The sequence below is a fragment of the Gardnerella sp. DNF00476 genome (assembly GCF_049262735.1).
GTDB classification, from domain to species: Bacteria; Actinomycetota; Actinomycetes; order Actinomycetales; family Bifidobacteriaceae; genus Bifidobacterium; species Bifidobacterium vaginale.
Map to the genome: position 1 here is coordinate 1614798 of NZ_CP058401.1, position 115343 is coordinate 1730140.

93 protein-coding genes, 3 tRNA genes and 1 riboswitch (1 of these 97 only partly in view) are annotated in these 115343 nt (G+C 38.9%); of the genes, 46 read left to right on the top strand and 50 right to left on the bottom strand.

Going from position 1 to position 115343, the window contains the following annotated elements; all coding sequences use genetic code 11:
- Together HXT25_RS06490 and fmt are read left to right on the top strand one after the other, a co-directional pair.
- Positions 1 to 268: the 3' end of a DnaJ C-terminal domain-containing protein gene (locus tag HXT25_RS06490; RefSeq protein ID WP_004138365.1), read on the top strand. It extends 890 nt beyond the left edge of the window; the window shows 268 of its 1158 coding nt (coding positions 891–1158); its start codon lies off the left edge, out of view; the stop codon is at positions 266 to 268.
- Between the two features lie 115 nt (positions 269 to 383).
- The gene (gene fmt, locus HXT25_RS06495; RefSeq protein ID WP_004111686.1) at positions 384 to 1364 is read left to right on the top strand and encodes a methionyl-tRNA formyltransferase; all 981 of its coding nucleotides are present in this window, start codon (positions 384 to 386) and stop codon (positions 1362 to 1364) included.
- 62 nt (positions 1365 to 1426) lie between these two features.
- Here fmt and serB read toward each other — a convergent pair whose 3' ends face one another.
- The gene (gene serB / locus HXT25_RS06500; protein ID WP_065189780.1) at positions 1427 to 2110 is read right to left on the bottom strand and encodes a phosphoserine phosphatase SerB; all 684 of its coding nucleotides are present in this window, start codon (positions 2108 to 2110) and stop codon (positions 1427 to 1429) included.
- Positions 2111 to 2388: 278 nt separating this feature from the next.
- Between serB and HXT25_RS06505 the strand changes: the two genes are divergently transcribed.
- The 3 genes from HXT25_RS06505 (at position 2389) to HXT25_RS06515 (ending at position 5510) form a co-directional block, all read left to right on the top strand.
- Positions 2389 to 3231: an inositol monophosphatase family protein gene (locus HXT25_RS06505; protein WP_081264793.1), complete on the top strand. Its 843-nt coding sequence runs from the start codon at positions 2389 to 2391 to the stop codon at positions 3229 to 3231.
- A 180-nt stretch (positions 3232 to 3411) separates the two neighbouring features.
- Positions 3412 to 4182 (top strand): polyphosphate--glucose phosphotransferase, encoded by a 771-nt coding sequence (gene ppgK, locus HXT25_RS06510; protein ID WP_004111678.1) that lies wholly within the window; start codon positions 3412 to 3414, stop codon positions 4180 to 4182.
- Positions 4183 to 4295: 113 nt separating this feature from the next.
- Positions 4296 to 5510 carry a pyridoxal phosphate-dependent aminotransferase gene (locus HXT25_RS06515; protein WP_020759707.1) on the top strand — a complete coding sequence of 405 codons (1215 nt, stop codon included), beginning with the start codon at positions 4296 to 4298 and terminating at the stop codon, positions 5508 to 5510.
- Between the two features lie 10 nt (positions 5511 to 5520).
- Here HXT25_RS06515 and HXT25_RS06520 read toward each other — a convergent pair whose 3' ends face one another.
- A complete protein-coding gene (locus HXT25_RS06520) occupies positions 5521 to 7740 on the bottom strand; it encodes a hypothetical protein (RefSeq protein WP_020760398.1) in 2220 nt (739 codons plus the stop codon).
- A 15-nt stretch (positions 7741 to 7755) separates the two neighbouring features.
- Positions 7756 to 9357, bottom strand: coding sequence for an ABC-F family ATP-binding cassette domain-containing protein (locus HXT25_RS06525; protein WP_004111673.1), 1602 nt, complete (start codon positions 9355 to 9357; stop codon positions 7756 to 7758).
- A 261-nt stretch (positions 9358 to 9618) separates the two neighbouring features.
- Between HXT25_RS06525 and uvrA the strand changes: the two genes are divergently transcribed.
- The 26 genes from uvrA (at position 9619) to HXT25_RS06655 (ending at position 34561) form a co-directional block, all read left to right on the top strand.
- Positions 9619 to 12642: an excinuclease ABC subunit UvrA gene (uvrA, locus tag HXT25_RS06530; RefSeq protein ID WP_101888668.1), complete on the top strand. Its 3024-nt coding sequence runs from the start codon at positions 9619 to 9621 to the stop codon at positions 12640 to 12642.
- Positions 12643 to 12686: 44 nt separating this feature from the next.
- Positions 12687 to 14918 (top strand): excinuclease ABC subunit UvrC, encoded by a 2232-nt coding sequence (uvrC, locus tag HXT25_RS06535; RefSeq protein ID WP_422118818.1) that lies wholly within the window; start codon positions 12687 to 12689, stop codon positions 14916 to 14918.
- A gap of 88 nt (positions 14919 to 15006) precedes the next feature.
- Positions 15007 to 16137, top strand: a complete 1131-nt coding sequence (locus HXT25_RS06540; RefSeq protein ID WP_004111665.1) for a GuaB3 family IMP dehydrogenase-related protein — start codon at positions 15007 to 15009, stop codon at positions 16135 to 16137.
- 307 nt (positions 16138 to 16444) lie between these two features.
- Positions 16445 to 17026: a hypothetical protein gene (locus tag HXT25_RS06545; protein WP_014554584.1), complete on the top strand. Its 582-nt coding sequence runs from the start codon at positions 16445 to 16447 to the stop codon at positions 17024 to 17026.
- 211 nt (positions 17027 to 17237) lie between these two features.
- On the top strand, positions 17238 to 19298 hold the full coding sequence (locus HXT25_RS06550; protein WP_064623438.1) for an AMP-dependent synthetase/ligase: 2061 nt from the start codon (positions 17238 to 17240) through the stop codon (positions 19296 to 19298).
- A gap of 127 nt (positions 19299 to 19425) precedes the next feature.
- Positions 19426 to 19914, top strand: a complete 489-nt coding sequence (gene def, locus HXT25_RS06555; protein WP_004115099.1) for a peptide deformylase — start codon at positions 19426 to 19428, stop codon at positions 19912 to 19914.
- 270 nt (positions 19915 to 20184) lie between these two features.
- Complete coding sequence (gene rpsB, locus HXT25_RS06560) at positions 20185 to 20985, top strand: 30S ribosomal protein S2 (protein WP_004111661.1); 801 nt, start codon at positions 20185 to 20187, stop codon at positions 20983 to 20985.
- A gap of 29 nt (positions 20986 to 21014) precedes the next feature.
- Entirely contained in the window at positions 21015 to 21866 is an 852-nt protein-coding gene (gene tsf / locus HXT25_RS06565; RefSeq protein ID WP_004117867.1) for a translation elongation factor Ts, read from the top strand.
- Between the two features lie 176 nt (positions 21867 to 22042).
- Positions 22043 to 22792: a UMP kinase gene (pyrH, locus tag HXT25_RS06570; RefSeq protein ID WP_004111656.1), complete on the top strand. Its 750-nt coding sequence runs from the start codon at positions 22043 to 22045 to the stop codon at positions 22790 to 22792.
- A 102-nt stretch (positions 22793 to 22894) separates the two neighbouring features.
- Positions 22895 to 23449, top strand: coding sequence for a ribosome recycling factor (gene frr, locus HXT25_RS06575; RefSeq protein ID WP_004111654.1), 555 nt, complete (start codon positions 22895 to 22897; stop codon positions 23447 to 23449).
- A gap of 34 nt (positions 23450 to 23483) precedes the next feature.
- Positions 23484 to 24524, top strand: a complete 1041-nt coding sequence (locus HXT25_RS06580) for a phosphatidate cytidylyltransferase (protein ID WP_004115096.1) — start codon at positions 23484 to 23486, stop codon at positions 24522 to 24524.
- 90 nt (positions 24525 to 24614) lie between these two features.
- Entirely contained in the window at positions 24615 to 25550 is a 936-nt protein-coding gene (gene lgt / locus HXT25_RS06585; RefSeq protein ID WP_004115095.1) for a prolipoprotein diacylglyceryl transferase, read from the top strand.
- Between the two features lie 64 nt (positions 25551 to 25614).
- Positions 25615 to 26280, top strand: coding sequence for a ribulose-phosphate 3-epimerase (gene rpe / locus HXT25_RS06590; RefSeq protein ID WP_004111648.1), 666 nt, complete (start codon positions 25615 to 25617; stop codon positions 26278 to 26280).
- A gap of 101 nt (positions 26281 to 26381) precedes the next feature.
- Complete coding sequence (locus HXT25_RS06595) at positions 26382 to 26984, top strand: CDP-alcohol phosphatidyltransferase family protein (RefSeq protein WP_004115092.1); 603 nt, start codon at positions 26382 to 26384, stop codon at positions 26982 to 26984.
- Between the two features lie 42 nt (positions 26985 to 27026).
- Positions 27027 to 28058: a DUF881 domain-containing protein gene (locus HXT25_RS06600; RefSeq protein WP_422118819.1), complete on the top strand. Its 1032-nt coding sequence runs from the start codon at positions 27027 to 27029 to the stop codon at positions 28056 to 28058.
- 11 nt (positions 28059 to 28069) lie between these two features.
- On the top strand, positions 28070 to 28402 hold the full coding sequence (locus HXT25_RS06605; RefSeq protein ID WP_004111642.1) for a small basic family protein: 333 nt from the start codon (positions 28070 to 28072) through the stop codon (positions 28400 to 28402).
- 1 nt (position 28403) lies between these two features.
- Complete coding sequence (locus HXT25_RS06610; RefSeq protein WP_004115091.1) at positions 28404 to 29306, top strand: DUF881 domain-containing protein; 903 nt, start codon at positions 28404 to 28406, stop codon at positions 29304 to 29306.
- 18 nt (positions 29307 to 29324) lie between these two features.
- On the top strand, positions 29325 to 29765 hold the full coding sequence (locus tag HXT25_RS06615) for an FHA domain-containing protein (RefSeq protein WP_004111634.1): 441 nt from the start codon (positions 29325 to 29327) through the stop codon (positions 29763 to 29765).
- Positions 29765 to 30289, top strand: coding sequence for a MerR family transcriptional regulator (locus HXT25_RS06620; RefSeq protein ID WP_004138040.1), 525 nt, complete (start codon positions 29765 to 29767; stop codon positions 30287 to 30289). The genes HXT25_RS06615 and HXT25_RS06620 overlap by 1 nt, the downstream gene beginning before the upstream one ends.
- A 166-nt stretch (positions 30290 to 30455) precedes the next feature.
- On the top strand, positions 30456 to 30620 hold the full coding sequence (locus tag HXT25_RS06625; RefSeq protein WP_410310710.1) for a hypothetical protein: 165 nt from the start codon (positions 30456 to 30458) through the stop codon (positions 30618 to 30620).
- Between the two features lie 14 nt (positions 30621 to 30634).
- Positions 30635 to 30838, top strand: a complete 204-nt coding sequence (locus tag HXT25_RS06630) for a hypothetical protein (RefSeq protein WP_421791385.1) — start codon at positions 30635 to 30637, stop codon at positions 30836 to 30838.
- 154 nt (positions 30839 to 30992) lie between these two features.
- Positions 30993 to 31367: a hypothetical protein gene (locus tag HXT25_RS06635; RefSeq protein WP_422118820.1), complete on the top strand. Its 375-nt coding sequence runs from the start codon at positions 30993 to 30995 to the stop codon at positions 31365 to 31367.
- A 28-nt stretch (positions 31368 to 31395) separates the two neighbouring features.
- Positions 31396 to 32349, top strand: a complete 954-nt coding sequence (locus HXT25_RS06640) for a hypothetical protein (RefSeq protein ID WP_116437129.1) — start codon at positions 31396 to 31398, stop codon at positions 32347 to 32349.
- Between the two features lie 2 nt (positions 32350 to 32351).
- Positions 32352 to 32642, top strand: a complete 291-nt coding sequence (locus HXT25_RS06645; protein ID WP_422118821.1) for a hypothetical protein — start codon at positions 32352 to 32354, stop codon at positions 32640 to 32642.
- On the top strand, positions 32639 to 33337 hold the full coding sequence (locus tag HXT25_RS06650; RefSeq protein ID WP_422118822.1) for a zonular occludens toxin domain-containing protein: 699 nt from the start codon (positions 32639 to 32641) through the stop codon (positions 33335 to 33337). The genes HXT25_RS06645 and HXT25_RS06650 overlap by 4 nt, the downstream gene beginning before the upstream one ends.
- Before the next feature lie 144 nt (positions 33338 to 33481).
- Positions 33482 to 34561 (top strand): protein rep, encoded by a 1080-nt coding sequence (locus HXT25_RS06655; protein WP_421791391.1) that lies wholly within the window; start codon positions 33482 to 33484, stop codon positions 34559 to 34561.
- Positions 34562 to 34606: 45 nt separating this feature from the next.
- On the opposite strand, the gene HXT25_RS06660 is transcribed toward HXT25_RS06655, so the two are convergent.
- The 12 genes from HXT25_RS06660 to hisS form a co-directional block, all read right to left on the bottom strand.
- On the bottom strand, positions 34607 to 35305 hold the full coding sequence (locus HXT25_RS06660; RefSeq protein WP_014554580.1) for an HAD hydrolase-like protein: 699 nt from the start codon (positions 35303 to 35305) through the stop codon (positions 34607 to 34609).
- 45 nt (positions 35306 to 35350) lie between these two features.
- The gene (locus tag HXT25_RS06665) at positions 35351 to 35698 is read right to left on the bottom strand and encodes an RNA polymerase-binding protein RbpA (protein WP_004111625.1); all 348 of its coding nucleotides are present in this window, start codon (positions 35696 to 35698) and stop codon (positions 35351 to 35353) included.
- Between the two features lie 90 nt (positions 35699 to 35788).
- A complete protein-coding gene (locus tag HXT25_RS06670; RefSeq protein WP_116772874.1) occupies positions 35789 to 38428 on the bottom strand; it encodes a DEAD/DEAH box helicase in 2640 nt (879 codons plus the stop codon).
- 54 nt (positions 38429 to 38482) lie between these two features.
- The gene (locus HXT25_RS06675; RefSeq protein ID WP_004111620.1) at positions 38483 to 38848 is read right to left on the bottom strand and encodes a hypothetical protein; all 366 of its coding nucleotides are present in this window, start codon (positions 38846 to 38848) and stop codon (positions 38483 to 38485) included.
- Position 38849: 1 nt separating this feature from the next.
- The gene (locus HXT25_RS06680; RefSeq protein ID WP_004115086.1) at positions 38850 to 40775 is read right to left on the bottom strand and encodes a helix-turn-helix transcriptional regulator; all 1926 of its coding nucleotides are present in this window, start codon (positions 40773 to 40775) and stop codon (positions 38850 to 38852) included.
- Positions 40776 to 41027: 252 nt separating this feature from the next.
- Complete coding sequence (locus HXT25_RS06685; RefSeq protein WP_004115085.1) at positions 41028 to 42455, bottom strand: UTP--glucose-1-phosphate uridylyltransferase; 1428 nt, start codon at positions 42453 to 42455, stop codon at positions 41028 to 41030.
- Positions 42456 to 42617: 162 nt separating this feature from the next.
- A complete protein-coding gene (locus HXT25_RS06690) occupies positions 42618 to 43721 on the bottom strand; it encodes an amino acid ABC transporter permease (RefSeq protein ID WP_174143101.1) in 1104 nt (367 codons plus the stop codon).
- Between the two features lie 5 nt (positions 43722 to 43726).
- Positions 43727 to 44404, bottom strand: a complete 678-nt coding sequence (locus HXT25_RS06695; protein ID WP_004117849.1) for an ABC transporter permease subunit — start codon at positions 44402 to 44404, stop codon at positions 43727 to 43729.
- Position 44405: 1 nt separating this feature from the next.
- Positions 44406 to 45278: a glutamate ABC transporter substrate-binding protein gene (locus tag HXT25_RS06700; RefSeq protein WP_014554578.1), complete on the bottom strand. Its 873-nt coding sequence runs from the start codon at positions 45276 to 45278 to the stop codon at positions 44406 to 44408.
- A 55-nt stretch (positions 45279 to 45333) separates the two neighbouring features.
- Entirely contained in the window at positions 45334 to 46104 is a 771-nt protein-coding gene (locus tag HXT25_RS06705) for an amino acid ABC transporter ATP-binding protein (protein WP_004137994.1), read from the bottom strand.
- A 216-nt stretch (positions 46105 to 46320) separates the two neighbouring features.
- On the bottom strand, positions 46321 to 48117 hold the full coding sequence (gene aspS, locus HXT25_RS06710; protein ID WP_004115077.1) for an aspartate--tRNA ligase: 1797 nt from the start codon (positions 48115 to 48117) through the stop codon (positions 46321 to 46323).
- Positions 48118 to 48231: 114 nt separating this feature from the next.
- Complete coding sequence (gene hisS, locus HXT25_RS06715; protein WP_004117838.1) at positions 48232 to 49632, bottom strand: histidine--tRNA ligase; 1401 nt, start codon at positions 49630 to 49632, stop codon at positions 48232 to 48234.
- A 96-nt stretch (positions 49633 to 49728) separates the two neighbouring features.
- On the opposite strand from hisS, the gene HXT25_RS06720 reads away from it, so the two are divergent.
- Complete coding sequence (locus HXT25_RS06720) at positions 49729 to 51096, top strand: DUF349 domain-containing protein (protein WP_004111602.1); 1368 nt, start codon at positions 49729 to 49731, stop codon at positions 51094 to 51096.
- A 63-nt stretch (positions 51097 to 51159) separates the two neighbouring features.
- Here HXT25_RS06720 and HXT25_RS06725 read toward each other — a convergent pair whose 3' ends face one another.
- The 7 genes from HXT25_RS06725 to HXT25_RS06755 all read right to left on the bottom strand — a co-directional run bounded on the left by HXT25_RS06725 (position 51160) and on the right by HXT25_RS06755 (position 62445).
- Positions 51160 to 52308 (bottom strand): Mrp/NBP35 family ATP-binding protein, encoded by a 1149-nt coding sequence (locus HXT25_RS06725; RefSeq protein ID WP_004117833.1) that lies wholly within the window; start codon positions 52306 to 52308, stop codon positions 51160 to 51162.
- Positions 52309 to 52317: 9 nt separating this feature from the next.
- Positions 52318 to 55200 (bottom strand): NAD-dependent DNA ligase LigA, encoded by a 2883-nt coding sequence (gene ligA / locus HXT25_RS06730; protein WP_101891973.1) that lies wholly within the window; start codon positions 55198 to 55200, stop codon positions 52318 to 52320.
- An 86-nt stretch (positions 55201 to 55286) separates the two neighbouring features.
- Positions 55287 to 58586, bottom strand: a complete 3300-nt coding sequence (locus HXT25_RS06735) for a tetratricopeptide repeat protein (RefSeq protein WP_422118823.1) — start codon at positions 58584 to 58586, stop codon at positions 55287 to 55289.
- Between the two features lie 270 nt (positions 58587 to 58856).
- A complete protein-coding gene (locus tag HXT25_RS06740) occupies positions 58857 to 59756 on the bottom strand; it encodes a LysR substrate-binding domain-containing protein (protein ID WP_004115065.1) in 900 nt (299 codons plus the stop codon).
- Between the two features lie 89 nt (positions 59757 to 59845).
- Positions 59846 to 61459 carry an alkyl hydroperoxide reductase subunit F gene (gene ahpF, locus HXT25_RS06745; RefSeq protein ID WP_004117820.1) on the bottom strand — a complete coding sequence of 538 codons (1614 nt, stop codon included), beginning with the start codon at positions 61457 to 61459 and terminating at the stop codon, positions 59846 to 59848.
- Positions 61460 to 61534: 75 nt separating this feature from the next.
- Positions 61535 to 62098 (bottom strand): alkyl hydroperoxide reductase subunit C, encoded by a 564-nt coding sequence (gene ahpC / locus HXT25_RS06750; protein WP_004115062.1) that lies wholly within the window; start codon positions 62096 to 62098, stop codon positions 61535 to 61537.
- Between the two features lie 271 nt (positions 62099 to 62369).
- Positions 62370 to 62445 (bottom strand) — tRNA-Gly (locus HXT25_RS06755).
- Positions 62446 to 62750: 305 nt separating this feature from the next.
- On the opposite strand from HXT25_RS06755, the gene adhP reads away from it, so the two are divergent.
- Positions 62751 to 63761: an alcohol dehydrogenase AdhP gene (gene adhP / locus HXT25_RS06760; protein ID WP_004111567.1), complete on the top strand. Its 1011-nt coding sequence runs from the start codon at positions 62751 to 62753 to the stop codon at positions 63759 to 63761.
- Between the two features lie 98 nt (positions 63762 to 63859).
- On the opposite strand, the gene HXT25_RS06765 is transcribed toward adhP, so the two are convergent.
- A complete protein-coding gene (locus HXT25_RS06765) occupies positions 63860 to 64870 on the bottom strand; it encodes a glycosyltransferase (protein ID WP_032836398.1) in 1011 nt (336 codons plus the stop codon).
- A gap of 109 nt (positions 64871 to 64979) precedes the next feature.
- Positions 64980 to 65131, top strand: a riboswitch (FMN riboswitch).
- Positions 65132 to 65136: 5 nt separating this feature from the next.
- On the opposite strand from HXT25_RS06765, the gene HXT25_RS06770 reads away from it, so the two are divergent.
- The 3 genes from HXT25_RS06770 (at position 65137) to HXT25_RS06780 (ending at position 68688) form a co-directional block, all read left to right on the top strand.
- Positions 65137 to 65736, top strand: coding sequence for an ECF transporter S component (locus HXT25_RS06770; RefSeq protein WP_116437822.1), 600 nt, complete (start codon positions 65137 to 65139; stop codon positions 65734 to 65736).
- Between the two features lie 43 nt (positions 65737 to 65779).
- Positions 65780 to 68125 (top strand): energy-coupling factor transporter ATPase, encoded by a 2346-nt coding sequence (locus tag HXT25_RS06775; RefSeq protein WP_422118824.1) that lies wholly within the window; start codon positions 65780 to 65782, stop codon positions 68123 to 68125.
- A 257-nt stretch (positions 68126 to 68382) separates the two neighbouring features.
- Positions 68383 to 68688, top strand: coding sequence for a YhbY family RNA-binding protein (locus HXT25_RS06780; protein WP_004117809.1), 306 nt, complete (start codon positions 68383 to 68385; stop codon positions 68686 to 68688).
- 75 nt (positions 68689 to 68763) lie between these two features.
- On the opposite strand, the gene HXT25_RS06785 is transcribed toward HXT25_RS06780, so the two are convergent.
- The 4 genes from HXT25_RS06785 to HXT25_RS06800 all read right to left on the bottom strand — a co-directional run bounded on the left by HXT25_RS06785 (position 68764) and on the right by HXT25_RS06800 (position 75800).
- Positions 68764 to 70137, bottom strand: coding sequence for a replication-associated recombination protein A (locus tag HXT25_RS06785; RefSeq protein WP_422118825.1), 1374 nt, complete (start codon positions 70135 to 70137; stop codon positions 68764 to 68766).
- A 94-nt stretch (positions 70138 to 70231) separates the two neighbouring features.
- Positions 70232 to 72760: a DEAD/DEAH box helicase gene (locus tag HXT25_RS06790; RefSeq protein ID WP_422118826.1), complete on the bottom strand. Its 2529-nt coding sequence runs from the start codon at positions 72758 to 72760 to the stop codon at positions 70232 to 70234.
- A gap of 65 nt (positions 72761 to 72825) precedes the next feature.
- Complete coding sequence (der, locus tag HXT25_RS06795; protein ID WP_009994715.1) at positions 72826 to 75030, bottom strand: bifunctional cytidylate kinase/GTPase Der; 2205 nt, start codon at positions 75028 to 75030, stop codon at positions 72826 to 72828.
- Positions 75027 to 75800 carry a pseudouridine synthase gene (locus tag HXT25_RS06800; RefSeq protein WP_004113665.1) on the bottom strand — a complete coding sequence of 258 codons (774 nt, stop codon included), beginning with the start codon at positions 75798 to 75800 and terminating at the stop codon, positions 75027 to 75029. The genes der and HXT25_RS06800 overlap by 4 nt, the downstream gene beginning before the upstream one ends.
- Positions 75801 to 75999: 199 nt before the next feature.
- Here HXT25_RS06800 and HXT25_RS06805 point away from each other — a divergent pair, with 199 nt between their 5' ends.
- A complete protein-coding gene (locus HXT25_RS06805; protein ID WP_013399605.1) occupies positions 76000 to 76986 on the top strand; it encodes an MIP/aquaporin family protein in 987 nt (328 codons plus the stop codon).
- 27 nt (positions 76987 to 77013) lie between these two features.
- Here the strand turns inward: HXT25_RS06805 and HXT25_RS06810 are convergent, their stop codons facing one another.
- The 15 genes from HXT25_RS06810 to HXT25_RS06880 all read right to left on the bottom strand — a co-directional run bounded on the left by HXT25_RS06810 (position 77014) and on the right by HXT25_RS06880 (position 90139).
- Positions 77014 to 77403 carry a DUF3017 domain-containing protein gene (locus HXT25_RS06810; protein WP_004113661.1) on the bottom strand — a complete coding sequence of 130 codons (390 nt, stop codon included), beginning with the start codon at positions 77401 to 77403 and terminating at the stop codon, positions 77014 to 77016.
- Between the two features lie 106 nt (positions 77404 to 77509).
- Positions 77510 to 79150: a bifunctional phosphoribosylaminoimidazolecarboxamide formyltransferase/IMP cyclohydrolase gene (gene purH, locus HXT25_RS06815; protein WP_422118842.1), complete on the bottom strand. Its 1641-nt coding sequence runs from the start codon at positions 79148 to 79150 to the stop codon at positions 77510 to 77512.
- A gap of 73 nt (positions 79151 to 79223) precedes the next feature.
- Positions 79224 to 80819: a DUF6350 family protein gene (locus HXT25_RS06820; RefSeq protein ID WP_075038734.1), complete on the bottom strand. Its 1596-nt coding sequence runs from the start codon at positions 80817 to 80819 to the stop codon at positions 79224 to 79226.
- A 133-nt stretch (positions 80820 to 80952) separates the two neighbouring features.
- Complete coding sequence (locus tag HXT25_RS06825) at positions 80953 to 81534, bottom strand: adenine phosphoribosyltransferase (protein ID WP_004113656.1); 582 nt, start codon at positions 81532 to 81534, stop codon at positions 80953 to 80955.
- Positions 81535 to 81552: 18 nt separating this feature from the next.
- On the bottom strand, positions 81553 to 81969 hold the full coding sequence (gene yajC, locus HXT25_RS06830) for a preprotein translocase subunit YajC (RefSeq protein ID WP_004113655.1): 417 nt from the start codon (positions 81967 to 81969) through the stop codon (positions 81553 to 81555).
- A 68-nt stretch (positions 81970 to 82037) separates the two neighbouring features.
- Entirely contained in the window at positions 82038 to 83099 is a 1062-nt protein-coding gene (gene ruvB / locus HXT25_RS06835) for a Holliday junction branch migration DNA helicase RuvB (RefSeq protein ID WP_004113654.1), read from the bottom strand.
- A 6-nt stretch (positions 83100 to 83105) separates the two neighbouring features.
- Positions 83106 to 83744, bottom strand: a complete 639-nt coding sequence (gene ruvA, locus HXT25_RS06840) for a Holliday junction branch migration protein RuvA (protein ID WP_004115031.1) — start codon at positions 83742 to 83744, stop codon at positions 83106 to 83108.
- 48 nt (positions 83745 to 83792) lie between these two features.
- Positions 83793 to 84374 carry a crossover junction endodeoxyribonuclease RuvC gene (ruvC, locus tag HXT25_RS06845; protein WP_004113652.1) on the bottom strand — a complete coding sequence of 194 codons (582 nt, stop codon included), beginning with the start codon at positions 84372 to 84374 and terminating at the stop codon, positions 83793 to 83795.
- Positions 84375 to 84380: 6 nt separating this feature from the next.
- The gene (locus HXT25_RS06850; protein WP_004113651.1) at positions 84381 to 85139 is read right to left on the bottom strand and encodes a YebC/PmpR family DNA-binding transcriptional regulator; all 759 of its coding nucleotides are present in this window, start codon (positions 85137 to 85139) and stop codon (positions 84381 to 84383) included.
- A gap of 65 nt (positions 85140 to 85204) precedes the next feature.
- On the bottom strand, positions 85205 to 85867 hold the full coding sequence (locus tag HXT25_RS06855) for a CDP-alcohol phosphatidyltransferase family protein (protein ID WP_014554568.1): 663 nt from the start codon (positions 85865 to 85867) through the stop codon (positions 85205 to 85207).
- Between the two features lie 106 nt (positions 85868 to 85973).
- A tRNA-Gln gene (locus tag HXT25_RS06860) sits at positions 85974 to 86044 on the bottom strand.
- Between the two features lie 76 nt (positions 86045 to 86120).
- The gene (locus tag HXT25_RS06865) at positions 86121 to 87143 is read right to left on the bottom strand and encodes a ribose-phosphate diphosphokinase (protein ID WP_032836384.1); all 1023 of its coding nucleotides are present in this window, start codon (positions 87141 to 87143) and stop codon (positions 86121 to 86123) included.
- Between the two features lie 126 nt (positions 87144 to 87269).
- Positions 87270 to 88106, bottom strand: a complete 837-nt coding sequence (gene nadD / locus HXT25_RS06870; RefSeq protein WP_004113635.1) for a nicotinate-nucleotide adenylyltransferase — start codon at positions 88104 to 88106, stop codon at positions 87270 to 87272.
- A 49-nt stretch (positions 88107 to 88155) separates the two neighbouring features.
- Positions 88156 to 88731: a hypothetical protein gene (locus HXT25_RS06875; RefSeq protein WP_020760379.1), complete on the bottom strand. Its 576-nt coding sequence runs from the start codon at positions 88729 to 88731 to the stop codon at positions 88156 to 88158.
- Between the two features lie 49 nt (positions 88732 to 88780).
- On the bottom strand, positions 88781 to 90139 hold the full coding sequence (locus tag HXT25_RS06880) for a glutamate-5-semialdehyde dehydrogenase (protein WP_101886477.1): 1359 nt from the start codon (positions 90137 to 90139) through the stop codon (positions 88781 to 88783).
- Between the two features lie 72 nt (positions 90140 to 90211).
- Here HXT25_RS06880 and thrC point away from each other — a divergent pair, with 72 nt between their 5' ends.
- Positions 90212 to 91729 (top strand): threonine synthase, encoded by a 1518-nt coding sequence (thrC, locus tag HXT25_RS06885; protein WP_101886478.1) that lies wholly within the window; start codon positions 90212 to 90214, stop codon positions 91727 to 91729.
- Positions 91730 to 91739: 10 nt separating this feature from the next.
- Here the strand turns inward: thrC and HXT25_RS06890 are convergent, their stop codons facing one another.
- From HXT25_RS06890 to HXT25_RS06920, 7 genes are all read right to left on the bottom strand, one after another.
- The gene (locus tag HXT25_RS06890; RefSeq protein ID WP_014554562.1) at positions 91740 to 92465 is read right to left on the bottom strand and encodes a regulatory protein RecX; all 726 of its coding nucleotides are present in this window, start codon (positions 92463 to 92465) and stop codon (positions 91740 to 91742) included.
- Positions 92466 to 92551: 86 nt separating this feature from the next.
- Positions 92552 to 93706 (bottom strand): recombinase RecA, encoded by a 1155-nt coding sequence (gene recA, locus HXT25_RS06895; protein WP_004113623.1) that lies wholly within the window; start codon positions 93704 to 93706, stop codon positions 92552 to 92554.
- A gap of 212 nt (positions 93707 to 93918) precedes the next feature.
- Positions 93919 to 94152: a DUF3046 domain-containing protein gene (locus HXT25_RS06900; protein ID WP_004113620.1), complete on the bottom strand. Its 234-nt coding sequence runs from the start codon at positions 94150 to 94152 to the stop codon at positions 93919 to 93921.
- Positions 94139 to 94855, bottom strand: a complete 717-nt coding sequence (locus tag HXT25_RS06905) for a CinA family protein (RefSeq protein ID WP_422118827.1) — start codon at positions 94853 to 94855, stop codon at positions 94139 to 94141. Before HXT25_RS06905 ends, HXT25_RS06900 begins: the two co-directional genes overlap by 14 nt.
- A gap of 7 nt (positions 94856 to 94862) precedes the next feature.
- Positions 94863 to 95477 carry a CDP-diacylglycerol--glycerol-3-phosphate 3-phosphatidyltransferase gene (gene pgsA, locus HXT25_RS06910; protein ID WP_004113615.1) on the bottom strand — a complete coding sequence of 205 codons (615 nt, stop codon included), beginning with the start codon at positions 95475 to 95477 and terminating at the stop codon, positions 94863 to 94865.
- Between the two features lie 63 nt (positions 95478 to 95540).
- Positions 95541 to 98294 (bottom strand): DNA translocase FtsK, encoded by a 2754-nt coding sequence (locus tag HXT25_RS06915; protein ID WP_004115016.1) that lies wholly within the window; start codon positions 98292 to 98294, stop codon positions 95541 to 95543.
- A 197-nt stretch (positions 98295 to 98491) separates the two neighbouring features.
- Positions 98492 to 98567 (bottom strand) — tRNA-His (locus HXT25_RS06920).
- A 133-nt stretch (positions 98568 to 98700) separates the two neighbouring features.
- Between HXT25_RS06920 and purT the strand changes: the two genes are divergently transcribed.
- From purT to purD, 6 genes are all read left to right on the top strand, one after another.
- Positions 98701 to 100038 (top strand): formate-dependent phosphoribosylglycinamide formyltransferase, encoded by a 1338-nt coding sequence (gene purT / locus HXT25_RS06925; protein ID WP_004138195.1) that lies wholly within the window; start codon positions 98701 to 98703, stop codon positions 100036 to 100038.
- Positions 100039 to 100210: 172 nt separating this feature from the next.
- Positions 100211 to 100993: a phosphoribosylaminoimidazolesuccinocarboxamide synthase gene (gene purC, locus HXT25_RS06930; protein ID WP_004113609.1), complete on the top strand. Its 783-nt coding sequence runs from the start codon at positions 100211 to 100213 to the stop codon at positions 100991 to 100993.
- A 137-nt stretch (positions 100994 to 101130) separates the two neighbouring features.
- Positions 101131 to 104892 (top strand): phosphoribosylformylglycinamidine synthase, encoded by a 3762-nt coding sequence (locus tag HXT25_RS06935; protein ID WP_422118828.1) that lies wholly within the window; start codon positions 101131 to 101133, stop codon positions 104890 to 104892.
- A gap of 66 nt (positions 104893 to 104958) precedes the next feature.
- A complete protein-coding gene (gene purF, locus HXT25_RS06940; RefSeq protein WP_004113604.1) occupies positions 104959 to 106446 on the top strand; it encodes an amidophosphoribosyltransferase in 1488 nt (495 codons plus the stop codon).
- 80 nt (positions 106447 to 106526) lie between these two features.
- Complete coding sequence (gene purM / locus HXT25_RS06945; protein ID WP_004113603.1) at positions 106527 to 107561, top strand: phosphoribosylformylglycinamidine cyclo-ligase; 1035 nt, start codon at positions 106527 to 106529, stop codon at positions 107559 to 107561.
- Positions 107562 to 107618: 57 nt separating this feature from the next.
- Positions 107619 to 108893, top strand: a complete 1275-nt coding sequence (purD, locus tag HXT25_RS06950) for a phosphoribosylamine--glycine ligase (protein ID WP_004117764.1) — start codon at positions 107619 to 107621, stop codon at positions 108891 to 108893.
- A gap of 25 nt (positions 108894 to 108918) precedes the next feature.
- On the opposite strand, the gene HXT25_RS06955 is transcribed toward purD, so the two are convergent.
- Positions 108919 to 110952 (bottom strand): LTA synthase family protein, encoded by a 2034-nt coding sequence (locus HXT25_RS06955; RefSeq protein WP_004117762.1) that lies wholly within the window; start codon positions 110950 to 110952, stop codon positions 108919 to 108921.
- A gap of 267 nt (positions 110953 to 111219) precedes the next feature.
- Here HXT25_RS06955 and HXT25_RS06960 point away from each other — a divergent pair, with 267 nt between their 5' ends.
- Both HXT25_RS06960 and HXT25_RS06965 read left to right on the top strand, forming a co-directional pair.
- Entirely contained in the window at positions 111220 to 112596 is a 1377-nt protein-coding gene (locus HXT25_RS06960) for an alpha/beta hydrolase-fold protein (RefSeq protein ID WP_004138241.1), read from the top strand.
- A gap of 3 nt (positions 112597 to 112599) precedes the next feature.
- Positions 112600 to 115308 (top strand): bifunctional lysylphosphatidylglycerol flippase/synthetase MprF, encoded by a 2709-nt coding sequence (locus HXT25_RS06965; RefSeq protein WP_004113598.1) that lies wholly within the window; start codon positions 112600 to 112602, stop codon positions 115306 to 115308.
- The last annotated feature ends 35 nt before the right edge of the window (positions 115309 to 115343 follow it).

Below are 115343 nucleotides of genomic sequence, written 5' to 3' on the forward strand. Positions count from 1 at the left end.
GGAAATCCCTTCTGGCTCTCAAAGTGAAAATACTATTTCTGTACCTAATTTGGGTGTAACGGTTCTAGGCTCTAAAGAACGCGGAAATCTTGTTGTTCACATTCTTGTTAATATTCCAACAAAGCTGAGCGATGAAGAGCGTAAACTTATTGAAGAGTTTGAAGAATTGCATGATGGAAAAGATGATGTTATTGTTCAACGCGCTATCCCAGATTCGACTACAAATCACAAAGGATTCTTTAGCAAGTTAAAGGATGCTTTCTGCTAATTCGCTAATTCTTAGTATTTTCATGACTATTCTCGTTACTGTTCGATTGCTGAGAGTATATGATTTTTGAAGATGTTAAGAATAATGAAGATATTTTTCTTAAGGGGGTTTACGTATGGTGCTACCTATTTTATTTGCTGGAACACCAGAGGTTTCTGTTGCGCCATTGCGTGCTTTAGCTCAAGATAAAGAGCATTTTGATGTTCGTGCTGTTCTTACGAGACCTGATGCTCCGACAGGCAGAGGTAGGAAAATTGTTCCTAGCGCTGTTAAAAAAGCTGCGATTGAACTTGGGATTCCTGTTTTAGAGGTTAATCCTAGTGATGAAGAGGAGTGCATAAGAGCTTTAAAGGCAACTGGCGCTAAACTTGCTGCCGTGGTTGCTTATGGAAAGATTCTTAGACAATCTGTTTTGGACGCTCTTCCTCTAGGATGGTACAACTTGCATTTCTCGCTTCTTCCACAGTGGCGAGGGGCAGCTCCTGTTCAGCGTGCGATTTGGGCTGGAGATGATATTACCGGTGCCACTGTTTTTAAGATTACGCGTGGAATGGATGAAGGACCTATTCTTGCACAAATGACTACCGAGATTGGTGCTCATGAAACAGCTGGCGACTTGCTTATGAGACTAAGCAATGATGGTGCAGATCTTCTTTGCTCTGCTCTTGTTGGGATGGAATCTGGTCAAATTATTCCTGTTGAGCAAGATCCTACACCTTGCCAAATCGCGCAAAAAATCACTGTTGAGGATGCTCATATTCGTTTTGATATTCCAGCATTTGCAATCGATAGGCAGATTCGTGCTTGCACGCCAAATCCTGGAGCTTGGTGTAATCTTCACGCTTATTGCGAAGATTCACAAATCATTAGTTTGCATGTTCTTTCTTGTGCATTGGCAAAAGATGAGGATATTTCAATACATAATCTAAGCGAACTTAAGCCTGGGCAGATTTTTGCAGGTAAACGAAATGTTTGGGTTGGTTCTTCAAGTGGTGTTCTTGAGCTTTTAGAAGTTAAAGCGCAAGGTAAAAAGGCTATGAAGGCTGCAGATTGGGCAAGAGGAGCGCATTTAAGTCAAGAGTCCTATTTGGATTGAAGCGATAAGTGTAATCTTGAAAAACGCAAAGTAAAATTTGTATAAATTCTAGTTAGTTAAGTTTAGTTTAGTAAATCTAAAACTAGGCTTAGGTCACGCGTATCTATGCTTGCTTTAGCTTGACTTTTTAATAACTGCTTTGCGCAAAATGCGACGCCTAATCCTGCTGTTTTAATCATATCGATATCGTTAGCACCGTCTCCAATAGCAACGCTTTGAGCAATATCAATATTGTTCTTGCGCACCCAATTAATCAATGCTTTTGCTTTATATTGGCGATTTACTATAGGCTCAATAACTTTCCCACTTAGCTTAGAATCTACTACTTCTAGATTGTTTGCTACCCAAAAATCTATGTTTAGATTTGGCAGAAAATCATCTAAAACATTATTGAATCCTCCAGAAACTGCTCCTATTTTCCATCCAAAGGAATGTAATGTGTCTATAAGTTTTTTGGCTCCACTGGTTACGTGGATACTTTCAATAGCTTTTTTAAAACAAGTGCATTCGAGTCCTTTTAACATTGAAACCCTTAGCTTTAAAGATGTGTCAAAGTCAATTTCTCCTTTCATTGCTTTAGAAGTTATATATGCTAAATTTGACCCGACCCCAGCAATATCTCCTAGTAAGTCAATCACTTCTTCTTCAATAAGAGTGGCGTCAACATCTAAAACAAGAAGTCCTGGTTTTTTCAATGAAGGAGCATTAATTAATTTTTGGTTTTTTAACTCTAGTATTTTAGTCATGTTATAATCTTTTGAAAGAGATGTTAGGTTATGAATTAATTTTAAGGCTGGTTTAAGAAATTTAAGGATTTTGTTTCGCTACGCGTTTTTGCATTGTAAAACTTTTCTATAAAACTTATATCAAATGTGAAAGTTTATTGATTTTATTGGAATATTGCGTGTGGAAGTTTGGTTTAATTTAATTAGTTGAGTAAAATAGTTGCAGATTTATGGATAGTTGCAGATTTTTGGAATAGATAAATAATCAAAATGTGGGTAATTAAAGAGGTGAGTAAAGTATGGCAAGTATGAATTTAAGGGATGTAGCTCTTGAAGTTGCTAGGATTTTGGAAGATGTTGGCAAGCACGCGTATCAAGACCAATTAAATCCTCGAGATATGGCAAGCATGATGGTTCTGGGGGATCCGAATCAAGCAGATTCTGGTTTTGGAGATAAGCTCGTACGATTTATTGAAAATCGTCTTACGTACATAAACACCTTCCAGGGATTTTGGCGTAATCGTCCAGAAAATTGCAATATTGGTGATCGTTTTTGGTGCGTTGGTAATATTGACGGTGCTATTAACTTTAACCGCGATATGGCTGAATGGACTTTAACTGTTTCGCTTTTCGAGTTTAATGATCAAGGCTCTGCTAGACCTGTTCTTGGTGTTGTTCATGCCCCAGCTTTAGGGCTTACATATTTGGCTGCTAAGGGTCAGGGTGCTATTCGTATTCGTAAAACTCCTAATGGAGAGAAGCGAGAGAAAATCACGCCTTCTACAACATCAACATTGCATGGCTCTGTTGTTTGCTATGGAATGTCTTATATTCCAGGTGAATCTAAAAGAGCTTTAGATGTTGTTTCTTCGCTTGAGGAAGAATGCCCAGCAGATATTAAGCGTATTGGTCCTGCTTCGCTTGACTTGTGCAAAGTAGCAGATGGTACTTACGACGCATATTTTGAGCCACATCTTCATAGGTGGGATATTCCAGGTGTTTCAGCTGGCGCCGTTGTTGTTAAAGAAGCACAGGGGCATGTTCGACAATGGAATGGTGACTCAATTCATTGGAGACGTGAAAATGACGTTATTGCTTCAAATGGTTTAATAAACAAAGAGCTTCAAAACTATTTGCGATAAATTAGAGTTAAAAATCTTAGCAATTGTTTGCATGATTTTTAATATTAAAGCTTTAATTTTGAGAAAAACATTTATGCAATCGTTATCATTAAATAGACAATATATAAGCGTGTCGCTTTAGCAATATTGTAGAATGAACATGATATCCCATTGTCCGACATTCAGAGGGGAGTGTTAACGATGATTGACACTGCACAAGCATTTGGCGTAGATATTGGTGGCTCTGGTATTAAGGCTGCACCAGTTAATTTGGAAAAAGGCGAGTTTGCAGAACCGCGATATAAGATTCTCACTCCAGCGGTTTCCACACCTCAAGCTGTTGCAGATATTGTTCGTCAGCAACTTGAGCATTTTGATGTTCCTGCAGATGTTCCTGTTGGAATCGCTTTTCCAGCTCCTATTAAGCCTGGAAAGAAGCTTGAGTTTATGGCGAATCTCGATCAATCTTGGATTGGTGTGGATGTTACAGAAGTGTTCAGCGAAGCTTGCGGTCGTCCTGTTACTGTAGTGAATGATGCTGATGCTGCTGGTCTTGCTGAGCAACACTTTGGTGCTGCAAAAGATAAAGATGGCTTGGTCATTGCTACTACGCTAGGCACTGGAATTGGCACAGCATTGATTTATAATGGCACTCTTATTCCTAATACAGAGCTCGGTCATATTCAGCTTGAAAAGGGTAAGGGAGATGCGGAAAAGTATGCTGCTTCTTCTGTTCGCGAAAAGTTAGACATGGGTTATAAAAAGTGGGCTAAGCGTCTTACTAAGTATTATGGTTTGATGGAAAAGTACTTTAACCCAGACCTGTTTGTTGTTGGCGGCGGTGTTAGCCGTGTTAGCGAGAAGTTCTTGCCTCATATCGATATTAAGACACCTATTGTAGTTGCGTCTTTGCATAATGAAGCTGGCATTATCGGTGCGGCATATTATGCAATGCAGCAAAGAAACAATTAAGGATTTTTGATATTTTATTTGCGCTGGATGCTTTTGCGTTCAGCGCATCTTTTGTATTTGCATATTTTTGTATTTTTATATATTTGGTTTATACAATGCGCTAGTGTAGTCGAGTGCGATTTTCTTCTAGAGTTGATGTGAGTGAGCCAAATCCAATTATTCTGGCTCAACGTGTTGCTATATCTAAAGGTATTAAACTTACAAAACTTAACGATTCAAACCCAACAGTACATGGTCTTTCTCCAGAGTGCTTAAATGCAAAATATACTGCGGATCCTAGAGGACCTGTCGAAGTTAGGCGCATTCTTGCTAACTTTATAAATCATAGAGATAATCGCGTAGATCAAAATATTGTAAATAAGAAGGGTAGTTCAGCTAAGGTTCTTAATCCAGATAATCTATACGTATTATCATCAACTTCTCAAGCATACGCATGGTTAATGATGCTAATGTGTGATTGCGGTGATTCTGTTTTAGCTCCGACTCCTGGATATCCTCTTATAGAATCGATTGCAAGACTACAAGGCGTAAAATCTATACCTTATCCGCTTGTTTATGATGGCTCTTGGACTATTGATATTCCTAGGGTTAAAGAACTTTTAGAGAATACGGATAATCGTATTCGTGCACTTGTTTTAATAAATCCAAATAATCCAACAGGATCTTATATAAAGCCTCAAGAAAGAGACGCATTATTGCAACTATGCAATAAAAATAATGTGGCAATTATAGCTGATGAAGTTTTTTATGATTATTGTCTAGAACCTTTTGATGGAAACAGCAGGTTAGCAGGTGAAGAATCTACGCTAGTTTTTGCTTTAGATGGATTCTCAAAGATGCTTGCAGCTCCGCATGCAAAAGTTGGATGGATTGAGGTTTCGGGACCTAGTCAAGACGTGCAGGATGCTATGAAACGCCTTGATGTTATTGCTGATGATTTTCTTCCAATTGGTGTAACTGTATCAGAAAGAATTCCGGAATTATTGCAATGTGCTAAAGAACAAACCGATCTTGTTCAAAACAGAGTTAGGTCTAATCTTAAAACACTTAGAAAAATGCTTGCAAACTACCCAAATTGTTGCGTTAGTGCATTGCGTGCTGAAGGCGGATGGAATATTCTTATCCGTGTTCCATCGTGTTTAGATGATGATGATTTAGCTCTAAGACTTATGCAAGATTATCATCTTGTATCTCAGCCTGGCTATTACTTCGATATGCCAAATAATGGATATTTGGCATTATCTTTGTTGCCAGAAGAAAAACAATTTGTGTATGGTGTTAAAGCGTTGCTAGATACTGTTCATACAATGCTGGAAGAATTAAATTAATGAAAACAAATTAGATTAATGTGAACCAGCATCTCACAGTATGCCACATTTGAGGATTAAAACGTAGTATTGAGTCTTCTCTGCCTGGTACGAACCAGCTTAGAAAAGCTATTGCTATGGAGAAAAATAGAAGACCAAAAATAACGAATCGCAGTAAATAGCATAATGTTTTAGTTTTCCAAGTGTCACATACTGTAATATCAGCATATTTTTGTAGCAAAGAATTAATACCTATTATTGCGCTTAAAGCGAAAAGCCATGCAAAATCCGCAATATATCGCCATCCTATCCCAGCTTTTAAGCTGTCAAAAACAATAACGATTATGCCAGAAATTACAGATATTATAGCTAATCTTGTAGCGATTTTACTCATGTTTCTAGTCATTGTGAAAACGCATATAATTCCTAGTAATGCGAGTGGAGATAATGTAAACATTCCACCAATCATTGGCTCTGCATATTGCCATTTTTCAAAAGCAATAGGTTGAATTGCTATCCAAGGGAAAGTTGATATAAAACGTATTGGCAAAGCTATATAACTTAAAATGGATGGAATGATGTTCTGCGAAGGGAGACGCATTGTAGTCATATCTGTAATCGTAATCTGATATTCATTGCCAAAATTAAAAGGGGACCCAAATCTTAAAGCATTATATAATCCGATTGGTATTGCAACTATTATAAATGGAATAATTATGCAAAGAATTAGCTTTAATAAGTTTTTAAGATTTTCTATAGATTTTTTGTCACTGATAATAATATTTTTAATATATGAGTAAAAATGAGTATAAAATAGCGGAATTGCGAATAGAAAAGCGATTATAAAAGTTGGTCTACAACCAAGATTAAAAGCAATAAACAACGATCCTGCTGCAATATGCTTAAACGATATTATTGATGATGGTTTTAATTGTTCCACTATTTTGTGTGATTTTATAGTTTCCTCATCTTTAATAGATCCGAGATAAAACCATAATCCTAGTGAAGTGAAGAATAATGATGCAGCCATTGGAACTGAATAAAAGGATGTTCTAAACCACAAGTAAACGGTGTTTGAAGTAATAAAGAATAAGGTTAAACAAATTGATACACAAGCAAGAGTTGCCTGATGATTAACACGTTTAATTAGACGAATAACCAATAGTGAGCCAAAAATTAAAAATCCAATTAAGCATATGAAAGTGGCTATTGTTGTAGGGAGCATGGCTCCACCAGGAATCCACAAATTGGATATAATCTTATACGGGATAAAGAATAAAACAACTGGTATTACACCAAAATACGAATACCAATGACCCTTATAATACGCATGATCCCAATAAATATTGTGTACACAATCAGAAAGAAGATTATTTCTTGCAATTGGGTCATACGGATTAGATAATTTTTGCATTTGCGGCGGAACAGGTAAATCAAGATGAGTCTTACCTTTAAGTAGAGCGTCTGCTGTACGTGCGTATTGATCAAAATCGTAAGTGTAGTTTCCAGCAACATCAAAATGCATTGGAATACTGTTAAAAACATTCCAAAATATTGCAAAAATAGCAATCAAAAGGAAAGGTGTCCAAAATAAAGTAAGTAAAAGTCTTTGATTAATACTCTTTGTATTAAGTCTGATTTTCCAAAGCTTAGACCACGGATTCCATAATGCAATAAAAATTGAAATTATTATAAGAAGAAAAACGCGACCCCAATTCCAGCTAAAAGGTGCTCTAACATTTGCTTTAGCATCCTCAACGTCTACAACATCTCCTTTAGGATGTTGTATCCATAATCTAAGAGTGCTTTTAACTCCAATTGCTTGATCTGGAACTGGAAGCATAGCAAAACTAATGGCTCTAGGATTGGTACTTAAAGGCTTTCCAGCAATTTTATTAACATCAATTCGTACATGCACATCCGTTTTAACAGGGCTTTTGCCAATTTTTTTCGGCGTAATTAGTGAAGGCTTAAGCTGAATATATGGTGAAGATCCGTCGGAATTAACTTCTAAATAAGATTCCGAAGGATCGGTAATTAAAAGTCCTCCAGAAGAAAGTCTTTCAATACCTGGACCAGTTGCATTGTGTGCAAACATGCTATCTGTGCTGCCAGTAACACTATTCCAAAATGGAATATTTCCAACAGTGCATTCAAACAATGCTATTAACAACAAGATTGCTAAAGGCTCGCGAAGAACATGGAAAATGTGTTTTAGCGTAAAATTAGCAAATCTAGCTGTTGTTTTCATAGCAATCCTAAAATCCTATTCTTCCGCAACCAAATCAAGATAGTCATCACTCCACAAATCTTCGTCACCGTCTGGCATAAGAAGAACTCGTTCAGGGTTTAACGCAAGAACTGCTCCTTCATCGTGAGTAACCAATACAATAGCGCCTTCGTATTTTGCAATGGCTTTAAGAATTTCATCTCTAGAAGCTGGATCTAAATTGTTAGTAGGCTCATCGAGCAAAAGCACGTTTGCTTTTGAAGTTACAAGAGTTGCCAAGGCTAGACGAGTTTTTTCGCCTCCCGAAAGCACTTTAGCTGGCTTCATTGCGTCATCTCCAGAAAATAGGAAGCTTCCTAGCATAGATCTTGCTTGAGTGTCATTTAAATCTGGAGCAACATGCTGAAGATTTTCTAATACTGTCGCATCTAAATCCAAAGTGTCGTGTTCCTGAGCAAAATAGCCAATCTTGCAGCCATGCCCATAGTTTACGCTGCCAGTATCTGCACTTTCTTCTCCAGCTAGAATACGTAAAGTGGTTGTTTTACCAGCACCGTTATATCCGAGAATAACAACTCTTGAACCTTTATCTATAGCCAAATTTATGCCAGCAAATACAATATTGGATCCATAAGCTTTTGAAATATCTTCAGCCATAATAGGTGTTCGTCCGCAAGGAGCAGGTTCCGGAAAACGAATATCTGCTACTTTCTCGCGACTTTGTGCTTCACTTGTTTCACTTAACAGACGTTCAGCCCTACGCATCATGTTTTGAGCTGCTACTGCTTTTGTTGCTTTTGCATGTAAACGAATACCTTGTTTCATAAGGCGTTCAGCTTTTTTTTCAGCCACTTCTCGTTCTCTGCGCCTGCGTTCTTCGTCTACAACGCGTTGATGTAAGTATGCTTTCCAACCCATTGAATACATGTCTATTTGAGCCAATTGTGCATCTAAATGCCAGACTTTATTTACAACCTCATCTAGCAATTCTGTTGAATGGGATATTACTAAGAATCCACCAGAGAATTTTTTCAAATAGTTTCTCAGCCAAATTATAGAATCTGCATCTAAATGGTTAGTAGGCTCATCTAAGATCAGCGTGTCTGCATCGGAGAAAAGTATTCGTGCAAGTTCAATTCGTCTACGTTGACCGCCAGATAGAGTTCCAAGAGCTTGCTTCATAATTTCTTGTGGAAGCCCAAGGCTGTTTGCCATCGATATTGCTTCCGATTGAACAGCGTATCCACCAGCTTTTTCAAAGTCTTCAATGGCCTTATCGTAGCGATTCATGGCTTTCGTCATAATATCTGGATCTGGATTCGTCATCTCTTTTTCTGCTTTTCGTATACGAGATACGATTGATGAAATGTCGCGAGCGCTCATAATCCTATCTAACGCGCTTTGTTCTGGGTCTGCTGCATGAGTATCTTGTGGTAGATACCCCAATCCACCGCTTACTCGTACAGTTCCGCCAGCTGGGAGCATTTCTCCTGTTATTACTCGTGTAAGAGTTGTTTTTCCAGCTCCATTCCTTCCAACTAAGCCGATTTTGTCGCCTTTTGTTACATGAAAGTCGGTAGGGTTTAATAGCGTACGCGCACCAATTTGTATAGTTAATCCTTGTGCGTCAATAGCCATTTGCACCCACTCCTTAAAATAATGCTTTAATCTGAATATCTTCAAAATGTGTTAGCCAAACTCACGATTATACAGTTAGGCTTGCATAGTTTTTACTAAAGGATTTTATTCTTTATATTTCTATGTATTTCGACAACACGCAGAAAATTATCTACTTCGAACAAGTGTTCTATAATTAATTGTATTATATAATTTAGTGCTCAATTAATAGTGAGTTTGGTGCAAAGTCTTGATTCTTAAAATAGCTCTTAGGGAGGCAGAATGCAAAGCAAATCAGATTCTTCGCAAAACATGCAATTACCTTTATCCCAAGATGCAATTTTAGATAACAAAAACCGTGAATGCACTAAAAAAGCTGACATCTTGCAATCTATGCTCGACTCTGCTCAGCCTGTAAAAGATAATGATAATTTAGTATATGATTTGTCTTCTGTTCCTTCAGATTTAAAGATAACCATACAAGGAGCTAGAGAGCACAATTTAAAAAATGTTAGTTTACAATTGCCTAGAAATCGTATGATTGTTTTTACTGGATTGTCAGGATCTGGTAAATCTTCTCTTGCTTTCGATACTCTTTTTGCAGAAGGTCAAAGGCGTTATGTGGAATCCTTAAGCGCGTATGCCAGGCAATTCCTTGGAAGAATGGATAAACCAGATGTAGATTTTATTGAGGGATTAAGCCCAGCTGTATCTATTGACCAAAAAACTACTAATCGTAACCCTCGTTCTACTGTTGGAACAATCACAGAAGTTTATGATTATTTAAGGCTTCTTTTTGCTAGAGTTGGAATTCCTCATTGCCCTAAATGTGGCGAACTTGTCAGTGCTCAAACACCACAACAAATGGCTAATTCTATACTTTCTTTACCAGAAAGAACAAGATTGCAAATATTAGCACCTGTTGTTAACGGCAGAAAAGGCGAATTCAAAGATACAATTACTCTTCTTAGATCAGACGGCTATTCGAGAGCGCTTGTAGATGGGCAAATGCGCGAGCTTTCTGAAGATATTACTTTAGAAAAACAAAAGAAACACACAATCGAAGTTGTAATAGATAGGTTAATTATAAAAGATGGCATACGTACTCGTTTGACTGATTCTATAGAAACGGCTTTAAAACTTTCTAAAGGAATAGTTATAGCTGATTTTGTAGATGAAGTTGCTGATTCTAAATGCAGACGCCGAAATTTTTCTGAGCACAGAGCTTGTCCTAACAATCACCAGCTTAATTTATCAGAAATAGAGCCTAGAACATTCTCATTCAACGCTCCTTATGGGGCGTGCCCCGATTGCTCTGGAATCGGTTACAATCTAGAGATTGACCCTGCTCTTGTTGTTCCAAATACAGAAAAATCACTTAATGAAGGCGCGATAGAACCTTGGGCACTAAATAAAGCTGCAGGGGAATACTATAGGCATGTGCTACAAGGGCTAAGTGTTGAACTTGGTTTTAGTATGGATACACCATGGTGTGAATTGTCGAAAGATACGCAAAATTCAATACTTTATGGGCATGATTTCGAAGTAAAAGTATCTTATAAAAATAGATGGGGTAGGCAGAGAGAATATTCAACAGGATTCGAAGGTGTAGTGCGCACTCTTATGCGCAAGCATGATGAAACAGACTCAGATCAAATGCGCCAATACTACGAGTCATACATGCGAGAAGTTCCATGCTTAACATGTAACGGTAAACGATTGCGTCCAGAAGTCTTAGCAGTAACAATAAACTCATACTCAATTGCAGACATATGTGATATGCCAATAGAAAAAAGTCTTGAATGGATTAATTCTTTAAAACTAGAAGGATCAAGCAAGATAATTGCTAAAGAAATTGTAAAAGAAATCAAGGCAAGATTAGGATTCTTAAATGATGTTGGCTTAAATTATTTAACTCTTTCTAGAGCCGCAAAAACACTTTCAGGTGGAGAGGCACAAAGAATAAGATTGGCGACTCAAATTGGATCTGGACTAGTTGGAGTCATGTACGTTCTTGACGAGCCTTCAATAGGATTACATCAAAGAGACAATGAGAAACTCATATCAACATTGCACAATCTTCGCGACTTAGGTAACACTCTTATAGTTGTTGAACATGATGAAGATACAATTCGGCAATCCGACTGGTTAGTAGATATTGGACCCGAAGCTGGAGAAAACGGTGGAGAAGTAGTATATTGCGGACCAGCAAATCACATAAAAGATGCAAAACGTTCAATTACAGGAGACTATATTGCAAAAAGAAAATGCATAGAAGTTCCTAAAAATCGTCGAAAAATAAACAAAAATCGTTTACTAACTATTGTTGGAGCAAAAGAACACAACCTTAAAAATATAGATGTAGAAATACCTTTAGGCATATTTACTTGCATAACAGGAGTATCTGGATCTGGAAAATCTAGTCTTATAAACTCGATACTCTACCCAGTTTTAGCAGATAAGCTAAACGGCGCTCGCATTGTTCCAGGACTTCATAAACGAGTTGATGGTATTGAAAATTGTGACAAGGTTGTTCACGTAGACCAAAACCCTATTGGCAGAACGCCAAGATCAAACCCTGCGACTTACACTGGTGTCTGGGACAAAATACGTACACTTTTTGCTCAAACACCAGAAGCAAAAGTTAGAGGTTATGGTCCTGGAAGATTCTCGTTTAATGTAAAAGGCGGAAGATGCGAAGCTTGCAGCGGAGATGGAACGCTGAAAATTGAGATGAATTTTTTGCCAGATGTATACGTACAATGTGAAGAATGTCATGGGAAAAGGTACAACAGAGATACTCTAGACGTAACATATAATGGTAAAACCGTTTCAGACGTTCTGAATATGCCAATTTCTGAAGCTGCTGTATTCTTTAAAGCATATCCATCCATTTCAAGATATTTGGATACTCTTGTACAAGTTGGTCTTGGATATATTAAACTCGGACAAAGTGCTCCAACATTATCTGGTGGAGAATCACAAAGAGTAAAGCTTGCTACAGAGTTGCAAAAACGTTCAACTGGCAAAACTGTTTATATTCTTGATGAGCCTACAACTGGATTGCACTTTGAAGATGTTCGTAAACTTTTAAGCGTTCTTCAATCTTTGGTAGATAAAGGCAATACTGTAATAGTTATTGAACACAATCTTGATGTTGTAAAATGCGCGGATTGGATTATTGATTTAGGACCAGAGGGAGGAGACAAAGGCGGCGAAATAGTAATCACTGGCACTCCAGAAGAAGTTGCAAAATCGAAAGAAAGTTGGACGGGCAAATTCTTAAAGCCTATGCTCAAATCTTAAAGGAATATAGTTAAATAGTATTTTTATGAAAGGAGGTGAACAGAATGGAAATTGTGAATAATAACATAGATATCAAAGAAGATGTTATAAGCAGTCAAGGCAAATGGAAGAAAACTCATCTGTCTAATTGTGATATAAGTACTACTGACATTTTGAACAATTCAGTTAAAAATAATTTTGGAGCATCACTTTTAGGCGACACGAGAGACTTATTTAGACCAAAAACTTCCGATATTCCAAATCAACCAGGAGTATACAAGTGGAGAGATGAGAAGGGGAAAGTAATATACGTTGGAAAAGCAAAAAGTTTAAGAAATAGGTTGTCTAATTATTTTCAACCGTTAAATCAGCTTCATCCTAGAACTCAGTCGATGGTTTTAACAGCTCGAAGCCTAGAATGGACCGTTGTAAACACTGAGCTTGAAGCTTTAACACTAGAATACACGTGGATTAAGGAGTTTAATCCACGTTTTAATGTTGTTTTTAAAGATGATAAAACATATCCATATCTTGCCGTATCTGTGAATGATGATTTTCCAAGAGTCTGGATCACAAGAAATAGGAATTCTAAATCAACTAGATACTTTGGTCCATATGCAAAAGTGTGGCAGCTAAGGCACAGTCTAGATTCTTTGCTTAAGACTTTTCCTGTAAGAACGTGTAGACAATCCGTTTTTGTCAAAGCTCATAAAACTGGTAGACCTTGTCTTCTTGCAGCCATTGGAAAATGCTCTGCACCTTGCATTGCAAAAGTGGATCGTAAAACTCACAGAAATAATGTTGAACAATTAGTTGGTGTACTAACTGGTTCTATAGGTGATTCTTACATTAACGATTTAACAAGAGAAATGAAAGAATCTAGCGATAATCTTGATTTTGAGAATGCTGCAAAAATAAGAGATAAAATAAACATTTTTAAAACTGTTATGCAACAAAATTCTGTTGTTTTTGACGAGAATGTTGAAGCTGATGTTTTTGGTTTTAGTGGAGATTCTCTAGAGGCATGCGTTCACGCATTCTTTGTTCGCGAAGGCTTATTGCGAGGAGAGAAAAATTGGCAGGTTGAAAGAAGCGAGGATATTAGCGATGCAGATATAATAGCGAATTTGCTTATGCGAGTTTATTCAGAATATGAATCAAATAATAATTTGCAATATGAAGACTCTTTGAAAATAGAGCAATCAAGAAATGCATTGCAGATTGACTTGGAGAATACCAAGAGTAAATATATTGACTCAGCGTATCGTGCAAAAACAACAAAAGAGCGTAAAAAAAGGCAAGAATCAACAGGAAGGGGAGATTTACTAGACCCAATTACCCCAATCCCTAGAGAAATAATCATTCCTTTTGAAATATCACAGAATCAATGTGAAAATTTGGAAAATTGGTTAAGCAAATTGCGTGGATCTAAAGTTAGCATTAAGGTTCCTGAACGTGGCGATAAACGAAATCTTATGAATCAAGCAAATGATAATGCTAAACAATCATTAATGAGACTGAAGTCCAGCAGAATCAGCAGTTTAGATGCAAGAAGTAGCGCCATGAACGAGGTGGCTGAAGCTCTTGGAATGAGCGAATCTCCTTTGCGTATTGAATGTTATGATATTTCCAATACGGTAAATGGAGAATATCAGGTTGCATCAATGGTTGTATTTGAAGATGGTATTGCTAAACCTAGCGAGTACAGAAGATTCTCCATAAAAGGGTCTGATGGCAACGGAGAACTTGATGATTTGAGCGCATTGTATGAAACTATTTCTAGGCGTTTTAAGCACACAAGTAGTGGCGATGTAGATGATGATTACGGAGAAAATCTTGAAAAATCAAAATATAAAAAATTCGCTTATACGCCTAATCTTATAGTTGTTGACGGGGGTAGAGAACAAGCCAGAGCAGCACAAAAAGCTATGATAGATTGTGGAATAAAAAACATAGTCGTATGCGGTTTGGCTAAAAAGCTTGAAGAAGTTTGGCTTCCTAATAATGAATACCCAATTATTCTTAAACGAAGCTCCCAAGGATTATATTTGCTACAGAGAGCTAGAGATGAATCGCATCGTTTTGCTATAACTTATCATAGGCAGAAACGAAGAAGAGCCATGTTAAATTCGTCACTAGACTCGATTCCTGGTATTGGAGAGTTTTACAAAAAACGTCTTCTTTCCGTATTTGGTAGTGTTAAGAAATTAAAAGATGCGAGTGTTGACGATTTACAAAAGGTTTCTGGAATCGGTCAAGCTAAAGCTAAATCTATTTACGAATCATTGCATAAGTAACACTGATATTCAATAGAAATATCTTATAAATTAGTTAAATAATTTTCGGCATGTTGATTCGTCATGATAAGACACTAGCCTTGTAAGTATGTCTCAGGAAATTGAAATAGGATTGGGCAAAAAAGCCCGAGTTGCTTACTCACTTGACGATATTGCTATACTACCTTCTCGTCGTTCTCGCGACCCGCAGGCTGTTTCTACGTCCTGGCAAGTCGATGCTTATAGTTTTGACGTACCAGTGATTGCTGCGCCAATGGATTCTGTTACTAGCCCAGATACGGCTATTGCAATGGGTCAGATGGGCGCCTTGGGTGTACTTGATTTGGAAGGTTTATGGACTCGTTACGAGGATCCAGAACCACTTCTAAAGGAAATTTCGGAGATTCCAAACGAAATTGCTACGAAGCGTATACAAGAAATTTATTCTGAACCAATTAAGCCTGAACTTATTGTTAAACGTTTGCGCACTATTCGTGATTCTGGAGTTACTGTTGCAGGTGCTCTTTCTCCTCAGCGCACTCAGGAATTCTATTCTACTGTGTTAGAAGCTGGAGTAGATCTTTTTGTTATCCGTGGAACAGCTGTTAGTGCAGAACATGTTTCTAAAGATCATGAACCACTTAATCTAAAGAAATTTATTTATGATCTTGATGTTCCAGTTATTGTGGGAGGCTGTGCTGATTACACTTCAGCTTTGCATTTAATGAGAACTGGTGCAGCTGGAATTCTCGTAGGTTTCGGTGGAGGTGCAGTTTCTGCAACTATGAATACTCTTGGCGTTCAAGCTCCTATGGCAACTGCAATCTCAGATGTTGCCGAAGCTCGTCGCGACTATATGGATGAATCTGGCGGAAGGTATGTTCAAATTATTGCAGATGGCGGAATGGGAACATCTGGCAACTTTATTAAGGCTTTGGCTATGGGGGCAGATGCAGTCATGCTTGGAACTCCTTTAGCACGAGCAACCGAGGCTCCAGGACGTGGAATGCATTGGGGAGCAGAAGCTCGCCATCCATCTTTGCCACGCGGAATGCGTACGAATGTTGGAACTGTTGCTCCGCTGGAGAATATCTTGTTTGGTCCAAGCCATATGGCAGACGGAAAAACAAATTATGTTGGTGCGTTAAGGCGCACAATGGCATCCACTGGGTATGTTGATGTTAAGAGTTTCCAGCGTTGTAGTGTTGTATTTAACCCATTCCATCAGGATGTTCGGTAATTTTTAATACTATTTGTTTACTTCCTTGTGAGCTTAAAACTAAAAATTTAAGTGCACAAGGAAGTAAAAACTATAATGTGCATAACTTAACACTAAATAATCCTTGATTTTTCAACAAAAATCGAGGATTTAATTTTATTTATGCACACTTAGAAATAATACTTTGAATTTTTGAAATAAGTTGTATGCTTTATTTAAACCTTTGCTAAACATTGGTTTTAAATTAAAAATACAAAAAATAAAATAAGGAATTTAAAAATAGAAAATGGGATAAGTAACAAATTTTTTAACGGGAAAGAGCAGGAAAATGAATAATACTCTTGGTACCATAGTCAGCGATAACTATGACGAAAATGATGCATTCTGGGAAGTTGTAAAAAACGACTTTGCTGCAAATGATGATCATCCTACGTTCAAGTGGAATGATCGCAAGCCATTGCCAGTATACGAAGGTTCATTCCTAGTGGGTTCTTCGCATTTTATGGCAACATATCATGTATCATCATGCTTTAATAATTCGGCAGATGAGGAATTGTACTTAGACCTCGCTTTAAGAGCGTGCAAAGTAGCATGTATTGCTAGTGACATTTCTAGAGGAAGACCTATATCGTCACAAATGCGTAAGGCTCTTAGCGAAGAATGTATTTTTAAGCTTGAAAACATGTGGTATTTAATATTTCAATGTTTCTCAGACAAACACGATGAATATACAAGTTGGCAACTACGTTGCAAACCGACTATGCCAAGAATGATAAATGGAATGCTAATTAGTCCAACTCGTTTTGAGGCAGTTGTTTTATTTTCTATTGGAAGCTTAAATTATTGTGCGTCTTTGGCATTTAAATCTCAAAACGGGAGTTGGATATGTACATTAGTTGACTTGGGATGATTGGTAGGAAATATACTAGCCTTTAAATTCCATTGTCAATTAAATAATAGTTAAATACAAAAATATGACTCTTCTGGTTTAGGTAATCATTATTAGTTTGCTTCTAATTATCTAACCAGAAGAGTTTATTTGTAAAGACCACCAATTTTAGGTTAACATTTTTGTATGACTTTCGTTTGTGTCGTGTTAGATATACCGTACAATTAAGACTATGCTGCGAGAATTTGCTGTAGAGGTCATTCACCCAACAAATGACGGTGACACAATTTATTCACTGCTTGCCAATAGGGCAATGCGAGATCCACAAGGCGTAATAGCCCAATGGCAAGACGATGATACTCGTCAATGGCATGATGTTACTGCATCTGAAATGCTATTAAAAGTTCGTGCAACAGCTAAGGGGTTGATTGCTCTTGGCGTTGAACGAGGAAGCAAAGTTGTTATTTATTCCCCAACCTGTTATGAGTGGGGCGTTGCGGATTTTGCTTGCGCTTGCATTGGTGCTGTAAGCATTCCGATTTATGAAACAGATTCAGCAATCCAAGCTGCTGAAATTATTTCTGAAGTAAAGCCTGTGATAGCTTTTGCAGGTGATGATGAACATGCGCAATGTTTAGAGCGAGTTCGCCAAGACAATAAGCGTATGTCTTTAAAGACTATTTTTAACTTTAAAGCTGCTGGAATAGATGCAGTGATTGATTTTGGAAAATCAATCAGCGATGACGAACTTAATAACAGCATATGTCAAGTAAAAGCTGATGATTTAGCGACTATCGTATACACCTCTGGTTCAACTGGAAAACCAAAGGGTGCAATGCTTTCCAATAGGAATTTTACGCATATTGTGTATGCAGCTTATGACGTTTTAAATGATATGCTTTATAAGCCAAGTAGACTATTGCTATTCCTTCCGTTAGCTCATTGCTTTGCCAGATACATACAGTATGTGGCAATAGGTTCTCACGGTGTTATTGGATATGTGCCAAATGCAAAGCATTTATTAGCAGATTTGCGTAGTTTTAAACCTACATATTTGCTTGGAGTCCCAAGAGTGTTTGAAAAGGTTTATAATGCTGCGTCTCAAAAAGCTGGAGCAGGTATACGAGGTAGGATTTTTGCAAAGGCTGTACAACATTTTATTGAGTGGTCTAAAGATGAAGTTGAAGGTAGAACACACTCAATTTATGCAAAACTTCAGCATGACTTTTATATGAAAACTGTTGGATCTTCCATACGATCTGCTTTGGGACCTAATTTATCATGGCTAGCTTGCGGCGGAGCTCCAATAAACGCTGAGCTTGCTCATTTCTTTAACGGGTTGGATGGAATAACCTTTATTCAAGGTTATGGAATGACCGAAACAGCAGCTCCTTGTGTTGTTAATTTTGAGCATGCTAATCAAGTTGGTTCTGTGGGTCGCCCTGGTCCTGGAATTACTATCCGTATTGCAGATGATGGAGAAGTCCTTGTAAAAGGTCCTAACGTTTTTATCGGATATTATGATAAGCCAGATCTTACTTCGGATGTTATTGACGAATATGGATGGCTCCATTCTGGAGATTTAGGCGAGATCGACGATGAAGGATTCTTGTCTATTACTGGTAGAAAGAAAGATATTATTATCACTGCTGGTGGGAAAAATATAAGTCCAGCGCCTTTGGAAAGTATTATCTCTAAGTGTCCTCTCGTATCTCACGCAGTAGTTGTAGGAGACGGTAAGCCATTTGTTTCCGCTTTGATTGAGGTTGAGCCAGATATGGTTCGTTCTTGGCTTAAGAGTCAAGGAATGGATGAAAATCTTTCTATGAGTGCTGTTGCGGAAAACGATGCTATTCGTTCTGTTGTACAACAGTTTATTGATCAGGCAAATAGCACTGTTTCTAGGGCTGAGTCTATTCGTAAATTTATTATTTTGGATGAAGAATTTTCACAAGAAACTGGCACTTTGACTCCAAGCATGAAAGTTGTGCGTCCTAAGGTTTTGAAGAGGTATTGTGATCTTATAGAGAATCAGCTTTATGCTCCAAAACCAAACAGTAGACCATTACCTGCTACAGTTAAGATTTTAGATAAGACAACTGAGACTGTTAAGCAAGCGCAAGAAACTGTTAAACAGGCTCAAGAAGCGGTTACTCCTAGAGTTAAGCAAGCAATCGATCAGGCTGCTACTCATCTGAAACGTTTTGGTGAGGATTTGCCTACACAGGTTAATGTAAAAGATCAGCATACTGAATATGCTGAGAAGAATAATAATTCTAACGACAAAGAATAGTTATTCGAAACTAAATTAGCTATAAAACGTTAAATAGGCTGATTAAAATTGCAATTTTAATTACACTAAGTCTTGTATAATTGCATTGCATTTTTAATTAGCCTTTTAGAATTTTTAAGGAAGTACTGTGACTATTAGACAGATTCGCATTGTTCCAGATCCTGTTCTTCGAACACCATGTGATCCAATTCGTGAGATTACTCCAGCAGTTAGAAATCTCGTAGAAGATTTATTAGAGACTGTAAACGATCCAGGAAGAGCAGGTCTTAGTGCAAATCAAATAGGTATTAGCCTTAGAGCGTTTTCATACAATATTGAAGGTCATATTGGCTATATTCTCAATCCTGTTATTGAAGAATTGAGTGGTGAACAATATGGGGATGAAGGTTGCTTGTCCGTTCCAAGATTATGGTATAAGACTCGCAGGGCAGATTATGCTAGGGCTAAAGGCATTGATTTAGACGGTAAAACTATTGTTCTAGAGGGCAAGGGTTTAATGGCTCGTATGATTCAGCATGAGTGTGATCATTTAGATGGACACGTTTATTTGGATCGTTTAGAGAAAGATGTTAGAAAACAAGCTTTGCGCCAACTTCGTAATGGATTATCTAAATAATATCTAAATGAGAACTAGCAACAACTATAGTATTAGTTTGTATTATTTATTTAGTATTAAGCGTCTGATATGATTATCTTTTGCGTGTCCATTGAGCATGAATGTTGTCGCGTTATATGATTGCTCGTTTTTTATTGTCTACTCGGATACGCGAATACGCGCCATGTACGCGTCCGTTCGTGTCGGTCGGCTTGGATTTAGACATATGTTATCCAAGTTGCATGCGAACAGGCATGGCCAGGCAAGAACCGACAAGAAAGGTATATAGATATGGCACAGATTACCATGAGTGAAATGCTGAAGGCAGGTTTGCACTTCGGACATCAGACTCGTCGCTGGAATCCAAAGATGAAGCAATTTATTCTAACCCAGCGCAATGGTATTCATATCATCAATTTGTTCAAGTCGCTCGACATGATCGACAAGGCTTATGACTTCATTAAGCAGACTGTTGCTCACAACGGTACTGTTTTGTTCGTGGGTACCAAGAAGCAGGCTCAAGAAGCTGTGCAAAATCAGGCTACTCGTGTGAACATGCCTTACGTGAGCGAGCGTTGGCTCGGCGGTATGCTGACGAACTTCCAGACTGTTTCCACTCGCGTAAAGCGTCTCAAGGAACTTGAGGAAATGGACTTCACTGATGTTCGTGGATCTGGTTTGACTAAGAAGGAGCTTTTGCTTCTTGAACGCGAAAAGGACAAGCTTTCCAAGCAGCTCGGCGGTATTCGCAACATGAACCGTACTCCTTCGGCAATGTTTGTTGTTGATATTAACAAGGAAGCTTTGGCCGTTGAAGAAGCTCACAAGCTTGGTATTCCAGTTGTGGCAATCGTTGACACCAACACTGATCCAGACTCTGTTGAGTATCCTATTCCAGCAAATGATGATGCAATTCGTGGTGTCGAGCTTCTTACTAGCTTGATGGCTGACGCTGTTGCAGAAGGTTTGCTTGAACGTGCTGGAAAGGGCGCAAAGTCCGAAGGTTCTGACGCTCAGCCAATGGCAGCATGGGAAAAGGAACTACTCACTAAGGAAACTGAACAGTCTGAAGACGAAGCCAAGGCTGAATAAGTCTGTTGGCGGTTAATGAGGAGAACAAAATGGCAGCAATTACTGCAGCGTTGATTAAGCAGGTGCGCGAAGAAACTGGCGCTGGCATGATGGACGTTAAGAAGGCTCTTACCGAAGCCGAAGGCGATGTAGCTCGCGCTAAGGAAATTATCCGTGCTAAGGGCATTCAGGCCGCTGGCAAGCGTGAAGGTCGCAAGGCTCAGGAAGGAACCGTTGCTTCTAAGGTTGTTAAAACTGCAGAAGGTGAAACTGGCTATGCAGTTGAATTGAATTCCGAAACCGACTTTGTTGCTAAGACTCCAAAGTTCGTTGAATTCTCCGAAACTGTGTTGAACAATGCTATTGAAGCCAATGCTTCTAGTGCAGAAGAGCTTCTTGCAGCTAAGGCTGGAGATGCTACGGTTAAGGAAGAAGTAGAAGAAGCAGCAGCATTGTTTGGCGAGCACGTTAAGGTTGGGCAGATTGCCAAGATTAGCGGTCCTCACGTTGAGGTTTATGCTCACAAGAAGTCCGTTGAATTACCTCCAAGCATTGTTTCTATGATTGCTACCGACGAAGCGGGCGCTAAGGTTGCTCACGAAGCTGCTTTGCAGATTTCCGCTATGGGCGCTCAGTGGCTTCGCCGCGAAGATGTTCCAGCAGATGTGTTGGAGTCTGAGCGTCGCGTTGCTACAGAAAAGTCTTTAGCTGAAGGCAAGCCAGAGAAGATTGTTCCAAAGATTGTTGAAGGCCGTTTGAACGCCTTCTTCAAGGAAACCGTTCTTCTTGAGCAGTCTTATGTCAAGGATCCTTCCAAGACTATTGGAGATTTGTTCAAGGAAGTTGGTGGCACTGCTTTGGCTTTCGCTCGCGTTGAGGTTGGCAAAGGCTCTGCTGAATAATTTTTAAGCGAAAGCTTATTAAAAATTCATAAAACAAGAATGGGTTTGCGTGATAAGTCATGCAAGCCCATTCTTTTAATTTATACATTATAAAATCGTGTTTTGCTGTGTCGTCATTGAAAGATATCATGGCAAAGATATGCTTGCGTTCGCCGTTATGACTGGAGGAAAGTTTTATGACTATCGCACAAGCGGGGGAAAGCAAGTCTCGTAGAGTTTTATTGAAGCTCTCGGGAGAAGCATTTGGCGGTGGAGCCGTTGGTATTGATACTCATGTTATTCGTAGAATTGCTGGAGAAATTGTAAAAGCAGTGCATGAAGGCGTGCAAGTTGCAATTGTTGTTGGCGGCGGAAACTTCTTCCGCGGAGCAGAACTTCAGCAGGCTGGAATTGATCGTAGCCGTGGTGACTATATGGGTATGCTCGGTACTGTTATGAATTGCTTGGCTTTGCAAGATTTTCTTGAACAAGCAGGGCAGGCAACGCGTGTGCAAACTGCTATAACAATGGGTCAAGTTGCAGAACCTTATATTCCACTTAAGGCAATTCGACACCTTGAAAAGGGTCGTGTAGTTATTTTTGGTGCTGGTGCTGGAATGCCATATTTTTCAACCGACACTGTATCTATTCAGCGATCTTTGGAAATACATTGCGATGAGGTTTTGATGGGCAAGAATGGTGTAGATGGCGTTTATAGCGCTGATCCACGGAAAGATAAGAACGCGAAGAAATTTGTAACGTTAAATTATCAACGTGCTCTTGTCGATGGTCTTGCTGTTATGGATGCTTCTGCACTATCTATGGCTAGAGATAACAAGCAGAAGATTCGCGTATTCGGATTAGAGGGTGAAGGAAACGTCACTAGAGCACTGGTTGGTGAGGAAATCGGAACTTTAGTTTCGGATGCTGAACCTACATTTGCTTAAATATGCGAATATTCATAATTTGAATATTTAAAATTTAATAAACATGAATAGATAGTTAAATAATAAATTTTAAAATTGGCACATACCGATAAAGGAGAATACATGCCAGCGATTATCGATCAGGCTCTTGAACAGATGAACAAGTCTGTGGAAGCTACTAAAGAGAACTTCATGGGTATTAGAACTGGACGTGCTAATCCTGCTCTTCTTAATGGCATTATGGTTGACTATTATGGTGCTCCAACACCTATTAAGGCTGTTGCTTCTATTGGTGTTCCAGAGCCTCGCACTCTTTCTGTAACTCCTTTTGATGCTTCGCAAGCTAATGCTGTAGAAAAGGCTATTCGCGATTCAGATTTAGGAGTAAGCCCTAATAGAGATGGAAATGTAATTCGTGTTACAATGCCAGAACTTACAGAAGACCGTCGTAAAGAATACGTAAAACTTGCTAAAACAAAAGCTGAAGAAGGTAAGGTTGCTGTTCGAAATATTCGCCGTAAAACCAAGGAGAATATTGATAAGTCTGTAAAAGATGGTGAAATCGGCGAAGATGAAGGAGAGCGCTTACAAAAAGAGCTTGATAAAGTTACGAAGCAAGTAACTGATTCCTTAGATGCTTTGCTTGATGGCAAGCAGAAGGAAATAATGGAGGTCTGATTCTTCAGAAACTTTTAGGTTGAATGGGTGTCGTATGAATCAAGAAAATCTTGGAGAATTGTCTAACAAAGCTGATTTGTTAACTAATAACAATTTAGTCGGTAATAATAAGTCGGCAAAATCTGATTCTTCACATGAAAAGACCATTAACGGCACCCATGATACTTTAGACGATATAAATCGTCGTACTGGCAGAAATATGCCTCAGGCTATAGCGACTGCGATTTTATTGGTTGCTGTGATTGTTGCTTGTCTTGTAATTAGCATCGATACTTTTGTTATTCTTTTAACCATTTTTATGGTTCTCGCGTTGTGGGAGTTGCATGTAGATTTTGCTACGGCAGGTTTCAGGATTCCATTTCTGTTATTGTCTGTTTGTTCTGTAATCACTATTCTTTCTGCTTTTTATGCAAGATGGCATACTGTTGCTATGGCTAGTGGCATAACAGCATCATTGCTTTTAACTGTTGTTTTTGCTACATTGAATAGCACTGTTTCGCAAAGGACTTTACGCGCTGTAGAAAAAAAGCTCCAGCATCCTACATCATCTAAAAGTGCAAAGGCAAATACTTTCACTAATACGGCAGTCTCATTGTTTGTTGTATTGTATATTCCTTTGCTTGCCTCATGCATTGTTTTGTCTTTAACAAATACTAAGTATGCTATAGCGCATGCGATGCTGCTTGTGTTTCTACCAGCTTTAAGTGACACTGGTGGTTTGTTTGCTGGTGCGTGGCTTGGTAAGCATAAGCTCTCTCCTCGTATTTCTCCTAAGAAATCAATAGAGGGTCTTTTAGGGTCAATGCTTTTTGCTTTGATAGGTGCTTACGCTATCATATCTGGCTTCTATGGATCTTCTTGGATAAAATTCTGGTGGATGCCAGCAATAATGGGTGTTGCATCAGGCATGGTTGGTACCTTTGGTGATTTATGTGCTTCAATGCTTAAAAGGGATATTGGTATTAAGGATATGGGGCATTTGCTTAAAGGTCACGGTGGCGTTTTAGATAGAGTGGATTCTATTCTGCTTTGTGCGCCTGTTCTTATGGCATTGATTAAGGTTGTAGCGTTCTAATTTATAGGTAATATTTTAGATATTAATCGTTTGTTTTGTCATAAAAACATTACAAGTAACCGTCATGGTTTTCTACTAACATGAGGATTTATGACGATTTGTTCTATTCCTAGTCCTAGTATTTCTCAGATTACATTAGGACCTATAACGTTAAGATTTTATGCTTTATCAATTCTTGCTGGTGCACTTGTTGCAATGTGGATTACCACTCGTAGATGGAAACGAGAAGGCGGAGATTTTAATCAGATATTAGATGTTGCACTGGTTAGTCTTCCGTCAGGAATAGTTGGAGCACGTCTTTATCATGTTATTACCACTCCCGAAAAGTTCTTTGGACCTAAGGGAGATTTGTTGGAGATATTTAGAATTTGGAATGGTGGCTTAGGAATCTGGGGAGGAGTAATCCTAGGATCTATTGCTGCAAGCGCACTGTGTACCTATAAAAAATATCCAATAAGCTTGCTTGCAGATGCAGCTGCACCTAGCTTGCTTATTGCACAAGGTATAGGGCGGTTAGGTAATTGGTTTAACCAAGAACTTTATGGTGCTCCAACTACTTTGCCATGGGGCCTAAAACTTAATTATTCTGCTGCAAATGCTATAGGACACAGTGAAAGTTGCTACGATGGTCTCACATGCCCAGAGGGTACTCTGTTTCACCCTACTTTCTTATATGAAATGATTTGGAATTTTGCAGGCGCAGCCTTGCTTATTTCTTTCGGCAAAGTTCTTAAGAGAAAACTTAAATCTGGATCTGAGTTTGTTCTTTACGTAATGTGGTATACGGCAGGAAGAATGTGGATTGAGTCTTTAAGGATTGATTTTTCACATACTTTTCTTGGAGTAAGAATTAACGTATGGGTTTCTATAGTTATATTTATTATTTCAATTATTGTTTTTATGATTTTGCAAAATACCCACAAGTCACGAACAGATCTTGTGAATCGTCTTATTGATATAACTGCAGATGAACGTGAGCGTGAATCTCAATCTAATTCAAATATTAAAACAAAAAGATTATCCTAAAATATTCTTAAATAATATAGATATTTTGTTTTTCTAGTCGCTTGCTTTTCTTAGAATGGAACACATGAATATACAAATAGCACCTAGCATTCTTTCTGCAGATTTTTGCAATCTTGAAAGAGATCTTATAGCAATTTCAAATGCTGATCTTGTTCACGTTGATGTTATGGATCATCATTTTGTACCGAATCTAACTTTAGGGGAGCCGATTGTAAAACGCATTTGCGAAGTTACTAGTCTTCCTGTAGATGTTCATTTGATGATTGAGGATCCTGATCGTTGGGCTCCAGAGTATGCAAAACTTGGTGCTGATTCTGTGAGCTTCCATATGGGTGCCACTCATGCGCCTGTTCGTCTTGCTCGTCAGCTGCGAGACATGGGTTGCAAAGCTTGTTTTGCAGTCCGCCCAGCTGAGCCAGTTGAACCTATTTTCGATATTCTTGATGAATTCGATATGATTCTTATTATGACTGTTGAGCCTGGTTTTGGTGGACAAAAGTTCTTGAGCAATCAAATGGGTAAGGTTCGTCGTTTACGTGATGAAATTACTCGTCGTGGATTGGATACTCATATTCAGGTTGATGGTGGAGTAAGCCCTTCTACAGCTGCTATAGTCGCAGAAGCTGGTGCTGATGTGCTGGTTGCAGGATCTGCTGTTTATGGAGCTGAAAATCCATCAGCTGCTATTGATTCTATTCGTAATATTGCGCAAGAGGCTTGGCGAGCATAAAACTTTTATTGGGGCATTTTTAGAATAATGCCCCAATATTTTATATATGCAAAATAGAATACGATTGATAAGTCTTTTAAATTGTTTTTAAGGAAATAGGTATGGTTAAGTTCATTTCTAATCAGGAGTACAGTCCTGAAGCACTTGATCGAGTTTTTACTGTACCTAATGTGATTAGTTTTCTGCGTATATGTTCTATACCATATCTTGCCATTTTGATTGCGCAAAATAAAATGGGGGTTGCTCTAATCGTTCTTGCTATATCTGCTTTTTCAGATTGCGTTGATGGTTATATTGCTAGAACTTTTAATCAGGTTAGCAAATTAGGGCAGATTTTAGATCCTGTTGCAGATAGGCTTTTAATAGCATGCAGCATTTTAGCTTTAGCGTTTGCCAAGATTATACCTTGGTGGGCGTTGGCTCTTGTTGTTTTGCGAGACATAGTAATGGCTATTTTGATTGTTATTCTTGCACAATATGATTATGGACCTTTACCAGTGAATTTCATGGGTAAAACTGGAACAGCATTATTGATGATTGCTATCGTATTATTTATGATTGTTTATGCTGTTGCTACTGAACCAATGCTTATTTTGTATGCTGCAGCGATAGCTTGTGCAATTTGGGGAATAACACTTTACTGGTTTGCTGGAGTATTGTATTGCATTCAAGCCTATAAGCTATTAATAAAAAAGTTTAAATAAGGATTATAAGTATTATAAACTGGTTTAAATAACGGACATATTATGGTGCAAAAGACTTCTAATCTAAATCATGATGTGAATAACACTGATAATAGTGTTATTCCAGAGTCTTTTCCTGCTCCAACCGTTATCTTATTTTCAAAACGCAGAGCAGTTTTTTCCAAATCTGTATTTGCTCTTGGTCCTCATCATGTGACTAATTCAAGTTATAACTTTTCTAACCATAATGAAAAAAGACGTCGTATTGAAGACTATTCATTACGCTTAATTGACGATTTAAGCAATAGACCAGTGGATCCTCTTTTTATGGATTCCCGTCTTAATAAGCAGAATGTTAGTAAGATTAATCTCTGGATTACTAGAATAATTGTCTTTATTATTTGTGTTGCTCTTGGTACTGTGGGAAGCCAATTTGTGCGAAAATTGCATACGGATTCTCGTAAAGCCATACGTTTATCGTTAGCTAACGAGCTTACTTCTCAGGCAAGCCGTTTTGACAATCTTGTTAAAGATGTAACTAGATTGCGTGCTAGTGTAGATCGTGAGTCAAAAAGAATTAATACTCCTTATGAAAATCAAGTTGATAAATCTGACAATATGACGAATGGTACACATGGCGTTGTAGGGTCTGGAATTGTTTTAACTATTGCTAATCCTATTTCTACAAACAATGACGTCTCTAGTGGCAACATTCCTAGAGAAATGGCTAAAGGAGAAAGAATTAGGGTTGTTACAGATAGAGATATTCAGATTTTTGTTTCCATTCTTTGGGATGCAGGCGCAGAAGCAATATCAATAAATGGTCATAGAATTGGCGCTCAAACGTCCATCCGTACTGCTGGGTCAACTATTCTTATAGGTGTTAATCAGACTCAAAGCCCTTATATGATTGAGGCTATTGGAGACAGTTCTAGTCTTATTGAAAAGTTAAATTCTCAAAAGCGTTCTCCGTGGTTTGTTTCTCTTAGCGACGCAGGTATTAATCCGCAAATTTCTAAGTCAAATACGCTTAAACTTTCTGCTGCGGGAACTGGTGAAATTAATTTTGCAAAAGAATTATTGAGTAGGAGATAGGAAAATAGGTTATGACAGCTGTTCTTGGATTGATTTTAGGTGCGCTTATTGGGATTGTTGTACATCCTGATATTCCAGTAGTTATTCAACCTTATCTGCCGATTATGGTTCTTGCAGCCTTGGATGCTCTGCTTGGAGCTGCTAGAGCTTATTTTGAGCGTAGTTTCTCTGATAAGGTGTTTGTTATTTCATTCTTTTCGAATGTTATTGCTGCTACTCTTTTAGTTTTACTCGGAAACCAACTTGGAGTTGGAGCACAATTGCAAACTGCTGTTATTGTTGTATTAGGAATACGAATCTTCTCTAACGTTTCTGCAATACGTCGTTTTATATTTAGAGGCTGATATGCGTCACCCATTTTCTAATACATCAAAAAATAGCATAAAGAACGACAATTTAGACGATACTTTTGATAAAAATGTTGACAAAAATATTGATAAAAATATTGACAATATCGTCAGAAAATTGCATCGTCAGCATGCTAAAGATCGCGAAAGTGATCGTACACAAACAGGTTCTTTCCCGATTGTTAAACGAAAAAATAAGCCTTCATTGCAAGGTCATATTACGCGTACTCGTATTTTAACTGGCTTACTTGTTATGCTTCTTTGTGCATTGCTTGGATTTGCTTATATGATTCAAGTTAATAGAAGTACACTTGTATATCAGACGATGAGTGAGGATGAGCTTACTCGTTTAATTACAGAAACTAATTCGCAAATACAAAATCTAGAGCAGCGAAAGTTTGAGTTAACTAGCCAGCTTAATTCTTTAAAAGCATCTGTTAACAAACAGGAGGAAGCTGCTAGGATTGCTAAGCAGAATTCTCAGACGAGTGGTTTAATATCTGGTCGTCTTCCAGCTGTTGGTAAGGGAGTAATTATTCACATTACTGCTGGAGAAAAAGAGCGTGTGGATGCTGCTACAATGTTTCAACTGCTTGAAGAGCTTCGTAATGCTGGAGTGGAGGTTATGTCTGTTAACGACATACGTATAGTAACTTCTAGCTATATTTCTGACACTAAGCATGGGTTATTGTGTGATGCAATTGAGATTAATCCTCCATATGTTGTTAAGGCTATTGGCGAGCCTCAGAATTTGCAAAACGCCGTAAATATTGCTGGGGGAGTTGGGTCTAGATTAAAAGTCAAATTCGGTGCTTCCGTATATGTTTCAACGCCTGAAGAGGTTGAAATTCGCTCGACACGCGAACCAAAACAGTATCAATATGCAAAACCGGTCGAATAAGAAGGTAAAATAGCAATTATGACTGAACCGATTCCTACTGCTGGCGAAACAACCATTATTGGTATGCCAGCTATTACCATTCCAATAAACTCTAATGCAGATCGTCCTCTTAGGCAGGATGATTTAGATACTATAGCAAAGCTGCTTCCTGGTACCGCTTTACTTATTTCTACACGTGGAGCAGTTTCTGGATCGCGTTATTTACTAGATGAGGACGTCGTTTCTGTTGGACGAGATTCTAGAGCTGATATTATGCTAGACGATTCTACTGTCTCTAGAGCTCATGCTGTTTTTCGTAGAAATGGTACTGTTTTTAGCATTGCTGACGCTGGAAGTCTAAATGGAACGTATGTTAATCGTAACCGTGTTGATGAAGCTATTCTTCATAATGGTGACGAAATTATGATTGGCAAGTTCCGATTAATGTTCTTTACGTGTGACGCTGTTACTAAACGATAATGACTTTTGAAAACTCTCCTGAAGATAGTGCGTTGGTTGATTCTTTAAAACATGATCATCAGCCAACGCAGGGGGAACTGTTTTCGTTTTCGGATGATGAAGAGTATTCCACAGGATACCGTGGAAGCGTTGCTATGAATATCGCTGGTATTACATATAGACAACTTGATTATTGGGCTCGTAAACACATAATTGAGCCTTCTATTAATCCGTCTCATGGTTCTGGGTCTCGTCGTTTATATTCTTTTAAAGACATTGCAATTATGGCGGTTTCTAAGCGACTTTTAGACGCTGGAGTAAATCTTACTAATGTGACTACTGCTATAGTGTTTTTAAATTGTTTTAGTGTAAAGCATCTCGAAAATATGACCATAATTTGCGATGGTCAATCTGTTGTGGAATGCGATAGTAATCAGGAAAATATGCGAGATATGCTTGAATGTGGCACAGCTGTTTTTGCTATAGCTGTTGGTCGTATTGTTAAACAGGTTAAAGCTGATTTAGACTCTGCATTATCTAAGTAAATTTCTAATGTATTTGTATATTTTATCCCTAAAATATATCTAATCTGACATAACGTACATTATCGGATATTGTCGTCGTTGGCTTAGTTCTCGTGGTTTAACACTATATCTCAATCTTAAAGATGTTCCAAAACTAAAATCTAGATAATTGAAAGGGGGTGATTAAATGACTGATGTTAATGCTACTTTGCGACTTGTGCATGCAATGTCTAAGGCGAATAATCCTTATGATTATGTTGCTGTTATTGTTGCTGGTCAAGAGATTTCTCGTCTTTTTTTGAAACCTCTTGAAGTTAAGTATTTATTTGATTCTAAAAATGTTGTTATTTAGTAAGGAGTTTTATTATGTATTCTGCACAAATTTTAGCTGATGCTTCTGGTATGGCTGGTTGGATTGCTTCGTTTCAAACTGCTTGGAATACTGGAGCAATGTGGAATGAGCTAACTGCAGCGGGTGCTCTTATTGGTCTTGTTGTGGTTTTTTCTTTTGGTTACCGTATTATCCGTAAATTGGTTAAAGGCGTTTCTAAAGGTAAAGCTAATATTTAACGTTTATTGTTGTCATTGGATAAGCTATGTATGATTTTCAACCTTTTTATGATGTTATTGTTGAGTTAGGAAAGACGCTTGTTCCGCTTGCCGTTCCTGCTATTTGTACATGGCTTATCCTTTCCTGGATTTTTGATTTATTGTATAGATCATAATGCGTTTTGTTGATTCTCGTAATACTAAAGGTTTAAGTAAGCCTGTTTATGGTGATTCGTTTTGTATTGTTGATACAAATCGTTTGTTTTCTTATCGTGCTGGTGATTGGTCATCGAGACGTAAGTATGCTGTATATGTTAAGGCTGGTGTAAGTGCTGATGAGTGGTTTTTATCTTCGTATGCGCAAACCTATGATAGTCGTTCTCCTTGTGAGAATTATGAGACGTATTCGGTACAAGTGCAGCCCTCTACTCATTTTTTTACGGCAGAACTCGTTACTGATGCTTTGTTATGTACGACGATTATTTGTTCGATTGTTTGGATTATTGTGCGTCCTATTTTTCCTCGTCGTTTGCGTTCCGACCGTCGCTAATGCTTCTATTAATACTCCTGTTGATAGCGTGCCCATTAATGGTAACATTACTGTTTCTAATGGTTCTCTTTCAAATTTAGGTACTGGTGCGGTTGCTTTAGCTCGTGGACAAATTATGTCTATTGATGCTATTTATCCCGTTGGTTTGCAAGCTGGTGATATTGTTGCTGTTTCGATTCATCAATTGAATTCTGATACTTCGTTTGGCGTGAAGTGGGGTGCTTTATCGAATTATCCTTATTCTTCCCTTTTACAGGTTGATGTTGCTGCTAAGACAGCGTATTTTAAGTGTCTTTCTTCTTCTTGCGCTTTATCGTCTGTGGCTAAGCTTCAAAATGATGCTAATTATTTCATTACTGCTTTTCGTATTCGGGGTGATAATCTTGCTGATATTAAGGCGTATTTGGATCAGTTTAATAATTGGTTTTCTACGCTTTCTAATCGTCTCATTAATGTGAATGATACGCTTGCTGATATTCGTTCTAAAATTGATGGTATTTTTACTTGGTTTCGTTCAATTAATGATTATCAAGATATACGCACTGGTAAAGTTTTAACTGAATTACATAAGTTAGAAAAGTTGTTGAAAGATCAGGAGCGTGATCGAGAAGAACAGAAGAAAAAAGAACAGCAAGCTAATGCTGATGCAGAAAAAAAGAAAAATGAGTTTTCTAAGAAGAGTGATAATGATACAAAAGCTGAAAATAATGTTAGTAAGCTTTCTTCGCTTTTTACGAATCTTTTTACTACATCTCCTAAACCTCCTAATATTAGTGCATCATATAATGGTGTAAAATTGGATTTTGATTTTGATGCTATTCCTGCTCCTCCTGCATGGCTTATTGCGTTAGAAGCTCTCCCCCTTTTTTATATTTCTTTACGTTGTTTTGCTAAATTGCTTCGTCTAATGCCTGAGCTTGTGCGTGCTTGGCGTGAGCGTTCTATGTCTTTGAGTATGGTTTTTGATTTCTTAGGAGTGTAGGTATGCTTGATTTTGTTCGTGTTGGTATTCGTACTGCTGTTATTACTACTATTTTTGTGGCACTTGGTGTTCTTCTTGCTGGTTTGTTTAAATTATTTTCTATTATTCCGTTTCCTGATGTTTCGCTTGTTACTGATGCTTTTAGTATTGCTTTTTGGTTTCTTCATCGTTTTGCGCCACCGCTTGTTTGGACAATACTTTTTATTTCTGCTTTAATTGTTTTTAAGTTTACTGTGTATGTGGCGTATTTAGTTAATCTTGCAGCTAGTTGGGTTTTGGAGATATTTCAATGAAAATAGATTTTGAGTCTTTTAGACATAAGTCACCTAAAGCTTTTACAGGTTTTCCTACAGGAACGCGCGTGTATAAGGGTTTTCAAGGATCTGGGAAGACCTTGAGCATGGTACATTATGCGCTTAAAATTTTAAAAGATTATCCGGATTGCATATGCTATAGTAATATTATTATTAATCATCCACGTGTAAATCTGTTTTTTACGAATGATGAATTAGAAAACATTCTTAATATGACCGTTGGTGATAAAGGGTTATTACTTCTTCTTGATGAAGCGCATCTATTTTTTAATAAGAAACGTGGTATTAGTCTTGATTTTCTTGCTGCGATCTCTCAACAACGTAAAAATCGTTTCCATATTGTTATGTCCTCACAAATATGGGAAGAACTTGACATTAGTTTACGTAAACAGGTAAAAACAATTGTTAATTGCCATAGCTTATTACGTACTATTATCGTTAATGATGTATCAGATGGTGAAACGCTTACTTACGATAAGCTCGAAGGCGCATATGTAGCTAAAAAATTGTATACGTATGTTTTTCATATGACAAAACGAGAAACTTCACTCTATGACACATACCAGCGTATCGCACGCAATGACGAATACTCACACACTTCTACACGCTCTACAGACTCGCCGTCAGCCGCAATTCAAATCAACCTTCCCAAACACGTACTTCGCCGTGCGTAAAAATTAGACCGTCCGAACTGTTCGCACAGTACTGTGCGAACAGTTCGAGACGGCAAAATAATACTGCAACCATTGGTTGCAGTATTATCATAATTTTTTTATAATAGATATCATAATAAATATTGCTATATAAGGATAATTGAAATGACAGTAAATATCAAGTCTCACAAGCTTCGCCAAGCTCTTGGTAATTCGGAAAAAGCTTTCAATATGCTCTGGTCTTTACGCTCTACAATGCAGAAGATTGCAACGAAGCATACGTTGAAAGACTGCGGTCACGTTATTCGAAATGCTGCTGCGGTTCAAAAAGTAAGATCAGACGGGTCTGCCACATTCGGTGGTCTTTCTACATGCTCGAATGTGTGGTGTTGCCCTGTATGCTCAGCAAAAATTTCACATTATCGTGTTGAACAACTAAAAGTTTTGGTTGACTGGGCTAAGCGCAATAACTACGTAGTGAGCTTATTGACATTGACTCAACGTCATCATAAAGGCGATAATCTTGCTGATTTATGGAAAAATATCAGTGCTGCATATGCTCGCTTGCAATCTATGTCTGGCTTTATGAATTTTCGTAATAATATTGTCGTTGGTTCTGTAAAAGCTACAGAAGTTACTTATGGTGACAATGGTTGGCATGTTCATTTTCATATTCTTTTTATAACTACTCGAACTTTTGAAGGTTATCACTGTAATAAACGTGGTGAAACTATTCGCGATTATATTGCAGCTAAGTTTGGTTTATTTCTTCAAAAATTCGGTGGTGACTTTATCGCTGCGTCTGGTGGCATGGATTGGCAAATTTGCAAAGACGGCACAGAACGCATAGTCGCCAAATATGTCAGCAAAGTTCACGGAGATATTGCTAAAGAATTAACTTTAGGTAACTTCAAAAAAGCTCGCGTTAAGTCTTCTCGCACTCCGTTTCAGATACTTGCTGATATTCAAGAAGACAACTTTCAAAACAAGCAAGATATAGCTATTTTTCGTGAGTATGAGAAAGCTAGTCATTACAAACGACAAATGCATTTTTCACACGGTCTTTTTGACATGCTACCACTAGAAGATTTAGACGACGAACAAATCTTAGAACAGCGCAGTGATCGTGATACACTTTTCTTCATCTCAAAAGACGATTGGGAAGTCATACGCGAAGACGGTACAGCTCCCCAATTACTCGCTTTTGTTGAGTCTACAGATGACGTAAGAGACATTATCGGATAAATACTCATATATTTTTTAGCACGAAAAACAAATAATATTTCAAAATTATTCAAAATACTCATTAATGGCATTATTCAAATCAGAAACACTGTCGATAATACGATATGCTCCGTGAGTTTTAAGCTCACCAGGCTCGGCATAACCCCAAGAGCAACCCAAACAATCAATATCGCATGCTAAAGCGCCATCAACATCCGTCCAACGGTCGCCAACCATTAAAGCACGATCCCGTAAAGGATTGAATCCAATATTTTCAAAAACATAGCGAATAACTTGATCTTTATTAATCCTAGACATATCTTTGCTAGCACCATAAATACCATCAATCAAGTTTGTCAATCCAAAATGATCACAAATTGGTTTAACTTGATATTCAGGCTTGCAAGATGCAGTAGCAAGATAATAACCAGACTTTCGTAGCAACTTAAGCTGTTCAGGAATGCCATCATAAACTTTGTTCAAAAAATTCCCAGTAATCATATCGCCATTTGGATTATCAGGATCTATAAAAGTTGCAACTTCGGAATAATATTTCCTATACAATTTAACGCCTTCAGATTGCAATTCTTTAGGCATATGATTCCTCTGAAAAGATTCAAGTATAGACGGTCCAACAAAACGCAACATTTCAGTATCATCAGGTATCTGCATACCAAGATCAGACATCGCTTTTTTAGCGCACGCAATAATACCAGTATGCGATTGTGTTAAAGTACCATCTAAATCAAGAAGAACAACTTTCATGACAGCTTATTTCCCTTAGAAGTGTTTTGTTTGTAAAAATAATTCTCACTCGTAATCAGGAATCCAACCCTCATGATGCATCTTTAAACGCTTATCAAGTAAAGCTTTAAGCTCTTCTTCACTTCTACGCTCTAAAAGCATATCCCAATGCGTACGAGCTGGCTTATTAAAATCATCATCTGGTCTGTCTGCATCGCCTTCCTTATGTGCTAATGCACCACAACGGCATTCCCACTCTTCAGGGATCTCGGCACCTTGAGCAAATGGAAGAATCGTTCTGTGACCCTTAGGGCATACATATGCAACATCGTTACGAGCAGCGAAATCAACATTATCGTCGGATTCCAATGATTTAGCTCCAATGCTCATTCCACGTAAACTGCGCTCTGCCATAATATATTATTCTCCTTTTTGTTTTCATTATAAAGCTAGCGAATTGCACGGACGATACACAAAGGTATACCATGGTATATCAATAACATATCAAACATCACAATAAGCAACTACCCCGCGATTAATAAGTTTAGCTGCTTCATAAGCATTGTGAGCTAAAGAATCATCTACGTTAGGCAATATTTTCAAATATTCGCTAGCAACAGCAAGTTGATTAAGTAAGTCAATAAGTCTTTTTGCAAATCTGACAAAATCGCCACCAGTTATGTCAGTATTTTGCAATATGTCGAGTAAATCAGCACCTTGAGCCCAATCATAAATCATATCGATTGCACCAAAATCAAGAGGTCTTAAAGCATCAAGATGATTATTCAAGCACATATCACTTATACGAATAAATAATTCTTTCATCTTTAAAACTGTATTGAATACAGGCGCATTTAATCCTCCAGGATACCTACGCGGCTCTCCCCCAGCAGGACCCCTAGATTCATACACTAATGCAGATAAACAAGACAATAATTGAATAGGAGTTAGATTATTAAAAATTCCTTCACAAATTGATTGAGCAAAAACAACATCAAGCTCGTTGTAAAGTCTACGAAGCAACTGACCCTTGTCTGTTAACACTAAAGCATCGTTCGTATTTTTTAAATAATCTAATCTACAAAGTACTTCACAAATACTATCAAAACATCTTGCAACTGAGCCAGTACGAGAATTATAGCGATCCTTAACCTGATTTAGTTCACGCATTTCTCGAGCCCAATAATAACCCCAGTGTAAATGTTCTTGAATATCTGGGCATCCTGCACAAGGATGGTTACGCTCCTCGTTGCGTAAGGTATCGATAGTTTTATCTAATTCTTTAAAAGCTTTAGCACGTTCAACTTCACTAGCAAATATTGTGTGCTTAAGTTTTCTGCGCTGATCATGTTGAGCATCTTTAAGACGCATTCTAAGAGTCATAAACTCAGAAAAATCACCTTGAGTGCAATGAAATGCTTGTTCGTAGCCGTTAATAGCTTCTTTAAGATCCTCAATACGACTTAAAAGCCTTTGAGCAGAAGCATTGGCTTCCCATTGAGCAAAAGAACTGCTTAGAGTTATGCGAGCAGTTTTAACATCACTATTATTTAGGAGATTAACAGCCATGTTGAATGTAGGAACAAAGCTAGAATGAAGAGGATACACACGTTTACTAGACAAGGATGCAGCCTTAGAAGGATCAAAATCAGGATTGTCAATTAACACTGCATGACCAATATCATCTATGCCACGTCTGCCAGCGCGACCAGTAAGTTGTGTGAACTCACCAGGAGTTAGCGGAACGTGACCTGTACCATCAAATTTAACAAGTTTTTCAACAACAACACTTCTCGCAGGCATATTTAAACCTAAAGCAAGAGTTTCTGTAGCAAAAATAACCTTAATAAGACCGCGTTCAAAAAGCGTTTCTACAATATGGCGAAAAATAGCAATCATACCAGCGTGATGAGCTGCAAAACCTTGTTCAAGAGCATACCTAAAACGCTCAAATCTAAGTGCCTTTAAATCGCTTTTGCTTAGCTTATTTTCCGCAATCATAGAATCAACTATTCTGCGAATTTCATACATTTCTTCATCGCTAGTAAGAGATAATCCAGCGTTTAAACATTGTTGAACAGCCTGATCGCATCCTGAACGAGAAAAAATAAAATATATTCCTGGTAGCATATCAAGGTAATCAAGCTCATCTATAACAGCCCACCTTTTAGGGGTGTGTCTAACAGCAACTTCTCCCCTATTACTTTTAGATGAATTAGAAAACTTATTCTTAGAAAACTTGCCTTTGCTAAAACGTTTATTTACATTACGATAAGATGCTTTACGTCGTAAAGAGGCATTCTCCCATTGAGTGATTTTTCTTGTTAAAGCAAGATTTACATGATTGGTGCTATTACCATTTTTATCAACATCATATAAGTTAAGTAATTCAGGCTCTGTGCGTCCATCCTTTTGGATAATAACATGTCTTTCAAGTGGAACAGGACGATGCTCATCTACAACCAAATGTGTTTCTCCGCGCACAGAAGAAATCCATGCACTAAAATCTTCCACATTAGAAACAGTTGCAGAAAGGCCAATAATCTTAACGCTCTGAGGAAGATGAATAATAACTTCTTCCCACACAGCACCCCTGAACTTATCTGCAAGATAATGAACCTCATCTAAAACAACAAATCCAAGAGATTTAAGAGTAATTGAACGTTCATAAAGCATATTGCGTAAAACTTCTGTAGTCATAACAACAATATCAGCCTCTGGATTAACCGAAGTATCTCCAGTTAAAAGTCCAACTCTATCTATTCCATAAACTTCACAAAAATCATGATATTTTTGATTACTTAAAGCCTTAATAGGAGTTGTGTAAAATGTTTTAACTCCACGATTTACGCCTAGAAAAACAGCAAAATCAGCAACAACAGTTTTACCTGCTCCAGTAGGAGCTGCCACAAGAACATTATCTCCATTTTCCAGTGCATCAATTGCTTCTGCTTGAAAATCATCTAAATCAAAACTTAAAGATTGTTCAAATTTTGCAGCCATAGTTCGAGAGTGCTCAATAGTTTGCTTAAACAAATTAAACCGTTCAGCTGGAGATAAAGGAATTTCAGAATCATTCTTGTAATCGTTTGAATCAACAAGAATATCATTTTTCTTTTTCTTGCGATATGACGTCTTAGACATAAAAAAGTTTAGTTCTTTCTTCTTAAATCAAAATAATTTTAAGTTCGCAATTCACTAAGATTCTTTTGACTCTTTAAAATTAGGATTATCAATATCTTCTTGACGCAACGACTTTGTATTCCAATTTTGCCAAATGGACTTATGGGTTTCTCTTATACGATTATGACGATCATTAACCTTAATTCGAGTATGCTCGTATCTACGTGCCGCATCCTTTATAGGACGAGTGAATAGCGGGCTTGTATCATTATCTAAAGAATCATTATTGTCTTGAAGTCTTTCAAAGCAAGAAGAAACTTTTTCAAGAAAACTTGAAGAATTTTCAAAAATCCTAAAAGCATTTCTAATAGCGAAAACAGTCCCGCATGCAATCATACAAAGCATGAAAAGCGTAATAATAACCCAAATCCACCACGGCATTTTAATTCTCCACAATAGGAGAATCGCTATGATCAACACTCAATTCACGTTGAGCACGAGCAATAATCATAGTACGCAAAGTTTCTGGAGAAACAGCTTTAATATGACGGGCATGCGCAATACAGAAAGCAACAAACCAAGAATCTGAGCAAACAGTCAAATGAACTTTAACTCCACTCCCACAAGGCTCAACCGTAGCACCTGAAAGACTCTTTAAGAAGTTTAAATCAGGTTCATCAGTGATAAAGCATGTTTGCGTACCATTGTCAAAACTCCACTTACGAAGTTCGCTAATAGGAACATCTGGAATTTCTACAGGGCAAACAGGCGTAATTACCTCTGCATGCTCAATGCGAGCAACGCGAAGAACTTGCCAAATTCTAGGCAAACCATTTGCCTTATTGATAGAAGTATCCTTCGCAACTAGACTACGTTTATCTTCTGGAGCCTGATTTTCAACATCAGTCCAAACTGCAACGTAATAAACGCCTTCATCAACAAAAATCTTAGAAGGTGCAACAACTTTCCTACGAGTTCTGCCAGCTCCGTCCGTATACTCCATGTCAATTAGAGCACCAGCATTAATAGCGCTACGAACTATAGAACAGTTTCTAGGCTCTACTTCATAACCAGTAAGGCTCAGCCAAGGAGTTTCACCTGGACGCACATGCCTACGCAAACGCATATACAAAGCCTTAGCCTGGTCTCTCTGTTCAACAGGAAGAAGCGGAGAATGAGCAAGATAATTAACTGATGCGGTCAACATGCTCATATACTGTTGAGAAACACCAGCCAAACGCTCAAGCCCTAATGAATTTGTTGCAGAAACAATTCCTTCAGCTTCTAGCAAAGACCAATCAATATCGAAGAACTGACTACCAGCCATCTCTCCATCATCAGATACAGTCGTAAGAGTATTGATATCTTTGTGCAAAATAGCAACAAATCTACGAAGTTCGTCTTCACTCTTTGGCTTTCCTATAAATCTAACAGCAAGCTCATCCAATGGGAACTCTTCACCAAGATGTGCAGAAAGGAAGAGCATTAATCGAAGTCTGCGATCAACCTCACTGCCAGTTTGGAAAGATGCTTTCTTTTGGCGTGATTTGTCTGGCTCAGAGTCAGACAAATCCTGATTATCGTCAGAGCTATTTTGCGATAAATCGTCTTGCTCAACATAATCTTCATCGCAAGACACAAATTCCGTTGCAGCATTAAGTCTACGATGGAATGCATCTACTGCTTCTTGTGGACTTACAACACAAGAACCTGGATGTTCAAGAACGAACATCGCTAAATCATCTGAATCAGTATAAGCAACATTCAAATGCTCGCCATCAACATCAACTGTTGCGGCGAATCTACGTGAATCAATAACCTTAACTAATGCATCTGGAATTGTCTGAGTTCCTAAACCTGGAGCGATAGAATCAAGACCTAGTCCAGGTATAGGAGTTTGAGGAACTCTTGGAGCTGTGCGAGACGCAGAAGAATGCTGTTGCTCAACTTTACGAGATTCAGAAGAAGAAATGGACATAGACCTAGCCAAATAATTGGCAGCAGCCAAAACAGGAAGTTCTTCTTGCTCGAAACGTATACGAACTCTTGGCTCATCGCCAAGCTGCAATCTATAAGATGCAAAATCTTGCCCTTCGGATTTGGAAGAATATTCTGGCTGTCGTGACTCAATTGCAATTCCCATAGCCGCAAGTTTTGCACGATCCCTTTGGAACTGCTTGGCAAAAGCTGCCTTAGCAGCCTGATCAGCAAGCTCTCCATATGAATCAGCATAAGCTTTAACTCGTTGTGCAATCTGACGCGAAGTCAGCCATTGTGGAAATGCGGAAGACAACACCGCTAGCACATCTAGCTCATGTTTGCCCCACTTATCGGAAAAACGACGTCTTCCGTTACTTCCTTCTGCCATTGGTCCTCACGTATCGTTTCTTTTGTAGTTTCCTTCCATGCATAGAGAATCTGCGATTAATGTAAGACGCTAAATCCTCCACACACACTTTATCTATTTTAATGGTGTTTTGCTATACGTGTGGACATTTTTAAAAAAACTCATGATTTTTCTTATTTTATTATTTTCAAGGGTAAGAGAACCCTTGAAAACAAGCCATTTCACGCGCGACACGCCATAAATATTTTTTAATTCTCAAATTTCACACGCTATTTACACCCATTCATCTGGTTCAATACCCTGAGGCCCAACAAATTCCCCATTTGGAACGTAGCTTGGCTCTCCAGTATCTTCTAAAACAGCATCGGAGAACATAGAAACCTGATTACCAAATGTCCAATCACCACGAATAGTAACTGACTTTGCAGCAGCTAAAGCAGGCACCGAATAAGGGAATCTTTCGTTGAAATCATTGATATTTCGATAATAACGAGGATCGAGATCAATATCTGGGAATATGTAGTTGCCATCCTCCATCTCATAAGAATCAGTAAGATGGAATCTGTCTGAACGCATTATAAACAAATCATTAGTTGTCTTGACAGGCAAGAATCTCATTCTATCTACTTCTACACAAATAGCATCATTAAAAAGCGAAATTGCAGCACCCATCGCAGTTTCCAGCTGAATAACTTTCTCGCTTTTTTCATTTGTAGGATCAATAGTTTTTCTATTGCAAATCACAGGAAGAGGAAGAACTCCATTGTATTCTTCCAACTTTTTTTGTAATGCGTCAACGCGAACCCAAATATTATTTGTATTAAAATAGGGATGTTTCTTAATACTTTGAGCACTTCTTCGATCTTCTGGATGAACTTGAGTCATTTCTCGAAGCATCATTCTTCCAGTTTCGAGATCTCTAACAATATGACCACCTTTACGATCGGCTTGAGTACGCTTAGCAACCTCAATCATTATTGAAGCACCCGTGTTTTCAAAGTGCTGAGCAAGAGTACGAGAAGGTCTAGCGCCTAAATTATCTGAATTTGAAATAAATAAATATTCAATACCATTTTTCTTCAAAACGTTTAACAATCCTGATTCCCAAATTGTAGAGAAAATATCTCCATGACCTGGAGGACACCACTCTAACTCAGGATCTTCTGGATAAGAAACTGGCTCACAGGTTTCCTCTAGCAATTTCGGTTCTTGATGCTGAATAATTTCAACAGGAATGTTTTCTTGAGAAAATTTACGATTACGCTTCAGCACTTGTAATGTATCTTTAGATGTGCGGAAAGAGTTCATAAAAATAAGAGGTAAATCAACACCTAAGCGTTGGCGTGCTGTAAGAACCTGACCGATTATTATATCTATAAATCGCATTTGTCGAGCTTTGTGCCTACGGACAGGCAACAAAGATTTTGCGCACGACAATCCCATAGACGTTCCCAAACCACCATTAAGCTTAATAAACGCTGTTTTTGCAAAAGCGTTTACAGCTTTATCATGATCAATAGTCTCATAAATTTCGTGAAAATTTGGAACACTCTTAATAGGCTCTACAGTGTTTTCGCGAATAAATTCACCAGACTTATCATTAATCCACGAGTCATAAAGATGCGCAAATTGATTAATCGCAATCTCACTCATACCTTGTTCGCGCATCTTTGCAGCGGACAATTCAAAAGTGTCGCCCATTTAAGACAGCCTCCTTGTATGCATTATGTTTAATAGTTTATCTATTCAATCTATATGTTGCAAACAAGGTGAATGGATTTTATTACTAAAAATCAAAAAATAGCACAACAGGCGGAATCAAACCCATTGCGCTATTATTCATAATTAATCTAAAAATTAGAATTAATCATGCTTTTTATTATTTTTATCTTGGTTAGTATTTTGACTATCATCTAAATTCTCGTCACCAGTTTCTAGATGATGCTCATCGTAGCCTTGCAAGTAACGAGTACGACGCCAATGGTGAATAGAAGCGTTTGTACCGCGGTGATGCACGTGGTACTTTCTAGGAGTTCCACCGTACGGAAGCTCTTTAACTTCCTTAGCAACAGCAATCTGATTCACGTTAGAAGGATCCATAATTGCGATTGGCGCAACAGGTTCTGGTTCAGTCGGAGCTGCAGTTCTGCTACTGAGCTTTGATGGGAGCCATTCAGCAAACCAAGAAAGCGCCCAGCAAATCAAGAAGTACACAACTGCAGCAACAGTCAAAGTTTGCAAAATGTTAAAGTACATTGATCCAAGTCGTCTAGATTCTTGGAGCAAATCAGTGTACATAATGATGGAACCTAATGCAGTGTCTTTTAACACAACAACAAGCTGAGTTACTGCTGCTGGGAGCATTGCGATGATAGCTTGTGGCATTTCGATTTGTGTTAAAGACTGATATTGAGATAGTCCAAGTGCCAAAGACGCTTCACGCTGACCGTTAGGAAGATTTCCAACGCCAGATCGAACTAGCTCTGCAACAACGGAACCGTTGTACAAGATCAAAGACAACACAACGGCCCAGTAAGACGCGCCACTTATTCCAGCAAACGCAAATCCTCGCCAAAGGAAGATCATAAGCAAAAGCACTGGCACAGCGCGGCAAAACTCAACTACAACGGCAGAAATGCTACGAAGAATCAAGCTAGGCAATAGTCTTAAAAGACCAAACAAGAGTCCAAAAACTATTGAGCCTACAACAGCAAGAAGTGAAGCTTTAAGAGTCATCCACAATCCTGGAAGATAAAAATCAGTCCACGCTTCCGATTCCACAGCTGGATTCCACAAATCCCACGAAAGCTGATTTTCGCCTTCGGGAGGATTGCTAAGTCTTAAAAGCAAAGCAATAACAATAAGCGCAAACACAACGCACGCAACAATATTTGCAATGCGAATCTTTTTTAAAGCCTTAGGCCCAGGCGCATCAAATAACAGAGATTTTTCTTGTTTTTTTGCCATTTTCATCACCTTCTAACCGCAAGCTTATTAGACAAATAAGTTGTGAAAATACCGATTGGAATAATCAACACAATGTATCCGCACGCAAAAATCAAAAAGATTGGAACAATCAAATCTGCATGCCTTTCAATCATCTCACTCATAAGAGTAGATGTTTCAGTCGCAACAGATGCAGCTGCAGCAACAGTGGAATTTTTAAGCAACGCAATAAAAGTGTTTCCAAGAGGTGCTACAGATCCGCAAAATGTTTGAGGCAAAATCACATTAAAAGCTGATTGGAAGAAGTTAAGCCCAAGCGCCCTACATGCTTCTGCTTGACCCAAAGGTACAGTGTTTAAGCCAGATCTTAAAGATTCGCAAACAAATGCTGAAGTGTAAAAACTCAAGCCAGCTATAGCAAGCCAGAAGAAGTTTACGCTAAAAACAGTTGAAAAACCGAGCTTTAGCTGAGCATACACGCCAAGAACCATAAATACCATGATTATTGTTAGAGGCATATTCTTAAAGAACTCAACGTATGCGCTTGCAATAATTCGAAGCGAATGAATTGGGCAAATCCTCATCATAACTAGAATCACACCAAGAATCGTTGAAAAAAGCACGCTCCACAATGTGATTTCAATATTCACCAAGAATGCTCCTGGAATATTGTATGAAGTAAATAATTGCACAAAGTCTTGCATTTTACTCCTCCCCCTCATTTGGTACTGGCGGATTATACTTTGCGTTTGGCTTAAAACCAGTTCCGCGCATGTTATCGTCTAAAGCTCTTTTCCATGAACCATTTTTAATCATGTCTTTAAGAGCATTATTAATGCGCTTAGCTAGCTTAGTGTTTCCTTTTTTAATGCCAATGCCGTAGTGCTCTTCAGTAAATGGCTTACTAACAAGCTTTAGTCTGCCTCTAGATGCTGTAGCAAGACCAGCGAGAATAATATCGTCTGTTGTAACAGCGTCTACGATTCCAGAGAATAATGCTGTTGCACATTCTGCATAGCCAGGCTGTTGCATAAGTTGAACTTTTGAAGAGTACTTCTCTTTAATAACTATTGCAGACGTAGAACCAGTTACTGAGCATAAACGCTTTCCGTCTAAATCGTCTGGACCGCTTACTTTATGCTCGTCTTTGCGAACTAATAAATCTTGACCTGCAATAAAGTATGGTCCAGCAAAAGAAACAGTGTTTTTTCTAGCATCTGTTATAGAATATGTTGCAACAATCATATCTACATCGCCATTTTGAAGCATTGCTTCACGCTGTTTTGAAGGCGATTCCTTCCAAACAATCCTATCTTCGGAGTAACCCAACTTTTTGGCAACGTACTTTGCAACGTCTACATCAAAACCAACGTAAGTTCCAGACTTTTTAAAGCCAAGACCAGGCTGATCAAACTTAATGCCAATGCGTATTACATCGTTGCGACTATTTTTACTGCAAGCGCTAAGTGGTAGAACGCAGCACAATGCGCAAATCATAGATAAAATTGCGCGATATGTATGTCTTAATCCCAGTTTGTAACGCTTACACTTAAGCGCAATATTGTGTAAATATTTCATAACTACCTCTTAAAGATTTAAAAAATCGCTATTAATGATTTAAAAACGAGTCAAATTAATGAGTCAAAATCTTTGAAAGGAAGTCTTTTGCTCTGTCTGTCTTTGGATTTTCAAAGAACTCTTCTGGTGTATTTTGCTCAAGAATTCTGCCATCTGCCATAAACACGATTTTGTCTGCAGCTTTACGTGCAAAACCCATCTCGTGAGTAACGCAAATCATGGTCATTCCTTCTTTTGCAAGCTCAACCATAACATCAAGAACTTCGTTAACCATTTCTGGATCAAGCGCAGATGTAGGCTCATCAAAAAGCATAACCTTTGGATGCATTGCAAGCGCGCGAGCAATTGCCACTCGCTGCTGCTGACCTCCAGAAAGCTGAGAAGGCATTTTGTTAGCTTGATTATCAACACCAACTCTAGCAAGAAGATCCATTGCCAAACTTTCTGCTTCTTGCTGCTCCATATGACGAACCTTAATAGGAGCAAGCGTAACGTTTTCTAGAATCGTCTTGTTTGCAAAAAGATTAAAAGACTGGAACACCATTCCTACTTCTGCACGCAATGCGGCAAGTTCTTTTCCCTCTTGAGGAAGAGGCTTACCATCAATGCGAATGTCTCCAGAGTCAATAGTTTCAAGACGATTAATCGTCCTGCACATTGTTGACTTGCCAGAACCAGAAGGTCCAATAATAACAAGCACTTCGCCTTTATTAACAGTCAAGTTAATATCTTTTAAAACGTGAAGCTTACCGTAGTGTTTTTCAACATGGCTAAGTTCCACCAACGGCTGTGCTACTTTTTTTGTGTTGTTTAATTTAGTATCCATAAAAAGGATTCTAATGTTCTTTTGTTACATGCGTTTATCGTAATAGTTACTTTTAAACGCTTATAAAGTTACGGAAAACAATAAAAATGATACCAAAATGTTAATTTTAGTTTAAAAATGCCGTTAAGTTCGGATTTCCTAATACAATCACACAACTTAACGGCATTTATTAGCAATATTTAAATTGTAAATTATTGCATTCTATTATATTTACGATTACTCGTCTTCTTCTGGATCGTAATCGACGCCAGTTTCAGCGCGCTGTTCGTCAGAAATTGGAGCAGGAGCGCCAGTTAGAGGGTCGCGTCCGCCGCCAGCCTTAGGGAAGGCGATTACGTCGCGAATCGAGCTTGCGCCTGCAAGAATTGCAGCAGTACGATCCCAGCCCAAAGCAATACCAGCGTGAGGTGGAGCACCGTACTTAAAGGCTTCAAGCAAGAAGCCGAACTTTTCTTCTGCTTCCGCTTTGTCGATTCCAAGAACATCAAGCACGCGATCTTGAATATCGTCGCGGTGAATACGAACGGATCCGCCGCCCATCTCGTTACCGTTGCACACGATATCGTAAGAATCACTCATTGCATGCTCTGGATCTTTATCGAACTTATCAATCCAATCAGCAGATGGCATTGTAAACGGATGATGCATAGAAGTCCACTTTGAGTGTCCAACAGCAACATCATCATCGTCTGGATCATCTGTGCGCTTAAACAATGGGAAGTCAACAACCCAAGTGAAAGCAAACTCATCTGGGTGAAGTAATCCTGCGCGGCTTGCAAGCTCTACACGAACTGCACCAAGCAAAAGCTGAGAAGATTCACGGCTTCCTGCTGCAAAGAATACAGCATCGCCATCTTGCGCACCAACAGCTTCCTTAAGTCCTGCACGCTCTTCTTCGCTAAGATTCTTAGCAACAGGGCCTTTGAGCTCACCATCTTCACCAAAGACTACATAAGCCAAGCCCTTAGCTCCACGCTGCTTAGCCCAATCCTGCCATGCGTCAAACTGACGACGAGGTGTATCTGCACCGCCCTTAAAGAGCACAGCGCCAACATAAGGAGCTTGGAACACGCGGAATGGAGTGTTCTTAAAGAAGTCAGTCAACTCAATCAGTGGGTTTCCAAAACGCAAATCAGGCTTGTCGGAACCGTACTTATCCATAGCTTCCTGCCAAGTGATTCGAGGCAAAGGAAGAGTAATCTCGTGACCAGCTTCCTTCCAAATAGCAGCAATAACGCGCTCTGCCATAGCCATAACATCTTCTTGGCTTGCAAAGCTCATTTCCATATCAAGCTGAGTGAACTCAGGCTGACGATCAGCACGGAAATCTTCATCACGATAGCAGCGAGCAAGCTGATAGTAGCGCTCAACACCAGAAACCATAAGCAACTGCTTTAAAAGCTGAGGAGACTGTGGAAGAGCGTACCAAGAGCCTGGAACCAAACGTGCTGGAACAACAAAGTCGCGAGCGCCTTCTGGAGTGGACTTAATAAACGTTGGTGTTTCTACTTCTGTAAAGTCCATATCTTCCAAAGCGTGACGAGCTGCCTTAGCCATATCAGAGCGAAGCTTTAGATTACGCTGCATTGATGGGCGGCGCAAATCAAGATAACGATACTTCAAACGAACATCTTCGCTAGGAAGCTTGTTTTCAGACTCGTTTTCCAATGCTGTAGAAACCTGGAATGGTAACGCATCGGACTTAGCGAGAATTGTCACTTTATTCGCAACGATTTCGATTTTTCCTGTTGCTAAATGGTCATTTTCATTGCCATCTGGACGCAGGCGAACTTCGCCAGTAACCTGAACAACAAATTCACTACGCAATGGTCGCGCAGTTTCCTCATCGTAAATAACAACCTGCACTAAACCTGTGTTGTCACGAACATCTACGAAAGCGACGCCACCGTGATCACGGCGACGATCAACCCAACCAGCAATGGTTACGTTCTGTCCGACCAAGGTCTCAGTCACTTCAACGGCATGGTGTGTGCGATACGCCGTCTGGCTCATAAGTCCACTTCCTTGTTTAAATAATTTTGTTAATTTTTGTTTTGACTTTAATAGTTTACCGCATGAATCGCGCGTTCAAATATTGCAAAATATATTCTTAAAATATAAAGCAAATTATTGAGCGCAAGAAACAGTCTGCCGGGCATAAACAGTATCTGGTTGCCAAGACGTGGCGTCTGCAGAAACTTGTTCCCCAGTAATAATATTCTTCACTTCATCATGGTTAGATTCAGAATCTGCACTATCAGCTGGGAACCACACATAAGGAATACCTAACTTATCTGCATATTTTATCTGCTTACCAAGTTTTGCTGCACTTGGAGAGACATCGGCAGCAATTCCTCTAGCACGAAGCTTTCGAGCAATCTCGTTACAAGCAGACCTATCTTCCTCATCCCAAACTGCCACCAATACTGCAGCAGGAGAAACACGGGAAACAGTGGCACCAGCTGTGTGAAGCATATAAGAAAGTAAACGCGAAAGTCCTATAGAAAGACCTACGCCTGGATACTTTTTATTACCTTGAGAAACAAGATTATCGTAGCGTCCGCCAGAGCAGATTGATCCAAGGGATTCAGCACCATCCAAGAATGTTTCATACACAGAGCCAGTGTAATAATCCAATCCTCGCGCAATCTTCAAATCTGCCACAACAGCACCTGGACGAATTTTTGCTGCATCGTCCACAATCATTGCAAGAGTTTCAACACCTTGTGAAGCTAAAGTGTACGATTCGTTATCTTCACTGCGAGAAATATCATGCTTATCGCATAATTCATCGAAACGAGACTTCAACTCATCTCCTGTTTCAGCAGTAAGTTCAGCCAATTCTAAGCATGCAGCAGCTTGGGAGTCCGTAGCTCCGCACTCTTTTACCAAAAGCTTAGCAACTTCTTCAGCGCCAATTTTGTCGAGTTTGTCGATTTCTCGAAGAACTCCCTCAATATCGCTTAAACCAATACCTCGATAAAAACCTTCAGAAAGCTTACGATTATTGGCGTGAACAGTGGCTTTAGGTAATCCAAATTCGCGCAAACGTTCAAGTGCTTCTACCATAACAAGAGGAAGCTCTACTTCGTAGTGAGACGGCAAATCACCATTCCCCACAACATCAATATCTGCTTGAACAAATTCACGGAAGCGTCCTTCTTGCGGACGTTCGCCGCGCCAAACTTTTTGCATCTGCCAGCGTTTAAAAGGAAAAGCTAAATCGCCAGTGTGTTCAACAACATAACGACTAAGAGGAACTGTTAAATCAAAATGCAAACCTATTCGATTTTCAACAGGAGTGTCGCTTTCATGCCCCACCTCTTGCAATCTAGACAAAAGATATATTTCTTTGCTAGTTTCGCCTTTTTTTAACAGACTTGAACCCTGCTCAACAGCACGAGTTTCAATGCCTATAAAACCATTTAATTCAAATACTTCCCGCAATGTGTCCATAACACGCTGTTCAACAGCGCGCTCACTAGGAAGCCACTCTGGAAAACCAGATATTGATGAGCCTTGTACCATGTCCACTATAATAGGTTATGTTGCGGAAAAATCATGGCTTACCGTCATACTTATTCGTAACACTGTTACCGTGCATTTGCTGTAAGGAGTCGACCCGTGACCGAACAGACTAAACCTGAAGAAACTACTAAACAAACTACCCCAAAGCCGCATGCTCCGTCGCCTGCAAACTTTGCTAACAAGGCTCGCGTTGTTGCTGCGGTTCCAACTATCTCGTATAGCGACGAAGATGTTAAAACCGCTAAAACCTTTGGGCGAGTTGATGAAAATGGAAACGTTTATGTTCGTGAAGGAGCTGACGAACGCGAAGTAGGTCAGTATTCTACTGGTACTCCAGAGGATGCTTTGACTTTCTACGTACATCGTTATCTTGACTTAAAGATTAAACTTGATCTCTTCGAAAAAAGACTTGAATCGTCTAATGTGAGACCTAAGGAAATTGATGAGACTTTAGCTACTTTAGAGGCGGATCTTAAGGAACCATCGGTAGTTGGAGATATCGCTGCTTTGAATGCTCGACACGCCGAATTGCAAGCTAAGGCTGCGTCTAAAAAAGAAGAACTTGCAAAAGCTCGCAAAGATGAATTAGATAAAGCTCTTAAAGAACGTACTGCTATTGTTGAACAGGCAGAAACGTTAGTTGCTCAAATAGGTGATTCTACAAATTGGCGCTCGCTTTCAGATAAGCTTCGTTCCCTGTTTGACAAGTGGCAGCAACATCAGCGCACTACGATTCATCTCAATAAGGCGGATGCTGACGCTTTGTGGCAGCGATTTTCTAAAGCTCGTTCTGCTTTCACTCAAGCACGCAACGCTTGGGTTAAGGAGCGTGATACTGAAAGAAATACTGCTAAAGAAATTAAGGAAGCCATTATTGCTGAAGCTGAAAGCTTGAAGGAATCAACTAAATGGCGTGAGACTTCTATGAAGTTTAATGCTTTGATGGATCGCTGGAAGAAGGCTGGAAATGCTGGTCGTCAGCACGACGATGAGTTATGGGCTAAGTTCCGTGAAGCTGCAGACACATTCTATCATGCTCGTCAAGAAGATAGAGAAAAGATGAATGCTGGTGAAAAAGAAAATCTTTCCAAGAAGGAAGCTTTGCTTGTTAAGGCAGAAGCTCTTCTTCCTGTTAAAGATGAAGAAGCAGCAAAAGCAGCTCGCAAAGCATTATCTGAGATTCAAGAAGAATGGGACAAGATTGGTTTTGTTCCACGCGAAGATATGCGCAGAATTGAATCCCGCTTAAATGATGTGGATAAGAAGATTAAGGCTGTTGAAGATGCTGCTTGGAAAGATGCTGACCCAGAGGCAGACGCTCGTAAGTCTAGTTTTGCTACGCAATTGAAGGCTCAGCTCGAGGAGCTTGATTCTAAAATTGCAAGTGAAAAAGATGCAAAGCGTAAGGCTAAGCTTCAGGCTGAAAAAGCTACAAAAGAACAATGGTTGAATGCTATTAAGTAATTAATCATTAATCATTTAAATATGGGGTTACTTAAAAATTAAGTAACCCCATATTTAATAGTTTTATTTAACAGTTTCCATTAAAGCTTTAGCAAGTTGAATAAAGGTGTTAGCTAATTGTGAATTAGCTAGGCTTCCATCCTTTTTAAGAACCGCAGGTCTGCCAGACTCTCCAATTTCTCTAATACTCGTATCTAATGGAATTTGTGCTAAAAGAGGCACATTCTTACCAAGAGCTTTACAAAGCTGGTCACTAACGCGTTTTCCGCCACCTGAACCAAAGATTTCCAAGCGCGCTCCATTATTTTCAAACCAACTCATATTTTCTACAACTCCACGCACATTAACTGGAATTTGCAACGCCATAAGACCTGCTCTAACGGCAACATCTGAAGCACTAGGCTGAGGAGTTGTAACAACCACAAGCTCCACATTAGGCAATGATTGAGCAACAGCCAGAGCCATATCTCCAGTTCCAGGCGCCAAATCTAAAAGAAGCACATCTGGGTCTGCCCACCAAACGTCGCAAAGAAACTGTTCAAGAGAACGTTGCAAGCGAGGACCACGCCACAAAATCGCACGATCTGTTCCAGCAAACATTCCAATAGAAATCAGTTTAACTCCCCAAGCTTCCACTGGCATAAGCATGCCATTCAAATTAGTAGGCTGACTTGTAACACCAAACATACGCGGTAGAGAAAATCCATAAACGTCTGCATCTATTGCTGCTGTTTTGTATCCAAGAGCCGCGAAAGTGGCTGCTAAATTGGCAGTTATGGAAGACTTTCCAACTCCCCCTTTTCCAGATGCTATAGCAAAAATTCTTGTTTTAACGCCATTTTTATTAAAAGGATTTTCTTTACGTTCCTCTTTCAAATCCGAAACAAGTTTTGCAAGCTTATCCTTACTCATAGCGCTTATATTTACGTGAGGAACAAGATTTGCATTAGGATATTTTTTTACAGCTGATTGAATTCTCTGTGTAATTACTTGTGCTAGAGGACAATCTGGAACAGTAAGTTCTATGCTTATAGTCACATCATAAGTTGGATAAGAATTATCAAAATCGCATACACTAGTGACATTTTGTTTTCCACTTACGTGTATGCCAGTTACCATATTTAGTTCAGTAACTGAACGACCTAATTCTGGATCAATAACACTTCCTAATAGATCGTAAATGCGAGTTTCGAGTTCAATAGTGCTGCTCATTTTTAACTTTTACGATTCGTTCTTAAAATCAAGTTCGTATTTGCTATCTAGAGCAGATTCAATACTGCCAGTATTAAGCAAAATCTTAAATTGATTCTCATCTAGCATAGGTATACCAAGTTCTTCTGCTTTAGTGGCTTTAGAACCAGCATTTTCTCCGACAATAACGCAATACGTCTTTTTGCTAACAGAAGAAGCTGCTTTTCCTCCCCTAGAAGAAATAGCTTCTTTAGCTGAATCTCTGGTAAAACCTTCTAATGATCCTGTAACAACAACCGTTTTGCCACTAAGAGTCTGTTCGATACTGTCCGCATTAGAAGAGTCAGAAGATCCAACTACTCCGGCTTCATTCCATTTACGTAAAACTTCACTACGCCAATCTTGAGGATTCTTCGATTTTTCAAACCAATCGTATACGGCTTGAGCAATTTCTGGACCAACTCCATCAATTTGTGTTAAATCTTCAACAGATGCTTTAGAAATATTCTCAATTGAACCAAATCTTGCCGCTATTAGTCTTGCTGTAGGCGGACCAAGTCTACGAATAGACAAAGCCACTAGCACACGCCAAAGTGTTGCAGACTTACCCTTTTGAACTATTTCTTCTAACATTGCTCTTGTTGTTTCGCTTGGACGAGTGTATTCAGGAACACTCACTGTTTGAAGAACATTATTTTTACGAATTTTCTTTTCAACTAACCTTATTACATAAGCGTCAGAAGGAACTTCAAATATTGGGTAATCTGGATTTAAAGATTCCTTAAGCTCATCACTGTTGGAATCATCATTGGATTTTCTTCTTGTAGCTTCTAAAGGTCTAGTCCAGAATGCAGAAACCTGTCTCCACAATCCAGATCCGCCTATTTTTTTAGTTCTTTTCTTTAATTTTCCGTCTTTTCCTAATTCTTTCCATTCTTCAACAAGAGGTATTTCTTTCCAAACTTTAATATTTCGCAAATCGGCTGCAGTAATGTTAAAAATATCCGCTTCGCTTCTTATAACAGGTTCTTGAGATTTTGGAAGATCAAACACAGATTCTGGAATAGTTGGTTGCAAAGAAGAGCCGCGCTGAATTACTATTTTGTCAATATCAGGATGATAGACCTCTGCAGTTGTAGGTCTAGAATCTTCTGGATTTGTTAAAGCTAGTGCAGAAGATTCTCCAAGATTTTCAATGTCGAATGCGTGCCTCGATGCAAGATTAATTATTCTCTCTGTTAATTGTGCTGGGCAGTTTTCTACATTTGGACAACGAATATCCTTGTCTCCCTCTTTAGCAGGTGCAAGCTTAGATCCGCATGATGGGCAATACTCTGGCATAACAAATTTGCGTAATTTGCTTTCATTTCCATCCCTATACTTTAGTACTGGACCAACTAATTCTGGTATAACATCGCCAGCTTTACGAACAACAACAGTATCGCCTATAAGCACACCTTTATGCTCAACTTCGTAAGGATTATGCAATGTTGTGCGCGATATTGTAGATCCTGCAACAGTTACTGGGTCCAAAACAGCAACAGGAGTGACTCTACCTGTTCTTCCTACTTGAACAACAATGTCTTTAAGAACAGTATTTACTTCTTCTGGAGGATACTTGTACGCAATTGCCCATCTTGGTGCTCTAGATGTAGACCCTAGTTCTCTTTGCAAAGCACGATCGTCTACTTTAACTACAATTCCATCTAAGGCATGAATAATAGAGTTTCTGTGTTCTCCATAGTATTCAATCATATCTTCTATTTGTTCAAAAGACGTAACTTTGCGAGTATAAGGAGATACGGGTATCCCCCATTTTTTATACAGCTCGTATGCGTCCGACTGATTAAACGATGTTTGCTTATGTGATTTATGCTCAGAATCATTTCTTACTGAATCTTTCCACTTTAAATCACCTAATCCATGCGCTATAAAGCTTAATCGTCTTGTTGCAGTGATTCTAGGATCCTTTTGTCTTAAAGACCCTGCAGCAGCGTTTCTTGGATTAGCAAAAGCAGGCTTTCCTAAATCTTCTTGCTCAATATTCAGCTTTCTAAAATCCGCCCATTTCATAAAAACTTCACCACGAATTTCCACAAATTCTGGAATATCGTCTGAATTTTCGCATTTAAGCTGAGTCGGTATTTCTTCGATTGTTCTTACATTCAGAGATATGTCTTCTCCAGTAACGCCATCTCCTCGAGTTAGCCCTTGTTCCAAAGTTCCATTTCTGTATATGAGATTTAACGCAAGTCCATCAATTTTTACTTCGCATGTCATTGGCAATGGCTTATTTTGGGGCCATTTTAAATCGCGAATAATGCTATCGTACCAAGATTTTAGCTCTTCTAATGAGAATACATCGTCTAAACTCATCATTCTTGATGGATGTTTAACTGACGCAAAATCGTTCGAAAAAGTTCCACCAACTCTATGTGTTGGTGATTGAGGCGTATCTAATATTGGGAATGTAGATTCTAGTGAGCTTAAAACTCGCATTCTTGTGTCATAAGCAGCGTCAGAACTACTTGGTGAATCATCAACATAATAAGCTATCTGATCTGATTGAGCCCAAGCAGCTAATTTTGCCCATAATCTAGCAGCTTGCTCGCTTGTTAAAAGTGAAGGTTCTAGCTTAGATAATGCAATAGCGTCTACATCTGTTGGCTCTAATTTAGAAATCCAATCATTAAAATCTGTAGTTGAACTAAACTCGTGTGATGTGTTAGATGTATTGTTCTCGCCTGGCTCATGAACATTTTGGTTTTGATTATCGACTTTGCTGATGCTTGAAGATAATGAATCGTTGTTAACACTTGATTTATCAGTATTTAGCGAATCATCAAAATCGTCGAAAAGAGATAATTGTTCTCCAACTGCGTGTGACGACTTATCGCTATTAGACGCAATCATAAGCTTTCCCTTCAAAACCTTTTCATTATCCTATCTACCAGACAGGAGTCAATAACTGATTATAATTACTATTTAATAAGAGTTGTTTATGAGTTAAGCGAGCGCAAAAACTGCATTTGAACAACGTTATCTGATGAATTGTTGCTGAACAGCATTCTTGCTCTTGCAACGGAAAGCGTTCGTGCAATAACAAACATTCCCTCGTTTACTGTTATTTTTGCGGCTTCATCTATAATCTCATAAGCTTCAACATCTGGCCATTTTGGAACATTGTTTATTTTTAAAACTTCTTCTACTTGAGACATATCATTAGGAGCTGGAATGCACTGTGACTGCATACGGCTCAGTAATTCATCAAGCTCTATTTCAATAGACTCAATTTTTCCAGAAGATAAATTGTCTGCCATTTTATATGCTGCTACAGCAAGAGGGAAATTATCTTGCATCCACTCTGCGTAAGCAAGTCTGTAATATATAAAAGCGGCGTCTTCTCTATCAAAGCATACTGGTAATGCGTTTAGACACACTGCTTCTACAGAAGTCCAATCTTCTTTCTCTGTAAGCTGTGAAGCTAACTTGAGATGAGAAATAACATATGTTGGAGCGTATGAAACCATTGTGTTTAAGTGTTTTAGTGCATCCTCATGCCTGTTGAGTTGAGTTAGTAAGTCTGCTAACTCCATATGCGCGTAAAAAAGACCATCTGGTATAAGTATCATACGTTCATTTTGGGTTGCAAATATTCGATTGTAGACAACTCGCTCTGCGTAGGAATTAAAGTATCTTGGTACAACATCGTTGAAGGAAAACATGGAATCGAAATGTTTTACTGCATTTTCGTATTCTTCGATGGCATTTTCCAAGTCTCCACTCATAAATTGCTCATGAGCATGAAGTCTCATATTATAAATATCTTTTGAAACTTTAAAAGATATTTCGGGTATTTCTTTTTCGTCTATTAAAGCGCTTGTTATAAGATTTGCTTTCTCATTTAATTCTGGATCGTCAATACTTTCCACAATATCCATTGCCATACGAGCTTTTTCTGCATTAGATATCATTACTTCTGACGATATGTGATGAAAATCCGCAACAGCCTGTTGTAATAAATCTTCTCTTTGAATTGAAAGACCTTTAGAGTTGGTAGTACCTAATGCTTTTTGAGATTTGATGTCAAAAATTACATCTGAAAACTCAGGTTCTTCCTGTGCTCCATGAGGAGAAAAACAACTATCTCTCAGATCAAAGCTTGGTTCAATCGGGTTTAATACGCCTTCTTCATCTATTTTCATATTTGCGTTAAATTTTTTGTATGCGCCAAGAGGATTATTCAACCCATTTGCACGAATATGTTTTATAAAAGATTCGCGATTGAATGTGACTGTCAATAAAGACTTTACAGTTGGGTATTTGCTAAAAGCATCCATAGGATCAGGTTCAATAGGATCTGATCCAATATCGTTCGTATTGCTATCACTAATCTCAGTATCACTGTAGCTATCACTAGAATTTATCGATTTGCTACCGGTGGCTTTATTACTACTATCAGGCACAGTCACTTCATCTTCGTGAAGAATAGTATGATTAGTAAAGTTTTGTAAATCTTGCACATTCGCTAGTCCGTTATTAACATCTCCATGAATATCTCCATCTTTAGGATCGCCTTTAGAACGAGCTGCCTCACGATTCATATTATTCAAAGCATTAATTGTTTGATTTAGGATTTTACTCATAGCATCATCTTGAGCAGCAACCATTTCTTCTAAGCCTATTGAATCTAATCTTATAGATACATTCTGTACTTCTTCACTTGCTCCAAATGCAAGGGTTGCCATGATTATTCCAAGTCGAAGATTGTAATCAGTTGTCATACGAGACTTATCTGCATTAGTTAAAGTAATCCATTTTTGGTTAGCAGAATCAAATCTTCTAGTAGGCATCATCGAACTGCCAGTTGCCATAAATGCTAATGCAACATTACCGTCTTCTAGATTAGAGCGAAAATCAGTATCAAACCTAAATGGTAAATAAAGACTTCTAATTAATCCAGATAATCTTTGCCTATAAGACCATTCGCAATTAGAAGATCCATCTGACTTGTAAATATAAAGGTCGTTAGATTTTTTTGCAGTATTCCACAAGTGCATTAATGGGCGAATATTGTCGTCTTGTAAAGGATTACCAAAACTATTCATATCCAATTCGCCGTTAGCACAAAACGCTGGATCTTCTATAAACGATAAATCTATTTCAGATATTTGACCAAAGTTTACAGAATTTTCCGTTAAATTACCGCCATTAGCGCAATTTTCTTCTAAACAACTACTAATGGACTGGAAACGGTTAATAGCACCTTCTATTCGCAATACTTTCAACGCAGCTTTTGCTTCTAAAGAATCATCCCATACTAGGAAATTAGCGTCTGAAACTTGCGACTTTTGCAAATGTAAGCGTTCTGCTCCATGAACAGCTTCAAGTGGACCACTATGTTCTAAAGCGCCAGAATCTAACATAAGATAAGCAAAATATTTTTCCATTGACGAAACACGCAAACCTGCTTTTTCCGCCACTTTTGAATCCATAATGCTTCTTCTAATAGCTCCAAGAGGGGCTTCCTTTGTAAGACGCCTAAAAATATTGCCAGATCCGAAACCGCTAAACGCTCTAGTTATATCTGGAATAAAGAACGATGCAAAGAAAGATGTTGAAATAGCATCGCAGTATGAAAGATTGCAACGGAGTCTGTCAGGAAGCAAAACTCTAGTTTCTTCAAGAGTATATGCTTCTTTTTTGTCATTAACTTTACGAATCCAAGATGATACCCATTGCATGCCTTCATCTTGTGATAGCTGAACAACTACATCTCCTCTTATAACAACTAAATCAGATTCACGATTATTTTTATTGATTGAATTTACTTTTTTACGCGCATGACTCGCATGAGTAATTTTCCTATCATCAACACCATAGAAACGTAACGAATCTTTAAGAGTCATAGAATTTTGTTCTACAAAAGATAACTCTGGTATTCTTTCCATCGTATCTTCAATAGAAATGTCATGTCCTGTATAAACACGACCTTCAAAATCTGCAACAGCAAGCTGACGAAAACGTTTGCAATCATCGTTGAATAATCCAATAGCTATACCATGTTTTTTCCCAGAAAGTTTAATCCAACCTAACTTTACGTTTTTTGGCATCATTGGAAAATCTTTAAAAATATGCTTTTTAGAAAATATCCTGACTGGAATAGATTCTCTATTTTCCCACAATGTTTTAATGGTTTCCTGCACAATCTGCATACTATCATCTGCAATATCTGAGCGATTTTTTTCACTACTTTCGGCAGAATCTATTTTCTTGCTAGATTGCACTTCGTCTTGCATATTCCTCGTTCTTTCGTTTTAAAGCCAACTACTATTTTCGTAAAACCCGTAAAACTAAATATTTAAGTGATTTCCATACGTGTTGCATTTATTCTTACTCAAACATTTTAAGTATAGCTGATTATCGGTTCGAAAAACACAATTAGAAGTAGAATATGTTTTAACTCTTTTAGAACAAAATCAAATTATATTTCATTTCAATCTTGTTTTAATCTAACATGTGAATGCTTTAATTGCTTTTAAAGTTTAAAAATATAAATTTTATTAACTTCACTTATGCAAATTCACGCATGCACCAGAAATAATCTTAGCTAAACCGTCCATAATTTGATCCACTGGAGAAGCTGCTCTCCAGTTTAAATACAGCGAACGATATGGTTTTGGATCTTTAAACTCGCGAATTGTTAATCCTGATGGCTGAACAATTGGAGGAAGAATAGAAAGACGCGGAAGCAAAGTCACATCTTTACTTCCAACAACCATGTATCGTAAGGTTTCCAAAGACGTAGCATAAAATTCAGACTGTTTTGCACCAACTTTTTGACATACATCTATCATGCTTCTACGCATGCAATGACCATCTTCTAAAAGTAGCACTTTTTGGCTAGACAATTGCGAAACATCAATCGGAGTTTTTTCATGACCAAACTGCGAATTTGTAGAAGCAGCCAATAAAAAGTCCTCGTCAAAAATATGTTTTACTTTCAAAGAAGATTCATTTAATTGCTCGCTTAATATTGCGCCATCAATCTGACCACTATGCAACATTTCTACAAGGCTAGCAGACTTTTCTTCAACAAATCGAATATTAAAATTCGGCTTAACTTTACGCAAAACTGGCATTATTCTTGGCAAAAGATAAGGGCATAATGTTGGAAAAACGCCTAAAACTATAGTAGATGACCATGGGTCTTCTAATCGCCTTGCTGCTTGATAAATACTTGAAACGTCGGCATGAATACGCTTTGCATAATACACGACTTCTCTGCCTGCTGGAGTTAGAATTTGCTTTCCAGGAGTTCTTTCAATAAGACAAACTCCAAGCAAATCTTCTAACTTTTTAATTTGCGTAGACAACGTTGGTTGAGAAACGTGCATACGTTCAGCTGCTTTTGTAAAACTTTCCTCTTTTGCAAAAGCAATTAAGTATTCAAGTGATTTAATGTTCACGTAATCATCTTTCTTATTAAAAGTAGTAAGAATATAATATATATAAATTTTAAGTATCAAAAGCTTATGCGTTAAAAGTTAATCTAGTTTTACACATTTCTAATTAGATAGTCGAATGCACTAAGAGCCGCGTTTGCTCCAGATCCATATGCTGTAACAATTTGCTTATAAGGCTCATCTGTGCAATCGCCAGCAGCAAAAATGCCATGAACACTCGTGCACCCTTTTCTATCTGTTACTATTTCCGAACGATTATTTAAGCTTAGTTTGTTTGAAATCCATTTAGTATTTGGCATTAAACCAATTTGAACAAACACGCCGTCTGTGTGCAAAATTTTCTCACTATTTTCACCATTATTAGCATTGCGATCTTTATAACGTACTGCAATAACCTTTGTTCCGTCTCCTTCTATAGAACTAAGAGCAGCACCTGTTATTACAGTAGTATTAGAAAGATTATTTAGAGCATTAACTAATATTTGATCTGCTTTAAGCGTGTTCATATACTCGATTAGAGTAACGTGATTTGCAACACCTGCTAAGTCTATTGCAGCTTCGACTCCAGAATTTCCTCCGCCAACAACTACAACATTCTTATTTTTAAATAATGGACCATCGCAATGCGGGCAGAACGACACTCCCTTGTTTCTATATTCGTCTTCCCCAGGAATGCCAAGTGTTCTCCATGTAGCGCCTGTTGCAATAATCACTGCTTTAGCTTTTAAGCTTCCGCCAGATTTAGTACTAATTGTGTGCAATCCGTAAGATTCTTCAGCAATATCTAAAGATGTAGCCCAATCGGGAGTAAATACGTCAATGTCATATTGAGCAATGTGGTTTGTTAAATCGTTAGCAAGCTTTGCGCCTGTTGTGTGCGTTTGCGAAATATGATTTTCAATGCTTTCTGTTTCAACAACTTGACCGCCTCTGTGGTCCATAATCATTGCTGTTTTAAGGCCTTTTCTAGCTGTGTAAATCGCTGCGGCGCTTGCAGCAGGACCTCCACCTACAAGAATAACGTCGTACGGATTTTTGGCGTTCATTTTTTGCGCTAGTGAAGAATCGCCAGAAACCTTAGAATTGCTTGAATCGCTATTTTCCTCTTGACTTAAAAGAATCGCAACTAATTCGTCTATAGATGATCTTCCAGAAGAAATCATTTTTCCGTTTTCAAAAACTGCAGGAACACTCATTACGCCAAGAGAATCTACCTCGTCTTTAAAAGCGCTCCCTTCTACAGCAATATGTTTTACTTTAGGATTAATAATCGAAATTGTATTAAGCGATTGAACAACCTCTGGGCAATTAATGCAAGTAACAGACATGTATGTTGTAACTTCATGACTTCCAATGCTCAAAATTGCTTTGCGCTGACCATCGCTTATTTTGGGAGCGTAACCGCTTACTTGCAAAATCGCTAAAACTAAAGAGCTAAACTCGTGTCCAAGAGGTAAACCAGCAAAGCTTACAGACACATTAGTTTGTGGATTAAGTACTGCGAAACTTGGTTTGCGATTTACGCGACTTTTATCACCTTCTATAACAGTGATTTTGCTGCTTTGATCTGCTACTTCATTTAAAAGCTCAATAACTTTTTGAGAATTTTTACTACTATCAACATATGCAACAAGATTAATAGGATTAACCATTTTTGTTAGTAATCCAGCAAGTTGAGTAGTTAAGTTTGAATCCAATAAAGACATTATTTTCACTTTCTATTCTTAAGTAGCAGATCTTTAGCAGTAAATTAATTATTAGAAAATCAGACTTTTAAAAAATCAGATCTTCCCAACCAAGTCAATAGATGGAGCAAGTGTTTCTTCTCCCTGCTCCCACTTTGCTGGACATACTTCTCCTGGATGGGCTGCAATAAATTGAGCAGCTTTAACTTTGCGAAGCATCTCATCTGCATTTCTGCCGATTCCATCTGCTGTCATCTCGTAGAATTGAATATTTCCTTGAGGATCAACCAAGAATGTTGCGCGATGAGCTAAACCAGATTCCTCATTCAAAGCATTAAAGTTTTTAGAGAGCGCGCCGTTTGGATCTCCAAGCATTGTGTATTTTACTTTTGCAATAGCTTTAGAGTCATCGTGCCAAGCTTTGTGAACAAAATGAGTGTCTGTTGAAACAGAATAAACTTCTACGCCTAATTTTTGAAGATCTTCGTAGTGATTTGCAAGATCTTCAAGCTCTGTTGGGCACACAAACGAAAAGTCTGCTGGATAGAAGAAGAATATAGCCCACTTTCCAAGAACATCATTATCGCTTACTTCTACAAATTCACCATTTTTATATCCGTTTACTTTAAACGGAAGAATATGCGTACCAATAAGGCTCATAACAACTCCAATCTCTAATTGTTTATTTAAAAAATTTTCATTTTTTGCAATTAGCAATATTTTGACCTATTTGCTAAATCTAATTATTTAGAATCAGAATTCAGCATTAAAGTCATGATAGATTATTTATATCAAAAAGACTATATGTATAGACAACATCTATAGCGCTAGATATTGTATGTCAATAACTATTTAATAAATTTATATTTTCATAAAACAAAGATGACTAAAACAAACTAAAAAAATATGACAAAAGCAGAAGAAAAAAAAATGGAGCGGACAACGGGACTCGAACCCGCGGTCTCAACCTTGGCAAGGTTGCGCTTTACCAACTAAGCTATGTCCGCAAACAAAATGTCATAATAGCCTGATTTCTTTTTAAATGCAAGTTATGAGTAAAAATAAAAATTTATAGTGATTTTTCTGCAATATACATGCAATTTTACGGAGTGTTGAATAAAAGAAAAATATTGATTACGATAATTATTATCATTAAGCCAGAAATTTTTATAAAATTTTTCTTAAAATGTGATTTTTATCATGAAAAATCGTAAAAATAATGTAGAATAAAAGATAGCTTTTGCCAAACAGGTAAAAGAAAACTGAAAAGGTAATGTTTTTCAAAAATGAAGCATAGAACAAGGAGGTTTCTATGAAGGCTATTGTTGCAACCAAAGATAAGAAGGCTCAGGTTGTAGAGAAGGAACTCCGCCCATTGGAATTTGGTGAGGCCTTACTCGATATGGAGTGCTGCGGCGTATGCCACACCGATCTTCACGTTAAGAACCAAGATTTTGGCGATAAAACAGGCGTTGTTCTTGGACACGAAGGTATTGGTATTGTTAAGGAAGTTGGCCCTGGTGTTACAACATTAAAGCCAGGCGACCGTGCATCTGTAGCATGGTTCTTCAAGGGTTGCGGACATTGCGAATATTGCACCACAGGCAGAGAAACACTTTGCCGTAGCGTTTTGAACGCAGGATACACTGCCGATGGTGGCATGTCTCAAGAGTGCATCGTCGCAGCAGACTACGCAGTAAAGGTCCCAGAAGGCTTGGATCCAGCTCCTGCAAGCTCCATCACTTGCGCTGGCGTTACAACCTACAAGGCTATTAAGGAATCTGGCGTACATCCAGGCGAATGGCTTATTTTATTCGGTCTTGGCGGTCTTGGTAATCTTGCGTTGCAATATGCAAAGAACGTATTTGGTGCGCACGTAATCGCAGTAGATGTTAACGATGCTCAGCTTGAATTTGCTAAGGAATATGGCGCAGATTTGTGCGTGAACCCACTTAAGGAAAATGTTCCTGAATTTGCTATGAAGAAGGTAGGCGGCGCTCATGGCGCTGTCGTAACCGCTGTAAGCAAGGCTGCTTTTAACAGCGCAGTTGACTCTGTGCGAGCAGGCGGCACTGTTGCAGCTGTTGGTCTTCCACCAGAAGAAATGGAACTTAGCATTCCTCGCCTTGTTCTTGACGGAATCCGCTTGGTTGGTTCTCTTGTTGGAACTCGTAAGGATTTGGAAGAAGCGTTCCAGTTTGGTGCTGAAGGCAAGGTTCTTCCACAGTGCCATATGCGCAAGATGGAAGACATTAACGACATCTTCGACGAGATGCTCAGCGGTAAGATTCGCGGTCGAATGGTAATCGACCTCTCCCACTGAAAAAGAGATAAAATAAAAAAAAACTAAAAGCCACTTAGCAAATGCTAGGTGGCTTTTAGTTTATGTTTTAAGATGTTTTAAGACTTAATTTTTGTACACTATTTCAACGGAGGCATTGGCTTCCAATTAGGATCATGCAAAATTTTTCTGCTTGCAATCCAACCAGTAAAAAGCTTTTTAACACCACTTAAAATATGCTCACGATCTACAGCAACAAGCCTAATAAACTCTTTTGCAGCAGTTAATGCTGTTCCAAGAGCAAACATAAATGGTCGATAATCGCCATGAATCATAAAGTATCGCGCCATAAAACCACGATTTCGCATAATATGGTAACGATTCATGTCAGAAGTAGAATTTAGTTGACGAACGCCAGCAATATCCCAATTAGGAATATTACGAGTTCTACGAAGAATAACATCTTTTACAACAATCGGATTCGTAACTTTGCTAGCAAGGTATCCGTAAGTTGTGTCATCCCAATAAATAAAATAATGCGGATCTGGCAAACCGATTTTCTCTACAATATTGCGCTTAAATAATCCGCCTTCAAAGCACATAGTGTTCATAACGCGATACCCAGATGGTCCAAATGCTGCTGGAGCAATTGGGTTAGGGATTCCAAGAGAAACAATAAATTTATATTGCCAATAAAAATCGCCACCGTCGTAGTCTAAACGGCTGCCTTGAATCACATCGTGGCTTTTAGTCCACTTTGAAAGACGTTCAATAGATTCTGGAACAGTTTCAACATCATCGTCCATAACCCAGAACCACTGCGCGCCAAGTTCATACGCTTTTTTAACACCAGCACTAAAACCGCCAGCTCCCCCAAGATTGCTGCTTTGAGGCGCGTAAACAACGCGGCTTGAATCGCCAGAATCATCCACGCTAGCAGAACCCCAGCGACGTGTAAGAACATCATCTAAATCTTGCACCATATCACGAGTTTTTTCACTCTTCTCATTGTCTACAACAACAATCCTCCATGGGCATTGATTTAATCGCTCAAAAGATTTAAACAGATTTTCAAGCAACTCCTGACGCTTATAAGTAACTACAACAACAGCAAGCTTATCAATAGTATTATCATTTATAACTTCGCTCATATTTTTAATATTACACTTAGCATTGCCATCAATATTATTAATAAAATTCAAATTTTTTAGTACAAACTTCATTTTCGGATAAATGTTCTTAGCATAAGATAAAAATAAAGTGTAGTTTCAGGGAAGGTGAAAATCCTTACTGGCGGTAACGAGGTAATTCTTGGATTAGTGAATTTTCTCGAAGCCCGCGAGCGGCATTGCGCTGCTGATTCGGTTAAAATCCGAAGCCAACGGTTAAAGTCCGGATGAAAGAAACGGAGGCTCTAATGAGCATTTCACGCGAAAATAATCATAAAACTAGCAATAACACAGCAAATAATCACGCAACTTACTCTGGCACAAACTATTGGTCAAGCGAAAAAATTGCTAAATACGCGCTATTCGTTGCGCTCTCTATTGCTGTAAGCTTTATAGAATTTCCACTTATTCCAGACCTAAACTACCTTAAATATGATCCTTCGGGAATTGTGTGTTTAATTGCAGGATTTGCATACGGACCATTCGCCGCTGCAATCGTAAGCGTGCTAGGATTTGCTCCACACTTCTTTACTAACCCGTTTGGCGCAATAATGGCAATATTGGTTTCAATGGGTGCGTCTGTTAGCGCTGCAATCGTCTACAAAAAAATTAGAACCAAAGAAGGCGCTATTATTTCGCTTATAGTTGGCTCTGTAGTTGCGATTGCTCTTGCAATAGTCGGAAATCTTATTATTACGCCGCTTTATGCTCATATTAGCGTTGAGCAAGTTGCTGCTCTTATAGTTCCAGCTCTGCTACCGTTTAATGCTATTAAGCTTGCGATTCATTGCGTAATAACTATGCTTGTTTATAAGCCTGTTTCAAAGCTTCTTAACTACAACAAATAGCAAACAAATAGCATTAGTCAATTAAGTAAAAAGCAAGCTGATTATGCAAAGCAATAAAGTTATTCAAGATAAAACATGTTGCAAAGTCGAAAAAAGCAATACGGATTATTTTGCTAAAAAAGATAATGCTGTTTCTTTGCAAAAAGTTCGCTTTAGCTACGATGGCGGAAAAACTTGGATTCTAGACGGAATAGATCTTGAAATTGCATATGGTCAAAGAATCGCAATCATTGGCAAAAATGGTAGTGGAAAGTCCACGCTAGCTAAAATTATTGCAGGACTTTCTTCCCCAGATTCTGGAATTGTTACGCTATGCGGAATAAAAGTTTTTGAAGCAAACAATGTTGATTCAAAAGCTTACCAAAAAGCACGAGAATCTATTGGAGCATTGTTTCAAAGCCCAGAAGACCAAATCGTTACAACAGTTGTAGAAGACGATGTTGCTTTTGGGCTTGAAAACTTGTGCGCTTCTAAAGAATTTATGAAGCAAAATATAAGCAATGCTTTACGCGCTGTAAACATGGAAAATCACCGTTTTAGCGACCCGAGCAATATGAGTGGAGGTCAGCAGCAGCGCGTTGCTATTGCATCGTCGATTGCTACAAAATCAAAACTTATTGTATTAGATGAGCCTACAAGCATGCTTGATTCTTGCGCAAAAGAAGATGTAAATAAGCTTTTTAACAAATTGCAAACGAGCGGCACAACAATCGTACAAGTTACGCATAAGATTAGCGAATGCAAAAATGCGGATCGAATATTGATGCTAGAAAATGGAAAATTGCGTGATGTAAGTTTATTGGAATTAGATGAATTTTTCACGGAAAAATCGCCAGCTGTTATTGAATCAAAAAGCATGACGGAAAATGCAAAAAAATCAAATACGGCAATTGAAATATCTAATTTAAATGTGAGCTATACAAATAGTCAAAGTCCAATAATAAGAGACTATTCTCTAAGCGTAAAATCAGGCGAAATCGTTGCAATAATGGGAAAAAACGGGTGTGGAAAATCAACGCTCGCAAAAGCAATATGCGCACTTATTAAATACGATTCTGGCTCCATTTGCGTAAACGGAATAAAAATTAGCGAAAAAACAAGCAAATCGCAAATGCGAGAAATTCGCAAAAACATTGGTTACGTTATGCAATTGCCAGAACAGCAACTTTTTGCACAAACTGTTTTTGAAGACGTAGCATACGGGCCAAAAAACTTTGGATTAGAAGGACGTGAATTACATTCCAGAGTATTGAACGCACTAAAATCATTGCATATTGAACACTTAGCACAAAAATCCCCATTCGAACTTTCTGGCGGACAGCAACGACTAGCAGCAATCGCAGGTGTTTTAGCTTGCAATCCAAAAATTTTGGTTTTAGACGAGCCTACAGCAGGATTAGATTTTGAGTATGCAAAAATCGTATTAAAAATTTTAAGCGATTTACACAATAAAGGCATAACAATTATTGTTATTACTCACGATCTAAACGAAGCAAAATCGCTTGGAGCGCGCATTGTTACGTTAGAATCGCGCAAAAAGAAGGAGATTCAAGAACACGCGCAAGACGAAAAGCTTGAAAATGCTAGCGAGAATGTTAACGAAAAGAAAAACGAAATCAAAAACAAGTCATTGCTAAGCTTATTCAATACGCGAATCATACTAATATCATGCTTAATTCTTATGTTTAGCGCGTTTAGTATTACAAACTTCTATCAACTAGGAATTCTTGCACTATCAACGCTTGCTCTAATATTTCTCGCTAGAATATCACCTATAAAATTATTGTTGTCATTGCATATGTTTATTGCAATATTCGTATTTTCTGGAATGTTTAATCTTCTAGTTGTGCATTCTGGAAGAGAAATTTTTAAAATTGGACCGCTATTAATAACAGATGATGGAATAAAGTTTGCAATACTTTTCGCTTCAAGATTTTCGCTTGTTATACTAATCGGATCAATAATTGTACTAACAATAAGCCAAACGCAGTTGACTGAAGCGTGCGCGTCTATTATTTCGCCTCTTAAAATCATAGGATTGCCAAGTCAAGAAATTGCTCTTATTATGAGCCTCGCTTTGCGATTTTTGCCGACTCTTGCAAAAGAAGCAGAATCTGTAGCTTTAGCTCAAATTGCAAGAGGCGGAAACATAAAAGACGGGTCTATAAAAAAGCGATTGCAAGCAATAACATCTCTTATAGTTCCAGGATTTGCAAGCGTGATTCGGCACGCAAACACACTGGGACTTGCGCTAGATTCTAGATGCTACGTTCCTGGAGCAAAGCGCACGCACTTACATACAGAGAAAATTCGCATAAAAGACTTTGCGCTTTTAAGCGTTACATTAGCTATTGTGTGCGGAATAATTTTTGCTGGAATATTTGTATAACTGATAACTGTAATATTTGCATATTGAGCGTATTAATCGTATTGAGCGTATTGCACGCGGATTCTTACGGTTAATGTATAATCCGATAAGCATTGAAAATTTAAGCGTTACAAGTAGATGATCAATAGTCGATAGTTGTTTGTTGATAATGGTTGTTGATAATTGCGTTTAACAATATAGCGTTTTGACGTTTTAATGTTTTGAAAATTGACGTTTTAGCGTTTTACGCATGTTAAACGCGATTTGGAAGGAAAATAATGGCATTAACTAAAAAGCAAATTAAGCAATTGCGCGCGCTCGCTAACACTTTAAGCCCATTGCTTTACGTTGGAAAAAACGATATTAGCGACGCTGCTGTTAAGCAAGCAGACGAAACAATGCAATCGCACGAGCTTATGAAGTGTGCTGTGCAAGATGGTTCTGGCTTAAGTGCTAAAGAAGCTGCGCAGGAACTCGCAGAACATCTTGGTGCAGAAGTCGTGCAAGTAATTGGCAACCGTTTTGTGTTATTCCGCGTTTCAAATCGCGAAGATATTGACCACATTATGCTTGTTCGTGAATAAAACTCTCTTAAAAAAAATAGTAATACTGTATTAAAAGGCTTCTTAGAATTGTAAGAAGCCTTTTAATTATTGACTTTAGTTATTGTCAGCAGATTTGTGGAGAATATTGCGGATTTGAGATAAACGTTGCGAAATCTCGTGCTCGTAGCCGCGATTATTTGGGTGATAATATTCGCGACCAACTAGCTCATCTGGCATATATTGTTGCGATGCCACAGCACCCGGATAATCGTGAGCATACTTGTACCCATCATGATTGCCCCAACTTTTCATCAAAGCAGTTGGCGCGTTACGCAAATGAAGAGGCACTTGACCGATATTTCCAGTATCAACGTCTTGCAAAGCCTTATTAATAGCGTTGTAGCTTGCGTTTGATTTTGGAGCAGTTGCTACAGCAATCACAGCTTCCGAAAGCATAATGCGCGCTTCTGGCATTCCGATTAAAGCAACTGCTTGAGCTGCAGCAACAGTTACTTGTAAAATTTGCGGCGCTGCCATACCAACTTCTTCGGCAGCAGCAATCATAATTCGCCTTGCAATAAAACGCGGGTCTTCACCAGCTCTAAGCATTCGCGCTAAATAATGCAAAGAAGCGTCAACATCACTTCCGCGCATTGATTTAATAAAAGCAGAAATAACATCGTAATGGTCATCGCCATCTTTGTCATAGCGAACTGTAGTAGTATCCATTACGTTAGAAACTACATCAGCAGTAATTACAGGCTTATTTTTACCATGCTGCAACGCAACATCTCCTGTTACAGCTCCTGCTGCCGCTTCTAGAATAGTAAGAGTTTTGCGAGCATCTCCCCCACTTAAACGAATAATTGAATCTATTGCGTCTTCGTCGATTTTAAGCTGATTATTAAGACCATTTTCGCTAGAAATTGCGCGTTCTATCAGAGTGTGCAAATCTTCAACACTAAGAGACTCAAGTTTAACAACTACTGATCTGCTAAGTAGTGGCTTAATGATTGAAAAACTTGGATTTTCGGTAGTAGCTCCAATAAAAGTTACATCGCGATTTTCTACGCTTGGAAGCAAAGCATCTTGCTGTGATTTAGAAAAACGATGAACTTCGTCAATAAACAGAACTGTTTCTTGACCTTTACTAACTAAACGCTCATGCGCTCGATCTAACACAGCTCGAACATCTTTAACTCCAGAAGTTACAGCAGAAAGCTCTTCAAACACGCGACCAGACTGTCTAGCCACAATATAAGCAAGCGTAGTTTTACCAACTCCTGGAGGTCCAAACAACACAACAGAACTTGGAGATGTAAGAGAACCTTTAGATTGTGGATTTGCAAGCCTGCGCAAAGGCGAACCTTCTTTTAGCGCATGCGACTGCCCCAACACATCTTCAATACTGCTTGGGCGCATACGCACTGCCAACGGACGCGTAACATCGCTAGATGCACTACTTGCGGAAAATAAATCTTTCTCCATGAATACCAGCTTACACTACATATAGAACAAACGTTCGATTGCATTCTGCATTCTGTGTTTTACCTTCTGTGCTCTGTTAGCACATTTTTAAGAATCACACGTGCGACACTCTGTAGTCAAAGAACACAACTTCGCCTGTATCTTGTGTGGAATCCAAATCAACAACACCAGTAATAGCCCAATTATGGTCTCCGTCCGAATCGTCAATAATTTGCCGAACTTTCCACGAATGTTCACTCTTCTCAAGCGAATCATCCAAAATAAACAAGTCGCCACTTCTAGCCTTGGCATCGATACCAACATACTCGTGCTCATCGTAATAGTCGTCAAGCACATCATTCCACTCGTGAACGCCGTAACCCCAAGCCTTGTCAAGCTCTCCTAAAGTATCCGCATCTTCCAAATCCATAAGCTGCACGCGACGGAACATTGCGTTTCTAATCAACACAATAAGTCCACGACGATCCTCAACAACAGACTCAGAAGTTCCAGGCGCAGCCATAGTTACAGCACTAGCTTCAGCGTCTGATCCTCCTGCACTCTCCCACTCGTCAACAAGACTTGAATCAATAGATCGCACAACAAGACGAAGCCACGAAATAATATCACACAATTCTTCGTTCAGCATGTCTTCTGGCACAGTGCGAGCAAGCGAACGATAAGCGTCCGAAAGGTAACGAAGAAGCGTTCCTTCACTTCTAGCAATGCCATAGCGCGAAATATAGCCAGTAAAATCGGACGCTGTTTCAACCATGTCTCGAAGCACAGATTTAGGCTTAATCCAGTAGTCGTTTGCCCACGGAACATCTTTGCGATATTGCGCAAAAGCAGACTCAAGCAAATCTTCAAGAGGCTTAGGGTAGCTAACTTTCGCTAAGCGTTCCATGCGCTCCTCGTAATCAATGCCATCATCCTTCATGCCAGCCATTGCAGCATCGCGAGCCTTACGCTCTTGTGCGCGAAGCACAGGCTTAGGGTCATCTAAAGTTGCTTCAACCATAGAAATTACGTCAAGCGCGTAGCTTGGAGATTCTGGGTCTAGAAGTTCCAAAGCTGCGAGTAAGAATGGAGAAAGCGGCTGATCCAGCGCAAAGCCCTCTGGCATAGCAACATCAAGATCATAATCACAAGAACCATCCGAAAGCTCTCTGCATTCAATAACTTGAGTATCGAGCAAAGTTTGGAAAATATCGTTGCAACGCTCGAGCAATTTCTCTTTATCTTGCGGCTTTTGCGCACTATCTTCAATAAGTTTTTCAACGCGTGCTCTAGCATCCCCACCTTGCGTAACTTCGTTCAAAATCATTGAGTGCGTTACAACCATGTGAGGATTCAAAGTTTCTGGAGCGCTTTCAATAAGCTTAGTAAACGTTAGCTCGCCCCAAACTACAAAGCCTTCTGGAGCTTTCTTACGCTTAACTTTTTTAAGCTTCTTAGGATCATTTCCAGCTTTTGCAACAGCGCGCGCATTCTCAATCTCGAACTCTGGAGCCTCTGCAACTACTAAGCCCTCAGTATCGAATCCCATTCTGCCTGCACGTCCTGCAATTTGATGAAACTCGCGAGCACGAAGCTTTCTACTACGATTCCCATCAAATTTTGTAAGAGCTGTAAGAACAACCGAGTGAATTGGCACGTTAATGCCAACTCCGAGAGTGTCTGTGCCACAAATAACGGGCAGCAATCCTTGCTGTGCGAGCTGTTCGACAAGCCTACGGTAGCGCGGAAGCATACCAGCATGGTGTACGCCGACACCGGTGCGCAGTAGCCTTTGCAAGATTTTGCCGAAACCTGTAGTAAATTTAGTGCCTTTAATAGCTTGAGCAATTTTGTCTCGCTGATCTTTGCTAGAAACCCCCGTGCTTGCAAGCGCTTGAGCTGTTTCTAGAGCTGCATCTTGCGAAAAATGAACTACATAGATTGGCGTTAAACCCTTGTTAAATAAGAGTTCTACAGTTGTTGCAAGCGGCTTATCTGTGTACTCGTATTCGAGTGGGATTGGTCTTGGCGCATTAGCAATAATATCAACACTACGTTTTGTTGATTTTTCTAAACGTTCCGCAATATCCGTTACGTCTCCAAGAGTTGCGCTCATAAGTAAGAATTGCGTATTTGGAAGTGTAAGTAACGGAACTTGCCAAGCCCATCCGCGCTCTGGATCACCATAGTAGTGGAATTCGTCCATTGCAACGCAATCGACTTCAGCGTTTGCGCCTTCGCGTAAGGCTTGATTTGCTAAGATTTCTGCAGTGCAGCAGATTATTGGAGCGTCCGCGTTAATATGCGAATCTCCTGTAATCATGCCAACGTTGTCGCGCCCAAAAATCGCAACTAAATCGAAGAATTTTTCGGAAACAAGAGCTTTAATTGGCGCAGTATAGTAGGAGCGTCTGCCGGTAGCGAGCGCTGCAAAATGCATGCCGAGCGCTACTAGAGATTTTCCAGAACCGGTTGGAGTATTTAAGATAACATGGTCTCCTGCAAGCAAATCCATAACAGATTCTTCTTGATGCGGCCACAAATCTACATGCTTGTTATCTTTAACCCAATCAACAAATGCTTGAAAAATCTCGTCTTCGCTAGCATGATGCAAATCAAAAGCTAACTCGCCCAGACCAGCCATATTCCGCTCCTACTTTACTTAAGCTTTACTCGTGACTTTAATCGCAAATTTATTTACTTGCGATTTTACTTGCGCTTCTTCTTATCTCGTACTTTTACAGAGATTTGAATAGGAGTTCCCTCAAATCCAAACTCTTCTCGAAGAGAACGCTCAATAAAGCGACGGTAACCGTGCTCTAAGAAGCCTGTTGCGAATATCACGAAACGCGGTGGGCGCGTAGAAGCCTGAGTAGCAAACAAGATTCTCGCTTGCTTTCCGCCTCGCAAAGGATGCGGATGAGCAGACTGAATACGACCTAAGAAAGCGTTGAGCTTGCCTGTAGGAATGCGCTTATCCCAGCTGTCTAAAGCTGTTCGCATAGCGCGCGCAAGACGATTCGTATGCCATCCTGTTTTTGCGGAGAGATTAACGCGCTCAGCCCAAGTTACGCGCTCAAACTCAGTTTTCCACAAGCGTTCCATGCGCTGTCTGGAAAATTCGTCCATCAAGTCCCACTTGTTAAACACAAGTACGATTGCTCGACCCGCGTCTACAGCCTGGCTCATAACTTTCAAATCCTGCTCTGCAATCGGCTGGGAAGAATCGAAAAGAATCAAAGCAAGTTCAGAACGCTCAATCGCAGCTTGCGTACGAAGTGAAGAATAGTATTCAGCACCAGTAAGCTTATGCTGCCTGCGCTTAATACCAGCAGTGTCAATAAACAGCCAGTCTTCTCCATCAACTCGCACAACCTCATCAACAGGATCTCGAGTAGTTCCAGCCAAATCGTTTACAACAGAACGTTCTTCATGAGCTAAATGGTTCAAAAGCGAAGACTTACCAACATTTGGACGCCCAACTAAAGCAACTCTGCGAAGTCCTTCTGGAGTCAAGAATCCTGAAGTTTTATTCGCTTTCTTCAAAGAGTTAAGAGCCGCGTCAAGCAAATCTCCAACGCCTCTGCCATGCATTGCAGAAATTCCGTAAGGCTCACCCATTCCGAGCTTCCAAAACTCTGCAGTTAAATACTCGCTTCTAGCGTCGTCAACCTTGTTAACTGCCAAAGTAATAGGCTTACCTGCAGCGCGAAGCATTGAAACAATACGCTCGTCTGTAGCAGTTAAACCAACTTGACCATCTACTAGGAAAATCACAGCATCGCTTAAACGCACTGCCACTTGCGCCTGTTGAGCAATAGAAGAATCAATGCCTTCAACATCTGCTTCCCAGCCGCCAGTGTCAACCAGCTTGAAGTTGGTTCCAGCCCACTCAGCGTCGTAACTTACGCGATCTCTAGTAACACCTGGAGTATCTTCTACAACAGCGACACGATGGCCCAAAATACGATTTACAAGCGTTGATTTTCCAACGTTTGGTCGACCTATAACGGCGATTACTCCAACAGCTTTTGTATCTTTCGATTCATCATCGCTTGCAAAATCACCGCTAAGAAGCGCACGATCTTCATCATCAAGATCGTAGCCTTCAAGATTTGCAGCATAACGGTCGTACTCATCTTGCTCAATTGCATCGTCAACAATCTCTACAAGCGCGTCAAGAGTCTGCTCAAAAGTTAAATCAGAATTATCTAGAGTTGTAACACCGTCTGCAGCTTTAAGAAAATTCGTAACTTTAGCATCTTTAGCGTCACGAGCGCGAATATCGTCTTCTTCAGATTCATTATTCTTAGATTCATTATTTTGCAAATTTTCTTGCTCAATATCCTGCTTATTTCTGCGAGCTTGACGCACTTCCTCACGAGCAGTAAGAAGCACTCGAACTTGAGCATTTGGAGCCACAACAGTAGTAATATCGCGGCCTTCTGCAACTATTCCCTCTCCGCCTGAGAAAGAATCTTCACTAGACTCTGAAGCAATATACGCGCGCTGAGCAGCAATAAGCATGCGTCGAACTGCAGGAATCGAAGAAACCGTAGACACGTGCGAAGAAACTTCGCTGGAACGCAATTCTTCGCTAATATCTTCACTATCAATTACGACTACAGGATTTTTTGGATCAACACTAAATTCAGCATGATCTTCCGTAAACAATGCTCCAACAGCTTCAACAATTTGATTCAAGCGTTTTGCATCTGCAGAATTCGTTGAATTTCCTTCTTCATCCAACTCAAGCTGCTTGCTTAAATCAATACCTTGCTTCAAGCACCACCAAGCAGCAGCTCGATACATTGCCCCCGTATCTAAATACGCAAAACCATAGTATTGCGCTAAAGCACGAGAAGTAGAAGATTTACCTACTCCTGCTGGTCCATCAATTGCTACGCAAATCACAGGCCAACCTCCTTAGAAAGCGAGCGCACTTCTGTTTGAGAAAGCACTCGATACGATCCAGCTTTTAAGTCCCCTAACTTAATAGGCCCAATTTGAGTACGCACAAGACGCTTTACAGGATATCCTACGGCTCCAAAAATCCTGCGCACAATGCGATTTTTGCCAGAGTGTAAAACAACTTTTACGATTGTTGCATCGTGATTTTGGTCGATTATTGCACAGCGATCGAGCTTAATCCAGCCGTCTTCCAGATTTACGCCTTGCGAAACTAGCCTGCGGCAAACCATTCCGTTGATCTTGCCTTCAACAGTTGCAATATACGTTTTCTCAACTTCATACTTTGGATGCATAACATGCTGGCTTAACTCACCATCGTTGGTCATTAAAATAAGACCTTCAGAATCGTAGTCCAAGCGTCCCATGTGGAAAATTCGCTCGTACTTATCTCCAACAATGTCTCTTAAAGTGAAGCGACCTTTTGGATCATCCATTGCGCTCAAAACTCTTTTAGGCTTATTAAGCGCGAGCGTTACAAGCTTGTGATTAAATTTCACTCTCGATCCGTCTACGCGTATTTTTTGTTTACTTGGATCTACTCGAGTTCCGAGTGTTGTTACAAGCTCATCATCTACTTCAACACGCCCATCTAAGATTATTTCTTCACACTTTCGGCGTGAACCAAATCCCGCTTCAGCAAGTAGCTTTTGCAGTCGAACAGCGTTTTTGGATTCTTGTTGCGCCTGATTGGCGCGGGAATATGCGTTTGGCATCGTTCTCCCAACGTGACCTTATTCGTATTCTTTTAATAAATTAGTAGCAAATTTTCATATTCTGCAATAAATACAGGAAATTACCACGTTTTTCTATGTTAGCGTATGGCATAGCCGTGATACTATAGCAAACGTTTGGTTGTGCTGTAAATAATAAAAACCAGCATAGCGGTGTACACAATTAACGTAAGGAATTGTTATGAACTACACTTCAAATGCAGATTGCTCTGTTTCTAAACAATCTTCTGCACTTAGAACTCCGCTCATTTTTAGAGTAGGAGCAGAATTCATTGCAAGCGCTTTTGCAATGTTCACTATCTACATGTTCTCATCTATTGTTACTGCAATGTATGGCGTAAATGTTCTTATGATTGCAGTAGGAACTGGCATTGCTTATGCTGCTGCTATTGGTATTGCATCTAAGTTTTCTGGCGGACATGTAAATCCTGCTATAACTATCGCATCTATGCTTACTGGCAGAACTCCTTATATTTCTGGAATTTTATACATTATTGCTCAGGTTCTTGGAGCTATCGCTGCAGCTGGAGTAACTGTTTTTGTTCTGCCACAAACAAAGATGGTTCCAGCTCACACTTGGTTTGCTCCTGTTGTTAATGGTTTTGAAAATGCTTCCATTTCTGCAAACCAACTTAAGAGTGTTAATGCATCTTTTGGCGTTATTACTGCTCTTGTTGTTGAAATTATTGCAGTTCTTGTTATTGTTGCAACAGCCATGACGTACATGAATGACAACGGCAGCACAAAATGCGGATACTCTACTCACATGGGCATTGCTTATGCCGCTGGAGCTTTCATTACTTATCAAATTACTGGAGCTGGTTTAAACCCTGCCCGTTCTACTGGCATTGCTATTCTTGCTCAATCGCAAAAGTTATCTGTCTCACCATTGAGTCAACTTTGGGTATTTTGGATTGCACCTGTTTTTGCCGCTGCGCTCGTAGGATTTGTCATGCTTATTTGCAAGCTTGCAACTTCTTCTTCAAATAATCAGAATCCTGTTGCTGCTGATTGCTCAAATCAAACTTCTCCTGTTCTACAGAATACTGTTCCTGTAGTTCCAGAACCTCCTGTTAACACAGAGTCTTCAGTAACCCCTTCTACGACTTTGGATTCTACTGGAAACGATAATGTTCCATTTAATCCTTTTAACAGAGATGATAAATAGAATTTCGTGAATTAAATCTATCGGATTCTACATTAAGAAAAAAATTGAAAAATACGTTATCAATAGTCCAATTCCTAGCGAAATGCTTATGAAAGAATCGAAGGCTACAGATCTAACCTTCCATGGACTTTTTTGAGTAAATATTAAGCGTATGATTCCAAGAACAATGGCTGTTGCGGCAATTATTACCGTGGCAGCCATTGTTTTACCCATAAACGCCAACACTGCGCTTACGCATACTATTGCTGCCACAATCCATTGCGCATACGGTTTTCCTTCTTTGACTTCCGAAACGTATATATGGTTTGATTTTTTTGCTAATTCAGATTCATTTACATTTAAAATGTTCTTTTGAATTTTTGATACATCGTCTTGTTTTTCATACCGATCATTAATTGTCATACTTGTATAATACATAAAAGACCTTAGAAAGTATACGAAAATACAATCCAAGGTCCTTTTTATAGAATACTTGTATTAATTAAAAAATTAATAAATATTTTATTATTCAGTTAAATACTATTTAGTGGAAGAAGTGCCTTGTACCAGTAGTGTACATTGTTACTCCAGCCGCACGCGCAGCTTCAAACACTTCCACATCTCTAATTGACCCTCCTGGCTGCACAATTGCTCGCACACCTGCGTCAATAAGGATTTGCGGACCATCAGCAAATGGGAAGAATGCATCCGAAGCCGCAACAGCTCCACGAGCACGCTCAACACCATCAGCAAGAGTATTAGCACGCTCAACAGCCAAGTGGCAAGAATCCACGCGATTAACCTGCCCCATGCCAATGCCAACAGTAGCATTATCGTGCGCAAGTAGAATTGCGTTAGACTTTACGCAACGAAGCGAGCGCCATGCAAACTCTAAGTCTTTCAAAGTATCAGTATCTGCAGCTTCTCCAGATACAAGAGTCCAATTTTGAGGATTATCGCCAAAATCATCAATCTTATCTGCGCTTTGTACCAATGCGCCACCATCAATAGGATGCACCTGCAAGCCCAAAACTGGAGGATTTGCAACCTTTAAGATTCGCAAATTCTTCTTCTTAGTGCGCAATAACTCCAAAGCCTCAGGCTCATAATCTGGAGCAACAATTACCTCTGTGAAAATTGGTCGAACACTTTCAGCCATTTCTAGTGTAACAGTTGAATTGCAAGCAATCACACCGCCGTAAGCACTTACAGGATCGCAAGCGTGAGCTTTCTTATGAGCAATAGCTGCAGTTGCACCTATTGCTAAGCCGCAAGGATTATTATGCTTGCATACTGCAACAGCGATTTGTGGGGCAAAATCCCATACTGCACGCCAAGCCGCATCCGCATCAACATAATTGTTGTAGCTCATCGGCTTTCCACCAAGAAGTTCAGCTTGAGCTAAACCTCCCTTATGCAATGGGTCAAGATAAAGCCCCGCCTGCTGATGTGGATTTTCACCATATCTAAGCTTGCGATTTAACTTCCACGTACGCGTATAATCAGTTGGAAGAATCAAATCCTCACTTGTTTTATCAACTGAATTTGCGTCTTCCTCAGACTTGGTCTTCATACTTTCTGGAATTGACCAAACTTCACTTGTCCACTGGCATATTGCAGCATCGTAAGAAGCCGTATGTTCAAATGCTTTATGCGCCAAGTATTCGCGTTCTTCTAGGCTAAAACCTTCTCCAGATAACACTCTTTGGGCAAGAATATTATAATCTGCAGGGTCTGTAATAACAACCACAGATTTATGATTTTTCGCGGCAGCGCGAACCATAGATGGTCCACCAATATCGATTTTCTCAATAATCTGAGCTTCGCTTCCACCGCTCATAACAGTGTTTACAAACGGATACAAATTCACTACAACAGCATCAAATGGCTCAATATTTAACTCTTTAAGCTGCTTTACATGATCAGGATTGCTCATATCTGCTAAAATCCCAGCGTGAATATGTGGATCGAGCGTCTTAACCCTACCATCTAAGCTTTCTGGGAAACCTGTTATATCAGATACTTCCGTAACCTTTACACCTAATTCTTGGAGTTTTGCAGCTGTTGAACCTGTTGAAACAACCTGAGTTCCGCACTTTTTAAAAGCGTCTGCCAGAGTTTCTAGCCCTTCTTTGCAAAATACTGATACAAGTACTCGCTTGATTGACCTTTTACCTGTGGTTATCAGCACATCTGCACTTGATTCTTGCGCGTGTATCTGTTGCACGGTGGTCTTCCTCCTTGATGTTGGACGAGGATTATTTTTTATTGACTTTCGAACTAACTGTTCTAGGTTTTCTAGTATCAGTTTTGTTCTCAAGCAAAGGTTGTTTTTTAGTGGATTTAACGCTTCGCGGCTGACTTATATTATCTGTTTCATTTTGACTAATTGAACAAGATGAACGCGTTTTTTCTTTTTTTGAAGACATATAATCAGCAGACTTTTCAGACATATTGTTTTCTTTAGGAGTTATTACTGACGTTTCACATGACTGTTCAACTGGTTTTGATTGCGATTTTATGTTCTGATTTTCTTTTGACTTTTCACTAATATTTTCAGATAACTTTTTGGAAAATATATTAAAATTCGACGGCTTAATGGAATCATATTTCTCAAAAATTTTAGAACTTAACGCACGAATAGAAATTATTATTGCGCACACAAATATAACGAGAATCCAGGCCAACCCAAAACCAAATACTGTTAAATGACCTAAAGCACGAACACTTCTACTTACATTTACACCAACATTGGATAAACGATATTTACCTAAATCACCGTTTGCGAACAAGAATAGTATACTCATAACGAGTATTACTAATATGCAAGTTGATACCAAAACTACAGCTGATTCCACAAAAGCAATAACGGTAGACTTCCAATCAAGTTTATCTTTATCGAAATGCAAACGAATATTACAAGACTTAGAATATAAGATCACAAATAACGCAAATACGCCACATAAGGCAAAAACAATACCATTGACAAGAAGCCTATAAAGTGAATCACCTATAGAGTCTGGGAATATGGCAAAGAATGGAACAGGAGGCAAAGACTTACGATTAACTGCATAAATTGTGAAATTAGCAACTGATCCTATAGCAAATCCTGAACCTGAAATCCATGATAATGCCCATAATGCAACGTTTGGAAGCCATACCAGACATGCAATTGTGGTTAAAATTCTTGAACCTAATTGCATTCCTAACTTTGAAAAAACTATCTCAACATTACTTGCTCCAACAATGGACCAAAAGATAATCGTTGATAATGCAATAATTGCATAAATTGACAACACGATTACGGTTGAATAAAGGCAAATTTTTATGCGTTTTAATATATGTTCAGGAACATTTTTTGTTATATTATTTTTGATTAATACAAACAATGAGCTGTATGGGAAAACAGCTATTAACTGTGCAAAAGCATATACACAAAAGCTTTTTAACAATATGACTGGTAACGAATCCAATAACTCAATATTAGTATTTTGAGATATAACTCCATTGATGAAAACCCAAACAAACAAACCAATACAATTTACTAGCAATCCACCTTTTAGTTTTCTCATCAGAATCGCAAGCATTGTAATTATAAGCGAAGTCAAACCAAGTGGAATAACTGTAAGAATAAAATCATCAAAGCCTAGACCAACTCCTTGCGCAAAAAGAAGAGCAGCCCATGTCATCGACATTGATGAATCGGAAAGATTACCAGTTCCTTCTTCTATAGAAATAACAAGAAGGGTTAGTGACATGAATAATCCAACAACTATTGCAAAAATCAAAGTCGCAATAGCGGGTATAGATATCCCCTTCAAAATGCTAATAAGAGAAGACTTCAGTTTTTTCATAACATCATCCTCCCTTATTAGCCGCTTGAAGTTAGATCTAAGTTGTTCGATTTTTTATGATTACACCTAAAAACAATATATGAATAAATGTAGATACCCAAGTACAACACAAGCTACTACTCATACACCACTTTTATGCAGGCATCGTCATTAAACTAGAGCATTTATAAGATTGCAACTCATTCATTCCGCTAATTCCTGTTAACTCCATTACAAAGCAGAATCCAGCAACAGTGCCCTGCGACCTTTCAACAAGTCGCGCAGCAGCTTTTGCAGTTCCTCCTGTAGCAATTAAATCGTCAACAATAAGAACACGCTGACCAGGCTTTATAAGATCTTTCTCAATCTCTATCTTAGCTTCCCCATATTCGAGAGAATATGACTCGCTTATGACTTCGGGAGGCAATTTACCTGCTTTTCTTACGGCAACAAAACCTTTATTGAGTCGAGCAGCCAAAGCTGGACCAAACAAAAATCCACGAGCCTCAAGTCCAGCAACTAAATCAAACGAATCTTGAGAAACTGGCAACGAATCTACTAATGAATCAATAAGAATTCGCATACCACGATTATCAGCAAAAACAGGAAGAAAATCGCGGAAAACAATCTTTGGATTTGGAAACCCTGGAATTGTTCTAATAAGAGATGCTAAATATTTAACATCCTCATCACTAACATTCTTCAAAGATTTTACTGTAATATCAGTTGTTGTCATAATCTTATTGTTCTTATCTCAGTTTTCTTTGACTTCACCAGTTTCGCTGGATTCTTGAATCTGCTCAGTTTCGCTCGATTCTTGAGATTCATCTTTATCAGATGCATCAACATCTTCCGAGTTATCAGCTTCATCGTCTTTGTCATAGCTGTTGAAATCTACACGAACATAAACTCTATTCACAGCTCTGAAAGACACTCGAAGTAAACTACCTTCTGAATCTAGAACAATCTCTTCGTGATCAGAATCAACTACGACGACCTTACCGATAATTCCACCAATTGTTATAACTTCAACGCCTGGTTTCAAAGAATCATGGAAGGACTTCAACTCATTTTGACGCTTTTTCATATTACGAGATTGGAACCACATGATACCAACCATGGCAATCACGAGTACAATAAGCATGCCATACTGGCTAACAAATTGGGGCACAATAAACTCCTTATGTATCCAACCCTGAGACGGACAAAACACCGCCCAAAACACTTATTTTATGTTATCTATCTGACATTATCAGGCGCTTTAAGACCTAAGTGTTGCCAAGCTTTTTCAGTGGCAACACGACCTTTAGGAGTCCTAATAAGAAACCCTTCACGCACTAAATACGGCTCACAAACGGTTTCTACAGTTTCTGCCTCTTCTCCAACCATTGCAGCCAAATTATTAAGCCCAACTGGACCACCATTAAATTGATTCACAATAGCTTTCAAAACCGCAATATCTAGACGGTCAAGACCTTGAGTATCAATCTGATACAACGATAAGGCTTCTATTACAGACTCGCGATTTACATCTTTAAGATTATGCACAACTGCCCAATCACGTACGCGTCTTAACAGTCGATTTGCGATTCTAGGAGTTCCTCTGGAACGAATAGCAAGTTCTTTAGCTGCTTGATCAACAAGATGAACACCAAGAAGAACAGATGAACGTTCAATCAGTTTTTCCAACTCATCGTGAGGATAAAAATCCAAGTGAGCCGTAAAACCAAAACGTGCTCTAAGCGGAGAAGGAAGCATACCTTCGCGCGTAGTAGCACCAACCACAGTAAAATGCGGCAATGTAAGAGGTATAGAAGACGCCCCTGGTCCTTTGCCAACCATAACATCAACTCGGAAATCTTCCATAGCTATATAAAGCAACTCTTCTGCAGCTCGAGGCAAACGATGAATCTCATCAATAAACAGTACTTCACCAGTATCAAGAGAACTCAAAATTGATGCTAAATCACCAGCATGTTGAATAGCAGGACCAGACGTAACTCTAATAGATACGCCTAACTCATTAGCAACAATCATTGCTAATGTTGTTTTTCCAAGCCCAGGAGGACCTGCAAGCAACATGTGATCTGGAGGAACATCACGCAATCTTGCAGCATCCAAAAAAAGTTGTAACTGCGCCTTTAAAAGAGGCTGTCCAATAAATCCATCTAGAGCATGAGGTCTTAATTCTTCATCGCTAATCTGTTCATTTCCTATAGGAGATGATGAAACAATTCTTAATGAATCTTCGGATACGCCAGTATTTAAAGCTTGTACGTCGATTCCTTCATCCAAACTCATGAATCATCACCTGCCTCTATCTAACGCTGCCAATGCCATACGCAAAACATTAGGCATATCTGAATCACTGATTGGCAGAGCAATTTTTTCACTATTACACACGTTTTCAACCGCTCTTTGAGCATCTGACTGCTTCCACCCTAAAGACATAAGTCCATCGACAACCTTGCTGATGCCAGATTCATCAAATTCCTTTTTATAAGATTTTGAATCTTTAGAAGTATCATCTTCATTTAATTGAGATACGTCAATAGAACCTTTAAGTTCAAGAACAATTTTTTGAGCACCCTTTTTACCTAATCCTGGAGCAGAAGACAATGCGGTGATATCGCCATCTGCAATAGCCTGCAATAAACGATTCACATTTAAAGTGGAAAGTAAAGAAAGAGCAACTTTAGGACCAACACCACTAACTTTCTGCTGAATTTGAAGAAAAATACGCTTGGCAGGCATACTTGTAAAACCATACAAAGTAACAGCATCTTGACTTACTTGTAAAGACGTATAAACCTTAACATCTTGACCTTCATGCAGCGCAGCCAAATCAGACGATGGCATATAAACTTCATAGCCAACACCACTAACACAGATAAGCGCACATCGAGAATCAACTGATTCAATAACGCCGCTAAGCATACCAATCATCAGCGCTCACCTTTCTAGATAAATAGAACATCTGTTCTATAAAACATACTACATGTCACGTCCGACAGAAGAATGTCTGCTAGCAGAACGCAAAGAAGCAGCCCACTTTCGTTGAGCCTCAGTTAAATGTTGCTCTCGCTCTCCTCCTTGCAAAGCCCCTGCTGGGCGAAGCGCGTGACAAATCGCTTGAGCCAAGGCATCAGCTGCATCTGCAGGAGTCGGTAAAACATTAAGATTTAAAAGACGCGCAACCATGCGCTCTACCTGAGTTTTATCCGCCTTTCCATTTCCAGCAACAGCGAGTTTAACCTCTGTAGGAGTATGCAAAGCTACAGGAATACCTCTCTGAGCAGCAGCCAACATTGCAACACCTGCAACTTGAGCAGTACCAAGAACAGTGTTTCGATTTTCTTGAGCAAAAACACGCTCAATCGAAATAGTATCTGGCGAAAACCTTTCGATTTTCTCCACCAGTCCATTGTAAATTTCGAGCAATCTTAAATCTTGAGAAGTCTTAGGATCACTTCTTAATACATCGACGTGAATAAAAGAAAGCCGACGAGAAACGCCGGCTTCAATCACGCCGACCCCACAGCGAGTAAGCCCGGGATCAACGCCCAAAATCATCATAGGAAACTATTCTGCTTCCTCAAGCTGAGCCATAACCTCATCTGAAGCAGTCCAGTTGCTGTAAATATTCTGAACATCGTCCAAATCGTCGAGATTGTCAATCAAACGAGACACTTTCTGAGCATCTTCAAAGCTCAATTCAACCTCATTGTTTGGATGCATAACGATTTCTGCGGAATCATAGTCGAAACCAGCATCTTGCAAAGCCTTACGAACAGTTACCAAATCGCTAGAATCAGTGTATACGGAATACACATCACCGTCGTCAGCAACATCTTCAGCGCCAGCTTCTGCAGCAATATCAAAAAGCTTGCTATAGTCAACGCCTTCGCTAGGAACCTCAATCAAGCCCTTACGCTCAAAGTTGAAGCTAACAGAACCGCTTGTAGCCAAAGAACCATTGCCCTTTGTAAGAGTGGAGCGAACGTCTGCTGCAGCGCGGTTGCGATTATCAGTAAGGCACTCAATAATCAATCCAACACCTGCTGGAGCATAGCCTTCGTAAACAATCTCTTCGTAGTTTGCGCCGCCTGCTTCTTCACCAGAACCACGCTTAACAGCGCGCTTAATATTATCTGCTGGCATAGAAGCTTTTTTAGCCTTAACGATTGCATCGTACAAAGTTGGGTTACCATCAGGGTCTCCACCACCAAGACGAGCAGCGATTTCAATATTCTTAATAAGCTTGGCGAAAAGCTTGCCGCGCTTAGCGTCAATAGCGGCTTTCTTATGCTTTGTGGTCGCCCACTTGGAATGACCTGACATGATACTCCTAAAAAGTGTACGGTTACGTAAACGTGATGATTTTAATGCTCTTTAGCGACAAATCGTCATGCGCTAGTATTTTTAAGCAAATTTTTAACTTCAAAAATCCTCTGTATAACGGTTATGATACCACCAATACAAAGGATAAACATGGCTAAACTAAGCCATAAAAGCCAGTCAGTTAATCCACTTAATCCCATTGAAATCAATATAATAGCCACTCTGTCTGCTCTAGTAATCAAACCTTTTTTAGCTTCCACCCCAACGGACTCACCTCTTGCTCTAGCATATGACGTTACAAAAGCAGCCATAATTGCTATTAGCGAACAAATCAATCCGCAATATTTTATAAAACCATTAACATATTCTGGCAAATATAAACATATGTTGATATTTTTAGCACGATATAAGCAAATACAAACACACAAAAATAGAGACCAATCAGCGATTCTATCTAAAGTAGAATCCAAAAACGCACCAAATTTCGTTCCACCATTTTGATTAGTTAAAGCAGCGACTGAACCATCCAAAGCATCTGCAAGGACAAAAATCGTAAGCAAAATTGTACCGAATAAAAGCCAGCCAGTCATAGAAACAAAAATTGAGGTTACTACAACAGCCAAAGTACCGAAAACAGTAATGCCATTTGCTGTACAGCCAAATTTTACAAGCAGCTTAGCAATAGGCGCAATAACACGCTTGAATCCACCTCTTAAAGATTCCAACATATCTAATAAAACGCCTTCCTAGATTAAACAAGCTACTCATACACACACTATCAACAAACTATGTTAATAAAAAACGCCGCTTAAAATTAAGCGGCGCAATTTCTAGCTCCCTCACCTGGATTCGAACCAAGACAAAGGGTTCCAAAGACCCGTGTGCTGCCATTACACCATGAGGGAACGGCGGAAAAAACCGCCAAGTCACTATTATGCCATAACAATTGACATCGTCAAGTTTGGCGTGGCGAAATAGGATTTATGCAAACAAGAACCCCTTGCCATGATGCTCTGGATAAGTGTCAAACAGCTTTGCAACAGACCCATCTTCAAACACAGCTTTAATAGCACTTGCCAAAAGTGGGGCAATTGAAAGAACAGTTAACCCATCCCAACGCTTTTCTTCTGGAATTGGAACAGTATCCGTTAACACCACTTCCCTAGCTCCGCAATTCTTTAAACGTTCAACTGCAGGACCAGAAAGCACTCCGTGAGTTGCAACAACCGTAACAGACTTTGCACCAGCGTCCTTAAGAACATTACAAGCGCCTGCAATTGTTCCAGCAGTGTCAATTAAATCATCAACCATAACACAATCACGCCCAGCAACATCACCAACAACACGATTTGCTACAGCCTGATTTGGACGAGTAATATCTCTAGTCTTATGAACAAAAGCCAATGGACCTCCGCCTAAACGTTGCGCCCACTGTTCTGCAACTCGGATTCGACCTGCGTCTGGCGAAACAACGGTAACGTTTCCTAAATCTTCGCTGAAACGATCTCGAACGTAATCAACAAGCACTGGCATAGCAATCAAATGGTCTACAGGACCATCGAAGAATCCTTGCGATTGTGCCGCATGCAAGTCAACGCTCATGATTCGATCTGCGCCTGCTGTTTTAAGCAAATCAAACATCAAGCGGCAAGAAATAGGCTCACGACCGCGATGCTTTTTATCTTGTCTAGAATATCCAAGCAACGGGCACACAGCGGTAATAGAACGAGCAGACGCGCGCTTTAATGCGTCGATCATAATTAACTGTTCCATAATGGACTTGTTAACAGGGTCACTATGACTTTGCAACACAAACACGTCTGTTCCTCGCACAGACTGAGTGTAACGAACATACATCTCGCCATTGGCAAAATCATATGCTGTTGTTTCCAATACTTCTATACCAAGCTGATTTGCAACATCTCGAGCAAGCTTCGGATGCGCGCGACCAGTTACGAGAACAAGGTTTTTATCTGGCTTTCCTTCAAGGACGATGCTCACCATATCTCCAAACGCTAGTTCACTAACAGCCCACAAAAAACGGACTGTGATTAATACTATCTATTTGCGCAGACTATAATCATTAAGCCGTTTCATACACAACAAATCATTGCAAAAGATTCCAAATAATCACAAATCGCGTCTGTATAAACCATGCTTAACAATGTATTGAACAACTCCATCTGGAACCAAATACCATACAGGCTCCCCGTGCTCAGCTCGCTTACGAACATCAGTAGAAGAAATTGCTAGTGCTGGGATTTCCAAAATGTCAACTGGGAAACGATGACTGTGACAATTAATCATATCGTCACAAGAATCCGCTGAATACACATGAGCCTCAATTTGAGTAAACTTTTCTGGACTAGAATACCCAGGACGAGTAACAGCCACAAATCTAGCCAAATTCCACAGTTCTCTAGCATCTTTCCATTGCATAATCTCCGCAATAGCATCCGCGCCTGTAATAAAGAAAAGTTCAGCATCTGGATGCTGAGATCGAATATCGCGAAGCGTATCAATTGTATAAGTAACACCTGGTCTATCAATATCCACTCTGGAAACTGTGAACTTGGGATTAGAAGCAGTTGCAATCACAGTCATCAAATATCGATCTTCTGCGTTAGTAACCTTCTTATCAAGTTTAAAAACAGGCTTTCCTGTAGGAACAAAAATAACTTCGTCTAGATCATAAACCCATGCAACTTCAGAAGCTGCTACCAAGTGGCCGTTGTGAATAGGGTCAAAAGTGCCGCCCATGATCCCTATTCGTTGGCGCTGATGAACATTACCTCTAGCAGATTGACGGTGTTTAACAACACCTGCCACAACAGGCGGCGCAGCCTCAGTGCCATTAAAAGACCCTTGGAACAAGTCAGACATTCTGCGCTCTTCAGAAAAATCTTTTACTTCTGACTTAATACTATTTTGGGAATCAACTTTAGAGTTGTTTAGATTATTTTGCATTAATTCATTTCCACATTTTGTTCAAAATACACAAAATCAAGCATCATGATTATTTTGCACCATCAAGCAAATCAGCAGCATCATCTGCCTTAGCTTCACCGATAACGCTAGAGGCAACGTTCGCCTTATCAGGATTAATATTGCCCATTTCCTCATTCCACTCATCTTGAACAACCCGTTTAATCTCCTCAAATGTTGGAAGAGGAAAATCAGGCTGGAAAATACTTCTAATCTTTGCAACAGATTCTGTAATCTTAATAAGAATATCTGCCATATTATCTACTTCACCGCAACGCTCAAGATTACTGAATTGAGATATATTATCTTCCATTTTTCTCAAATTCTTATTAATCTCATCTAAAGCAGCATTATCCTGAGGCTTGAAAACAGTACGATTATCCCTATCTGGCCAACCCATTAATATTGCATCAGCATATTCAAGAGAAGATCTTTGAGATGCAGACGCAATACCATCTTCAATTTGCACTAAAAACACATAGCGAACTATGGATAAACGCTCAGCGGAAATATCTAAAGCATCTAAAACATTGAAATCAGACACACCATATGATTCGCTTTTCGCGTATACAATATCTGATTTAGTTGATTCCTGTGTATTTGGCATACTCATAACCTTACTCTTAATACCTTATTATCTGTCACAATTTATAACATCAAGCTCTTATTTGACCATCTCCATAACCAATCCACTTTGTGGTTGTCATTTCTCTCAAACCCATCGGACCCCTGGCATGTAATTTTTGAGTGGAAATGCCAAGCTCAGCTCCAAAACCAAATTCGCCGCCATCCGTAAATCTTGTTGAAGCATTTACCATAACAACAGCTGAGTCTACAGATGACACAAAATTATTGATTGTTAAATAATCTTCAGCAATAATCGTCTCAGTATGCCCCGTTGAATACTTTGTAATATGATTCGCAGCATCCTCAACATCTTTTACAATCTTTACTCCTATTTGCAAAGACAAATATTCACGATTCCAATCATCATCATTTGCATGTTCTAACTGCAAACCATTGATATTTGAATCGAATAGAATATTGTAGGATTTTTCATCAGCATGAATCAAAACATTATGTTTAGCTAACTCGCCTGCAATTCTTGGCAGAAAATCTTTAGCAATATCTTGATTTACAAGCAATTTTTCTGCAGCATTACAAACTCCAACTCTTTGAGTTTTTGCATTTACAATAATTTGTATCGCTTTTTCAAAATCTGCTGTTTTATCCACGTAAATATGAACATTTCCAGCTCCAGTTTCTATAACTGGAACTGTTGACTCTTTAACAACTGCAGCGATTAGATTTGCACTTCCTCTAGGAACAAGAACATCAATATGACCATGAGCATGCATCATTGACGTTGCTCCACTTCTTCCAAGATCATCAACAGATTCTATAAGATTTCCACTTACACCAAAATCTTTTAATACTTGCTTGATTACAGAAATTGTCGCATAGTTCGTGCGCTCAGCTGCACTACCGCCTCTTAAAATTACAGCATTTGAAGATTTTATGCACAAAGATGCAACGTCAACAGTCACATTTGGTCTAGCTTCGTAAATAATTCCCATTACGCCTATTGGCACTCTTACTTGAGAAAGCCTAAGACCATTTTCTAGCGTGTATCCACGAACAACTTCTCCAACAGGATCTTGTAATTGCGCTATTTTTCTAATACTTTTTGCAGATTGGAATATTCTTTCTTCATCAAATTTAAGTCTGTCTAGTTTTCCAGCATCCATACCATTTTTTTGAGCTTTTTCTAAGTCTTGCTTATTTGCTTCTTCAATAAATTCTGCATTATTTTCAATAGAATCAGCAATAGCATTTAGAAGATTATTTTTAAAATTGGTATTAGCTTTAGCAAATTCACGCTGTGCTATTCGCGAAGCATCCGCTCTAGAAAAAACAATAGAATCTATAGAGTCCCCATAATCTTTAGACATATTGTTTTGTGCATTACTATGCGTTTCATCTAACTTTGTATCAAGATTAATCATATTGAACATATTAGCAATAGCAGTACTTAGGCTCCACCTCTTCAGGTAACATGTATACCAATTAGCACGAATGGAGGAATCATGGCAGAAAACACTACGAATACAGTTATGTTTCACAGCACTAGGTCAAACTCTAAAACCTATACATCGAAGCAAGCTATTCGTAGAGGAATAGCAGATGATGGTGGCTTGTTTGTTACGGATTGCCTTGGTGAAACTCGTTATGATATTTCTAATCTTTCTGGGAAAACTTATAAACAGATTGCTAAAGACGTTCTTCAAATTCTCCTTCCAGATTTTACGTCTAGCGAGCTTGATGAGTGCGTTGAAAATGCTTATGGAAGTCAGTGGGAAGATAGTGAAATTACTCCTCTAAAGACTCTTGGAAATAATAATGATTTTGTTCTAGAGCTTTTCCACGGTCCTACATGTGCTTTTAAAGATGTTGCTTTGCAGATTTTGCCGCAATTCATTAGTCACACAAAAAATGTATCTGATTCTAATAAAAATGTTATGATTCTTACCGCCACTTCGGGAGATACAGGAAAAGCTGCGCTAGCTGGGTTTGCGGATATTGAAGGCACTTCTATGGTCACTTTTTACCCAGAAGGTAAAGTAAGTAAAATTCAAGAATTGCAAATGACAACTCAAAGTGGAAATAACGTAAAAGTATGCGCTGTTAGAGGAAATTTTGACGATGCGCAAAGCGGCGTTAAACAAATATTTACTAACAATTCAATTAATGAAACGGTTGAAAACAATAATCACGCACTGCTTTCTTCTGCTAATTCGATTAATATTGGAAGACTTATTCCTCAAGTTGTTTACTACTTCTACGCTTATTCTAAGCTTGTTGAACAAGGCGTTATTGAACTTGGTAATGAAGTGGAATTTTGTGTCCCTACTGGCAATTTTGGAAATATTCTTGCTGGATATTACGCGAAAATTCTTGGTCTTCCTGTAAAACACTTAATCGTAGCGAGCAACAGCAACAATGTTTTGTTTGACTTTTTGGTCAGTGGAACATATAACAAGATTCGACCATTTAACCAAACAATTGCACCGTCTATGGATATTCTTGTTTCTTCTAATTTAGAACGCATGCTTTACTACATGTGCGATAAAGATACACGACTGTTGCAAATGCTCATGAATGATTTACAACAATGGGGCGCCTTTGAAATACCAGATAATGTTCTTTCTAAAATTAGGAAACTTTTTGGTTGCGGCTGGGCAAACGAGGATCAAATTCGCGATTCCATACAAGAATGCTGGAATAAGCATAATTATGTTATTGATCCACATACTGCTTGCGGATACTTTGTTATGAATCATATTCCTCATGATTCTAATGTTCCGCGTGTTCTTTTGAGCACAGCAAGCCCGTATAAATTCCCTAGGGTTGTTTGCGAATCTTTAGGCCTAAATATTGAAGGATTAGATGATTTTGCTTGCATGGATTTGTTAGAAAGCAAAACTTCTACAAACGCTCCTAAAATGCTTAGCGAACTTAAAAATAAAACAGCTAGATTCAACGATGTTATTAACATCGAAGATATGCCAGATTATGTTCTTAAGTGCGCTAACGAAATTTGCTAAAGATTTTGGTTTAAGACTTAAACAAAGCATAATATACTTCGTTTAGTGTGTTTAAATCATGACCTTTTCTAGCTCCTGCAGAAAAGAATCTACGTCTTTTTACATTATCGTCTAGGCTTTTAAGTTTTAACGATAACTTTCTGCCTAATTCCCATGCAGCTTCTTCAAAAACACCGTCTTCTCTAGCTTCTTGCAATGTTGAACAGGCCACAGTGGAAGAAACGCCCTTTTTTTGTAGCTCAATGCGAGTCGCACGTTCTCCCAACAATCTAGATACACATGAGCGTATAACGGATCTAGCATATTGTTCATCGTCAACCAAATGTAATTCTTCCAAACGAATTATTACGGATTCAACAATATTCTCTTTGTAACCCTTATTTATGAGCCTATTCTTTAAATCATCGGAAGATCTAGCTGAATAATCTAGCATTCGTAAAGCAGATTCTCTACAATCGTCGAAATCAGAGGCTTTTTTGGCATCTACTTTTTTAGCAGCTTTTCTACTATTAAATGAATTATACTTCTTAAAAGCGTAAGAAGAGTTTTCTTCACAATAATCTTCATGATTATTATCTAAGCTATCAAATGACTTATCATAAGCATCACTAACGCCAACTGTTGTTAAATCACAACCATTAACTTCAGATTCTTCTGCTTTTTCACACTCATTTTCTGCAGAATAATAAGAATCAACAGGTTTATGATTGCGAAGAAAACTCTCTACACTAATCATCTTCTATTCTTTTCACTGAATCTCAGCCAATATGATGTGAATCAGCTAAACTCAACTTTGTTTTAATAATTTTATTTAATATAGTTTTATTTGACATCACTGCCTTTTGAAGTGTTTGTTTTACTATCAGCACTTGAAGATGATACTGACTGAGAATTGTCATCTTCATCTTCTACCTCAACGAATTGATCTTCTGGCTTCATTAGCCCAAACGCTACTTTTACTTTATCGCTAATCTCTTCTGTAATAGCAGGATTATCTTTAAGGAATTGGCGAACGTTCTCCCTACCTTGCCCAAGTTGTTCACCTTCATAAGTGAACCAAGAACCAGATTTTTTAATAACATCGCACTGTACAGCCATATCGATTACAGAACCTTCAGTTGATATTCCTTCTCCGTAAAGAACATCAAACTCTGCTGTTTTAAAAGGCGGAGCCATTTTATTCTTTACAATCTTTACCTTAGTACGATTTCCAACAGCCTCTTCACCATTTTTGATAGTAGAAACTCGTCTAATATCCATTCGAACAGATGAATAGAATTTAAGAGCTTTACCACCAGTAGTTGTTTCTGGATTACCGAAGAATACACCAATTTTTTCACGAAGCTGATTAATAAATATTGCTGTCGTTCCAGCTTGAGACAATGCACCAGTCATTTTTCTTAAAGCTTGGCTCATTAAGCGCGCTTGTAAACCAACATGGCTATCTCCCATGTCTCCATCAATTTCCGCTTTTGGAACAAGAGCTGCTACAGAATCAACTACTATAACATCTAAAGCACCAGAACGAATTAGCATGTCGGCAATCTCTAATGCTTGTTCACCATTATCTGGCTGAGAAACAATAAGAGAATCTGTGTCAACACCCAATTTACGCGCATAAACTGGATCTAAAGCATGCTCAGCATCAATAAATGCAGCAATACCACCATTCTTTTGAGCATTAGCAACAATATGCAAAGCTAATGTTGTTTTACCAGAAGATTCAGGACCATAAACTTCCACAATACGCCCACGAGGAACGCCACCAATCCCTAGAGCCATATCTAGAGCTATTGAGCCAGTAGGGATAACCTCCACGTCTTGTAGTGGCTTATCACCCAATCGCATTGCGGAACCTTTACCATATTGTTTTTCAACATTGGCAAGAGCTGTTTCCAACGCTGCTTTTCTACGAGGATCTGCCTTGTCGGCATCAATAAGACGATCCACTGCACCTTTTTTTGCTTGTTGTGCCATATCTGCTACTCCTTTCGCATGCCGATGTATTGATTGACGTTAATGCAATACATAATGACTATGCAAGCGTTTTAGAGCAATGTGGTTAAAGGTTTTACTCAATAACACAATAGGCACTTATCACGCTGCAAGAAGCCCAACAATTGACATTATACACCATAAACGAACATTTGTTCGACAAGTGTGTTGACTTGAAATTCCAACGAAAATATCTATTTTGCAGGCATTGGTGGAGCATTATGATCTTTACCCCACCTCTTACTATCAGGAATATTCATGTGATCACATAAAACATTCCAGACAATTCTTGGCTCTACTCCAGCATCAATCGCCTCACGAGCACTCATACCATTAAGTTTTTGCAGCTCCTGATCTTTTGCGATACTCCTGCCAAACTCCCTGCCAAATACCTCTTCAAGAAGCTCCCAGAATTCACGCTCGCGCATCAAAAATCCAATCTTCAAAAATTATGGAATGCAGAATTTTTATTAACGCATAAACGACACCGTTTCGAACTTCTTCACGATTACCAGAAATATCTAATTGAACAGAAATCAACAATCCAAAATCACAAGAATAAAAATCACATTTCTCCAAGGAGAAATTACTAATTTTCCCACACTTACAATCAAAAACGCAATTTTTTATTCTATTAAACTTGCAAAAAATCGCATCAGAGTCAAGCGAATAGCAAGATTTATCTGTAACAGTTGGAACAAAAACACCAATATACGCCAACCCAGCTGGCTTACCAGCATCAGAGCCAGGTCCAGCAACACCAGTAGTTGACAATCCAATAATAGGAAAATCAGGATTGTCAACATCTTTTTGTTGCTCAAAACGCTTATAACACCAACCAGATCCACTGTATAATCTTGCTGCACCAAACGCCATTTGCTTTGCTACTCGCGCATCTACAGCACCACACGATTTTAATAAATCGCAATCCACACCAAGTATCTTAGATTTTTCACGAATATCGTAAGTAACAGCAGATCCAAGAAAAACTCTAGAAGCGCCAGGAATCTTTACAAACGAATCTGAAAGAAGACCCCCAGTCAGAGACTCAGCACATGCGATATGCAAAGAATGTGCATCGCAAAAATCAAGAATCTCACTAGCTAAAACACTAACAGAGTCACTACACATATCTATATCAATGCTTCAAAGCGTCGTTCACATAAAGAATACCAGAGTAAGTAGCAAAACCTATTGCAATTCCAATCAAACCGTAAGCAATGGAGTAATAGCAAATCACCCAAAGTGGAATATCATTTGCGCAGAAAATAGGAACAATAGGAACGAGAAGCATTGCAATACCAATTGACTGAGAAAGTGTCTTAAACTTTCCAGCAGAAGATGCTGCAATCACTTTACCGCCCTTATTTATAACATAGAATCGTAAAATAGTTATGCCAATTTCACGAATAACAAACAAAGCAGTAATCCACCAATATAGTTCTCCAAAAGCTGACGCAATAATAAGCGCGGAAAGCATAAGAAGCTTATCTGCTATAGGATCTAGTAATTTACCAAGCTCAGTTACCTGATTGTATTTTCTAGCCATCCAACCATCTAATTTATCTGTAGAAGCTGCAATTACAAACAAAACAAACACTGACCAACGTATCGCAGTAGAAGTATAACCCCAAGGACCTGCAACCAAATATAAGATTATAAATAGAATGGAAAGAATAATCCTTATGTATGTCACTACATTAGGAGCATAATCCCAACCTTCAAGTAATTTAGACTTACTGTTTTTCAACATCTATAAATACCTCCATAAAGCTACACAAATATGGTATAGCAAACGCAAAACTTAATTCAACTTTTACAAAGAATCACTTTCACCGCGAATAAATGCTAAAACTTTAGGCAAATCTTGAGGTTGCACAAGAACCTCACGTGCCTTAGATCCTTCGGATGGACCAACAACGCCACGCGACTCAAGCAAATCCATTAGCCTACCAGCTTTAGAAAAGCCAACACGCAATTTTCTTTGAAGCATCGAAGTGGATCCAAACTGAGCGCCTACTACAAGCTCTGCAGCCTGAAGCAGCTCATCCATATCGTCGCCAATATCGCTAGTTTTAAGCTTGCTTTGAGCTTGAGCATCCGCTTTTTGAGCCATTTGTTCAATATCTTCACGATACTTTGGCTTGCGCTGAGTGCGAACATACTCCACAGCCCTGCGGATTTCAGATTCACTCACCCACGAGCCCTGCACACGCTGAGGCTTAGCAGCACCCATTGGAAGGAACAAAGCGTCACCTTGACCAATCAAAGTTTCTGCACCAACTGTATCGAGAATAACCCTGGAATCAGTTGCAGATGAAGTAGCAAAAGCCAATCGAGAAGGAATATTTGCTTTAATCAAGCCTGTTACAACGTCAACAGATGGGCGCTGAGTAGCAAGAACCAAATGCACTCCTGCAGCTCGAGCAAGCTGAGTAATACGCTGAATAGAACTTTCCACATCGTTCTTAGCAACCATCATCAAATCAGCCATCTCGTCTACAACCACAAGCAAATACGGGTATGGAGCAACTTTTCGATTAGAACCAGCCGGAGCATGAACTTTTCCTTCACGCACAGCCTTGTTGAAATCTTTAACATGGCGGAAGCCGAAGAATTGCAAGTCGTCGTAGCGCGCATCCATCTCTTTAACAACCCACTCGAGAGCCTGCGCAGCCTTCTTAGGATCCGTAATAATCGGTGTGAGCAAATGCGGAATGCCAGCGTATGCAGAAAGCTCTACTCTCTTAGGATCTACCAAAATCATACGAACCTGTTCAGGTGTTGCTCGCATGATAATAGAAGTGAGCATCGAGTTAATAAAACTCGACTTACCAGATCCTGTAGCACCTGCAACAAGCAAATGCGGCATTTTATCGAGAGCTGCCGTTACGAAATGACCCTCAACATCCTTACCAACACCTGTAAGCATAGGGTTTGGATCTTGGCGCGCTTTATCAGACCTAAGAACATCTCCCAGATTTACAATCTCTCTATCTACATTCGGGATCTCAATACCAATTGCAGACTTGCCCGGAATTGGAGAGAGAATACGCACATCAGTACTTGCTACAGCATACGCAATATTCTTTTGAAGATTCGTTACCTTCTCTACTTTTACTCCAGATCCTAACTCAACTTCATATTGAGTTACAGAAGGACCTCTTAAGAAGCCAATAACCTTCGCATCTACCTCAAATTGTTCAAAGGTAGAAGTTAAAGCTCGAATCACACGATCATTCGCTGGTGTTCTTGTTGCATGAGGCTTTCCATGAACAAGTATGTTCAAATCTGGTAGAATATAAGGTTCATCTTCATAAACATTAGAATCACTATGATTTGAATCGTATATATCTTTACCAGCAGCGCTATCACTATTATTTTCTTGCGATGACCTATATTTATCTAATTGCTGAGCAGGCATATTTCCCCAAGGATCAGAAGAATATTGCTCGCTGGTGCTTATAGGAGCCTTAGGGAATTCATCAATATATAATTCTGGAGATGTTTTCCAAGAATTAGAATTCGCAGAAGAACCACTTGAAGATACAGACCTAGGAGACTCACGATTATGTGATTTATCAACCGTATTCTCATAACCTTGCGATTGATTATTAAGATCACCATCATGAATATTCGTGCGATCAGCATTATTTGATTCGAAATTACTACCGCCATCTTTTGAAGATGCACAGAGAAAAGCATCATCTCCAGCATACTCATCTAAAAGCTCATTATTACTATCTTTTTTCTTAGTTCCAAATAGTGAATTCCATAATTTAGAAATTAACGAATTATGCAAAGATCTGCGAGACTTTTCAGATTTGTCAGAATCATCATGAGTTGGCACTCCATCAGCAAATTCAAGTGTTTTATCATCATCCTTAGAATCATTATCGTATGAATCTTCCTCAGAATTATCGTCTTTACTATCTTTACTATCTTTAGAAAAAGCAGAAAATATAAACTGCGTTATGTCTGTAACATGCAATTTTAAAATCATCAAAAACGAAAAAATTGCGATAATAACAAAAATCACTAGAGCAAAAGTCCTAGATAATCCCCAAGCTAAAGGAGAACCAAGAGAAAAACCTAATAATCCACCAGATTTTTGCAAATCTTCTATGTGAAAATGTTGATTTTTACTAGCAAATAAAATATCTAAAATAGAACATATAGACCACAAAATAAGAACAAAACCACCTATAACACGTGGGTTACCTGATTTTGATCCACTATTTCTCATTAGTCTAATTGCTACAGCAAATAACCAAACTGGTAAAACAATGCTCATAACTCCAAAAACTGCAGATGCTGCGAAGTGAAAAGCAACGCCTATAAAACCACTAACTCTAAACCATTCCGATGCGCAGAAAAGAATAGCAATAATAATCATTACAAAGCACAATCCATCTCTGCGGTATGCTTCGTCGTATTCTCCCACACCAAAAAGCGAACGTACTACTTTACCAACAAGTCGCGGAACAAAAAGCAGCGCGGATTCCCAAAAAGGTTCATCATAAGATACATTTGATGACGACTTTGATGACTTACCGCCCCTACCTGCCATATATAAGCTCCTTAAACATAAATTTATGAAACATAACAAATTATGCAATCCACATTATTCTACCCCAACGTGTACTAATATACGGGCATAAACGTGTACTGATAAATTAAAAAATCTAATTGCAAAAAGAATGATACTCAAAGTAAAAAAAAATAATCTAGCATAAAAAAAAATTCGGCTGAAACCAGCCGAAAAAATGGGGTGGCTAACGCGGCTTGAACGCGCGACCTTCTGAACCACAATCAGATGCTCTACCAACTGAGCTATAGCCACCATTATGGCGCGAAACCCTTCGGGAATCGCACAACAGAGGAATACTATACACGATTTTTTAAATTTATGCTAGTCAATCTTCATTCGGCGCGTCGCACGACAATTCGACATTGCGTAATGTAAGAATATAGTTATGAGTTTTTCGCAAAAATCAGATTCAAATAATGAATTAAATGAAAGCGTTACAAACGAGCGAATTTTTGGTATTTTTGATTCAAAGTTACATACAACAAAAGTTCTTCTTCTTGGCTCTGGAGAACTTGGCAAAGAGATTGCTATAGAACTTATCAGGCTTGGCATAAGAGTATGCGCGGCAGATAGCTATGCGGACGCTCCAGCAATGCAAGTAGCTCAAGAAAATCGCGTTATAGATATGAGCGACTCTCAAGAGTTGCAAGACTTAATAAACGATATAAACCCAGACATAATAATTCCTGAAATTGAAGCAATATCAACTCAAATACTAAAAAATGTTGTAAAGAGTAAGAAAATTCAAGTTGTTCCAAGCTCTGATATTACTGCAATTGCTATGGACCGCGAAGCTTTGCGAAAAATTTCACACGAAAAACTAGGATTGCCAACAACACCATATCGATTTGCTTCTAACTATGAAGAATTAGAAAAAGGAGCAAAAATCGTAGGATATCCATGCGTCGTAAAACCAATTATGAGCTCATCTGGTCACGGTCAATCAATAGTAAAAAATCTTGAAAATCTACAAAATGCTTGGGTAGAAGCACAAAATGGAAGAAGATCTAAGCATAAGAGTCAGAACACACAAAACGCTGATATATCTCGCGTAATTGTTGAAGCTTTAGCACCATTAGACTACGAGCTAACAGTACTAACTGTAAGCTCTAGCGCTGGAATAACAACATGCGAACCCATTGCACAATTTCAAAAAAATGGCGATTACAGGCAATCATGGCAACCAGCAAATATACCAGAAAACGTTCGAATCAACGCTCAAAATATTGCTAAACGAGCCGTTGAAGGTCTATCTCAAATAGCAAGAGAAAACGGAGAAACTGGTTGGGGCGTTTATGGAGTTGAACTCTTTGTTCTTAAAAACGGTGATTTACTTTTCAACGAACTATCCCCTCGTCCGCACGATACTGGTATGGTTACAATGATTTCACAGTATTACAGCGAGTTTGCTCTGCATGTTTTAGCGATTTTGGGTGTTCCTATTACTCAAAAGCACACTGCTCTTTGTTTAAAAAATAATGAAGTCGCTTTAAGCCATGCACTTGTTGTAGAAGGTAATGGAAAAATTGGATTTGCGAATGTAGCAAAATCATTAAACACTGAAGATTGCGCAAGATGTGATATACGCATCTTTGGAAAGCCAGAAGTTCACGGCTCAAGACGCTTAGGTGTTATTTTGACAGTATCAAACAGCGTGCGTGATGCAAAATCTTGCGCGACACGCATTGCTAGCGAATTACACACTGTAGAACTACCGTCTTAAAACATCGAAAAATCAAGGTTTTTACTGGTTTAAGACATTAAAAGAATAAAAAATAATCTAAAAAAATTGTAGGTAACAATTGTTAGTCTGAACGTGCTGACAAGGTTGGATAAACCTTCAAACAATGTTGGTTTTCGCCTACAGCCATAGATGCAACAAGAGAGGCACGTCAATGGAAAAACTTGACAAGTTGTATGAGGGCAAAGCAAAGAAATTGTATGCCACTGATAACAATAATGTGTTGTGGGTGGAATACATGAATCAGGCAACAGCTGGCAACGGTCTTAAAAAAGCTCAAATTGCTGGCAAAGGCAGCTTAAACAATCAAATAACTTCTTTACTATTCCATCTTCTTGAGGCGCGTGGCGTGAAAAGCCACTTCCTAGGGCGCATTTCTAGCACTGAGCAACTTGTAAAACGCATGAAAATGTTCCCATTAGAAATAATAATGCGAAATACTGCTGCTGGTTCTTTTGCAAAACGTTATGCTGTAAAAGAAGGCACTCCTTTAAAGAAACCATTATTGGAATTCTGCGTTAAATCCGACGAACTTGGCGATCCATTTATTAATCCTGAAGGCGTTGTAGCTCTTGGATTAGCAACCGATGAAGAGATGGCAGAAATTACTCGCCAAGCTCATGCTGTTAATAATGCATTGCTTGATGTTTTCTCTAAGATTGACGTACAGCTTGTTGACTTCAAGATTGAAGAAGGCGTTGACTCTAAGGGAAACATTCTGCTTGCTGACGAAATAACGCCAGATACTTGCAGACTTTGGGATAAGCGCAATACAAATAATTCTGAAGTAAGCCACTTAGATAAAGATTTATTCAGACGAGATTTAGGAGATATAATTCCAGCCTACGAGGAGATATTCTCAAGGCTTAAATCTCTTGCTCAAAGCGAAGGCGTAAACTTCGACGAAATAAATCCAAATAATTATGTTGAAGAATGATTTTTAATGTGGCTCGCATCTTTCGAGGTGCGAGCCACGCGCGTTCTTAAAGCAAAACTAAACAAAATTGAAAAAGAAAACTGAAAAAACAAAACAACCAAAATAGCCAAAACGTACAATTACAAGGCAGGTTTACCGTGGTATTTCGCGTTTATGTTGAAAAGCAATCTGGTTTCGATGTTAAGGCACAGCATCTTAATCACGAGCTTAAAGAAATTCTAGGAATAGATTCTTTAAAATCAACGCGCATAATAAACAGGTATGATGTTGAAGGAATATCAGAAGATCTATTCAACACTGCTATCAAAACAGTTTTTAGCGAACCACCAGTCGATAACACCTATGATTATCTGCCCATAAGCACAAGCGAACATGTTTTTGCTATGGAATTTCTTCCAGGACAATTTGATCAGCGAGCAGAATCTGCAAGTGAATGCATACAGCTTATAAGCCAAGGAGAGCGACCAAGGGTAAGAACCGCGCAAATCTTGGCTTTTAAAGGTGATTTATCTAAAAAAGATTTGGACGCAATTAAACACTACATAATTAATCCAGTTGAAGCGCGCGAAGCATCTTTAGATAAAGTCAATACTTTGCAAACAGAAACAGTTATTCCAGCAAATGTGGAAGTTATCAACGGATTCAACGATTTAGACGAACAAGGTTTAAAAAAGTTCATAGAAGATCGCGCGCTCGCAATGGACTTGGAAGACGCAAAATTCTGCCAGAACTATTTTAAAAACGAAAATCGCAATCCAACTATTACAGAAATCAAAGTAATAGACACATATTGGTCTGATCATTGCCGTCATACAACTTTTGGCACGCATCTTACAAACATAAAAATAGACGATGAGCAGGTACAAGCCGCATTTAATCGTTATCTTGAAATGCGAGAAGAACTTAATCGCACAAATAAGCCGATTTGCCTTATGGATATGGCAACTATTGGTGCAAAGTATTTGAAGCATAATGGGATTCTTAAGAATCTAGACGAATCCGAAGAAATCAACGCTTGTACAGTAAAAATCAAAGTTGACGTAAACGGGCACGATGAAGATTGGCTGTTTTTGTTTAAAAACGAAACACATAATCATCCTACAGAAATCGAGCCTTTTGGTGGTGCTGCAACATGCATTGGCGGATGCATTCGCGACCCTCTTTCGGGAAGATCTTACGTATATCAGGCAATGCGAGTAACTGGTGCTGCAGATCCTAGAACGCCAATAGCCCAAACTCTTGAAGGAAAATTGCCTCAAAGAAAAATCGTAACGTCTGCAGCTGCAGGCTACTCTTCTTACGGAAATCAAATTGGACTTGCAACAGGCGAAGTACACGAGATTTACCACCCAGGATACGTTGCAAAACGAATGGAAGTGGGCGCTGTTGTAGCCGCTACCCCAGCAGACCATGTTCGCAGAGAAACACCTGAGCCAGGAGATGTGATTATTCTTCTAGGCGGCAGAACTGGAAGAGACGGAATTGGCGGAGCAACTGGTGCTTCTAAAGCTCAAGACACTGATAGCATTGAGGAATGCGGAGCAGAAGTTCAAAAAGGAAACGCTCCTATTGAACGCAAGTTACAACGACTTTTCCGACGCAAAGATGCATGCAGACTTATTAAGCGATGCAACGACTTTGGCGCTGGCGGCGTAAGCGTTGCAACGGGTGAAATTGCAGATGGCTTAATTATTGATTTAGATAAAGTCTCTAAAAAATATGAAGGTCTTGATGGCACAGAGCTTGCGATTTCTGAATCTCAAGAGCGAATGGCAGTTGATGTTGCAGCAAGCGATGCAAACGAATTTTTGAGCTACGCGCATGAAGAAAATTTGGAAGCGCAAATTGTAGCCATAGTCACAGAAGAAGCACGAATGAAAATGACTTGGCGAGGAAAAACAATTGTGGATCTAAGACGCGAATTCCTAGCTTCTAACGGCGCTCCAAAAGAGCAAAATATTCACGTTGAAAGTGGCGAAAACTATACTTCGAAATGGCAAGATATAAGTGGCGAATACGCTAATAAATCTTTTGACGAGCGCATGAAAAATCTTGTTTCCAACATAAATATTTGCTCAAACAAAGGTCTTAGTGAAATGTTCGACTCCACTATTGGAGCCGCAACAGTTCTTATGCCTTTTGGAGGCAGACGTCAGCTTACTCCTGCACAAGCAATGGTTGCAAAATTGCCAGTTTTTGGAGAAACAAACACAGCTTCTGCAATGTCTTGGGGCTTTAACCCATATATTATGGAAAAGAATCAATTTACTGGAGCTTACTTAGCTGTTGTTGAGTCTTTAGCAAAAATCGTAGCAAGCGGATTTACTATAGAAAACGCTTATTTAAGTTTGCAAGAATATTTTGGAAAACCTCATAATGCTCCAGAACGTTGGGGAAAACCAATGGCAGCTATTCTCGGAGCTTTAAGCGCACAAATTGACTTTGGTGTAGGCGCTATTGGCGGCAAGGATTCTATGAGCGGAAGCTTTGAAAATCTTGATGTTCCACCAACACTTATTTCTTTTGCTGTTTCTACAGGAGACGCGAGAAACGTTGTTTCGCCAGAATTCAAAAAAGCAAATAGCAGAATCTTAAGAATATTGCCTAAATATAAGGAAGATGGAATCACACCTAACGCTCAAAGCTTCTTAGAAGCGATTAAGATTGTTGAAAATCTTACCTCAAATAAGCATGCGCTTTCCGTTAGCACTCCAGGATTTGGCGCAAGTGCAGAAATCTTATTTAAGATGACTTTGGGCAATCATATTGGATTAAAGCTTAATAATGCGATTAGCAAAGATGATTTGTTTAAGCAAACATACGGATCATTCTATGTTGAACTTAAAGATGATTCTGAGATTCCGCACGCAAATTCAGATCTTGTAAGCGTAGACGTAGTAGGCGAAACTTGCAATGAGTTCGAGTTTTGTGTAGAAAACGAGAAACTTAATTTAGCTGATTTGCAAGAAGATTGGGAAAATACTTTAGAATGCATATTCCCGTATCGCGCGAAGGGAGATTCAGTTCCTGCTATAAACTCTAGTGAACTGAAGTATTCTCATAACCACATGCGTTCTCATAGAAAAACTCCGATTAGCCACCCACGCGTAATCATTCCAGTTTTCCCTGGAAACAATTGCGAATACGACACTCAAGCAGCGTTTGAAAAAGCTGGAGCAGAATGCAAAACGCTTATAATCAATAATTTAAGCGCTGATGATATTGCTCAATCTGCAAAAGATCTTGTTGATGAGATTAATAAAAGCCAAATTGTTATGATTCCAGGCGGATTCTCTGGAGGTGATGAACCAGACGGTTCAGCCAAGTTCATAGCATCTTTCTTTAGGAATCCTGCTGTTAGTGACGCTGTTCGCGATTTGCTCAATAATCGCGATGGCTTAATGCTTGGTATTTGCAATGGTTTCCAAGCTCTTATTAAACTAGGTCTTGTCCCGTTTGGAGATATTGTTCCAATGGATTCAGAATGCCCGACTTTAACGTTTAACACTATTGGAAGGCATCAAAGCAAGATTGTTAGAACTCGCGTTGCTTCTAATCTTTCTCCATGGCTTTCAAATTGCAAAGTTGGCGATGTTCATAGTGTTGCAATATCTCATGGAGAAGGTCGATTCGTAGCATTGCCAGACGTTATGGATACTCTTATACAAAACGGCCAAATCGCAACACAATACGTTGACAGCAATGGCGTTCCAAGCATGAATCTTAAAGTGAATCCGAACGGTTCACTTATGGCTGTAGAAGGAATCACTAGCCCAGATGGCAGAGTGTTTGGAAAAATGGGACATTGCGAACGCAGCGGAAACGGTTTGTACGTGAATATTCCAGATTTTAGAACACAAAACATTTTTAGCGCTGGAGTCGAATATTTCACTGCATAATGTGATTTTTGTAGCAAGTTTATAGGAAAATCTTGATTAAGAATCTAAAACAACAGGGGGTGTTTGATGTCTGCAGAGCTCGAAGACATTCATGAAGAGTGTGGCGTTTTTGGCGTTTGGGGTCATTCAGATGCTGCTAGATTAACATATTTTGGATTACATGCACTGCAACACCGAGGTCAAGAAGGCGCTGGAATCGTATCAAACGATAATGGTCATCTTAAAGGTTACAGAAACCTAGGTCTTTTAACTCAGGTTTTTGCAAACGAAGACATTATGAAGAAACTTACTGGAAACAGCGCAATTGGGCACGTTCGTTATGCTACTGCTGGTTCGGGAAGTGTTGAAAACATTCAGCCTTTTCTTTTTTGTTTCCATGATGGAGATGTTGCTTTAGGACATAATGGCAATCTTACTAATTGCACAACTCTTAGGAATAAACTTGAAGATGAGGGAGCAATCTTCCACTCGAATTCGGATACTGAAGTGTTAATGCATCTTATTAGAAGATCAAATAAAACTTCTTTTATGGATAAGCTTAAAGATGCTTTGCAAATAGTTCATGGTGGTTTTGCCTATTTGCTTCTAACTGAAAAGGAGCTTATTGGCGTAACAGACCCGAATGGTTTTAGACCTCTTTCTTTAGGAAGAATGAGCAATGGAGCTTATGTACTCGCATCCGAAACTTGCGCATTAGATATTGTTAGAGCAGAGTTTATTCGCGATATTGAGCCTGGCGAAATAATTGTTATTAATGACGATGGCTACACTATTGAGCAATATACAAAGCACGTACAACATGCAGTATGCTCAATGGAATTTATTTATTTCGCTCGCCCAGATTCTAATATTTACGGTATTAATGTTCATTCTGTGCGAAAGCGTATGGGTGCGCGTTTGGCTAAAGAATCTCCTGTTGACGCAGACATGGTTATTGGAGTACCTAATTCTTCACTTTCTGCTGCTGCAGGATACGCTGAAACAAGCGGAATTCCAAATGAAATGGGATTGATTAAAAACCAGTATGTTGCACGCACTTTTATTCAACCAACACAAGAATTACGCGAGCAAGGCGTTCGTATGAAACTTTCTGCTGTTCGTGGCGTAGTTGCAGGAAAACGCGTTATCGTTATTGACGATTCAATTGTTCGCGGAACTACCTCTAAGCGCATTGTGCAATTGCTACGAGAAGCTGGAGCTAAAGAGGTACATATGCGTATTTCTTCTCCTCCTCTTAAATATCCTTGCTTCTACGGTATTGATATTCAAACCACAAAGGAACTTATTGCAGCAAAACATTCAGTCGAAGAAATACGCGAGTATATTGATGCTGATTCCTTAGCATTTTTGTCTTTAGATGGATTAGTAGAGTCGATTGGATTAAAAAAGCCAGCGCCTTATGGCGGTTTGTGTGTTGCTTACTTTAATGGCGACTACCCTACTGCACTAGACGATTACGGCGAAGAATTCTTGGCTTCACTTACTCCTGAAGAACGCGAACATTTGCAAGAAGTGAGAAAGCACAGCAAATATTCACACGAAAATCTTATATAACTTAATATTTTAATTGTTTACCGCAATTTATAAATAAAATTTAAGAAAATACTTATAACATAGTTATGAAAGGAATCAATATGCCACACGCATATGAAGAGGCTGGCGTAAGCGTAGAAGCAGGATACGAAGTAGTACGTCGTATTAAATCGCATGTGAATCGCACGAAACGCCCAGGCGTTGTAGGTGGCATCGGCGGATTTGGCGGCTTATTTGATTTGGCATCTCTTGGTTACAAAGAGCCAGTGCTGATTTCTGGTACGGATGGCGTTGGAACCAAGCTTGTGATTGCAAAAATGATGAATAAGCATAACACTATTGGCATTGATTGCGTTGCAATGTGCGTAAACGATATTGCAGCTCAAGGTGCCGAGCCTCTTTTCTTCCTCGATTACATTGCGTGTGGGAAAAACAATCCTGAAATACTTGAGCAGGTAGTTTCAGGCGTTGCAGATGGTTGCGTGCAATCAGAAGCAGGTTTAATTGGCGGCGAAACTGCTGAAATGCCTGGAATGTATGACGAAGACGAGTACGATCTTGCAGGTTTTGCAGTAGGCGTTGCAGAACGTTCGAATATTGTTGACGGCTCTGCTATTTGCGAAGGCGACGTGCTTATAGGACTTCCTTCTTCAGGAGTTCATTCAAACGGATTCTCTCTTGTTCGCAAAGCTTTGTTTGAAGAAGCAGGTTTTAGCGTTGACACCAAGTTAGATGAGCTTGGCGGCAAAACGCTTGGCGAAGTTCTTCTTGAACCTACTCGAATCTACGTAAAAGCTTTGAAGCCACTTTTTGCTGAGCATCTTATTAAGGGAGTTGCTCATATTACAGGCGGCGGATTTATTGAAAATGTTCCTCGCATGTATGCGGATGATTTGGCTGCAAAAATTGATACCACTAGCTGGAGCGTTCCACCTATTTTTGGCGTTATTGAAAAAGCTGGAGAAGTTACTCACGCTGAAATGTTCAACGTTTTTAATATGGGAATTGGCATGGTTTTGTCAGTTGATGAAAGCAAAGCAAACGAGGCAATGCGTATACTAAACGAGCATGACGAAACCGCTTATATTATTGGCAAAATGGCTAAGCGCGAAAACGCTGCAGTTGAGTTGTTGTAAACCGCAAAAAACGCAAAACAGTAGACAGCAAAATCTTAAAGCAATAAAGGATTAAAAATGAAAGTTTTAGTAGTTGGTTCTGGCGCTCGCGAACACGCTATTGCACACGCGTTACTTAAAGGAGAAAGCGTTGAAGAAGTAACTGTTGCTCCTGGAAATCCTGGTATTGCAGCAGATGGAATTCAAACTGTAAACATAAGTCAATCAGATCATGACGCTCTTATTAAGTTCGTTAAAGACAATAACTACGATTTTGCGTTCATTGGTCCTGAAGTTCCGCTTATGAATGGCATTGTTGACGATTTTGAAGCGCATGGAATTGCCGCTTTTGGTCCAAACAAAGCCGCAGCTCAAATTGAAGGCTCTAAAGATTTCGCAAAAAAGCTTATGGCTCGTCACAACGTTCCAACTGCCTCCTACAAAACATTTGACGCTTTGGAGCCTGCACGCGCATACGTTATTGAGCATGGTGCTCCAATTGTTATTAAAGCGGACGGTTTGGCTGCTGGAAAAGGCGTTACTGTTGCTATGGATGAGCAAACAGCAGTTGATGCTTTGGAAGATATTTTCGTCGATCATCGTTTTGGTCAAGCTGGAGCAAAAGTTGTTATTGAAGAATTTTTGCAAGGTCAAGAGTTTTCACTTATGAGTTTCGTAAGCGGAACTGATTTTTGGGTTATGCCAATTTCTCAAGACCACAAACGCGCTCACGACGGCGACACTGGTCCAAATACTGGAGGCATGGGAGCTTATAGTCCTGTTCCACAAATTAGCGACGAAACAGTTCAGCGTGCTATTGACGAGATTGTGCGCCCAACTGTTGAAGGACTAGCTAAAGAGGGCACGCCTTTTACCGGTGTACTTTATGCTGGATTAATTGATACAGCTTCAGGGCCTAAAGTTATTGAGTTTAATGCTCGTTTTGGAGACCCAGAAACCGAAGTTGTTCTTCCAAGACTTACTAGCGACTTTGGTGAAGCTATTTTTAACATTTTGCATGGCAAAGAACCAACATTTACTTGGATTAAAAATGGCGTAACTCTTGGAGTTGTATTAGCAAGCGAAGGCTACCCTGGCACTTTAGTTACTGGAACTCCTCTTCCTCAAATTCCTATTGACGAAGATCAAGGTCAGCACGTGTATTATGCAGGAGTAAAAAGCGATGAAGAAAGCGGAAAACTTCTTACTTCTTCAGGCAGAATAGCTCTTGTGCAAGTGCATGGAAACGATGTAAAAGACGCTCAAAACAACGTCTACAGCATATTAGATAAGCTTAATCTTCCTCACATGTTCTTTAGGCATGACATTGCGTCAAAAGCACTAGACCTGTAGAGGATGATCCGACTATCTGATTATCTTAAAAACCAAGAAAGTTTGTGTTTTTAAGATAATGCTTCCCAGCTGTAATGTCGTACTGAATCAAGCGATAATCATGCAATAATTGCTTAGTTTCTTTATTCATACTATTAGCAATCATTGGCTTACCATGATTATTCAGATAGATGGATTGTCCTTCTGGAATCCTATCCCAACCTTGAATCTTATTTACTACAGGAGGCTCCATAGCACTAACCTTATCGTGTAATCTAGTAAGGAAAGCTATATAGGGCGAAACCTTTGAATTAGTATGAGATGCTACTTGAGATATGAAGAAGTTTGGAGACGAATAAGTATTTTTATGAATATTTTTAATCTTATTTGTTTCAATAGCTTTTCTGTTTGACCAAATAAAGTAGTCAGTTAAATGCAGATCTAGAGAATTATTTTGATCTGCACTAGCCGTACTGTATACGCCAGGAAGATGATCGCCGTAAAACACAACAGTAACAGGCTTGTCAATTGAATCAAGATTCTCTAAGAACTTTTGCGTAGCATGATCCGTGTAATTAACACCCTTAGCATATGTTTCAATTGATGATGTTTCCGATTGTCCTAAATTAGGTGAACCATCTTTTGCTTTTGCAACAAAATCATTATTCTTATACCAATTTCTATAAGGCATATGATTTTGCATTGTGACTACTTGCACAAACTGCGGCTTTTTACTAGCAGAAATTGACTCAAATGCGCTATCGTAAGCTGAAGAATCTGAAACATAAGGAGATTTATCCAACATTTTTTTATGAGAAATAATATTAGGACCTTCAAGAGCATAAAACTTACTAAAACCGAACTTCTTGTAGTTTATTGATCTAGAATACATGCTTGGCTCATATGGATGAAAAGCTACAGAATTTCCTTCACTACCCCAATATCTGTTGATTGTAGGAGTCCAAGAAGAATTTGGAACAAGCTGCTGATACGGGCTTGTAAGAGATGAATTGAAGTTCACCATGCTCAATCCCGTAAGAGACATATATTCGAGATTCGCTGTTCCCCCACCATAACCAGAAGAAAGCATTAAACCACTATCTGTTTTCTCTTTCAAAGAGCTTATAAATGGCATTGGATTCTTATTCAGTTGCAATCCTGGAACCCTCATTGGGTTTGAGAAAGATTCCGAAAGTACATAAACCACAGTATTGTCTGAAATTTTGCTTTTGCGAGAAACATTGATTTTCTTAGCTTCAGTATCATATTTTTTTAGAAGAGCTTTCATAGTGGATTCATTGTAATCCGCTGGTTTATCCATAACTTTTGGATTCACTTGTCTTAAGAAAGCAACTAAAGCACCGTTTCTTTGCGAATCATAAACAGAATCCCACATCGCAGGAGCATCGCCCATAAACTTAGCAAAACCGTTAGCACTAGAACCAACTGTTCCAACCCCAGAAACATACCATCCAAGACCCAAAAAACACACTAAGCATGTAACAACTCTAATTACAATAGAAATGCGAAAATCCTTAGTAAACACGATTTTTCCGCGATTTACATCTACAAAATGCATAAAAATAGCAGCAATAACAGCTACAAGTACAGCAATAATGGAGCAGACAATCACAGCTATAGCATTATCTGGCAGAAAAGATGCGATATTCCCCGTATTACTCTTTAAAAAGTTCAAGTCCGCTGGAAGAATTGTCTCGTATCTAACATTAACCTTCATATACTCGATTACAGAAATTATTACAGATAATGTAATCAGAATAAGTGTAGTAATCCAAAAACGATTTATTACCATCAACAGAATTCCGTAAATTAGAGCAACTATAAGCAGATTCAAAACGAATACAAAATTTAAGCTAATCCACATTTTTGAAATTATGTTCCATGCGCTTGCCGAAAGCGAGGAAGTCATTTCCACTCGTCCAGACCTTTGAACAGAAAGCTGCACAATCATAACCATTATTGCATCAAATACAACGAACAGAACCGCATACAACCATCGCGGAATCGCAAGCTTAAAACGCTTAAAAATAGTAAGAAAATTGCTTAATGGCAATTTCACACCCTTCTAATTACATGACTAATACATAACTCATTTACGCATCTATGTTACAAATACATTTTAATTATCGCCATCGTCATAAATAAACATAACTTGTAGTAAACAATTGTGTATATTCATACTTTTGACGTATTGCAATAAACTCTGTATCTTTTATCATTATAATTGATGACATAATATAGAAAATTTTAAGGATTACGAATTATATTATCAACGGCTGTATTTTTTGATAGCTCTAATCTAGTGAGGTTTTAAGGAACAGTAAGAATGAAGTTTATTGCCACAATTAACCTAATGCACGGCATACTACCTATAAGTATATTCACAATATCTGGATTATGCTTAGCTGTCCTTTTAATAACAAAATCTAAAAAAATAAAGTATCTTCCATCTCTTTTAACACAATTAGGTTCTGCATCATTATTCGCACTTATATTTGGATTTATAACTTGGCTTATTTCAGACGTTTTTCTTGTATTCGGAGTAAGCCTAGGATGGCTTGTGATTTTTTCTATTGCAGGAGGATTTGCGGCTGTAGGATTTGCTTTAAGCGCGGCTATAATATCTAAAGGATATAGAAGAGCTTTTGCAATATTTTCAATTATTTTGTTTATTTTAGCCACAATGATTCGCGTAAACATGATTTATGGCGAATACACAACTATTGGATCAGTATTCGGATTAGGTAATTATCCGAAGCTTGAAGAGCATAATAAACATAATGGGGTTATGGAAATCGCTGATTGGAATTCACTTGCAGCACAAAACAAGCTCCCCAAAATACCATCCAAAGGAATAAGTAGATCCGTTAAAATTCCCGCAACAACATCTAACTTCCGTGCCCGCACCGCAAACGTCTACTTACCACCAGCAGCTTTAACAAAATACGCTCCAAAACTACCTGTAATGGTTCTTCTTTCTGGTCAACCAGGAAGCCCTAATAGGCTATTTGCTGCGAGCGAAATTGTAAACACCTTAGACGCTTATGCTAAGGATCATAATGGTTTAGCTCCAATTGTTGTGTCACCAGATCAAAACGGTACTGCAACACACAATTCTCTTTGCGCGGATACAAAGGTTTATGGAAAAGCACAAACTTATTTGACAAAAGATGTTGTTAATTGGATTCATAAAAATCTACCAGCCAGCAACAATCCAGCACTTTGGCTAATGGGAGGATTTTCTCAAGGAGGAACTTGCGCAACTCAGATTGTGCCAGCTTATCCTAAACTATTTGGAAACATGTATTCTGCAGGCGGAGAACTAGAGCCAACATACAAGAATCGCGATGAAACAATAAAACGTTATTTTGATGGAGATCGCAAAAAATACGAAAAGCATATTCCAGCAAACATAATGAGAAAAAATGCTCCTTTAAAACAAAATTATTACTCTATAGCTGGAGCTTGGGATCCTAAATCGCAAGTAAATCAGTCTAATATTGCTATAGCGGCTCATAAGTCTGGAATAAGCGTTATAACCATGATTTCTAAAGGATCTGGACACGATTGGCATACCGTTCAAAATGGGTTAAAAGTTGTAATCGACCATCTTTGTAAAGATTCTGGAATAACAAGCAATTATCCAGATTTAAACTCTTATAATAATATTCAAGTGGTTATCAATCAGAAGGTGAGGCGATAAATCATGCCAAACTTTTTATCAAAAAATCACGAGTCTACAGCAAAACATCATTTAAGCGTTCTTACCAACGATGTGCGCATGTGGCTATCGCAGCGCGTGCTAGCAGCGAAAATAACTCTAGTTTTCTTGGTTATTAACCTTATTCACTGGGTTTTCAGTACCGTAATGCACATCTATACTTATGGCACCAATGCAACTCTTTCACAATTCTTCTCGTATCATAAACCGAAAATAAGCTCTACTTTTTTGTTTGGGCATAGAAATATTACACAGCTTCTGATTAAACTATTCCACTCGCTATTTTTTGTAAATAGTTTCCCATCTCTAATAGTAAATGCAATACTTTCACTTGTTTTAATAGGGTTAGCCGAAACACGTATCGGTAAAATGCGTTTGCTTTTTGTTTCCGTAACAAGCACTCTTATTGGAACAATACTCGGTCTTACTTTAATCGGTAATCTTTCAATGATTATTAGAAACATGCGTTGGATTACTAGAATACCAATTAGACTTTCTCCTTTTACACTTTTTGTTGGAGCTTTTATGGCTGCAGCAACATGCGAATCGATATTGTGGCGTAGACGAATGTTTGTTTTAGGATACGCAATCACGTCTGCGATGCTTCTTTATAGTGGAAATCCTGGGGATTATTGCACAATTTTTGCAGCAATTTGTGGCCATATTATTGGCAATCTGATGAACAAAAATAGCAATGCTAATACAAATACTGTAAAAAGCGCGAACTGGTGGGAAGGAACAGACTACGAGATTAGACGTCTATTTTCCATAACTCAACTTGTTATGGCTTTAGGACCAGTTCTTGCACTATCTTCTAGATCTCACGCTGGAATACTAACTACATTAGGTTTATTCATGTCTCCGCAAATGGGTACGAAACCGTGGCTAGCAAGATGTATATCAAACTATAGTTCAAGCAGTTGCCTGCTTCATTCAGGATTACAACACGCAACAATAGGAGGTCTTTGGATTCGTATTCTTTTGCCTATCGTCACTTTAATGATTATATCTTGGGGACTTTTACGCGGAAGAAGACTTGCAGCTTATGCTGCTATAACAATCAACGGAATTACAGCAGTATATGCAACCATGTATTTTGCCATTTTGCCTTTGATTGCAACTAAACAAACCATGATTTTCCACAAGAATAATGCTACTTCTATAGCCTTTATGCTTACAGCTTTGCCTCCTTTATTAATCGCAATCCTACTGTTTATAAGCATAAAGCATTTTCCAAATCATAGTGATAAGCTTGAGCGCAGAGTTGGATTAGCTGCAATTGTTTTTGCACTATTTTCTACTGGAATAGGATATGTTTGCTTCGGGTTGATTGCACCAAATGAATTTAAGCCTGTAGCAGACTTGCATCATTTACTACGTGACCTTCCAGGGCGTTGGATGCCTATGGGCTTTGGATTAAGGTCCAATGCCATGCTTACACCTATAACTCCTTTGTCTTCAGCAATAACTCAAGGTGTTGGAGTTCTATTCTGGCTTGTTCTTTTTGCTGTTTGCATGGTGTGGTTTAGAAACAAAATAACAATTAATGAAGAAGACCGCAAAAAAGCAAGCAAGTTAGTTCAACTTGGTGGAGACACCATGAGTTTTATGACAACATGGCATGATAACCACTATTGGTTCTCCGCCACTGAACATTCTGCAATAGCATACAGACTAAAATATGGAGTTGCTTTAACTCTAACTGGTCCTTTTGGAGATAAAACAGAATATAAACAAGATTTGAAAGCGTTTATTCAACTTTGCGAACAAAATTCATGGTCTCCAGCATTCTACGCTGTTCACGATGAAGAACGAAAAGCCTTGGAATCTATTGGTTTTTCTTCTATAAAAGTTGGAAGCGATATGCTAGTCTACCCTAAAGAGTGGCAAACTAGGGGTAAAAAGTGGCAGGATATTCGCACTGCCATAAACAAGGCAAAACGTGATGGAATAACAGATGTTCTTAGCACTTACAACGATGCTCCTTGGGAAGTTCAGCAACAAATTATTGAGATTTCGGAAGAATGGGCGGAACTTAAAGCCCTTCCAGAAATGAAGTTTACTCTTGGCGGTTTGGAAGAATTGCATGATCCTAGAGTAAAGATTTTGTATGCGATTGACGAGAATAATCGCGTTCTTGGGGTTACAAGTTGGATGCCGACTTATGACAATAATCGCATAATCGGGTGGACTCTTGATTTTATGAGACATCGCACGAATAGCCCTAATGGAATTATGGAGTTGCTTATCGCTAGAATGGCGGAACGGTTAAGAGACGAAGGTCTTGAAAATCCAGAATCTGCTGTGGAGTTTATGAGTCTTTCTGCAGCTCCTCTTGCTGGAATAACAGATATTTGTGAAAATTCTACATTAAGCAATGAGGATTCTAGTAAAGATATCCAGGCAAGCCAAAAGCCTACAATTCATGGAGATTCTCAATCTTCAAATCATCATGAATCAAATGATATTATTGTTCATACGCTTGAAATGATGTCCGATATTTTGGAGCCAGCATACGGATTTAAGTCGCTTTATTTCTTTAAAAAGAAGTTCCAGCCTACTAATAGACCTGTATACATATGCTATTTGGATTCTGCAAAACTAGCACAAATATCGTTAGCTGTTACAAGCTCTTATTTGCCAGAGACTAATCCTAAGCAGATTTTAGAAATGCTAAAAACTCTTAAAAAATAGTTCATGTAATGAAAAATCAGCCTAAATTCTAAATC

Coding starts and splice junctions, on each gene's coding strand:
- ahpF (WP_004117820.1), bottom strand. CDS start 61,459: ATGTCTTTATTGGATTCAAACTTAACTACTCAACTTGCTGGATTACTA.
- HXT25_RS06705 (WP_004137994.1), bottom strand. CDS start 46,104: ATGGATACTAAATTAAACAACACAAAAAAAGTAGCACAGCCGTTGGTG.
- HXT25_RS06960 (WP_004138241.1), top strand. CDS start 111,220: ATGAAGTTTATTGCCACAATTAACCTAATGCACGGCATACTACCTATA.
- HXT25_RS06580 (WP_004115096.1), top strand. CDS start 23,484: ATGAATCAAGAAAATCTTGGAGAATTGTCTAACAAAGCTGATTTGTTA.
- HXT25_RS06550 (WP_064623438.1), top strand. CDS start 17,238: ATGCTGCGAGAATTTGCTGTAGAGGTCATTCACCCAACAAATGACGGT.
- HXT25_RS06600 (WP_422118819.1), top strand. CDS start 27,027: ATGGTGCAAAAGACTTCTAATCTAAATCATGATGTGAATAACACTGAT.
- ahpC (WP_004115062.1), bottom strand. CDS start 62,098: ATGAGCCTTATTGGTACGCATATTCTTCCGTTTAAAGTAAACGGATAT.
- HXT25_RS06520 (WP_020760398.1), bottom strand. CDS start 7,740: ATGAAAACAACAGCTAGATTTGCTAATTTTACGCTAAAACACATTTTC.
- ppgK (WP_004111678.1), top strand. CDS start 3,412: ATGATTGACACTGCACAAGCATTTGGCGTAGATATTGGTGGCTCTGGT.
- HXT25_RS06635 (WP_422118820.1), top strand. CDS start 30,993: ATGCGTTTTGTTGATTCTCGTAATACTAAAGGTTTAAGTAAGCCTGTT.
- HXT25_RS06655 (WP_421791391.1), top strand. CDS start 33,482: ATGACAGTAAATATCAAGTCTCACAAGCTTCGCCAAGCTCTTGGTAAT.
- thrC (WP_101886478.1), top strand. CDS start 90,212: ATGGCAGAAAACACTACGAATACAGTTATGTTTCACAGCACTAGGTCA.
- HXT25_RS06725 (WP_004117833.1), bottom strand. CDS start 52,308: ATGAGCAGCACTATTGAACTCGAAACTCGCATTTACGATCTATTAGGA.
- HXT25_RS06865 (WP_032836384.1), bottom strand. CDS start 87,143: ATGGTGAGCATCGTCCTTGAAGGAAAGCCAGATAAAAACCTTGTTCTC.
- fmt (WP_004111686.1), top strand. CDS start 384: ATGGTGCTACCTATTTTATTTGCTGGAACACCAGAGGTTTCTGTTGCG.
- hisS (WP_004117838.1), bottom strand. CDS start 49,632: ATGGTACAAGGCTCATCAATATCTGGTTTTCCAGAGTGGCTTCCTAGT.
- HXT25_RS06605 (WP_004111642.1), top strand. CDS start 28,070: ATGACAGCTGTTCTTGGATTGATTTTAGGTGCGCTTATTGGGATTGTT.
- HXT25_RS06595 (WP_004115092.1), top strand. CDS start 26,382: ATGGTTAAGTTCATTTCTAATCAGGAGTACAGTCCTGAAGCACTTGAT.
- HXT25_RS06650 (WP_422118822.1), top strand. CDS start 32,639: ATGAAAATAGATTTTGAGTCTTTTAGACATAAGTCACCTAAAGCTTTT.
- HXT25_RS06900 (WP_004113620.1), bottom strand. CDS start 94,152: ATGCGCGAGCGTGAATTCTGGGAGCTTCTTGAAGAGGTATTTGGCAGG.
- HXT25_RS06675 (WP_004111620.1), bottom strand. CDS start 38,848: ATGCCGTGGTGGATTTGGGTTATTATTACGCTTTTCATGCTTTGTATG.
- HXT25_RS06665 (WP_004111625.1), bottom strand. CDS start 35,698: ATGGCAGAGCGCAGTTTACGTGGAATGAGCATTGGAGCTAAATCATTG.
- rpsB (WP_004111661.1), top strand. CDS start 20,185: ATGGCACAGATTACCATGAGTGAAATGCTGAAGGCAGGTTTGCACTTC.
- HXT25_RS06905 (WP_422118827.1), bottom strand. CDS start 94,855: ATGTGTAGTGACTCTGTTAGTGTTTTAGCTAGTGAGATTCTTGATTTT.
- HXT25_RS06505 (WP_081264793.1), top strand. CDS start 2,389: ATGGCAAGTATGAATTTAAGGGATGTAGCTCTTGAAGTTGCTAGGATT.
- HXT25_RS06780 (WP_004117809.1), top strand. CDS start 68,383: ATGGCATTAACTAAAAAGCAAATTAAGCAATTGCGCGCGCTCGCTAAC.
- HXT25_RS06765 (WP_032836398.1), bottom strand. CDS start 64,870: ATGAGCGAAGTTATAAATGATAATACTATTGATAAGCTTGCTGTTGTT.
- serB (WP_065189780.1), bottom strand. CDS start 2,110: ATGACTAAAATACTAGAGTTAAAAAACCAAAAATTAATTAATGCTCCT.
- HXT25_RS06850 (WP_004113651.1), bottom strand. CDS start 85,139: ATGTCAGGTCATTCCAAGTGGGCGACCACAAAGCATAAGAAAGCCGCT.
- HXT25_RS06965 (WP_004113598.1), top strand. CDS start 112,600: ATGCCAAACTTTTTATCAAAAAATCACGAGTCTACAGCAAAACATCAT.
- recA (WP_004113623.1), bottom strand. CDS start 93,706: ATGGCACAACAAGCAAAAAAAGGTGCAGTGGATCGTCTTATTGATGCC.
- HXT25_RS06540 (WP_004111665.1), top strand. CDS start 15,007: ATGTCTCAGGAAATTGAAATAGGATTGGGCAAAAAAGCCCGAGTTGCT.
- HXT25_RS06615 (WP_004111634.1), top strand. CDS start 29,325: ATGACTGAACCGATTCCTACTGCTGGCGAAACAACCATTATTGGTATG.
- HXT25_RS06685 (WP_004115085.1), bottom strand. CDS start 42,455: ATGGGCGACACTTTTGAATTGTCCGCTGCAAAGATGCGCGAACAAGGT.
- HXT25_RS06810 (WP_004113661.1), bottom strand. CDS start 77,403: ATGTATTATACAAGTATGACAATTAATGATCGGTATGAAAAACAAGAC.
- HXT25_RS06880 (WP_101886477.1), bottom strand. CDS start 90,139: ATGTTCAATATGATTAATCTTGATACAAAGTTAGATGAAACGCATAGT.
- HXT25_RS06785 (WP_422118825.1), bottom strand. CDS start 70,137: ATGGAGAAAGATTTATTTTCCGCAAGTAGTGCATCTAGCGATGTTACG.
- ruvB (WP_004113654.1), bottom strand. CDS start 83,099: ATGAGTTTGGATGAAGGAATCGACGTACAAGCTTTAAATACTGGCGTA.
- HXT25_RS06680 (WP_004115086.1), bottom strand. CDS start 40,775: ATGGCAGAAGGAAGTAACGGAAGACGTCGTTTTTCCGATAAGTGGGGC.
- HXT25_RS06670 (WP_116772874.1), bottom strand. CDS start 38,428: ATGTCTAAGACGTCATATCGCAAGAAAAAGAAAAATGATATTCTTGTT.
- tsf (WP_004117867.1), top strand. CDS start 21,015: ATGGCAGCAATTACTGCAGCGTTGATTAAGCAGGTGCGCGAAGAAACT.
- HXT25_RS06790 (WP_422118826.1), bottom strand. CDS start 72,760: ATGGCTGGTCTGGGCGAGTTAGCTTTTGATTTGCATCATGCTAGCGAA.
- adhP (WP_004111567.1), top strand. CDS start 62,751: ATGAAGGCTATTGTTGCAACCAAAGATAAGAAGGCTCAGGTTGTAGAG.
- ruvA (WP_004115031.1), bottom strand. CDS start 83,744: ATGATTGGTATGCTTAGCGGCGTTATTGAATCAGTTGATTCTCGATGT.
- HXT25_RS06695 (WP_004117849.1), bottom strand. CDS start 44,404: ATGCAAGACTTTGTGCAATTATTTACTTCATACAATATTCCAGGAGCA.
- HXT25_RS06645 (WP_422118821.1), top strand. CDS start 32,352: ATGCTTGATTTTGTTCGTGTTGGTATTCGTACTGCTGTTATTACTACT.
- HXT25_RS06525 (WP_004111673.1), bottom strand. CDS start 9,357: ATGGCTATTGACGCACAAGGATTAACTATACAAATTGGTGCGCGTACG.
- HXT25_RS06775 (WP_422118824.1), top strand. CDS start 65,780: ATGCAAAGCAATAAAGTTATTCAAGATAAAACATGTTGCAAAGTCGAA.
- HXT25_RS06545 (WP_014554584.1), top strand. CDS start 16,445: ATGAATAATACTCTTGGTACCATAGTCAGCGATAACTATGACGAAAAT.
- frr (WP_004111654.1), top strand. CDS start 22,895: ATGCCAGCGATTATCGATCAGGCTCTTGAACAGATGAACAAGTCTGTG.
- HXT25_RS06660 (WP_014554580.1), bottom strand. CDS start 35,305: ATGAAAGTTGTTCTTCTTGATTTAGATGGTACTTTAACACAATCGCAT.
- HXT25_RS06820 (WP_075038734.1), bottom strand. CDS start 80,819: ATGAAAAAACTGAAGTCTTCTCTTATTAGCATTTTGAAGGGGATATCT.
- HXT25_RS06700 (WP_014554578.1), bottom strand. CDS start 45,278: ATGAAATATTTACACAATATTGCGCTTAAGTGTAAGCGTTACAAACTG.
- HXT25_RS06610 (WP_004115091.1), top strand. CDS start 28,404: ATGCGTCACCCATTTTCTAATACATCAAAAAATAGCATAAAGAACGAC.
- HXT25_RS06915 (WP_004115016.1), bottom strand. CDS start 98,294: ATGGCAGGTAGGGGCGGTAAGTCATCAAAGTCGTCATCAAATGTATCT.
- HXT25_RS06620 (WP_004138040.1), top strand. CDS start 29,765: ATGACTTTTGAAAACTCTCCTGAAGATAGTGCGTTGGTTGATTCTTTA.
- HXT25_RS06890 (WP_014554562.1), bottom strand. CDS start 92,465: ATGATTAGTGTAGAGAGTTTTCTTCGCAATCATAAACCTGTTGATTCT.
- nadD (WP_004113635.1), bottom strand. CDS start 88,106: ATGCAAAATAATCTAAACAACTCTAAAGTTGATTCCCAAAATAGTATT.
- HXT25_RS06735 (WP_422118823.1), bottom strand. CDS start 58,586: ATGCAAGACGAAGTGCAATCTAGCAAGAAAATAGATTCTGCCGAAAGT.
- HXT25_RS06855 (WP_014554568.1), bottom strand. CDS start 85,867: ATGTTGGAATCTTTAAGAGGTGGATTCAAGCGTGTTATTGCGCCTATT.
- HXT25_RS06630 (WP_421791385.1), top strand. CDS start 30,635: ATGTATTCTGCACAAATTTTAGCTGATGCTTCTGGTATGGCTGGTTGG.
- purM (WP_004113603.1), top strand. CDS start 106,527: ATGCCACACGCATATGAAGAGGCTGGCGTAAGCGTAGAAGCAGGATAC.
- aspS (WP_004115077.1), bottom strand. CDS start 48,117: ATGAGCCAGACGGCGTATCGCACACACCATGCCGTTGAAGTGACTGAG.
- purD (WP_004117764.1), top strand. CDS start 107,619: ATGAAAGTTTTAGTAGTTGGTTCTGGCGCTCGCGAACACGCTATTGCA.
- HXT25_RS06625 (WP_410310710.1), top strand. CDS start 30,456: ATGACTGATGTTAATGCTACTTTGCGACTTGTGCATGCAATGTCTAAG.
- uvrC (WP_422118818.1), top strand. CDS start 12,687: ATGGAAATTGTGAATAATAACATAGATATCAAAGAAGATGTTATAAGC.
- HXT25_RS06770 (WP_116437822.1), top strand. CDS start 65,137: ATGAGCATTTCACGCGAAAATAATCATAAAACTAGCAATAACACAGCA.
- rpe (WP_004111648.1), top strand. CDS start 25,615: ATGAATATACAAATAGCACCTAGCATTCTTTCTGCAGATTTTTGCAAT.
- ligA (WP_101891973.1), bottom strand. CDS start 55,200: ATGATTGCGTCTAATAGCGATAAGTCGTCACACGCAGTTGGAGAACAA.
- purC (WP_004113609.1), top strand. CDS start 100,211: ATGGAAAAACTTGACAAGTTGTATGAGGGCAAAGCAAAGAAATTGTAT.
- purT (WP_004138195.1), top strand. CDS start 98,701: ATGAGTTTTTCGCAAAAATCAGATTCAAATAATGAATTAAATGAAAGC.
- HXT25_RS06875 (WP_020760379.1), bottom strand. CDS start 88,731: ATGCCAAATACACAGGAATCAACTAAATCAGATATTGTATACGCGAAA.
- purF (WP_004113604.1), top strand. CDS start 104,959: ATGTCTGCAGAGCTCGAAGACATTCATGAAGAGTGTGGCGTTTTTGGC.
- HXT25_RS06690 (WP_174143101.1), bottom strand. CDS start 43,721: ATGGCAAAAAAACAAGAAAAATCTCTGTTATTTGATGCGCCTGGGCCT.
- lgt (WP_004115095.1), top strand. CDS start 24,615: ATGACGATTTGTTCTATTCCTAGTCCTAGTATTTCTCAGATTACATTA.
- HXT25_RS06800 (WP_004113665.1), bottom strand. CDS start 75,800: ATGCCAAACGCATATTCCCGCGCCAATCAGGCGCAACAAGAATCCAAA.
- uvrA (WP_101888668.1), top strand. CDS start 9,619: ATGCAAAGCAAATCAGATTCTTCGCAAAACATGCAATTACCTTTATCC.
- HXT25_RS06825 (WP_004113656.1), bottom strand. CDS start 81,534: ATGACAACAACTGATATTACAGTAAAATCTTTGAAGAATGTTAGTGAT.
- ruvC (WP_004113652.1), bottom strand. CDS start 84,374: ATGATGATTTTGGGCGTTGATCCCGGGCTTACTCGCTGTGGGGTCGGC.
- HXT25_RS06805 (WP_013399605.1), top strand. CDS start 76,000: ATGAACTACACTTCAAATGCAGATTGCTCTGTTTCTAAACAATCTTCT.
- pgsA (WP_004113615.1), bottom strand. CDS start 95,477: ATGTTGAAAAACAGTAAGTCTAAATTACTTGAAGGTTGGGATTATGCT.
- pyrH (WP_004111656.1), top strand. CDS start 22,043: ATGACTATCGCACAAGCGGGGGAAAGCAAGTCTCGTAGAGTTTTATTG.